Here is a 115,343-nt window from a genome sequence, read left to right as displayed (position 1 = left end):
CCCGTGAAGGAACGGTCGTGCGCATTGATAAACTCCACCTGCGCCCAGCCGTCCTTGAACGCCAGCACACCCACTACATCACCCTTGACGATATAGGGACGCTTGACCGCCTTGGCCCCCGGAGTTTTCAGCAGGTAAGCCTTGTCGGCAGACACCGTCACCAGCCCGATCCACTTTTTGCTGGCAGTCTGGGTCAGGTCCAGGCCCGTGGCGATTTCCGGCATCAACACGTTGATGCAGCCGGGGTGTTGCCGGCCCTGCTCCACTGTCAGGACCACACCGTCGGACGCCACTGCCACACTCCCAGGGTAGGCAGCATCCAGCCAGGTGGTAAGCGTCTCTGGCTTGCCTTGCAGGTAGAAGGTGCAACGGCGGCTAACGCCCTCGCCCATCGCTTCGGAATAAAAGCCTTCAACCTGGTTACCGGGCGTCACCGCCAGCATCAACCCTTCGTACTTGCCTGAATGCAAAGCGGCCGAACCAGCAAACGCGGGGGCCACGGCGCACAACGACAGCATTCCCATCGCCAGAAAACGAATCATCTTATTTCTTCCCTTCAAAGGCTTCGTAGGCTTGTTTCATCAGCACGTCATAGTTGCCGTAGTCCTCGCCGTTATAGTTACGAGCCATGGCTGTGAAATCCTTGTTTTTCATCGCACTCATCAGCGCCGTGCTCTTGCTGCAAAAACTGAGGTAGGCCTTGAGTTGATTACCGGCGTTTACTTTTAACGCCGCTGCAAACTCGAACACCGTCTTGAACCCGCACGACGCGAAGTTGAACCCCATGACCTGAAACATCCCCCAGGACGCCGACATCAGTGCCGCTTCCTGGTCGAGAGCAAAAGCGGTGGCCATGGTTTCCCAGGCCTTGACCTGGTCCTTGTTGTTGGTCTGCCACTGCGGCCCGGCTTTTTTCTTGTAGACGTACGACAGCAGCGGCTGCGACTGGTCGTAGATGTGCTTGGTGTACTTGCGAAAGTGGTGCCCTTCAAAGGCGATGATCGGCAGCTTGGCCGGCCCGAACCCCACCTTCCCGCCCGACTCGATGGTGGCGAACGCCTTGACCACATTCACCGAGATGCCGTTGCCCAATTGCTTGGCAGCATTCTGGAAGTCCGTATCGCTCAGCGTCGTGCCGCCATCGCAGGTGGCCTGCAACATTAATTGGCGGTTGCGCCGCTCGGCTTCGATCACCGCACGCACCTGGTTCAGGTAGACATTGACCGTGGCTTGCACTGCATCGACGTTGTTATTGCCCAATGCGTTGAGAAAGCTCGGAATACGCATGGTCGGGAAGGCCCGTACGGGTACTTTCACCGCTTCCTCGATCAAGCTGTTGAACGTACGCCCCGTGGGGTCGATCACCCCATCGGGATGAGCATATTTGAGATGGCGGAATTGATACTGGCTGATGCACTGCACCAACTGGCCATCGCACTTGCCGTTTTCCAGCAAGGCAAAGCCCATTTTGGGAATGATCAGGTTGAATAAATATTGGATGCACTGCACATCGGCGGGCAAGTTGCGGGCTTTGCCGGGAGCGCCGACTGAGGCACTGATAAGTCGAGGCAACCCTTGCAGGCTTTTCATGACAGACATCCTTGTAAGTTAGAGAAGCGATAGCACTTCAATATCAAGTCCATGCCCTTGTCATGCTCTGAAACAAGTGGCCGGCGCAAGCTAACAAGGCGGTCTGGGGGTTGTCCAGAGGGCTTTTCCAAAGTTGTGAAACAGCTGGATTAAATCCTTCAGTAACCGTGTAATTCGCGGGTTTTCTGATACTTGTGATAGTCGAGCCACTCAACCACATCGTAGGGCAGATAGAGCTGCTGGGTTGCTCGCGAAATTGCGATATACACCGCACACAGTCGCTGGTCGAACGCGTAGGCATCCTGGAACTTTACGTTGGTCAACAACGCTGGTGTGAGCAACACCCGGTTGAACTCCATGCCACCGGCGTCTTGCGCCAACATCAAGAGGCAGCGCTCATCCGGATGGCCGCTTTGCCTGTTCAAGCGCGTGACATCCGCCAGATTAAAGCCTTTTTGCAGCTCAGCTTCGACCCAGAGAAACGCCTCATCGAACTGGCAGGCCTCGCGTACTTGCTGCCAATCGGCCATATCGCTGAAAAACGGGTGGGGCCCGCTGTCATTGAACTCGCTGCTGTAGAAGTCAGGCTTGAACAACGCGACCACGGTGTCCATAAAATACTTGAGCGACTGCTGCGCTTCTTTACCGGCCAGGCTGAACGCACAACGGGCTTCGCTCAACTGGATGGCCCACTTCATTGTGTCCCAGTGGGATGCGGTCAATACCACGCAGCCTTGCGGCGGTACAAAGCCCAGCGGATAAAACTCGATACCGACGTCGGCATCCCGAGCCCCCTCGAAAAGCACTTTGCTCTTATCCGAATGCTGGCTGATCAAGGGATTGACCAGGCGCTCGACATTGCGTCCGGAGCGCACGGAGTAACACACATCCGTATGGCGCACCTCACGGGCGCGCCTGACCATGACTCCACTGGCCTGCTGATACTCATCCCCCAGGGTTATCAGCACCTGCCGGCCCCGCTCGATGATTTGCAGCAGCGGCGCCGGAATATCCTGGCTCTCGTCGATAAGGACGTGGGTATAACGCTCGGGCACCACGCAGCCGGCGAGGCTGGCGCGCTTGATCATCAGCAAGGCTTCAAACCCAGTCTGGCTGCCCCAGGCCGGATTCGCTTCGAGATAGCTCCATAGCCGGCTGGCATATTCGAGCAGTGCCCTGGCATCAACGCTGGACAGCGGCTGTTTGAAATGCGGCAAGTGCTTCGCCGACAGGCTGTATTCCCAGGAGCGGCAGTAGGCTTGCAATACGTTGAGGCAAACGTCGACCACAGCCTGCCCTTGCAGGCCACGAAAGCCGAAGATATTCAGCTCCTGAGCCAGTGCCTGCTTGCTCGGCGCCCTCACCTGCGCAGTCAGCGGCTTGGGCCTGGGACCCTGCATCAAGGCGTGGGCGAATGCATGGAAGGTATGCCCGGCCTTTCGCTCGCGTACGCCCACCATACGGGCACGCAGGGTTTCCAGCTTTGCCGGGGTACGCGCCAGCAACAAAGTCTTTTCCGGACGCAAGTGCTCCATCAAGGCCACCAGCAGGTGACTCTTGCCGATACCTGCATAGCCCTGAACATGCAGGTCTTCGTTCAAGTTGGCACGGAAGGTTCTGACCAACTTGTCTTGCTCGGCACTCAACCAGCGCTCGCGATGCCTGGGCGTGACCATCTGCTTGCTGAAGGGATCATTGGTCTTGAGATGGCGGACTTTGTACTCTACGTCCCACTTGCCGCTGGGCAACAGATAGTCGCGCGCCTGCACTTCCTCCGCTAACAGAAAACGCAGCTTCAGGCTTTTGACCACATTGAGGCCGAAGTACAGCTTCCTTTGGTCGAACAGCCGCTGCGCCTCGGAGAGTAGGGAGACGCTTGCCGAATGGCTGGCCTCTACCGCCCAGTCAATCAGCTTGGCCAACACTTTTTCGGCACCATTGGCGCTCAGGTCGCTTTCGGGCACCTGCGCCAGGTTCTGGATCACCAGCACCGCCGCCAACTCCGGCTCACTCAGGGCTACCAGCGCTGCTGCACCGTCACCGCTCAGCAAACCCGCACAGGCTTGCTCGGTGATCGGCAAGAACACAGGGCTGGACAAATCAAAATGTTCCGAGTGCATACAGCCTCGTAGCCAGGGGAAAGACACGCTTGGGAGTATGCCACTAGTCGTGGAGTGGCCGTCGTGCACTGTGCGATAAGGGTCACAGATGACTGGCTGACTATATGGATTCAGGAATAGGTAAAACAGAAGGGAGCGTTATGGAGGCAACCCCACCAGCCACACCCCGGCACACAATGTTCCCGCTGTGGCTGCTGCCTTCCGGCTCTGACCAGGTTCACGGGTAATCGTTGCGGGGGGACCGATGGGGTCACCATAACGACGCAAGCCTCTCGGCAAGCCGCGCCATTGTACCGATCTGATCGGAAGTTACAACCGTAAAAAATGAGAAGCTTCAAGTACTTGCCATGGCCCTCTGCAATTACCCCTCCCACAGGGGCAATCACTGTACCTGCAGAACCTCGTCCGCTCTGCCGCCCTCTTCCTGGATGACCAGGTGGATAAAGTGCAACTTGGCTATCACCGCCGGCGGGAGCACGAAGGGGTAGAAATCCGGCTGGCCCATGGCGCGGGACAGTTCGTTGAGCATACCGGCCAGCTCGATCCAGGCATTGACGAACGAGAGGAACGCCGGGCCGCCGGGGTGTGCCGGGTCATACAGCGTTGTCAGCGGGAACGGTTGGTAGTCCAGGTCCATCTCGCGGGCGCTCATGCCAAAGCCCAACGCGGTGTCCACCGCGTCCATCATGTGCAGGTAATGGGCCCAGGTTTCAGCCCAGTCTTCCCAGGGATGCATGGTGGCGTAGGCGCTGACGCAGGTTTGCTGCCAATCCGGACGCGGGCCGTTCTGATAATGCTGGTCGAGCGCTTCGGCGTAACTGGCGCGCTCATCGCCGAACAAGGTGCGAAAAGCATCAAGCCAGTGGCTGTTGGCAATCAGCCGATCCCAGTAATAGTGGCCGACTTCATGGCGAAAATGACCGAGCAAGGTGCGGTAAGGCTCACGCATCTGTACGCGGACTTTTTCGCGGTGAGCATCGTCGGCTTCCTTGATATCGAGGGTGATCAGGCCGTTGGCATGGCCAGTGGTCGGCGCATTGCCTGCCAGGTCAGTCCCGATGAAGTCGAAGGCCAGCCCGGTGTCTTCGTCAACGCTCTTGGGCACCACCTGCAGGCCCAGGCTGATCAGTTGTGCCACCAGCCGACGCTTGGCAGTTTCGACCTTGCGCCAGCGTTCGGGGTTTTCCGGGATGGATAGATCAGGAATTGTGCGATTCAGGCTACAGGCCACGCACAGCGACGCAGTGCTGTGGGCGGGGATCAGCCAGTTGCACGCGGCCGGTGAGTCGAGGTTGGCGCAGCGACGCCAGGTGCCGGCATCGGGCGCGTCATCCGCCAGCCAAGTGTCAACGACAGGGCCGGGTTGCAGGGAAGACAAACGGCTTTGCTGCGGCAGATAACCCAGCACCGCCTGGCAGGCCAGGCATTGGCTGTTGCGAAAGAATAAAGACTGGCCGCAGCGGCATTGCCACACCTTGCTGTTGCGCGAGGTTTGAGCCATGAACGGGGCGGCGATGCGCGAACTGAGTTGCTCGAAGTAACGGAACATGGCGGGCTCTCCCTGGGGTGACAGAGACTAGATCATTTCTCGCTCGAGATCGTTCCGCTTTCTTGAGGGGCTGCTGCGCAGCCCGACAGGAGCAAGCTCCCTCGCCACCGGAAGAGGTCAGACGCTGATGTTGTGGCTGGCCAGGAAGGCGACGAAGGCCTCCTCATCCAGCACTTTAAGGCCCAGCTCGCTGGCCTTGGCCAATTTGGAACCGGCTCCCGGCCCGGCGACCACGCAGTGGGTTTTCGCCGAGACGGAGCCGGCCACCTTGGCGCCCAGGCTTTCGAGCTTGTCCTTGGCGACGTCGCGGCTCATCAACTCCAGGGAGCCGGTGAGTACCCAGGTGTGCCCGGCTTCGGGCAAGCCTTCAACGACCTTTTTCTCGCTCTGCCAGTGCATGCCGAAGTCCTTGAGCTGCTGCTCGATGGCCAGGGCATGATGGGCGTTGTCAGGGTTGTCGAAGAATTCGCGCACGGCCTTGGCTTGCTTCTCGGGCAGGGCCTGGCGCATATCCAGCCAATCGGCCTTGATCACGCCTTCCAGCGAACCGAACTTGTCTGCCAGTTTCTGCGCAGCTCCCGGCCCGACGGAAGGTACATGCAGCTTGTCGAGCAAGCCGCCCAAGGTGGTGCTAGCGGCGAATTCTGCGCTGAGTTCGCCTTGCTCCTGCAATTGCAGGCCGCATTCGTCCGGCGACAACAGTGCACCGATCACATCCTGGTTATGGCTGTCTTCAAAGAAGCTATGAATCTCGTGCGCCACTTCCAGGCCGACGTCGGGCAAGTAGGTCAGCACTTCAGGCAAAGCCTTCTGCACACGCTCCAGGGACGCCAGCGAGCGTGCCAGCACCTTGGCGGTCTCTTCGCCCACATCGGGAATACCCAGGGCGTAGATAAAACGCGCCAGGGTCGGGGTCTTGCTGTTTTCGATGGCGCTGATCAGCTTCTTGCTGGAGATATCGGCAAAGCCTTCCAGGTCGATGATCTGTTCGTACTTGAGCTTGTAGAGGTCTGCCGGCGAACCGATGAGTTTCTCATCCACCAATTGCTCGATGGTCTTGTCGCCCAGGCCGTCGATGTCCATGGCACGCCGCGAGACGAAATGGATGATCGCCTGCTTGAGCTGCGCGCCACAGGCCAGGCGCCCGACGCAACGGTACACCGCGCCTTCGCTGACGGTTTCCTTGCCTTTGCTGCGCTTGACCAGTTGCGTGCGCTCCACATGGGAGCCGCACACCGGGCAGTTCTCGGGGATCTGCACCGCACGGGCGTGCTCCGGGCGACGCTCGGTGACCACCGAGACCACCTGCGGAATCACATCACCGGCGCGGCGGATGATCACCGTGTCACCGATCATCAGCCCCAGGCGCGCCACTTCGTCCATGTTGTGCAGGGTCGCGTTGGACACCGTCACGCCAGCCACCTTGACCGGCTTCAAGCGCGCCACCGGGGTCACAGCACCGGTACGGCCGACCTGGAATTCCACGTCGAGCAACTCGGTCAGCTCTTCCATCGCCGGAAATTTATGCGCAATCGCCCAACGCGGCTCGCGGGCGCGGAAGCCCAGTTCACGCTGGGACGCGATGCTGTTGACCTTGAACACCACGCCGTCGATTTCATAGCCCAGCGCATTACGGCGCTCGCCAATGTCGCGGTAGTAGTCCAGGCACTCCTGGATCCCCTTGGCCAACTTCAGTTCGTGGCTGATCGGCATGCCCCACTTCTGCAACTGCTTGAGGTTGCCGATATGGGTATCGCTGATATCCGCGGTCACTTGGCCGATGCCATAGCAGCAGAATTCCAGCGGGCGGCTGGCAGTGATCTTCGAGTCCAGTTGGCGCAGGCTGCCCGCCGCGGCGTTGCGCGGGTTGGCGAAGGTCTTGCCGCCGACTTCCAGCTGCGAGGCATTCAGGCGTTCGAACCCGGCCTTGGACATGAACACTTCGCCACGGACTTCCAGAGTGGCCGGCCAGCCGCTGCCGTGCAGCTTGAGCGGAATATTGCGCACGGTGCGCACGTTGACGCTGATGTCCTCACCGGTAGTGCCGTCACCCCGGGTGGCGCCGCGTACCAGTTCGCCGTCCTGATACAGCAGGCTGACCGCCAGGCCATCGAGCTTTGGCTCGCAGCTGTACTCCACTGCCGCACCCGCGCCAAACAGATCGCCTACCGGCAGGTCGAGGCCCTCGGTCACCCGGCGATCAAACTCCAGCATGGTGGTTTCATCAAAGGCGTTGCCCAGGCTGAGCATCGGGATCTCATGCTTGACCTGGGTGAATGCCGACAGCGCCGCACTGCCGACCCGCTGTGTCGGTGAATCACGCGTCACCAGCTCGGGATGCTCGGCTTCCAGGGCCTTGAGCTCGTGGTACAAGCGATCGTACTCGGCGTCCGGAATGCTCGGCTCGTCAAGCACGTGGTAGCGATAGTTGTGCTGATCCAGTTCAGCGCGCAGTTCGAGAATGCGGGTAGGGGCGGCGGTCATGGGTGTTCTCTCATAAAGCAAAAGAGCAGCCGAAGCTGCTCAATATGTTAGTGCATGGATTCTACAGACAACGCTTATGATCGAACCTCAGCGTTTCTGTGTCAGGGCACGACGCTCGAACTCGACGATGCGCTGACGATAATGCTCGATGGTCTGGGCGGTCAGGACGCTGCGTTGGTCGTCCTTGAGCTCGCCGTTCAATTCCTGGGACAGCTTGCGAGCTGCGGCCACCATCACATCAAACGCTTGCTTGGGGTGACGCGGGCCTGGCAAACCGAGGAAGAAACTCACCGCCGGGGTGCTGAACAGGTCGATATCGTCCAGATCGAAAGTGCCGGGTTTGACCGCATTGGCCATGGAGAACAGCACTTCGCCATTACCGGCCATGCTCTCGTGACGGTGGAATATATCCATCTCGCCAAAGCGCAGGCCGCTCTCAAGGATGTTCTGCAACAGCGCAGGGCCCTTGAAGCCACCAGCATCGCGGCAGATCACACTGATAACCAGGACTTCCTCGGCGGCCGGCTGATCGTTTACCGATTGGCGTGGCGCGCTTTTGGTCGGAGTCTCGTCGGGGAAGTCGTCATCACGGCTGCTGAAGCTCGGGCCGTCATCGACGTCGAGGTTCAGGTCACCTTGATGCGGCTCGGCAACCGCCGCGCCACCACGCTTGCCGCGCTTGGAGGACGGCTCGCGGGCTTCCCGCAACGGCGCGCTCATTGACGGCAAATCATGCTCGTCCAGTTGCGGCTCTTTGTGGGTATCCAGCACACGGGGCGGCCCCAGCAGCTCGGCGGCGCCGTCGTCGTCAGGCAAGTTGGACAGGTTTCGGTCCAAGCGGAACTTGAGCTTGCCCTTGCCACCGCGCATGCGGCGCCAGCCATCGAAAAGAATACCGGCAATGACAATGATGCCGATGACGATCAGCCACTCGCGCAGACCGATTTCCATGTAATCCCGTGCCTCTAATAAAAAATGCTGAAAAATAAGGGGTTTAGCACCGTGCAAACCGCTTTAAAACGTGGCGCCAACTCTATGTTCTGACTGACGTTTTGCCCACGCATACGAAAAATTGACATTAAACTAGCACGACCAAAGATAACTTTACACCGTCTGTCAAAATGCCTTGAACAAATATGTCCATTTGCCACTTTCGCCAGACCGGTAAATCGCCCTACGACGTGCCGTAAATTCTCTCTCCTGGCATGGTTCAGGATTCCACCATTGCCATCGCCTCTTCCACATCCACTGCGACCAAACGCGAACAGCCCGGCTCGTGCATCGTGACCCCCATCAACTGGTCCGCCATTTCCATGGCGATCTTGTTGTGGGTGATGTAGATGAACTGCACAGTCTGGGACATCTCTTTGACCAACCGAGCGTAGCGTCCAACGTTAGCGTCATCCAGCGGCGCGTCAACTTCGTCGAGCATACAGAACGGCGCCGGGTTCAACTTGAAGATGGCAAATACCAGGGCCAATGCGGTCAGGGCTTTTTCGCCACCGGACAACAAATGGATGGTGCTGTTCTTCTTGCCCGGAGGCCGCGCCATGATCGTTACCCCTGTATCGAGTAGATCTTCGCCCGTCAGTTCCAAGTAGGCACTGCCACCACCGAAAACTTTTGGGAATAACGCCTGTAAACCGCCATTAATCTGATCAAAGGTATCTTTGAAGCGGTTGCGGGTTTCCTTGTCGATCTTGCGGATCACGTTTTCCAGGGTGTCCAGGGCTTCGACCAGATCGGCATCCTGAGCATCCAGATAACGTTTGCGCTCGGACTGCTGCTGGTACTCATCGATCGCCGCAAGGTTGATGGCGCCAAGGCGTTGAATGCGCGCGGCAATCCGCTCAAGTTCTTCTTCGGCGTCCTTCTCGTTGGCCTGGGCGGTCAGGGTGTTGAGCACGCCATGCAGGTCATAACCGTCTTCGAGCAACTGGTCCTGCAAGGTCTTGCGGCGCACGGTGAGGGCTTGCCACTCCATGCGCTGTTGTTCGAGTTGGCCGCGGATCAATTGGGATTGCTGCTCGGCCATGGTACGGCGCTTTTCAGCGTCACGCAGTTCGCGGTCGGCATCTTCCAGGGCGATCTGCGCGGTCTTGAGCTCTACGTCGACGGTCATGCGCTTGTCGAGCAGTTCCTCAAGCTTGAGGCGCAGCTCTTCCAACGGCGCCTCGCCCTCCTCCAGGTTGAGGCTCAGTTGCTCACGTTTTTCGGTGAGGCGTTCGGACTGCATCTCCAGGCGCTCAAGGGCCTGGCGCGTGGAATCATGCTGGGCCCGCAGAGAGCCCAGGCGCACCGCCAACTGGTGAGCGTGATCCTTGTGCTGGCGAGCTTCCTGGCGCACGCGGTCAAGGCGCTCGCGCAGGCTGTCACGCTGGGCCAGCAGCAACTCGCGCTGCTCGGTATCCAGCGCCATGCTGTCGAGGGCTTCCTGCAATTGCAGGCGCGCTTCGCCAACCTGCTCATGTTCAAGGGCGCGCTGTTCGCCCATCTCGGCCACTTCTTCGTCAAGGCGGGTGCGGCGCAGGGTCAGTTGTTCGACCTTGGCTTTGCTCGCCGACAGTTGGGCTTTCAATTCGCCTTGCTGGCGCGCTTCGTCTTGCAACAAGCGGCGCAGGTGTTCGCGGCCGGTCTCTTGCTGGCGCTGGGTGGCGCGCAGGGTTTGCAGTTCGGTTTCCAGGCTTTCGAGGGTGGCTTCGCGCTCTTCGCGTTCGGCGATCAAGTTGACGATTTCCTGGCCGCGGGCCAATACGCCACTTTCCGCTTCGCTGGCACGGCGCACGCGCAGGAAATGTCGGCCGATCCAATAACCGTCGCGACTGATCAGGCTTTCGCCGGCGCTCAGTTGACCGCGCTGGGCCAGGGCCTGTTCAAGTGACTCAACCGGCTTGACCTGGCCCAGCCATGGCGACAAATCAATCGCCGCCTCGACCTTGTCCAGCAGGCTGCCCGGTACCCGCGTGCCGTCGGCCGCCGGGCTGAGCAAACGCAAATCGCCCTGGGCGAAACCGGCCAGGTCGAAGCCGCCAAAATCGTCCACCAGCACCGCTTGCAGATCGGCGCCGAGCACGGTTTCCACCGCCAGCTCCCAACCGGCTTCTACCTTCAAGCCTTCGGCCAGGCGCGGGCGCTCAGCCAGATGCTGGTCGCGCAGCCACTCGGCGGTGCCGGTGCCAGGGTCCAGCGCAGCTTGCTGCAAGGCTTCAAGAGATGCCAGGCGCCCATTGAGCCGTTGCAGATCGCCCTGGGCCTGCTGCTGCGCCTGGGTTGCCGTATGCAGTTGCTGACGCAATTGCTCCAGGCGTTCCACCTGTTGTTCCTCGCTGGCTTCCAACTCTTCCAGCGTCATTTCGCTTTCGGCCAGTTGCTCGCTCAGCGCCATGATCGCCGCGTCTTCGGGGTCGGCGGCGAGCAATACACGTTCTTCCTGCAGGCGACGCTGGCGTTCGGCCAGGCGCTCCATGCTGGTTTCCAGTTGCTGAATGCGCGACTGCTGCACCTCGGCCTGGCGACGCGGCTCGGCCGATTGCAGGTTGAAGGTATCCCACTGCTCCTGCCAGGCGTGCATGGTGGTTTCGGATTCTTCCAGCGCGGCGGCGGCCTCTTCGGCGGCGGCGTTGGTGATTTCCTGCTCGGGGGTGAGCATGTCCAGCTCTTCGCCGAGGGTCAGCAGCAAGGTGCGGTCATGACCCAGGTGCGACTCGGTTTCCAGGCGAGCGCGCTCGGCCTCCTTCAAGTCATCCTGCAACTGGCGCAAACGCTGCTGGCCGTGCTGGATGCTCTGCTCGACCCGAGCGATATCGCCCCCCACCGAATAGAAGCGGCCCTGCACCAGATTGAAGCGTTCGGACAGTTCATGGTGCCCGTCACGCAAGCGTTCGATGCTTGCGTCAGCATTGCGTTGCTCGGCCACCAGCGCCTCAAAGCTGACCTCCTGGGTGCCAATGATCGCTTCGCGCTGGCCCACTTGATCGTTCAGTGCCTGCCAACGCAGGGCCGACAGTTGCGCCTTGAGCTGGCGCTCTTCGCCCTTGTATTCCTGATACTTCTCGGCGGCCTGGGCCTGGCGGTGCAGACGCTCCAACTGGCGCTCCAGCTCTTCGCGCAGGTCGGTCAGGCGGGCGAGGTTTTCATGGGTACGGCGGATGCGGTTTTCAGTTTCGCGGCGGCGCTCCTTGTACTTGGAGATGCCGGCCGCTTCTTCGATAAAGTTGCGCAGGTCTTCGGGCTTGGCTTCGATCAGCTTGGAGATCATGCCCTGTTCGATGATCGAATAGCTGCGCGGGCCCAAACCTGTGCCGAGGAAAATATCGGTGATGTCCCGGCGGCGACACTTGGTGCCGTTGAGGAAGTAACTGTTCTGGCTGTCGCGCGTCACTTTGCGGCGAATGGAGATCTCTGCGTAGGCGGCGTATTCGCCGACCAGGGTACCGTCGGAGTTGTCGAACACCAGTTCGATGCTGGCCTGGCTCACCGGCTTGCGGCTGGTGGAGCCGTTGAAGATGACATCGGTCATCGACTCGCCACGCAGGTTCTTCGCCGAGCTCTCGCCCATCACCCAGCGTACGGCGTCGATGATGTTCGACTTGCCGCAGCCATTGGGTCCCACTACCGCTGCCATGTTGCTGGGGAAGTTCACGGTAGTCGGGTCGACGAAGGATTTGAACCCCGCCAACTTGATGCACTTGAGCCGCACGCTTAGGCGTCCGCCAACGCAGCGATGACCAGCGAGCTACTGCGCTGGCAGTAGGCGGACAGCACCAGGCGAATCTGCACCAGATCACGGGCGAGCACCGCGGCGAGCAATTGCTCGAACAGTGCCTGGAACTCGCTCATGGACGCCTTGCGCTGATCCAGGGCCAGGTAATAAGCGCGGTTCATCGCCGGCTGCAGGTTTTCAACGGTTTCCTGCAAATACGGGTTGTTGGCGAAGGGATACGCGGCGCGCATCACGCTGAAGCTTTCTTCGACGAAGGCGCGGATGTCCTCGCGCTCCAAGCTCAGCTGCAGGCGTTGCTGGATCTGCAGGAACGGCGCCATATCGGCCTGGGTCTGCCAGCCTTCGGCCACTGCATTGCCGAGCAGGATGTACATCTCGCCCATCAACGTACACAGGCTCTGCACCTTGTGCGCGGTGAGCTCGGTAACGTGGGCGCCACGGCGCGGCAGGATCGCGATCAGATGGCGGCGTTCGAGGATCAGCAAGGCTTCGCGCACGGAACCGCGACTGACGTTGAGCGCCAGCGTGACCTTCTGTTCCTGGATCCGCTCCCCAGGCTTGAGTTCGCCGCGAATGATACGTTCGGCGAGGTGGTGAGCGATTTGCTCGGCGAGACTGTCCGGCGCCTTGAACGTCATGTTTTCCCTTCAAAATCTTCTATCGGTACAAGCGCGGCAGTGTAGCGCATTGGCCCGCTGATGGCGCTACGCCCACCGTGGCGAATTTGGCATGAAATAAGCAACGTTAACAGCCCACACGCCGCCAAAAACACCGGTTCCAGAAGACTGAACCATAATTGAAAGTGTTGCGATCGCATTTTCTTGACCCATAGGTCAGAAAACCATTGACCGAAAAGTCAGACATGACTAGATTCGGCGCAAAGCGGTTAACAACAATAATGAGTCTGCGAGGCCTTCCGTGATCCAGTTTTTACTCAACCAGGAACTCCGTAGCGAGCACGCCCTGGACCCCAACCTGACCGTGCTCAACTATCTGCGTGAGCATGTGGGCAAATCCGGTACCAAGGAAGGCTGCGCCAGCGGCGACTGCGGTGCGTGCACGGTGGTGGTCGGTGAGCTGCATACCGATGACCAAGGCACCGAGCAGATTCGTTACCGCAGCCTCAACTCCTGCCTGACTTTCGTGTCGTCGCTGCACGGCAAACAACTGATCAGCGTTGAAGATCTCAAGCACCAGGGCCAACTGCACAGCGTGCAACAGGCCATGGTCGAGTGCCATGGCTCGCAGTGCGGCTTTTGCACCCCGGGTTTCGTGATGTCGTTGTTTGCCCTGCAAAAGAACAGCGACGCCCCCGACAGCCACAAAGCCCATGAAGCCCTGGCCGGCAACCTGTGCCGCTGCACAGGTTATCGCCCGATCCTGGCCGCCGCCGAACAAGCCTGCTGCAACAAGCCTCAGGATCAGTTCGACAGCCGCGAGGCCGACACCATCGCCCGCCTTAAAAGCATCGCGCCCACCCAGACCGGCGAGCTCAACAGCGGTGACAAACGCTGCCTGGTGCCCTTGACCGTCGCCGACCTGGCCGACCTCTACGACGCCTATCCGCAAGCCCGCCTGCTGGCCGGCGGCACCGACCTGGCGCTGGAAGTGACCCAGTTCCACCGCACCCTGCCGGTGATGATCTACGTCGGCAACATTGAAGACATGAAGCGCATCGAACATTTCGACGACCGCCTGGAGATCGGCGCGGCCACCGTTCTCTCCGATTGCTACACCGCGCTACACCATGAATACCCGGACTTCGGCGAACTGCTGCAGCGCTTCGCCTCCCTGCAAATCCGCAACCAGGGCACCCTGGGCGGCAATATCGGCAACGCCTCACCGATTGGGGATTCGCCGCCACTGTTGATTGCGCTCGGCGCCCAGATCGTACTGTGCAAAGGCAACACCCGCCGCACGCTGGCGCTGGAAGACTATTTCATCGATTACCGTGTCACCGCCCGCCAGGACAGCGAGTTCATCGAGAAGATCATCGTGCCCAAAGGCCACGCACTGTTCCGTGCCTATAAGGTGTCCAAGCGCCTGGACGATGATATTTCAGCCGTGTGCGCGGCGTTCAACCTGAACATCGACAACGGTGTGATCAGCGCGGCGCGCGTTGCCTTCGGCGGCATGGCTGCCACACCAAAACGCGCAAAAAGTTGCGAGGCCGCGCTGGTGGGCGCCATCTGGAACTCGGCCACGGTCGAGAAAGCCTGCGCCGCCCTGGCACAGGACTTCACCCCGCTGTCGGACTTCCGCGCCAGCAAGGAGTATCGCCTGCTCAGCGCGCAGAACCTGCTGCGCAAATACTTCATCGAACTGCAAACGCCGCACATCGAGACTCGGGTGACCGCTTATGTCTAACCATCACGCCGTCGTAAAGACCCAGGCCGAACTTGCCGAACTGTTTGCCCGGGATCTCACCTCCGGGGTCGGGCGCAGCGTCAAGCATGACAGCGCCGCCAAGCACGTCAGCGGCGAAGCGCAGTACATCGATGACCGCCTGGAATTTCCCAACCAGTTGCACCTGTATGCGCGCCTGTCCGACCGTGCCCACGCCCGCATTCTCAGTATCGACACTGCGCCCTGCTACGCCTTCGACGGCGTGCGCATTGCGATTACCCACGAAGATGTACCGGGCCTGAAAGACATCGGGCCGTTGATGCCCGGCGACCCATTGCTGGCCATCGACACTGTGCAGTTCGTCGGCCAGGTGGTGCTGGCCGTGGCGGCCCGTGACCTGGAGACCGCGCGCAAGGCAGCGATGGCGGCAGTGATCGAATACGAAGACCTGGAGCCAGTACTGGATGTGGTCGAGGCCTTTCGCAACAAGCATTTCGTGCTCGACAGCCACACGCACCAACGCGGCGATTCGGCGTCTGCGCTGGCGAGTGCCAAGCACCGTATCCAGGGGACCCTGCATATCGGCGGCCAGGAACACTTCTATCTGGAAACCCAGATCTCTTCGGTAATGCCCACCGAAGACGGCGGCATGATCGTCTATTGCTCTACGCAAAACCCCACCGAAGTGCAGAAGCTGGTGGCCGAAGTGCTTGACGTGTCAATGAACAAGATTGTCGTGGACATGCGTCGCATGGGCGGCGGGTTCGGCGGCAAGGAAACCCAGGCCGCCAGCCCCGCCTGCCTGTGCGCGGTGGTGGCACGCTTGACCGGCCAGCCGACCAAGATGCGCTTGCCGCGGGTTGAAGACATGCTGATGACGGGCAAGCGTCACCCGTTCTATATCGAGTACGACGTGGGCTTCGACGACAACGGTCGCCTGCACGGGATCAACCTGGAACTGGCGGGTAACTGCGGCTGCTCGCCAGACCTGTCCAACTCGATTGTCGACCGCGCGATGTTCCACGCCGACAATTCGTATTACCTGGGCGATGCGACGGTCAACGGCCATCGCTGCAAGACCAACACGGCCTCCAACACCGCCTATCGCGGCTTCGGCGGCCCCCAAGGCATGGTCGCCATCGAGGAAGTGATGGACGCCATCGCCCGCCATTTAGGCCAAGACCCACTGGCGGTACGCAAGGCCAACTACTACGGCAAGACCGAGCGCAACGTCACCCACTACTACCAGACCGTCGAGCACAACATGCTCGAAGAGATGACCGCCGAACTCGAAGCCAGCAGCCAATATGCCGAACGCCGCGAAGCGATCCGTCTGTATAACGCCCACAGCCCGATCCTGAAAAAGGGCCTGGCGCTGACCCCGGTGAAATTCGGCATTTCTTTCACCGCAAGCTTCCTGAATCAGGCCGGCGCGCTGATCCATATCTACACCGATGGCAGCATCCACCTGAACCACGGTGGCACCGAGATGGGCCAGGGCTTGAATACCAAGGTCGCGCAAGTGGTGGCCGAAGTGTTCCAGGTGGACATCGACCGCGTGCAGATCACCGCCACCAACACCGACAAGGTGCCCAACACCTCGCCCACTGCGGCTTCCAGCGGCGCCGACCTGAACGGCAAGGCGGCACAGAATGCCGCCGAGACCATCAAGCAGCGCCTGGTGGAGTTCGCTGCGCGCAAGTACGACGTCAGTGAAGCGGACGTAGAGTTCCGCAACGGCCATGTGCGTGTACGCGAGCAGATCCTGACGTTCGAAGCGTTGATCCAGCAGGCGTATTTCGGCCAGGTCTCGCTGTCGAGTACCGGTTTCTACAAGACCCCGAAAATCTTTTACGACCGCAGCCAGTCGCGCGGACGACCGTTCTACTACTACGCGTTCGGCGCCGCGTGTTGCGAAGTGATCGTCGACACCCTGACCGGCGAATACAAGATGCTGCGCACCGACATCCTCCACGATGTGGGCGCTTCGTTGAACCCGGCCATCGACATCGGCCAGGTCGAAGGCGGCTTTATCCAGGGCATGGGTTGGCTGACCATGGAAGAACTGGTGTGGAACAACAAGGGCAAGCTCATGACTAACGGCCCGGCCAGCTACAAGATCCCGGCCGTAGCGGACATGCCGCTGGACCTGCGGGTGAAACTGGTGGAGAACCGCAAGAACCCGGAGGACACAGTATTCCATTCCAAGGCCGTGGGTGAGCCGCCGTTCATGCTCGGGATTGCTTCGTGGTGCGCGATCAAGGATGCGGTGGCGAGTTTGGCTGACTATCGCCAGCAACCAAAGATCGATGCGCCGGCCACGCCCGAGCGGGTGTTGTGGGGGTGTGAGCAGATGCGGCAATTGCGGGCGGCGAAGGCTGTCGAGGCTGACACTGAATTGGCTTCGCTCTAGACCCAGGCGCTGCCATCGCGGGCAAGCCCGGCTCCCACATTTTGAGGTGCTAACCCGATCAAATGTGGGAGCTGGCTTGCCTGCGATAGCGGCCGAACTAACAGCAGAAATGTTGAGGTAGACATGGACAACTGGATCAGCGCCCTCGCCACCCTGCAGAACCAGGGCGAACCCTGCGTACTGGTGACCATCATCGAAGAGCTGGGCTCCACGCCACGTAATGCCGGTTCCAAGATGGTGATCAGCGCCGCGCGCACCTTCGACACCATCGGCGGCGGGCACCTGGAATACAAGGCAATGCAGCTCGCTCGCGACATGCTCGTGCGCGGCCAGCAAACTACTCATCTGGAGCGCTTCAGCCTCGGCGCGAGCCTGGGCCAGTGCTGCGGTGGCGTGGCGGTATTGCTGTTCGAACCCATGGGCCAGGTGCAGGCGCAGATCGCGGTGTTTGGCGCCGGCCATGTCGGGCGTGCGCTGGTGCCGTTACTGGCAAGCTTGCCCTGCCGCGTACGCTGGATCGATTCCCGTGAGCAGGAGTTTCCGGAGCACATCCCGCAAGGCGTGCGTAAAATCGTCAGTGAAGAACCGGTCGATGAAATTGCCGACCTGCCCGCGGGCAGTTACTGCATCGTTATGACCCACAATCACGCGCTGGACCTGGAACTCACCGCCGCCCTGCTCAAGCGCAATGACTTCGCCTACTTCGGCCTGATCGGCTCGAAAACCAAACGCGTCAAATTCGAACACCGCCTGCGTGACCGCGGCTTCGACACCGCACGGTTGCAACGCATGCGCTGCCCCATGGGCCTCACCGAGGTGAAGGGCAAGTTGCCGGTAGAGATCGCCATCTCCATCGCCGGCGAAATCATCGCCACCTATAACGCCAATTTCGGCCAGCACACTGCCGGCGCCGAACCCATTGCCAAACTGCTGCCGGCTTCGCGCCGCAGCCAAGCTATCAATTGAGATAACCATGCCTTTGACTCGCAAAGCCTACCGCGCCGCCATCCTGCACAGCATCGACGACCCTGCCATCGTTGGCATCGACGCCTCCTACGAGTATTTCGAAGACGGCCTGCTGGTGATCGATAACGGCCAGATCAGTGCGCTCGGCCACGCCAGCGACCTGCTGCCGACGCTGCCCGCCGACATCGACATCACGCACTACCAGGACGCATTGATCACCCCCGGCCTGATCGACACCCATATCCATCTGCCGCAAACCGGCATGGTCGGCGCCTACGGCGAGCAATTGCTGGATTGGCTCAACACCTACACCTTCCCCTGTGAAAGCCAGTTCGCCGACAAGGCCCACGCCGATAACGTCGCGGATATCTTCATCAAGGAGTTGCTGCGCAACGGCACCACCACCGCACTGGTCTTCGGCAGCGTACACCCGCAATCGGTGAACTCGTTTTTTGAAGCGGCCGAGAAACTCGACCTGCGCATGATCGCCGGCAAAGTGATGATGGACCGCAACGCGCCGGACTACCTGACCGACACACCTGAATCCGGCTATCAGGAAAGCAAGGCGTTGATCGAACGCTGGCACGGCAAAGGCCGCCTGCATTATGCCGTTACGCCACGCTTCGCCCCCACCAGCACGCCTGAGCAACTGGCGCTGGCCGGGCAATTGCTGGGCGAATACCCAGATCTGTACATGCAGACCCACATCAGTGAGAACAAGCAGGAAGTCGAGTGGGTAAACGAGCTGTTTCCCGAGCGCAACGGCTACCTGGACGTGTACGACCATTACAAACTGCTCGGCGAGCGCTCGGTGTTTGCCCACGGCGTGCACCTGTGTGACGACGAATGCGCACGGCTGGCGGAGACCGGCTCGGCGGTGGCGTTCTGCCCAACGTCGAACTTCTTCCTCGGCAGTGGGTTGTTCAACTTGCCGATGGCCGAGAAACACAAATTGAACGTAGGCCTGGGCACCGACGTGGGCGGCGGCACCAGCTTCTCGCTCCTGCAAACACTGAATGAAGCCTATAAGGTCATGCAGTTGCAGGGAGCGCGGTTGAGCCCGTTCAAGTCGCTCTATCTGGCGACCCTGGGCGGTGCGCGCGCGTTGCGTCTGGAAGACAGGATCGGCACATTGCAGCCGGGGACGGATGCGGACTTCCTGGTGCTGGACTACAACGCCACGCCACTGCTCAGCTATCGCTTGAAGCAGGCCAATAACATTGCCGAGACGTTGTTTGTGCTGATGACGCTGGGGGATGATCGGGCAGTGTTGCAAACCTATGCAGCCGGCCAGTTGGTGCACCAGCGCTGATCTCAGAGACACCACAAAACCAATGTGGGAGGGGCTTGTGTGGGAGCCGGGCTTGCCCGCGATGCAGGCACCGCGGTATGTCAGTTACACTGCGGTGATGCTATCGCAGGCAAGCCAGCTCCCACACAAGCTCGCTCCCACATTTGATTGGGTTTACAACTTTACAGACGTGCGCCCAGGTTTTTTAGTCTGTAGAAGGTGCGAAAACACCGCATGCAAATCATCCGACGCGCTCTCTTCATCGAGGTTGAGCTTGCTGTCGATATGATCCATATGATGCATCATCAAGTTCACCGCCAGCACCGCATCGCGGGCTTCGATCGCGTCGATCAACTGGGTGTGCTCATCGTAGGAACAGTGCGAGCGGTTGCCGCTTTCGTACTGGGCGATGATCAATGAGGTCTGGGACACCAGGCTGCGCTGGAAGCTGATCAACGGCGCGTTCTTGGCCGCTTCGGCCAGTTTCAGGTGGAACTCGCCCGAAAGACGGATACCGGCACCGCGATCACCGCGGGAGAAACTGTCGCGCTCGTCATTGACCATCTGGCGCAACTCGGCCAATTGCTCAGCGGTAGCATGCTGCACCGCCAACTCCGTGATCGCTCGCTCCACCAGACGCCGGGCCATGAACACCTGGCGCGCTTCTTCCACACTGGGGCTGGCAACCACTGCGCCGCGATTGGGCCGCAGCAGTACCACGCCCTCATGGGCCAGGCGCGACAGTGCGCGGCGAATGATGGTGCGGCTAACGCCAAAGATCTCGCCCAGTGCCTCTTCACTCAATTTGGTTCCGGGTGCCAGGCGTTGTTCGAGGATCGCCTCGAAGATATGCGCGTAGACGATATCGTCCTGGGTTCCGCTGCGACCGGTCTTGCCGGCTCGCGGTTGTTTCTTGAGAGGTTGCAACTGTTCGTTCATGGGCACTCGGGTAGGGAGAACGGCGGCGAATTAACGGTAATACGGCAAATTCAAGGTAATACGGCAACTACGGGTCGCTGGCAAGTATCACCTAAAAACAGCGCACATTGTACACAACCCAATGCGCCAACACACTGTACGGCTGTTTGCGGCCCCGGCTGTATTGCAATGACTCGTTACGTTTGAGTTTAGGCTTGAATCTGCGCCGTCACCGGCAAATCCCAGGTAAAAGGAACACCCTTCCATGACCGACGCCACCCAAGCGCCCTTGCGCCCGCTGGCCGACACCTCCCCCTCGGCCATCGTCGCCGGTTTTATCGCCATGATGACCGGCTACACCAGCTCCCTGGTGCTGATGTTCCAGGCCGGCCAAGCCGCCGGTTTGACCACCGCACAGATTTCTTCGTGGATCTGGGCGATTTCCATCGGCATGGCGGTATGCAGCATCGGCCTGTCCCTGCGCTATCGCACACCCATCACCATCGCCTGGTCCACACCCGGCGCGGCGCTGTTGATCACCAGTTTAGGCGGCGTGAGTTATGGCGAAGCCATCGGCGCCTACATCACCTGCGCAGTGCTGGTGACCCTATGCGGGATGACCGGCAGCTTTGAAAAACTGGTCAAGCGCATCCCTGCATCGCTGGCGGCGGCGTTGCTGGCGGGGATCCTGTTCAAGATCGGCAGCGAAATCTTCGTCGCTGCGCAGCATCGCACCGGTCTGGTACTGGGGATGTTTTTCACCTACCTGATCATCAAGCGCCTGTCGCCGCGCTATGCCGTGCTTGCCGCGCTACTGATAGGCACCGCGCTGTCGGGGCTGATGGGGTTGCTGGACTTCAGCGGTTTTCATCTGGAAGTGGCGACGCCGGTATGGACCACCCCGCATTTCTCACTGGCGGCGACCATCAGCATCGGTATCCCGCTGTTTGTGGTGGCCATGACCTCGCAGAACATGCCCGGGGTCGCCGTGCTGCGGGCCGACGGCTACACCGTGCCGGCTTCGCCGCTGATCACCACCACCGGCCTGGCCTCGCTGGTGTTGGCACCTTTCGGCTCCCACGGCATCAACCTGGCGGCGATCAGCGCGGCGATCTGCACCGGGCCGCACGCCCATGAAGACCGCAACAAGCGCTACACCGCTGCGGTGTGGTGTGGGGTGTTCTACGGGATTGCCGGGGTATTCGGCGCAACCCTGGCGGCATTGTTCGCAGCCCTGCCCAAGGAACTGGTGCTGTCGATTGCAGCGCTGGCGTTGTTTGGCTCGATCATCAACGGCCTGAGCATTGCCATGAATGAGCCGAAGGAGCGGGAAGCGGCGCTGATCACCTTTATGGTCACCGCGTCAGGCTTGACGTTGTTTTCCATCGGGTCGGCGTTCTGGGGGATTGTGGCGGGGGTGTTGACGCTGTTGATTCTGAATTGGCGCAAGGCATAAAAAAACGGCGACCCTCAGGTCGCCGTTTTGTTTAGTATCACTTAGCCGCGTTGATCGGCTTTTCCGGATACCACACGTCCAGCAACGGGCTGACTTCAGCCTTGGTCAGCTCGGAACGGGTTTTCAGCCAGGCTTCGACAGCAGCGCGCTGCTCTTCGGACACCGAGCCACGCTTCTGCAGGCAAACCAGACCGTAGTCATCGCCGCCGACATAGCCCAGACCATTGGCTTCCATGGCTTCTTTGATGAATGCTTCGAGGAAAGCGTCGATAGCTTCTTCACTCAGGCCTTCGTTGAAGTCCAGGTTCAGTTCGAAACCCAGCTCTTGAAATTCATCAACGCACAGTTTTTTGCGCAGACGCTGGGAACGGTTAGTCGCCATTGGAACAATCCTCATAAGTAATAACGGGCGGCACTTTAGCAGTTTAAGGCGGCAATTGCCCGACTCTCTGGGACGGGCGGCGCATCGGCCGTTAAAAAAACCTGATTAGCGGCTATCGTTCAGCTACAAGTGAAGCCACCTTGGGGCATAATGCCGACACTTTCGTGACCATTGAGGGATTTTCTTATATACCCCTCGCCTTTTTCACCCTTCTCAGCAGTAGGGTTTTATTTCTTATGATCAAATCGTTGCGTTCTGTATTACTTGCCAGTGTCCTTTTGCCTTTGGCCCTTTCGGCCACTGCCGCCCCCATCAATACTGCCCTGCCCCCCAGCGTCGCGCAGGCCTTGCAGAAAGCCAAACTGCCCAATACCGCGTTGTCTCTGGTAATGCTGCCTCTGAACGGCCCCGGTACGCCAACCGTATTCAATGCCGACGTATCGGTGAACCCGGCCTCTACCATGAAGCTGGTGACCACTTACGCGGCCCTGGAGATGCTCGGCCCCAACCACCAGTGGAAGACCGAGTTCTACACCGACGGCACCCTCAGCGGTGGCGTGTTGCGCGGCAACCTGTACCTCAAGGGCGGCGGCGATCCCAAGCTGAACATGGAAAAGCTCTGGCTGCTGATGCGCGACCTGCGTGCCAATGGCGTGCAGCAGGTCACCGGCGACCTGGTACTGGATCGCAACTTCTTCAACCAGCCGCTGTTGCCTGATTTCAATGACGACGGCAACGACGAGAACAAGCCGTTCCTGGTCAAGCCCGATGCCTTGCTGGTCAACCTCAAGGCCCTGCGCTTCGTGACCCGTAATGATTCGGGACGCGTGATCGTGTCGGTCGAACCGCCGATTGCCAGCATTCGCATCGACAACCAGGTGAAAGTCACCAACGCCAAGCAGTGCACCGGTGACGTGCGTTACAACCCGGTGACCGCCGCCGACGGCAGTGTGACCGTGACTGTCAGCGGCCAACTGGCCGATGGCTGCAGCTCGCAGACTTACCTGTCACTGCTCGACCACGCCACCTACACCGCCGGCGCCGTGCGTGCGATCTGGAAGGAGCTGGGCGGCACCATCCAGGGCCGCGATATCCAGGCGCCAGTGCCCAAGGATGCCAAGGTGCTGGCCCGCGCATTCTCGCCGGACCTGGCGGAAATCATTCGCGACATCAACAAATACAGCAACAACACCATGGCCCAGCAACTGTTCCTGAGCCTGGGCGCGCAATTTCGCAACGATGCCGATGGCGACGATGCCAAGGCAGCGCAACGCGTCGTGCGCCAATGGCTGGCCAAAAAAGGCATCACCGCACCGCACCTGGTAATGGAGAACGGCTCCGGCCTGTCCCGCGCCGAACGGGTCAGCGCTCGCGAGATGGCGGCCATGCTGCAAGCCGCCTGGAAAAGCCCCTACGCGGCGGAGTACATCAGCTCGATGCCAATCGCCGGCACTGACGGCACCATGCGCAAACGCCTGAAGACCACAGCGATGCGCGGTGAAGCTCACGTGAAAACCGGTACCCTGAACACCGTACGCGCCATCGCCGGGTTCAGCCGTGACAACAACGGCAACACTTGGGCGGTGGTGGCGATTCTCAACGACTCCAAGCCTTGGGGCGCGTCATCGGTGTTGGACCAGGTGCTCCTGGACCTGTATCGCCAACCGAAGGCCGTTGCAGCCGCGCCGGTTCTGTAAAGCATCACACTACCCTGCAGGAGCGAGCTTGCTCGCGAAAAACGTCAACGATCACGCGTGTTTCCTGAGTACACGCGGCGTCTATGGTTTTTTCGCGAGCAAGCTCGCTCCTACAGTCAGTAGGGCTTGCTCGCTCCCACACGCCTCGACCCGGTCCCTGCCCGCCTGCTTGGCCACATACACTGCCGAATCAGCGCGCAGCAGCAACCCATCGATATCTTCATCGGTCCGCCAACTGGCTACGCCAAAGCTGGCAGTGACGATGCCCACCGGTTCCATCGGCGTATCGCGCAACGACTGCCACAACTGAGTTGCCAGGCTATAGGCCTGGGCACCATTGGTACTTGGGCACAGCACCACGAATTCTTCCCCACCCAGGCGGCAAAACACGTCGGTACGGCGCAAGCGCTGGCCTATGCGCTTGCACAACTCCTGCAACACCCCGTCGCCCACGGCGTGACCATGCTGGTCGTTGATGCGCTTGAAGTGATCGATATCGAGCATGATCAACGACAGTGCGCCCGAGGTGCGGTTGATCCGCAGCATCTCGCCCTTGAGCCGATCCTGAAAATAACGCCGGTTATAGATGCCCGTCAGAGAGTCAGTGATGGAAAGCGCGCGCAGTTCTTCCTCGACCCGTTTGAGATCGGAAATATCCGACACATAGCCGTGCCAAAGCGTACCGCCTCCAGGCAGCTCCTCGGGTGTCGCTTCGCCGCGAATCCAGCGCAGGCCCCGCTGGGGCAATTGCACGCGATACTCTTCGCGCCAATGGCTCAATTGCAATGCCGACAAACGTATCGAGGCACGCACCCGCTCGATGTCCAAGGGGTGAATGCGTTCCATGACCTTGCCTGCATCCTGCTGTAATGCGCCAAGTTCGATTTCATAGATATCGCGCATACCTTCGCTGGCGTAGATGAAACGCCCATTGCCCTGCAGGTCCTGGGTGAACTGGAAAATCCCGCCAGGCACATGAGCACTGAGTTTTTTCAGCAGACGGTCCCGGGCTGCCAGGGCTTCATAGGCGCGCTTTTGCTCGGTGATATCCAGGTAAATTGCCAAGTGTCCGACCCACAGGCCAAAGTCGTCCAGGAGCACGGTGGCCAGCATGTTGACCGTCAGTTGGGTACCGTCCTTGCGCACCAGCGTCCACTCGCGAGCTTCATGCAGGCTGTCAGGGCTCTCCACCAGCATTGCCTGGCTCGGCGCAATACGCTTGCCTAGCGCCAGGCTCAACGGCACAGCCCGCGCTTCGAGTTCCACCGCCAGGTGCAGGCTTTCCAGGGTCAGGCGACCCAGCACCTCTTCTGCCTTGAAACCCAACATCTGTTCGGCGCCAGCATTGAAGGTGTTGATCACACCGCGCAAATCGGTGGCGATGATCGCGACCTGAGTCGCCGCATTCAGCACACTGCGTAATTGCCCGTGAGCCCCACGCAACTCTTGCTCACGCAAGCGCAACTGCACGGTGCGCTGTTCCACCAGTTTCAGCGCACGCTGGCGCTGGCTGACCAGCACGTAGAGCAAGGCACTGAGCAAGGCGCTGAGCAGCACACCCATGCCCAGAATGGTATTCATCGAGGAATGATTGGCCTTGTCGAACACCTCGCTGGCACGCAGGCTCAGGGCATAGACGTGATCGCCAAGGGTGAGGCGGCGTGTCGCCGTCAGGTCGCTGTTGCCCACCGTATTGCTGGATGCATACAACACCCGTTGCTGCGTATCGGAAGTGTCGACGATCTGCATGACCAGATTGTCGCGATTCGGTTTGGGCAACCCATCGGCCACCAGTTGGCGCATGCTGAGCACCGCCATGACAAAGCCGTAGGGCTCGCTGCCAACGGCTTTGCTCACTGGCGCCACCAGCAGCACGCCGGCCGCGTAGGCAGGCTCCACGCCCACCAATTGCATGGGCTGTGACACTGCCGGCCTGGCGTTTTTTTGCGCACGCTCCAGGGCTGAACGGCGCAAGGGCTGGGCCAGCAGGTCAAAACCCAAGGGCGAACCCAACAAGCTCTGCGTCTGGCTGTACAACACCGGTACGTATTCATCGCGCTCGGGCGCGGGCGCCAACTCACCCAAGCCATTGAGTTCACGGATGCTGAAAGGGATGCCACGCTGACGGGAAATCTCTCGCTCGAACGCCCTGCGCTGCTCACGAAATATGCGCGGTGCCCAGGCGTAGGCACGCGCATTGAGCAACAGAGGCTGGGCGAAGCCGTCGAACTCGGCACGGGAGACATCGCCAGAGTTGATGAAGAAACGCTGCAGGCTACCCAGGCGCAACTCCTGATCCTCAAAACGCTCCTGGATGCGGGTGTAGCGCTCATTGACCAGCAACTGGAAACGCTGGCGCACCTGTTGCTGATACAGGTCGGCAGTCGCCCACGCGACAACCATCGTCAACGCGCTGCCAGCCAACAACACCACCAATGCCACCAGCCAAGCCGACGCCTGTTCACTGATAAAACCAAGGATTTTCGGGCGGACAGCTTGCATCGGCATAGGCAACACTCACAACGCCAGTGTGCGGGGGTGTCACGTTGGCTGGGGTTTAAGTTATAGCCATTGGTCGGGTGTTTGACCAGCCTAAAAACTGCAGGGGCTTAATGTGGGAGGGGGCTTGCTCCCGATAGCGGTGGATCAGCCATTCCATTGATGACTGATACTCTGCTATCGGGAGCAAGCCCCCTCCCACACTGGATACTCAGCGCATTCAGAACTGCTGATATTAATCAGCGAGCAGTGATTTTCCAGGCCCGGTGGATCTTCGCATTGCGCGCAAAATCCGGGTCGATGGTCTTGTCGCTGATCTCTTCGACCGCATAGCGTTCGCTGAGGTTGTCTTCCAACTGGAACTTGCGGAAGTTGTTGGAGAAGTACAGCACGCCACCCGGCGCCAGGCGCGCCATGGCCAGGTCGAGCAACTGCACGTGGTCACGCTGCACGTCGAAGATACCTTCCATGCGCTTGGAGTTGGAGAAGGTCGGCGGATCGATGAAAATCATATCGAACTCATCGCGACTGGCCTCCAGCCACGCCATGACATCACCCTGCTCCAGGCGGTTCTTGTCGGAGAAACCATTGAGGGAGAAGTTGCGACGCGCCCAGTCCAGATAGGTTTTGGACAGGTCGACGCTGGTGGTGGTGCGCGCTCCACCCTTGGCAGCATGGACGCTGGCGGTGGCGGTGTAGCAATACAGGTTGAGGAAGCGCTTGCCGGCCGCTTCTTTCTGGATGCGCATACGCATCGGGCGGTGGTCGAGGAACAGGCCGGTATCCAGGTAGTCGGTGAGGTTGACCAGCAGCTTCACGCCACCTTCGCTGACCTCGGTGAACTTGCCCTGGGCGCTCTGGCGTTCGTATTGCTTGGTGCCGCTCTGACGCTCGCGACGCTTGACCACCACGCGGCTCTTGTCGACGTTCAGGGCCTGGGGAATCGCTGCCAGGGCGTCGAACATGCGCGCCGAGGCTTTTTCCGGGTCGATGGATTTTGGTGCCGCGTATTCCTGTACGTGAACCCAATCGTGGTACAGGTCGATGGCCATGGAGTACTCGGGCATGTCGGCGTCATACACACGGTAGCAATCCACGCCTTCACGCTTGGCCCATTTGCCCAGCAGCTTGAGGTTCTTTTGCAGGCGGTTTGCAAACATCTGCCCGCCTTCGCTCAAGCGCGCCTGTTCGACCACCGGGGCCGGGGCTGGCTTGATCGGGTTGCCGTTCTTGTTGTACTGGCGCTCAACGGGCTCGATCGGCGCCTGGTCGTAAGCCGCTTGCTCACGCTCAGCCTGGCGCTGCTCCGGCGTGCGACGTTCGCCGGTGACGAACTGATCCGGGTTGACCTTGATCAGCAGCAATTTGCACGGCAACGCGCCGTTCCAGAACGAATACTGTTTGTGGCTGCGGATGCCCATGCGCTTGCCCAGGTCCGGCGCGCCGGTGAACACCGCAGCTTCCCAGCCCATGCAGGCCTGGCGCAGGCGCTCGCCGAGGTTCTGGTAGAGGTACAACAGGCTGGCTTCGTCACCCAGGCGCTCACCGTAGGGTGGGTTGCAGATCACCAGGCCTTTCTGGTTCTGGTCCGGGCGCGGCTCGAACGTGCCCACTTCGCCTTGGTACACCTTGATCCAGTGGCTCAGGCCGGCGCGTTCGATGTTATTGCGGGCGGGTTGAATCAGGCGCGGGTCGGCTTCGTAACCGCGGACCCACAGCGGTGGCTTGTTCATACCAATGGCCGCACGCTCGCTGGCCTCGGTGTGCAGCTTTTTCCACAGCGCCGGGACGTGACCCAGCCACGTAGTGAAACCCCACAGCTCGCGATTGAGGTTGGGGGCCATGTCGGCGGCGATCATCGCGCCTTCAACCAGGAAGGTGCCGACGCCGCACATCGGGTCGGTCAGCGCGCCGCCTTCGGCTGCAATGCGTGGCCAGCCGGCGCGAATCAGGATCGCCGCTGCCAGGTTTTCCTTCAGCGGTGCCGCGCCCTGCTGCAGGCGGTAGCCACGCTGGTGCAGGCTGTGGCCGGAAAGGTCCAGGGACAGGATCGCTTCGCCACGGTCCAGGCGCAGGTGAATGCGCAGGTCCGGGTTGATCTTGTCGATGGATGGACGCTCGCCGGTTGGGGTGCGCAGCTTGTCGACGATCGCATCCTTGACCTTCAGCGCGCCGAAGTGGGTGTTGTCGATGCCCGAGCCGTGACCGCTGAACTCGACCGCCAGGGTGCCGTCGGGAACCATATGGTCGGCCCATTCGATATCCAGCACGCCGTGGTAGAGGTCTTCGGCGTCCTTCATCGGGAAGCGCTTGAGCACCAGCAGCACACGGTTGGCCAGGCGCGACCACAGGCACAGGCGGTAGGCGGTTTCCATGTCGGCCATGCCGCGAACGGCCGAGGTGTGCTCGCGGGCGTCCTCAAGGCCTAGCCCGACGGCTTCCTCGATCAGCAGGCCTTCGAGGCCCTTGGGGCAAGTGAGGAAGAGTTCAAAACGGTCCGACATGGGGCATTCCAGGCTTTTCAGCAATAAATGAACGGGCGACGCATCGCCGGTTCGGTTTTCAATCAAGCACTTTTCTTGAAGAGTGCTCGCGTGGCACGAATGTGCCGTCCCACCCCGCTTTCCGGGCCGTTGAGCCTTGTTTGACGGGGCAGAGAAACAATGTGAAGCAACAAAAGGAAATATTCAGACCCTTCGTCGAATAATAACCGACTGCAACAGGCGGGCATTCTCACTAAAGGATTAACCCGCTTCGCTGTGCAGGGCACATCATAGCTGGCTTTGCTCCATAAAAGGGGCGAAAAACCATCCCAGCTTATGGCTATAGCATCGTTATCGTTACGTGCTTATGACAAAACGATCATTGAATACATGTGACCTATTGGTTAGAACTCAACACAGGTTGGCGCCGTAACGACGCCGACACATCGGCTCGCCACGCCGGCAGCGAGCCCACCAACGGCAGAAAAACTCTGCCCGGCCTTGGACAAGGCCGAAGGATATCTAGACAGTCAACAAGTGAGGGAAACACCCTATGAGAAGACTTAAGCGTGATCCGTTGGAAAGAGCATTTTTACGCGGATATCAATATGGCGTTCATGGAAAATCCCGTGAGCTTTGCCCATTTACTCTACCGTCGGTACGCCAAGCCTGGATCAACGGCTGGCGAGAAGGACGCGGCGACAACTGGGACGGTATGACTGGCACTGCGGGCATCCACAGACTCAACGAACTTCACGCCGTCGGCTAATCAGGGGCATTTTATTCCGACACACATCTTTGAATGAGTAACGACTTAACCACGCGCGCCCCATCCGGGCGGCGGGCTTCGGCCCAGGGGCTCCTTTATGGAGCCCTTTTTATTGCCTGGCAGATTGTCAGCGCAGGGCAGCGATGGCATCCACCGACTCGCGAATCAACGCCGGCCCCTTATAGATAAAGCCGGAGTACAACTGCACCAGGCTGGCGCCAGCCGCGATCTTCTCGGCCGCGTGCTTGCCTTCGGTAATACCGCCCACCGCGATGATCGGCAAACGCCCGGCCAACTCGGCCGCCAGCACCTTGACGATATGGGTGCTCTTGTCCCGTACCGGCGCGCCGGACAGGCCGCCCGCCTCGTCGCCATGGGCCAGCCCCTCGACGCCCACGCGGCTGAGGGTGGTGTTGGTCGCAATCACGGCGTCCATGCCCGCATCCACCAGGGCCTGGGCCACCAGTACGGTTTCTTCATCGCTCATGTCCGGGGCGATCTTGATTGCCAGGGGTACGCGCTTGCCATGACGCACGGCCAAGTCTTCCTGACGCTGGCGCAAGGCTTCGAGCAGTTGTTTGAGGGAGTCACCGAATTGCAGGCTACGCAGGCCCGGGGTATTGGGCGAGCTGACGTTGACGGTGACGTAGCTGGCGTGGGCGTAAACCTTGTCCAGGCAGATCAGGTAATCGTCCACTGCACGCTCTACCGGCGTGTCAAAGTTCTTGCCGATATTGATCCCGAGGATGCCTGTGTATTTTGCCGCTTGAACCCGCGATAACAGGTGATCGACGCCGAGGTTGTTGAAACCCATGCGATTGATGATCGCCTCTGCGTCCGGCAGGCGGAAAATGCGTGGCTTGGGATTTCCCGGCTGTGGCCGTGGCGTCACGGTGCCGATTTCAACGAAGCCGAACCCCAACTGTGCAAACCCGTCGATGGCCGCGCCGTTTTTGTCCAGGCCGGCTGCCAGGCCGACCGGATTGGGAAAATCCAGGCCCATCACCGACACCGGCACTTTCGCCGCAGCCTTGCATACCAGGCCATTGAGCCCCAGGCGGCCACCGGCACCGATCAAGTCCAGGGACAGATCGTGGGAGGTTTCCGGGGAGAGTTTGAACAACAGCTGGCGGGCCAAGGTATACATGGGCGGGCTAGACTCGGATGGCGGCAAAAGGTGACGCGATTATAGCCGGGGTGGCGGGCCTCATGCGAGGCGTGCTGCGCTCATCGGCGCTGAGCAATCAACGCCTGATAACGCACCCAGATCCTTTCGGCGTAGCGCTGGCGCAACGCCTCACGCTGCGAGCCAGGGCCCGGTCCAACATTGTAGGAACCCACCGCCATCCAGTTGTAGCCGAAACGCTGAATAAACTCGGCCAGAATCGAGGCACCGACTTGCACCGACAAACAAGGTTCGCTCAACAACCGCTCCTCGGTAATGCCCTGTTTGAGCAAACGCGGCAGGTGGATGCTGTTGATCTGCATCAAGCCGATATCACGCGTGCCATTGCGGTTGGCGTAGTTGATCGCCTGCGCACGCGAACCCGATTCGACATCAGCGATAGCCTGCAACAGTTCCGGTTCGAGATCGTACCGGCTGGCCGCCTCGTCCCAGCAATAGGCCAGTACCTGGTGACTGCCCATCAGCCCACTGAGCAACAGTACCACGCTCCAAACCTTAAGCATTGCTGGCCTGGCCACACACAGAGCACACATGCACGACACCCCGTGGTGGTTCCCCCACCCGCACCGGGCACGTAAAGCGATACCCCTTGCCATAAATCGTCTTGATAAACCCTTTGTCGGCCCTCAAATGTTTGCGCAGGGAATAGATACAGCGCGTCAGTGACTCATCGGCCACCTCTCCCCGGGGCCAGGCCAGCTCCAGCAGGCGATCCTTGGTCATCAGCGTGCCACCGGAGGCCAGCAACAATCGCAGCACATGCCACTCCTTGGGCGGCAACTGAATATCCGCATCGCCGCCCGTCAACCGGCCATCGCCATGCAAGGTCCAGCGAGCGAAGACCAGGGAGGTCGTCGATTCATCAATCACGACGGCCATACGCACCTCTGCTTTTTACTACTGACATTCACATCCTTAGTTTCCGTACCGGCTCACCTGCCAATGTCACGACTATAAAAAACCGGCCTACGGCTCGCGCTAGGACAAAGCCCATTCGGGCGCCCTTTTTTGGAAACTTTCGGTCAGACAATTCTCCTGACGCACTTATTGGGGTAGCCATTCCTGATACGTCTCCTGCAACTCAACCCCCAGCCGATCCTCCAGTTGCACCAGCTCACCCAACGCCATCAGTTGCCCATTGACCCGTACCTCCACACATCGAGTCGCCCCTGGATCCAGAGGCAGCACCTTCCCCGGTGCGAACGCAGCCAAACGCTTGCGGCTGATCAATTGCTCCTGCAGCAGTATTTCCAGGTGCATGGACAAACGCCTTTTTCATGGGGAAAACTCACGATCGGTGCGCAGGAACGCACGCTGCACACGCTCATGTTGTGCTGTGCTCAATTGCGCAGGCGCGGGAGGTGGCGGTAATGGGTCAGGGCCTGACGAAACGTCATCCTGGACCGTGGCGTTATCCAGCTCCGCCACCAGCTTTTCGATAAGACTCACCTGGGCAGGCTGGCCCTTGATCAACAAACTGTTGGTATCCGAATAGGCCACCAACACCAGGCTACCGTCTGCCAATTGGCCTTTCTGCTCAGGGGATAGCCGGGCTTCGATCATGGCAGCCATACCCGGTACGCGGACCTTATTGGCACCCTCTCCTTGCTGGCGGTCCTGAACAGCTGCATTGATCACCTGGACAACGCCGAATGCCGTTGCGCCTTCGGGCTGCTTGCGGCGTGGCTGGTCCATCAGGCTGGCCAGCCGCAAGACATGATCGACATAGCTCGGTGGCCCGTAAACGTAGAACGTATGTGCCCCGCTCTCACGCAATGGGTAGCGCGGCTCATCCAGCCCCGCACGCCGCATGATGCCGCGCAGCCGATTGACTGAGATATGCCGCAGCACCACCGCAGAACTACGCACCTCATCGGCGGTGTAGAGATGCACCACTTGCCCGCTGCGGTGCCAGATCAGGTCTTGCTGCTCAGCGATGGTTTCCAGGACCCGTTGCGGCGCTGCAAAGTCGAAGGTTCCGCTGATGCGCCTGCGCGCCACCGCACGGCTGGTGACCACAGGCAGGCCCAATGGCCCCGACAGCGCGGTAAAGAAAGTATGCAAACTTTCATCCTGTGCCTGGTACGCCTGGCCCCAGGCTGCGCGGCTACCCAGCAACAGGGCGGCACACAGTAACCCGCAGTGCAGCCAGCGGCAGTTCATGGGGTTCGGGGAATCAGTGTGCACCGTGGGTATTCCTGGGCGATCTGGCCTGAAGAAGCGGCCATACTGCGAGGCGCAAGAGGTTCAATCATGATGGAAAGTTGACGGCAGACTGCACCACGCCCCCGTGGCATGTGCCTTGCTTCGCACTTTGTATCAGGCCCGCACCAAAGGCGGCGCGGGCCTACGGACAAAGGCGTCGTTACCCGGCAATGGCCTGTCACGCCAAGCCGGGAAACGACGCTTTTTTTTCAGAAAAGGCAGGTATTGATGAACGATCCGCTGGCTTGGGTAAACGGCAGCGATGCCCCGGAAAAGAGCAGCCTTGACCTGGGGTTCATGGCCCTGACCGATTGCGCTTCGCTGGTGGTCGCTGCCACCCAGGGCTTCGCCCAGCCCTACGGCCTCACACTGAACCTCAAGCGCCAATCATCCTGGGCCAACCTGCGTGACAAGCTGGTCAGTGGCGAGCTGGACGCCGCCCACGGTCTGTACGGGCTGATCTATGCCGTGCATCTGGGCATCGGCGGCGTTGCGCCTACCGACATGGCCGTACTGATGGGCCTCAACCAGAACGGCCAGAGCATCAACCTGTCCCACGGCCTGCAACACCAGGGAGTGGTCACTCCTGAAGCGCTGGAACGCCACGTGCACCAAAGCCGGACAAAACTGACCTTCGCCCAGACATTTCCCACGGGCACCCACGCCATGTGGTTGTATTACTGGCTGGCGAGCCAGGGCATTCATCCATTGCAGGATGTGAACAGCGTGGTGGTGCCGCCGCCGCAAATGGTGGCGCACCTGCAGGCCGGACGCATCGACGGTTTTTGTGTCGGCGAGCCCTGGAGTGCCAGTGCAGTGCAACATCATCAAGGCTTTACTCTGGCGACCACCCAGGCGATCTGGCCCAATCACCCGGAAAAAGTCCTGGGCTGTACCCAGGCATTCGTCGACGCGTTTCCCAATACCGCCCGCCTATTGGTCATGGCGATCCTCGAGGCCAGCCGGTTTATCGAACAGAGCACTGAAAACCGCCGTTCCACCGCGCAGTTGCTCAGCGCTCGCGACTACCTCGACGCCCCGTTGGACTGCATCGAGCCGCGTCTGCTGGGTCATTACGAGGACGGCTTGGGTAACCAGTGGCAGGATCCCCATGCTTTGCGCTTTTTCGCCGGTGGCGAGGTGAATTTGCCCTACCTCAGCGACGGCATGTGGTTCATGACCCAGTTCCGGCGTTGGGGCTTGTTGCGTGAAGACCCTGACTACCTCGGCGTCGCCTGCCAGGTCCAGCAATTGGCACTGTATCGCCAGGCCGCCGATGCGCTGGGCCTCAGCGTTGGCGACGCGCCGATGCGCAGCAGTCAATTGATCGACGGCAAAATCTGGGACGGCTCCGACCCCGCCGGTTACGCCCGCAGCTTCCGCCTCAATGCCCTGGGCGATGACAACCACCGTCAAGCGCTGCGCTGACAGGAGCTCAATGATGCTACGAATCCTGTTGATCAATGACACCCCGCGCAAGGTCGGGCGCCTCAAGGCCGCCCTGACCGAAGCCGGCTTCGAGGTGATCGATGAATCCGGCCTGACCATCGACCTGCCCGCACGCGTCGAAACAGTGCGCCCGGACGTGATCCTGATCGATACCGAGTCACCCGGCCGCGATGTGATGGAGCAAGTGGTGTTGGTCAGCCGCGACCAGCCCCGGCCTATCGTGATGTTTACCGATGAGCATGACCCGAATGTGATGCGCCAGGCAATCAAGTCCGGCGTCAGTGCCTATATCGTCGAAGGTATTCAGGCCCAACGCCTGCAACCGATCCTTGATGTGGCCATGGCCCGCTTCGAGAGTGACCAGGCCCTGCGCGCGCAGTTGCAGGCCCGCGACCTGCAATTGGCCGAACGTAAACGCATCGAGTTGGCCAAGGGCCTGCTGATGAAAATGAAGAGCTGTAATGAAGAAGAGGCGTACACCCTGATGCGCCGTCAGGCCATGAGTCGCCAGCAGAAACTGATCCAGGTGGCAGAGCAGATTATTGCCATGAGCGAGTTGCTCGGCTGATCTGGCTCAGCTCTTGCTAAAGAATCCTCACAGGTAACCAACGGCGGTTGCCCCTCCACGACAAAGACGTCGCCCACCCGGTTTGGCCTCGCGAACCCGGTGGCGGCGTTTTTTCGTTTCAGACCCCCAACCGTTGAGGTGCGTGATGAAATCAAGCTTCTGGAAATCCGGGCATACCCCGACCCTGTTTGCCGCGTTCCTGTATTTCGACCTGAGTTTCATGGTCTGGTACCTGTTGGGCCCGCTGGCGGTGCAAATTGCCGCCGACCTGCACCTGACCACCCAGCAGCGCGGCCTGGTGGTGGCCACGCCGATCCTGGCGGGCGCGGTCCTGCGTTTTCTGATGGGCATGTTGGCCGACAAGCTGTCACCCAAGACCGCTGGGCTGATAGGCCAAGTGATTGTGATCGTGGCGCTGTTCTGCGCCTGGAAGCTGGGGATCCACAGTTACGAGCAAGCCTTGCTGCTGGGCGTGTTTCTGGGCATGGCCGGTGCCTCCTTTGCCGTGGCTCTGCCCCTGGCATCGCAGTGGTATCCCGCAGAGCACCAGGGCAAGGCCATGGGCATCGCCGGTGCCGGTAATTCCGGCACCGTATTTGCCGCCTTGCTGGCACCGGTGCTGGCGGCTGCGTTCGGCTGGAGCAATGTGTTCGGCTTTGCGCTGATTCCGCTGGTCCTTACCCTGATCGTATTCGCCTGGCTCGCACGCAACGCGCCACAACGTCCGAAAGCCAAGTCCATGGCCGACTACTTCAAGGCCCTGGGCGACCGCGACAGCTGGTGGTTCATGTTCTTCTACAGCGTGACCTTTGGTGGCTTCATCGGCCTGGCCAGCGCCCTGCCCGGCTACTTCAACGACCAATACGGCCTGAGCCCGGTGACCGCCGGTTACTACACCGCGGCCTGCGTGTTCGGTGGCAGCCTGATGCGCCCGCTGGGCGGCGCCCTGGCCGACCGTTTTGGCGGGATCAAGACCCTGCTCGGCATGTACAGCGTGGCGGTGATCTGTATTGCCGCAGTGGGTTTCAACCTGCCCAGCTCCTACGCGGCGCTGGCGCTTTTCGTCTGCACCATGCTCGGCCTGGGTGCCGGAAATGGCGCGGTATTCCAATTGGTGCCGCAGCGTTTTCGCACTGAGATCGGCGTAATGACCGGCTTGATCGGCATGGCCGGTGGCATCGGCGGCTTCGCCCTCGCCGCCGGCATGGGCGCGATCAAACAGAGCACCGGCAGTTACCAGTTGGCGCTGTGGTTGTTCGCCAGCCTCGGAGTGCTGGCCTGGTTTGGCCTGCATGGCGTCAAGCGCCGCTGGAGAACCACCTGGGGCTCGGCTGCGGTCACCGCTGCCCGCGTCTGATGAGCCTTCGACTGAGCGTCGCCCAGGCCAGCGCCATTGGCCCACGCAGTGAAAACCAGGATGCGCTGCGGGTGGTCACGCCCATGGCGGAACTGGCGGCGAGCAAAGGCTACCTGTGCGCACTGGCCGATGGCGTCAGCCAATGCGCCGACGGTGGCCTGGCCGCGCGCTCGACCTTGCAGGCGCTGGCGCTGGACTACTACGCCACGCCGCAGACCTGGGGGGTGGCCCAGGCGCTCGAACGTCTGTTGGTCGCGCAAAATCGCTGGCTGCAAGCCAACGGTGGTGGGCAACCGTTGCTCACCACCCTCAGCGCCCTGGTGTTTCGCGGCCAACGCTTCACGCTGGCCCATGTCGGTGATTGCCGTGCATATCGCTGGTTCGACGGCGAGTTGCAACGCCTCAGCGAAGACCATGTGTGGGAACAGCCGGGTATGCAGCATGTACTCAAACGCGCCCTTGGCCTGGATCAGCACCTGGTGCTGGACTTCCTCGACGGCCAATTGCGCGAGGGCGAATGTTTCCTCTTGCTCAGCGACGGGGTGTGGGCGACGTTGGGCGATCACAGCATCGGCGCGATTCTGCGTGAGCAAGACGACCTCGACCTGGCCGTCAGCACCCTGGTCAGCGCCGCCCACCTGGCCGGCAGCCAAGACAACGCCAGCGCCTTGCTGGTGCGCATCGACCAACTCGGCGCCGCCACCCTCGGCGACGCCTTGGTGCAGTTGCAGCAATGGCCAACGCCGCCGCCGCTGAAGGTTGGGCAGATCTTTGAAGGCTGGGAGGTGCAAAGCGTGCTCGCGCAGAGTCGGCAATCGTTGCTGTACCGCGTGCACGATGCGCAGCGGCAACCCTGGCTGCTCAAGACCTTGCCCTTGCGCCACGATGACACCGACGCCGCCCAAGCCTTGTTATCGGAGGAATGGTTTCTGCGCCGCGTCGCTGGCCGTGCCTTTCCGCAGGTGCATACCGCCAGTGGTCGTCAGCATTTGTACTACGTGATGCGCGAATACCCCGGGCAGACCCTCGCCCAGCTGTTTCAACAACAAGGCCCGCTGCCGCTGGCGCAATGGCAGTCAATCGCCGAACGCTTGCTGCGAGCCGTGGGCCTGCTGCATCGCCGACAGATTCTGCACCGCGACATCAAGCCGGAAAACCTGCTGCTGGGCGATGACGGGGAACTGCGGGTGCTGGACTTTGGCCTGGCCTACTGCCCTGGCCTTTCTGAAGACCGTGCCCACTTACTGCCCGGCACCCCGAGTTTTATCGCGCCCGAAGCTTTCGCAGGCGAGCATCCTACTGCGCAACAGGATTTGTATAGTGTCGGTGTGACCTTGTATTACCTGCTGACTGGGCATTACCCCTACGGCGAAATCGAAGCCTTCCAACGCCCGCGTTTCAACCAGCCTGTCAGCGCCAGCCGCTATCGCCCCGACCTGCCGGATTGGTTGCCCCACAGCCTGGAGCGCGCCGTGGCCGCCCTGCCCGCACAGCGCTATGAAACTGCCGAAGAATGGCTGCTGGTACTGGAACAGGCTGACCGCCGCGAACTGAGCGTACGGCCACGGCCGCTGCTGGAGCGCGAGCCGCTGAAGGTCTGGCAAACCCTGGCAGTGGCCTCACTGTTGATCAATCTGGTGCTGCTGTACTGGCTGCTGCACCACTAACGAGCAAAATCCACCTCTCTCCTGTTTAAACGCCCAATAAAACTGGGGGTATGCAACTTGGCACAGCTGCTGCATTAGGTCTTCCAACAACCCACATATAGCCGCCCCTTCAACGTCGAAGGGTCGAGCTTCCCGAGAGAACGGGACCAGGACAAAGGCGTCCTCGCTAGCTGACTAGCGGGGACGCCTTTTTTGTTTGCGCATGATTTGTCGAGCCATTGCGGAGAACGACATGAAAAAACTCAAACTGGTGATGATCGGCAACGGCATGGCCGGGGTTCGCACCCTTGAAGAATTGCTCAAGCTGAGCAACGAACTGTACGACATCACCGTGTTCGGCGCCGAGCCCCACACCAACTACAACCGCATCCTGCTGTCGCCGGTGCTGGCCGGTGAGCAAACCTTCGAAGAGATCGTGCTCAACGACCTCGACTGGTACCTGGATAACAACGTCAAGCTACTGCTCAACCGCAAGGTGGTGCAGATCGACCGGGTCAAGCGCAAAGTCATCGCCGAAGACGGCACCGAGGCCGAGTACGATCGCCTGCTGATCGCCACCGGTTCTACGCCGTTTATCCTGCCGATTCCCGGCAACACCTTGCAGGGCGTGATTGGCTACCGCGACATTGCCGATACCCAGGCGATGATCGACACCGCCAAGACCCACAAGCACGCGGTGGTGATCGGTGGTGGCCTGCTCGGCCTGGAAGCGGCCAACGGCCTGATGCTGCGCGGTATGCACGTGACGGTGGTGCATCTCGGTGAATGGCTGCTGGAACGCCAACTGGACAAGACCAGCGGCCAGTTGCTGCAAACCGAACTGGAAAGCCGTGGCCTGGTGTTTCGCCTGTGCGAGCAAACCCAGGCCTTGCATGATGCCGGTAATGGTCGCGTCGGCTCGGTGCAATTCAAAAATGGCGACATCATCCCCGCCGACCTGGTGGTGATGGCCGCCGGTATCCGCCCCAACACCGAACTGGCGGAGAAGTCCGGCATCCCCTGCAACCGTGGGATCCTGGTCAACGACACGATGCAAACCTACGACCCGCGCATCTACGCGATCGGCGAATGCGCCAGCCATCGCGGGATCGCCTATGGCCTGGTGGCGCCGCTGTTCGAACAAGCCAAGGTCTGCGCCAACCACTTGGCCCAACTGGGCTTTGCCACTTACAAAGGCTCGGTGACCTCGACCAAGCTGAAGGTGACCGGCATCGACCTCTTTTCTGCCGGCGACTTCATGGGCGGTGAAGGCACCGAGACCATCACCCTCTCCGACCCGATCGGCGGCGTATACAAGAAGCTGGTAATCAAGGACGACATCCTGGTCGGTGCGTGCCTGTACGGCGATACCGCGGATGGTGGTTGGTACTTCCGCCAGATCCGTGAGAACCATGCAATTGGCGAGATCCGCGATCACCTGATGTTCGGTGAGAACGCCTTGGGCGATGTGGGCCATCAAGGCCAGGACAAAGCCATGAGCATGGCCGACGGCGCCGAAGTCTGCGGCTGCAACGGCGTGTGCAAAGGCACCATCGTCAAGGCAATCCAGGAACAAGGGCTGTTCAGCGTCGATGAGGTGAAAAAACACACCAAGGCCGCCAGCTCCTGCGGTTCCTGTGCCGGGCTGGTTGAGCAGATCCTGATCAACACCGTGGGCGGCGCGGCTGACGTCAAACCCAAAAGCGAAAAGGCCATCTGTGGGTGCAGCGACCTTAATCACGGGCAGATCCGTCAGGCTATCCGCGAGCAGCACTTGCTGACTATCGACAGCACCATGCGCTACCTGAACTGGCGTACCCCCAATGGCTGCGCCACCTGCCGCCCCGCGCTCAACTATTACCTGATTTCGACTTGGCCGGGCGAGGCCAAGGACGACCCGCAATCACGACTGATCAACGAACGGGCCCACGCCAATATTCAGAAAGACGGCACCTACTCTGTAGTCCCACGGATGTGGGGCGGCGTGACCAATCCTTCGGAGCTGCGCCGCATCGCCGATGTGGCCGACAAGTACAACGTGCCGATGGTGAAAGTCACCGGCGGCCAGCGCATCGACTTGCTCGGCATCAAGAAGCAGGACTTGCCAGGGGTGTGGAAGGACCTGGATATGCCGTCCGGCCATGCCTACGGCAAATCCATCCGCACCGTGAAAACCTGCGTGGGCAGCGAGTTCTGCCGTTTCGGCACGCAGAATTCCACCCAATTGGGCATTGAGCTTGAGCACGACCTGTTCAATATGTGGTCACCGCACAAGGTCAAGCTGGCGGTGTCCGGTTGCCCACGCAACTGTTCGGAAGCGGGCATCAAGGACGTGGGAATTATCGGTGTCGACTCCGGTTGGGAGATGTATATCGGTGGCAACGGCGGCATCAAGACCGAAGTCGCGGAGTTTTTCGTCAAGCTCAAGACCGCCGATGAAGTGCGCGAATACAACGGCGCATTTCTGCAGCTGTACCGCGAAGAAGCGTTCTACCTGGAACGCACGGTGCACTACCTGCAACGGGTGGGCATGGAGCACATCAAGAAGGCCGTTCTGGAAGACCCGGCCCGCCGCCAGGCGCTCAATGAGCGTTTGCAGTTCTCGCTGTCATTCGAACAGGACCCGTGGAAGGAACGCCTGGAACAGCCGCTGCTGAAAAAGGAGTTCGACGTTATCCCGGTCAAACAACTGGAGGTGTCGCTATGAACTGGCTGGATATCTGCGCCCTTGATGAAATCAATACCCTGGGCTCGCGCATCATCAGCGGGCCCAAAGGCGACATCGCGATTTTTCGTACCAGTGACGACGAAGTCTTCGCCCTTGACGACCGTTGCCCGCACAAGGGCGGCCCGCTCTCCCAAGGTTTGATCTACGGTAAGCGCGTCGCCTGCCCGCTGCACAACTGGCAGATTGACCTGGCGTCCGGCGAAGCCCAGGCGCCGGATATCGGCTGCGCCCACCATCATCAGGCCCGGGTAGAAAACGGCCGGGTGATGCTGGCCCTGCGGGACGCGGGTTGATGAACCGCCAGACCACTGCGTCCACCTGCTGTTATTGCGGCGTGGGCTGCGGCGTGCTGATCGAGCATGACGGCGAGCAGATCCTGGGGGTACAAGGCGATCCGAGCCATCCGGCCAACTTCGGCAAATTGTGCAGCAAAGGCGCCAGCCTGCACCTGACCGGCGACGTGAGCGCACGCGCCCTGTATCCGGAGTTGCGCCTGGGCAAAGGTTTGGCCCGTACCCGTACCGACTGGGACACCGCCCTGGATCACGCCGCCAACGTGTTCGCCGAGACCATCGCCGAGCACGGCCCGGACAGCGTGGCGTTCTATATCTCGGGGCAACTATTGACCGAGGATTACTACAGCTTCAACAAGCTGGCCCGGGCGTTGGTAGGCACCAACAATATCGACAGCAATTCTCGGCTGTGCATGTCATCGGCGGTGGTCGGCTACAAACGCAGCCTGGGCGCCGATGCGCCGCCATGCAGTTATGAAGACCTGGAAAACAGCGACTGCGTGATGATCGTCGGCAGCAATATGGCCTACGCCCACCCGGTATTGTTCCGACGCCTGGAGCAGGCCAAGGCGCAGCGCCCGCAGATGAAAGTGCTGGTGATTGATCCTCGGCGTACAGACACCTGCGATTTGGCTGACCTGCACCTGGCAATCTTGCCGGGGACGGACGTGGCGTTGTTTCACGGGATTTTGCATTTGCTGCTGTGGGAAGACTGGATTGATCGTGCGTTCATCCAGGCCCACACCGATGGCCTGGCCGAGCTCAAACGCCTGGTGCATGACTACACGCCGCAGATGGTCACGCAGTTGTGCGGGATCAGCGTCGAACAACTGCGCCTATGTGCGCAGTGGGTCGGCACATCCAGCAGCTTTTTGTCGCTATGGTGCATGGGCCTCAACCAATCCACTGCCGGCAGCGCAAAAAACAGCGCGTTGATCAACCTGCACTTGGCCACGGGCACCATTGGCAGGCCGGGGTGCGGGCCGTTTTCCCTGACCGGTCAACCGAATGCCATGGGCGGTCGCGAAACCGGAAGCCTGTCCAACCTGCTGCCGGGCCACCGCGAGACGTCCAACCCGGCACATCGCGCTGAAGTGGCCGCCTATTGGGGTGTGGAGCAACTGCCTGCACCCGCTGGCCTTACCGCGATCGAACTGTTTGAACAGATGCAGGCAGGCAAGATCAAGGCCCTGTGGATCGCCTGCACCAACCCTGCACAATCCTTGCCCGACCAGAACGTCGTGCGTGCGGCCTTGGCGGCGTGCCCGTTCGTGGTGTTGCAGGAGGCTTTTCGCACCACCGAAACCGCCACTTATGCCGACCTGCTGTTGCCTGCCGCCAGTTGGGGCGAAAAAGACGGCACGGTCACCAACTCCGAGCGGCGTATTTCCCACGTACGCCGCGCCATCAGCCCACCGGGAGAGGCGCGGGCGGACTGGGCAATTACCGTAGATTTCGCACAGCGCCTGGAGCGTCGCCTACGGCCAGGGTTGCCCAGCCTGTTCGCCTTTGCACAGCCGGCGCAGCTGTTTGACGAGTTCAAGGGGCTCACTCAAGGGCGTGACCTCGACTTGTCCGGTATCAGCCATGGCCTGCTCGACCAACTCGGCCCGCAGCAATGGCCGTTTCCTACAGGCGCACAGGCAGGCACAGCGCGCTTGTACACCGACGGCATCTTCCCCACCGACAATGGCCGGGCGCGGTTTGTGGCCGACCCCTATCGCGCGGCCAAGGAACAACGGGACGCGCGCTTCCCCCTGACCTTGATCACCGGCCGTCTGCGTGACCAGTGGCACGGTATGAGCCGCACCGGCACGGCCGCACAGTTGTTCGGGCATGTCAGTGAAGCGCTGTTGAGCCTGCACCCGGACGAGCTTCGCCGCCACCGCTTCCAGGAAGGTGACCTGGTCAGCCTGAAAAGCCGTCGCGGCAGCGTGATCGTCGCCGTCAGCAGCGATGACAGCGTACGGCCCGGCCAGGCATTTCTGCCGATGCATTGGGGCGACCGCTTTCTCAAGGGCGGCGTCAATGTGATCACCCAACCGGCGTTTGACCCACTGTCCAAACAGCCTGAACTCAAGCACAGCGGGGTGCGCCTGGAAGCCGTGCAACTGCCGTGGCAGCTGTTCGCGTTGATCGAGGGCAATGTGCAGCAGCATTTCGAAGCGCTGCGCCCGCTGTGTGAGGAATTTGCCTACGTCAGCCTGAGCCTGGCCGGCCGTGAACGCCCTGCGTTGCTGGTACGGGCAGCCCATACCGAGGCGCCGGACCTGCATTTGTTGACTCGGATTGACCACTTGCTGGGCCTGAACGACGGTCCGGTCATGGCCTACGACGACCCGCGCCGCTCGATCGGCAAGCGCGTGAAAATCGAAAAAGGCCGTATCACCGCCCTGCGCCTGGCCGGCGAAACCCTGGCCCGCCACTGGTTGCAAAGCCTGTGGCTGGAAGGCCGCGCCGACGAGCAACTGCGACGCTGGCTGTTGGCACCTTTAAGCGCGCCACCCGGTGCCGCAACGGCCAGCAACAAGATTGTGTGCAACTGCAAGAACGTCAGCGAAAACGCCGTGTGTGCGGGCGTTGGACGTGGCCTGGACCTGGATGGACTTAAACGGGAACTGGGTTGCGGCACCCAATGCGGCTCCTGCGTGCCGGAAATCAAACGTCTTTTGGTCAGCAAACCGCAGCCAATCGCCATCAGTGTGTAAGGGGAACAACATGAGCGCAAAAGTGTGGCTGGTAGGCGCTGGGCCCGGTGATCCGGAGTTGCTGACCCTCAAGGCAGTCAGAGCCCTGCATGAAGCGGACGTGGTGCTGATTGATGACCTGGTCAACCCGGCCGTGCTCGAACACTGCGGCGATGCACGCGTGATTACCGTCGGTAAACGCGGTGGCTGCCGCTCCACGCCCCAGGATTTTATCCATCGCCTGATGCTGCGTTATGCCCGCCAGGGCAAATGCGTGGTGCGGCTCAAGGGCGGCGACCCGTGCATTTTTGGTCGCGGTGGCGAAGAGGCGCTGTGGCTGCGCGAACGTGGCATTGAGGTGGAGTTGGTCAACGGCCTCACGTCGGGGTTAGCCGGGGCGACGAGCTGCGATATTCCCCTGACGTTACGCGGTGTGAGCCGTGGGGTGACGCTGGTCACTGCTCATACTCAGGACGACAGCGCGTTGAACTGGCGCGCACTGGCGGAAAGTGGAACCACACTGGTGGTGTACATGGGCGTGGCGAAGCTGGAGGAGATTCGTCAGCAGTTGCTCGAAGGCGGCATGGCCCCGGACATGCCCGTGGCGATGATCGAAAATGCTTCGCTGCCCCAGCAGCGCGAATGCCGCAGTGATCTGGCGCGGATGCATGAGGATGCGCAAGCGTTCGCCCTGAAAAGCCCGGCTATCCTGGTGATTGGTAGCGTTGCTGGTGCTGCGCAGGCGGCTTGCCTGGCGACGGCGGCCAGTGCCTGAGGCAAATTCCAGGCGAAAAAAACCCGGCCTAAGCCGGGTTTTTTTGTAAAGCCAGGCTAATTACTTAGCGGTGGCTTCAACAGCTGCTTCTACGCGACGGTTAACAGCGCGGCCAGCTTCAGTTGCGTTGTCAGCAACTGGGCGGGACTCACCGTAACCAACGGAAGTGATGCGGCTAGGAGCTACGCCATCTTTAACCAGGACTTGCTTAACAGCGTCAGCACGACGCTGGGACAGCTTCTGGTTGTAAGCGTCTGGACCGACGGAGTCAGTGTGACCAGCAACTTCTACGTTGGTGTCTGGGTACTGAGCCATGAAGTCGGCCAGGTTTTTCACGTCGCCGTAGCTGTTAGGCTTAACAACCGACTTGTCGAAGTCGAACTTAACGTCCAGCTCAACACGAACAACCTGAGCAACCGGAGCTTCTGGCTCTGGAACTGGCTCTGGAGCTGGTGCTGGGGTAGGAGCTGGAGCAGCTGCGCCAGCGTTACCGCCGAAGTTCACGCCCAGGCCAACCAGTGCGGAGTAGTCCCACTTGCCGTTGTCCAGACCGTAGTCAGCTTCAACACCAGCACGAGCGTACAGGTTGTTGGTGAAGTAGTACTTCACGCCAGTACCGATGGTGGCGAAAGTGGTCTGGTCGCGACCGCTGTGGCCGTCAGCCTTGACGTTGGTACGGCTCTGGTGGCCGAAACCGCCTTCAACGTATGGACGCAGGCTATCAACGCCAGCCTGACCGAAGTGGTACTGAGCAACGAGGCTGCCAGTGTCACCTTTGATCTTCTGGTTGCCAGTGCCGTCGTTCGAACGGGTGTGGTTGGTCTTGTCGTACGACAGATTCAACGACAGATCGTCGGTCAGGAAGTAACCAATGCGAGCGCCTGGGTTGAAGCCGTCTTCGATGTGCTTAACGCTATCGTTGTACTGCTTCTTGTAGAACAGCTCGCCTTCAACTGCGCCTTGGCCTTGTGCCAGAACGCCGAAAGAAGTAGCGGCAATAAGAGAACCAATGGCCAAGCCCAAGGTGTTTTTCAGTTTCATCCGTTAAATCCCCATCTGGTGATTGTAAAGCAGTCCCACAAACCGGGGGACAACTCGGCGACAAGTCTAACAGAACTTGCCTACACGTAAGAGATATTTGCTACGCACTAAGTTTCAGTCTCGCCCGCAAATTTCTCACGTAATTTATCAAGAGCACGTTTGTACCGCATTTTTGTAGCACTCAAGCCCATATGCATGATGTCAGCGATTTCCTGGAATTCCAGCTCTGCGACAAAGCGAAGCACCAGAATTTCCCGGTCAATCGGGTTCACATGCACCAACCAGCGATCAAGTCCGCCCTTCTCCTCGGGTGCCGGCGCCTTTTCTTCAGACGCCTCCTCAAGGGGGTCCAGACTCAAAGCGTCCATCAAGCGACGCTTTCGCCGTTCCTTCCGATACTGCGTGATGCACTCGTTGTACGTGATGCTGTACAGCCAGGTCTTGAACTTCGATTTGCCCTCGAAGTTCTTCAGGCCATATAGCACCTTGAGCATCACTTCCTGACAGACATCGTCCGCGTCTCTATCGTTCCCCAAATACCTTGAACAAACGTTGAACAGAGTGCGTTGATACCTGCGCATCAATTCTTCGTACGCGCGTGTTACGTGAAACAGCTCCGTGTGCGAGCGCGCGACCAACTCCTCATCAGAGAGCTCACGGGGGTCATAGCGCGTGGACAGCGTTTGGGCTTTATTCAAAACAAGTCGTGCCGGCAGTCAGGTCAATGTCCGTTGCAACCCGGTCACCCGGGTTTGCGGCGGCGTACATTAGCAGGGTTTGCCGGATTAGCGGCTACTGACCTGCTGCTCCAGGAGAATCCGGTTGGACAGCGAAACCAGTTCTCCGTCATCGGTCAGCACTGTCGTCTTGACCGTGCCGATCTCCTCGATCTGCCCTTCAACCTCGCCCACACGCACTTGTTGCCCAACCTGATATAGCTCACGCACATAGATTCCCGCAAGAATCTGACCGGCAATTTCCCGGCTTCCCAAACCCATGGCCAGTGCAACGGCCAGACCAACGGTAATCAAAACAATCACAATAACGTGGTTCAGCAGGTCAGTCTTGACTTCCAACTGGCTGATCGCGACGGAAATACTGATGATGATCACCAGCCCCTGTGCGATTCGCCCCAAGCCTGCCGCGTAGTCCAACCCCACGCCTTCAGCGGCCCCGCGCACCAGCCCATTGGCCAATTGCGCGAGTAAAACACCTACCAGCAACACCAGCGCGCCGCCGAAAACTTTCGGCAAATACAGTGCCAGCATGTCGAGCGTAGCTGAAACTCGCTCAAGTCCAAGGGATTGCGCTGCAGAAACCAGAAAAATAAGTAGAACAAACCAGTAGACGATCTTGCCGATCAAGGTAGAAATCGGCACCTGCAGCCCGGCGCGACCCAGCAATTTGGTCAAACCGGTGCCGGCCATCAGGCGATCCAGCCCGAGTTTGGCGAGCAGCTTGGACAACAGGGTGTCGAGCAACTTGGCCACGACAAAGCCCAGCAACACCAGGACCAGGGCACCAAACAGGTTGGGAATGAAATTCGCAACCTTGGTCCACAATGCGGTCATCGCGGTGACCAGGCTCTGGGTCCAGAGATCAAGTTCCATATTCAATCAGCCTTATCAGCAGTGCGAGCAAGAGGTTTACGGCGGGAAACCGGTGACACATGGGCCGAACCGTTGTTCAGGGCCATCATCAATGCCGGCAACCAACGCCCGAGCAGCCCGAACAGATCACCCGCACCGACCTGACGGTTGGCGGTTTTCAATACGCGACCCAGGCAAGCATCGTCATCACGGTTGGATGGCGAAGCATTGAGCATGTCACGCAAAGACTGTTCGAACGGATCGTGCATAGAGACCTCTCGCAAGTGAATTAAAAGACGAGGGTAAAATTCATCGGGTCACATCGACCCTTTCCTACGTTCAGGTCATATTCAGCTCAAACCCATCGTAATCGTCGAAATAGCCACCATTGTCCCAGGGCCACCGAGACCATCAACAGGCACGCAATCATGAATCCGTAGGGGCTCTCGGAGAACGGAATGCCACCCACATTTATACCGAGCAAACCGGTGAGAAAACTCATCGGCAAGAAGATCCCGGTGATGATCCCGAAGCGATACATGGTGCGGTTCATGCGCAGGCTCAAGCGCCGGTCTTCGGCCTCAAGTACAAGCCCCACGCGCTCTCTGGCCAGTTCCAGCTCTTCCAGGTAACGGGTCAGACTGTTGTGCAACTCGTTCCAATAGTCAGCATCGTCATCGCAGAACCATGCCAATTTTATTCGCGTCAGCTGGGCAAAAATATCCCGCTGTGGTGCCAAAAACCGCTTGAGCCCGGCCGCGCGCCGACGGATCTGCAAAACGCTGCCGTGCTCTGGGGTATACCGTTCGTCGGCATCGAGTTTTTCTTCCTCGGAATCGACGATTTCAGACAACCCTGTAACCAGATCCTGCACTTTGTTGGTCAGGTACTGAGCCATATAAAGGATGAGTTCAGACGCCGTTTTAGGGCCTTTGCCGTCCGCCAGTTGCACCAATAGCTCATCGGTGGCGCGCAACGGGCGCAAACGCAGGGAGATCACACGATTGGCGGCGGCGAAGATACGCACCGAAACCATGTCCTCCGGCTCTGCCCCGGGGTTGAGATTGATCCCGCGCAGAAACAACAGCAATTCGGCGTCGGGCAACGGCAACAACCGTGGGCGGGTGTTCTCCTCCAGCAGCAGGTCGCAGGCAAATTCGCTCAGGCCGCTGGATTTGCGCAGCCAGGTCTGGGTCTGGGGATGGCTGCGATCCCAATGCAGCCACAGGCTTTCCTGGGGTTGCAACTGCAGATCGTCGAGCTCAGTCCGGGCAATCGAACGCGCACCGCCTTTACCATCCAGCACCAGGGCATGTACCAGCCCCCATTGCGCGTTCTCTTCCTCGAACATCCAGACTCCTTGGGTTTATTCAGGCATTTTCAGCGGGCTGGGCGACACGATCACGCCGTTATTGTCGGCGTAGATGTACTCACCCGGACGGAACGTCACACCCGCGAACGTCACAACGACGTTCAGGTCACCGAGGCCACGCTTGTCGGTTTTCATCGGGTGGGAGGCCAGTGCCTGCACACCCAAGTCGGTCTGGGCGAGAACATCCACATCCCGGACGCAACCATAGATCACCAGCCCTTCCCAGCCATTTTTCGCAGCTTTATCGGCAATCAGATCGCCCAGCAACGCGCGGCGCAGTGAGCCTCCGCCGTCAACGACCATCACTTTGCCAGCGCCCGGCTGGTCAGCCTGTTCCTTTACCAGGGAATTATCTTCGAAGCATTTGATGGTGACGATCTCACCCCCAAAAGAATCTCGGCCACCGAAGTTGCTGAACATCGGCTCCACTACCTGCACCAGTTCCGGGTAGGCGTCACACAGGTCGGGGGTCACGTAATGGTTCATCGAGAAGCTCCTGTCGTCAAAGAAGAGATCGAACATCCACGGTGTACATCAGAAAAACGCGCCGCGACAGGCATTCTTTAAGTGCCTGCCAGTGGTGAGCCGCCATGATCGGACCCGCATCAGCGCAACGCAATACACGTTGCGCGACTGAATATGACCAGAAGCGCCCAGCGCGTCATATCTTAGCCGCAACCACTCAAGAGTGAAACGCCCTTGGTAGAGCGTTTGCTCAAACTACTGCGGCCACTTGGGGTCGAGTCCCGAATAATGGTGTCAGGGGGTCGTTCAACCACCGTTCCGCCAATGGCCATACTTCGGCCTGCGCGGCTTTGCTGACCAGCATCTGCACATGCCCGAAGTCCTCGCTGAAACCCTGCTCGCGCCCCAGGCACAGATACTGGCGATGCTCGCTGCCGACCTGCTCGAAGAGCTTGCGACACGCCCAGTCCGGGTCTTGCCGATCGCCCGCCGCGCTGACCGCGAGCAACGGCACATCGATCTGCGCCAAGCCCTTCCACCAGTCACATTCGGCATCGCCGAAGCGGCCGAACAGGCCATTCCAGCGCATCGCTTCGATCATCACTCCCGCCGGCTCATCCTCGGGGCCGCGCTTGAAGCGTGGGCCAGACACATGGGCAAGGCGCTTGAGGATCAACCGAGTACCCCACTCCACGGGTGGAATTTTCAACGGCCAATGGGTGCGGCTGACCTGGCAGCCGAACAATGCCACCGAAGCCACCTCAGGCGCCCCCAAATGTTGCCCGCCCAGGGCCGCAGCCAAGGTCGTGGCACCGAGGGAATGCCCGATCCAGTGCGGGACCTGCCCGCTTTGCTCACGCACAAAGGCCCCCATGGCCGGCAAATCGTAGCGGGCGTAATCGGCGACGCGGTTTCTGGCGTACTCATGGTTGCGCTTGGACAGCCCATGGCCGCGCATTTCCGGGATCCACACATCAAAACCCCGGCGCGCCAGGTAAGCGCCCAGGCCGATCCCCTTGGGCGAGTACCAGAAGCGCCGATTGGAAAAGCTGCCATGCAATAAAATAATCGGCGTGCCCCGGTTTTCCGGGACATCGGCCAGGCCCAAACGGGTAACCGCCAGCTCGACGGTGCCATCAGGGCTATTGCCGGGCTTGAGCCGGTAGACGTCTTCACTCAGGTCGCCACGACGTTCAGCGCTGATCAAGGCGACGGGAAACAGGTTGCTGCTGCTTTGCATAATGCTCTTGCACAAAAAAGGGCGGCGTCCGCAAGGAGTTCCCGCCCAGTACAGATAAGAATGCCGGTCACCCTCACGAGTGACCGGCACTTTTGACGTTGCGACTTTAAGCGGACGCTTGGCCTTCCGCCAGGAAGAACCAGGTTTCCAGCACAGAGTCCGGGTTCAGCGAGACGCTTTCAATGCCCTGCTCCATCAGCCATTTAGCCAGGTCAGGGTGGTCGGAAGGGCCTTGGCCACAGATACCAATGTACTTGCCGGCCTTGTTACACGCCTGGATGGCATTGGCCAGCAGCTTTTTGACCGCAGGGTTACGCTCGTCAAACAGGTGAGCAATGATCCCGGAGTCGCGGTCCAGGCCCAGGGTCAACTGGGTCAGGTCGTTGGAGCCGATGGAGAAACCGTCGAAGAACTCCAGGAATTCCTCGGCCAGGATGGCGTTGGACGGCAACTCGCACATCATGATCACGCGCAGGCCGTTCTCGCCACGGGTCAAGCCGTTTTCGGCCAGCAGGTCGACCACTTGGCTCGCTTCGCCCAGGGTGCGCACGAACGGCACCATGATCTCGACGTTGGTCAGGCCCATCTCGTTGCGCACGCGCTTGAGGGCACGGCACTCAAGCTCGAAGCAGTCACGGAACGCTTCGCTGATGTAACGCGAGGCGCCACGGAAGCCCAGCATCGGGTTTTCTTCTTCCGGCTCGTAGAGCTTGCCGCCGATCAGGTTGGCGTACTCGTTGGACTTGAAGTCCGACAGGCGCACGATGACCTTTTTCGGGTAGAACGCCGCGGCCAGGGTACTGATGCCTTCCACCAGCTTCTCGACATAGAAGCCTACCGGGTCGTTGTAGCCGGCGATGCGCTTGTCGACGCTTTCCTTGATATCCAGCGGCAGGCCGTCATAGTTCAACAAGGCCTTTGGGTGCACGCCGATCATGCGATTGATGATGAACTCCAGGCGGGCCAGGCCCACACCGGCGTTCGGCAACTGCGCGAAATCGAAGGCGCGGTCCGGGTTGCCGACGTTCATCATGATCTTGAACGGCAGGTCGGGCATGGCGTCGATGGAATTTTGCTTGATATCGAAGCCCAGCTCACCTTCGAAGATGAAACCGGTATCGCCTTCGGCGCAAGACACGGTGACACCCTGGCCCTCCTTGAGCAGTTGGGTGGCGTTGCCGCAACCGACTACCGCCGGGATCCCCAGTTCACGGGCGATGATCGCCGCGTGGCAAGTACGCCCGCCTCGGTTGGTGACGATGGCGCTGGCGCGCTTCATCACCGGCTCCCAGTCCGGGTCGGTCATGTCGGAAACCAGCACGTCGCCGGGCTGGACCTTGTCCATTTCCGACACGTCCTTGATGATCCGCACCTTGCCAGCACCGATGCGCTGGCCAATGGCACGGCCTTCCACCAGTACGGTGCCGGTTTCCTTGAGCAGGTAACGCTCCATGACATTGGCCGAAGTGCGGCTCTTCACGGTTTCCGGACGCGCTTGCACGATATATAGCTTGCCGTCGTCACCGTCCTTGGCCCACTCGATGTCCATCGGGCACTTGTAGTGCTTCTCGATGATCATCGCCTGTTTGGCCAGTTCGCTGACTTCAGCATCGGTCAGGCAGAAACGCGCGCGCTCGGCCTTGTCGACGTCAACGGTTTTCACCGAGCGACCGGCCTTGGCTTCGTCGCCGTAGATCATCTTGATCGCCTTGCTGCCCAGGTTGCGGCGCAGGATGGCCGGGCGTCCGGCCTCAAGGGTGTGCTTGTGCACGTAGAATTCGTCAGGGTTGACCGCGCCTTGTACGACGGTTTCGCCCAGGCCGTAGGCACCGGTAATGAATACCACATCACGGAAGCCCGACTCAGTGTCCAGGGTGAACATCACGCCAGCAGTGCCGGTTTCCGAACGCACCATGCGCTGCACACCAGCAGACAAGGCCACCAGCTTGTGGTCGAAACCCTGGTGTACACGGTAGGAAATAGCGCGGTCGTTGAACAGCGAGGCGAATACTTCCTTGGCCGCGCGAATGACGTTTTCCACGCCACGGATATTCAGGAAGGTTTCCTGCTGGCCGGCAAAGGAAGCGTCCGGCAAGTCTTCGGCGGTGGCCGAGGAGCGTACGGCGACAGCCATGTCCGGGTTGCCGGCGGACAGGGTGGCGAAGGCGGTGCGAATTTCTTCGTTGAGCTTCTCGGGGAACTCGGCTTCCATGATCCACTGACGGATCTGGGCGCCGGTCTTGGCCAGGGCGTTGACGTCGTCGACGTCCAAGGCATCCAGCGCGGCGTGGATCTGGGCGTTGAGGCCGCTCAGCTCGAGGAAGTCGCGGTAAGCCTGGGCCGTGGTGGCGAAACCACCGGGCACCGAGACACCAGCGCCTGCAAGATTACTGATCATCTCGCCGAGGGATGCGTTCTTGCCCCCCACATGCTCTACATCATGGACGCCGAGCTTATCGAGGGAAACTACGTACTCTACCAAGGTGATCTCTCCACTTTCTGTGTTGGAAAAGCTCAGGACGCGGGTTGCTCAGTAGGAGCTAACGCCAGCGCTTGTGGCCTGGACCTGGAAAATAAGTGAGAATGCGGCCCACTGCGGGACGGCAAAATCGCGCCTATCATATCCAAGATTCGCCATCAGCTTAAGGCCCAGGGCTCAAATGAAACGATCTGCTTTCTTTATTTCCGACGGCACCGGCATCACAGCCGAAACACTGGGCCAGAGCCTGCTTGCGCAGTTCGAAAACATTACCTTCGCCAAATTCACCCGGCCTTATATAGACAGCGTGGATAAAGCGCGGGCCATGGTACAACAAATCAATCTGGCGGCTGAAAAAGACGGTTTTCGCCCGATCATTTTCGACACCATCGTCAATCAAGACATTCGTGAGATTCTCGCAACGTCGAATGGTTTCATGATCGACATTTTCTCGACCTTCCTGGCGCCATTGGAACAGGAGTTGAGTGAGCATTCTTCATACTCTGTCGGAAAGTCCCATTCCATCGGGCATAACTCCAACTATATGGAGCGCATCGAGGCGGTGAACTTTGCCCTCGACAACGATGATGGCGCCCGCACCCACTACTACGACAAGGCCGACCTGATCCTGGTGGGCGTGTCGCGTTGCGGCAAGACCCCGACCTGTCTGTACATGGCCATGCAATTCGGTATCCGTGCGGCCAACTACCCGCTGACCGAAGACGATATGGAGCACCTGACGCTGCCCGCCGCCCTGCGCGCCCACTCGCACAAACTGTTCGGCCTGACCATCGACCCGGACCGCCTGACCGCCATCCGTAACGAACGCAAGCCCAACAGCCGCTACTCCAGCTATGCGCAGTGCGAGTTCGAAGTGCGTGAAGTGGAAAATCTGTTCCGTCGCGAGAATATTGCACACATCAATTCCACGCATTTTTCGGTGGAAGAGATTTCGGCGAAGATTCTGGTGGAGAAGGGTGTGGAGCGGCGCTTCAAGTGATCTCTGGCGCCTGATCTGACGCTATCGCAGGCAAGCCAGCTCCCACAGCTGGAATGCGTTCCCCTGTGGGAGCTGGCTTGCCTGCGATGAACGGTAACGCGGATTTACAGATGAAACCGCCCCCCCCCCTGCCCCAACGCCGTCGCCAGCGCATCAAACCCCTCGCGCAGTAACTGATCATCGCCAGACGTATTGCAGATACTCGCCCGAATAAACTGCGGCACCGCCGTCTGCCCCACGGCAAACGCCTCGGCGGTGGCGATCAGGTAATTGTTCTGCCTGAGCTCTGCCTCGATTTCCGACGCACGCCATGGCTCCGGCACTTCGATCCAGAAATGCGGGCTGTTGAGGTGGGTGCGATACGCCAGCCCGGTCAATAAATCCTCGACCAAGGTCTTGCGGCGGCTGATTTCGTTGATTTGTTGGCGCAACAGATATTCCGCCGTGCCGTTTTCAATCCACTGGGTGGCCAGTTCCAGGGTCACAGGCGTCGCCATCCAGCAGGTCGAGCGCAACGCCGCGGAAATGCGACTGACCAGCGCGGGTGGCGCGTGCACGTAGCCTACCCGCAACCCTGCCGACACCGCTTTGCTCAGACTGCTGATCAAAATCGTACGCTCAGGCGCGAAATAGCTGAGGGGCGGCGGGCGATCCTCAACCAGCACGCCGTGGGCTTCGTCCTCGAGAATCAGCAGGTTGTGCTCACGACACACCTTGGCCAAGGCTTCGCGACGCGCCACCGACAACACCGCCGTCGTGGGATTCTGAATAGTCGGCGTGCAGTACAACGCCGAAATGCGGTGATTACGACAGACCTCATCCAGCGCCGTGGGCAACACGCCTTCTTCATCCATTTCCAGGCCAATCAGGCGCACGCCCAACATGCGCGCAGCCGTAATCAGCCCAGGATAAGTCAGTTGCTCGGTGACTACCGTATCGCCAGCACGCAGCAGCGCCATCATCGCGCACAGCAAACCGTGCTGGCCGCCGTTGACGCAGATGACCTGCTCTGGAATCGGATGAAAATCGCGCTGCACCAGCCATTGCGCCCCGGCTTCACGGTAACGCGGCAAGCCGGCGTCGGGGGTATAGGCGCTGATGTCCTGCAGGAACTTGGCGTTGGTCGACAGCGTTTGGAAGCTCTGGGCAAGAAACACCGTTTCCTGCCCCGGAATGTGCATGTTGCGACTCATGTCGAAGTACTGGCGCGGCTCCTCGCTGAAATTGCGAAAGCCTTCATCACGTTGACGCTCCATCCCACGCTTGCGCACGAAGGTTCCGTCACCGACCCGCGCAACCACCAAGCCCAGGCGCTCCAACTCACCGTAGGCCCGGCTGATGGTGCCAATGGTCACCCCCAGGTTGTCGGACAGCACCCGATGGGGCGGCAGTTTTCGTCCCGGTTCAATCAAGCCTTCGAGGATGCCCCGCTCCATCACATCAGACAGGCGCTTGTACTTCACGCCCTGCCCATTGGACAGGCCCTCACGCATAATTGACACCATGTCAATATTTGTTTTGACAGCCATCTTTCGCCCTAATAGTGTGCTTTTACGGGTTCAATCGCCGATAAACATAACTCATTACAAGTTCAATATAGAGTTCAATTCCGGCTCAGGGAAGCAATAAAAGATGCCAATGTCCGCCGTTCTCGAAAACACTGCAAAAACAAAAACTCAAAAACAGTGGCTCGCCGGGCTGGTGACCAGCTTGATGTTTCTGATCGTGTGCCTGAGTTGGGGCACTACATGGCTGGGCATCAAGATCGCCGTAGAGAGCGTGCCGCCGCTGACATCCGCCGGGCTGCGCTTTCTGATCGCGTTTCCGCTGTTCCTGTGTTTTGCCATGGTGCGTCGCGAGCCGATCCTGTTCCCACGGGAAAGCCGCTGGTTCTTTGTGTTTGTGACCCTGTCGTACTTCAGCGTTCCCTATTACCTGCTCAACTATGGCGAGATGCACGTGTCATCCGGCCTGACGGCCCTGCTGTTCAGCTGCATGCCGGTATTCATCCTGATCTTTTCGGCGCTGTTCCTGCGTGAGCGCATCTACTTCTCCCAGGTCGTTGGCATCGGTATCGGGTTTGGCAGCCTCTACATGATCATCAAGAGCCAGGGCCTGCACCTGGACCACGCCGAGTTCTTCGGGGTGTTGGCGATACTGAGCGCCGCGATCATGCACGCGTTGTGCTACGTGATTACCAAGCAGAAAGGCAGTGCCATCAGCGTGATTACCTACAACACCCTGCCCATCGGCATCGCCGGGCTGATGTTGTTCGTCGCCGGCCTGTGGTTTGAAACGCCAGCCTTCAATGACATCACCCTGCGCTCCTGGACTGCACTGTTCTACCTCGGGCTGGTGGCCTCGGTAGGCGGGTTTATTGTGTATTTCATGCTGCTCAAGCGCCTGAGCCCGATCATCCTGTCGTTCGTCTTCATCATCTTCCCGGTGTTCGCGGTGATCATCGGTGCCTGGTACGAAGGCGTGGAAATTTCCCGCGACCTTATGCTGTATTCGGCGATTCTGCTGGCCGGCTTTGCGATCACCAAGCTGCCGGTTGAAAAACTCCTGGCCAAGAAAAAATGACCCTCAACCAACGCGAGAGAAACATGGAAGTCCTCCGCCCCACCGCCCTGGAACAGATCTACGCCCACGCCAGCCGCAGCTACCCAGAAGAGTGCTGCGGCTTCGTCTTCGCCGACGGCAGTGTGTACCTGGGCAGCAATATCCAGAACGAGTTGCACCACAAGAACTCCCAGATGTACCCCCGCAGCGCGGCCAACGGCTACACCTTCTCGGTGGCCGATACCCTGCTGCTGAACAAGTCGTTTCGCAGCGACAACCCGGTGGTGGTGATCTATCACTCCCACCCGGATGTCGGCGCCTATTTCAGTGATGAAGACCAGGACAAGGCGCTGTTCATGGGGGAGCCGATCTACCCCGTCAGCTATCTGGTGGTGGATGTTCGCCAGAGCCAGGTCCTGGGCTCAAAACTGTTTGCCTGGGATGGCAAGCATTTCGCACCTCAACCCTTCAACGACCTGCACACGGAGTTGTCCATGAACGCTGTCTCTTTCCCCGACATTCTGGTTCGCGTGGCCAAGCTGCCGGAATCGACCCTTGAGGGCGCCGGATCGACATTGCGCGAAGTCATTGAAAATCTCTGCACCAATCACCCCCAATTGCGTCAGTACCTGTTCCATGAAAAGAACAACCAGCTCAAGGAACACTTCCTGTTTACCGCCGAGGAGGCGCTGATCGAAGCCGATGAAGTCCTGCCGCCAAAATCCCGGATCGAAGTGTTGCTCGCCACCTCAGGCGGCATGGACATCGACACCCTGAGCAACGAAGAAGTGCAGCGCTACGTGCGCCACATCACCCTGCCGGGCGTCGGCCGCGAAGGCCAATTGAACCTGAAGAAAGCCAAAGTTCTGGTCATCGGCACCGGGGGCCTGGGCTCGCCCATCAGCCTGTACCTGGCAGCGGCAGGCATCGGCACCCTGGGGCTGGTGGATTTTGACGTGGTGGAAAGCAGCAACCTGCAGCGCCAGATTGTCCATGGCAACAGCACCCTGGGAATGCCCAAGGTCGAGTCCGCCAAGCAACGCCTGCTGGACCTCAACCCTCATATCCGGATCAATGCGCACAACACCGCGCTTGACACCGACAACGCTCTGGAACTGGTGGGCGCCTATGACCTGGTGATCGACGGTACCGATAATTTCGATACCCGCTACCTGGTCAACGATGCTTGCGTACAGTTGGGCAAACCTTTGGTCTATGGCGCCATCTACCGTTTCGACGGGCAGATCAGCGTGCTCAACTACAAAGGCGGGCCGTGCTATCGCTGCCTGTTTCCCAAGGCCCCGCCCGCAGAACTGGCGCCCAATTGCAGCGCCGGCGGCGTGATCGGCGTGCTGCCGGGTGTGGTAGGAATGATCCAGGCCACCGAGGCGATCAAATTGCTGATCGGCATTGGCGAACCTTTATCCGGCCGCTTGATGCGCTTTGACGCGCTGGCGATGAAGTTCAGCGAGATCCGCTTCAAGCGCCGCCTCGACTGCCCCTGCTGCTCGGAGCTGCGCAGCAGCGAAAGCGCCGCCCCCACGGCATGTGCCGATGCCGTACCGAGCCAACCGTCGCTGGCGGCAGAACGCTACATCAAGCCTCAGAACCTCAAGCAGGTGCTTGAGCACCCCAACAGCGCCGATGTATTGCTGGACGTGCGCGACGCCAGCGAATTGGAAGTATGCAAGCTGCCAGGCGTGTTGCACATTCCCCTGGCCGAACTGGATGGGCAACTCGACAACCTCAGCCGAGACAACACACATTACCTGATCTGCTACGCGGGCACCCGAGCCGAACAAGCCGCCAGCACCCTGCTGGCAGCCGGGTTCGCGAACACCAAAGTCCTGCAGGGCGGCATGAAGCACTGGGTTCGCGACGTCGAACCCGACATGCCTCTGTACTGATCGTGGAGACTTGCTGATGCTGCATAACTCCATTCTCGACGTCATCGGCCAAACGCCTATCGTGCGCCTGGCCCAGTTTTCCGAAGACCTCGGCATCGAAGTCTACGCCAAGCTGGAATCCCTCAACCCCGGTGGCAGCCACAAGGCGCGCATCGCCTTGGGCATGATCCTCGATGCCGAGCGCCGTGGCGTACTGATCCGCGACTCCGGGCAAACCATCATCGAACCCAGCGGCGGCAACACCGGCATTGGCCTGGTGATGGCCGGCAATGTCCTGGGCTATAAAGTGGTGCTGGTGATCCCTGACAACTACAGCCCCGAAAAGCAGAAATTGCTACGCCTGTATGGTGCCAAAGTGGTGCTGTCAGACAGCCGCCTGGGCAACAACTCCCACGGCGAAAAGTGCATGGAACTGCAGTTGGAAAACCCCAACTTCGTGATGCTCAACCAGCAGCGTAACGGCGCCAACCCGCAGACCCACCGCGACACCACCGCGCCGGAGATCATCCGCGCCTTCGGTAATCAGCGCGTGGACTACTTCGTCAGCGGCATCGGCACAGGTGGCCATATCACCGGCATTGGCGAAACCCTCAAGGCCGCCTGGCCAGCGATCCGCGTAATGGGCGTGGAGCCGCAGGAATGCGACCTGCTCAAAGACCAGCACGCTGCGCACGCAATCCAGGGCCTGTCGATTGGCCTGATCCCGAGCATCCTCAACCTGGACGTGATCGACGGCATGCTCAAGGTGTCGCACTCGGCGTGCCTGGACATGATCAAACGCATCATGCGCACCGACGCCATCAGCCTGGGGCTGTCCTCCGCCGCCAACATGGTTGCCATCGCCCAACTCGCCCCCGAACTGCCGCCTGAAACGGTGGTGCTGACCATGGTCTACGACAATGCCGACAGCTACCTGCCCAGTTTCGAGTAACGGGTTTTTCAATCATCCAGAATGCGGGGGTGCCTCCATGGGGGGCTTTATCGACATGCAACTGCTGCACGATGAGTTGCTTACCCATCTCATCACGACCCTGACGCCCGGGCAGATGAAGCAGTTGGAACCACACCTGGCGCCACTGATCCAGAACGCCGCCCAAGCAGTGGCCGAGGACCTGATCGCCTACGCCTATCGCGACCCGGCATCCCGTGGGCGCGGGGAGTTGATCCTGGAATCCTATGCCTCGTTCAAGGCAGTGCTGTTCTATCGCCTTGCGCACCAGGTGTGGAATTTCCCCGACCCGGGCCATGGGATGTTTTCGCGCATGGCACTCAAGCTCAGCAACCAGGGCAAGATTCTCTCTGGTGCCGAGATTCATCCGGCGGCGCGTATCGGCCGGCGCTTTGTACTGGACCATGGCTATGGCACCGTCATCGGCGAAACCTGCGTGATCGGCAACGACTGCTACATCCTGTGCGGCGTGACCCTGGGAGCCCGCGGCATCGCCAACAATCCGGACGGCAAACGCCACCCGCGCCTGGGCAACAACGTCGAGGTGGGCGCCGGTGCCCGGGTGCTGGGCTACGTGTCGATCGGCGACAACGTATTTATCAGCCCCTCCTGCGTGATCACCCAGGACGTACCGGCAGGCACCAAGGTCAAAGTAGTCAACCAGATCCAGTTGCAAAAAAACGACGAATCGGACCGCAGCAATTACCTAGGCGCCTTTGCCCTGGATGAGCGCTTGCACGTCGTCGGTGAGGTGAGTGCCGGTCATAAGGTCACGGTGCTGGATGCCGACTTTCATCCGCTGCAAGGGTTAATGCTCGAACCCACGGTGAAAGAGCGCCACCACCTGCAATTTCGCCTGCACCGTGTCGATACCGGCGAACAACTGCCGCGCTTGCCGCTGAACCTGAAAGTCTGCGGGCCGGAATTTGAAATCACCCTGCTCTCTCCCCCTGGCTTGAGCGCGATGGTGCGCCATCTCTTGCAAGCCAGCCCACTGATCGTTGGAGGTTGAACATGTCCGTGCATACCATGGAAACCCTGGCGCTGTTCGACAGCGCGCCCTATCAGAACGCGTTCAGCGCCCGGGTTATTGCGGTCAGTGAACACGGCATCGCCCTGGAGCACACACTGTTCTACCCCACCGGCGGCGGGCAACCGGGCGATACCGGCCATTTCACCCTGCCCGATGGCACGCGGGTCGAGGTGACAGGTACCGTGCGCGATCCGGTGTTGCGCTCGATCATCTGGCATCAGGTTGACCATTGCCCCGAGCAGTTGACGGCGGGCATCCAGGTAGACGCCGGCCTGGATTGGGAGCGGCGCTACCAGCACATGAAAATGCACACCTGCCTGCATTTGTTGTGCTCGCTCATTGACGCGCCCGTGACCGGTTGCAGCATCAGTGCGGATAAAGGCCGACTGGATTTCGACCTGCCGGAAATGACCCTGGACAAAGACGGTCTAACCCGTGACCTCAACGCCCTGATCGAGCAGGCCCACGCGGTGAAGACCCTGTCGATGCCCGCCACCGAATACGCGACCTTGCTACAGATCACCCGCACCCAGGCGGTTGCGCCACCGGTGGTGTCGGGCTCGGTACGGGTGATTGAGATCCCCGGCATCGATATCCAGCCATGCGGCGGCACCCATGTGCTCAACACCGAGGAAATCGGCCGGGTGTTCTGCGAGAAAATCGAAAAGAAGAGCAAGCACAACCGCAGGGTGATACTGCGGTTTGAACAAGCTTGCGCCTGACCCGATAGTTGCCCCAATGGAGGACAAATGTGGGAGGGGGCTTGCTCCCGATAGGGGTGGACCAGTCAATGAATCTGTTGACTGACACCCAGCTATCAGGAGCAACCCCCCTCCCACATTGGCCGCGTTGTTTTTTAGATCACCAACAGATCCATGAAACGGTTCACAGCCGTCGCCTCAAGCCGTGCCTGATCCTTGCACAACGCAACAATCTCGGCGCTGCGCTGCGCAGTGAACCGCGTCGCCAGGTTGGCTTTGAACTTGTCTTCCAGCAATGGGATACCGTCCACCCGACGGCGGCGATGGCCAATCGGGTATTCCACCGCTACCTGCTCAGTGCAGGTGCCATCCATAAAGAACACCTGCACCGCATTGGCAATGGAACGCTTGTCCGCCTCCAGGTATTCGCGGCTATAGCGTGGGTCTTCAACGATGACCATCTTGTCGCGCAGCTCGTCGATGATTGGGTGGGCCGCGTGGAAATCATCTTCGTAGTGCTCGGCCACCAGATTGCCGAACACCAAGGGCACGGCGGTCATGTATTGCAGGCAGTGGTCGCGATCGGCAGCGTTGGCCAATTGGCCAACCTTGGAAATAATCCGAATCGCCGACTCATGGGTGGTGATCACGATACGTTCGATTTCATGCAGACGATGCTTGACCTGGGGGTGCAAGGTCACCGCCGCCTCGCAGGCGGTTTGCGCGTGGAATTCTGCCGGGAAACTGATCTTGAACAGCACGTTTTCCATCACGTAGGTGCCGTAGGCCTGAGGCAGGCTGAAGGCGCGCTTGTCTGTGGGCTTGAGCGCCAGGTCCTTGTTGGTGTGGCTGAACAACACGTCGTAGAACCCCCACTGCGGCGCACTCAACACACCGGGGATGCCCATTTCGCCACGCAGGGCGATATCCGCCAGGCGCACACCACGGCTCGATGCATCGCCTGCGGCCCAGGATTTGCGCGAGCCGGCATTCGGTGCATGGCGATAGGTGCGCAACGCCTGCCCATCAACGAAAGCGTGAGACAAGGCCGACAGCAGTTGTTCACGATTGGCGCCCATCAGCTTGGCGGTGACCGCGGTGGAGGCGACTTTGACCAGCAGCACGTGGTCAAGGCCGACGCGGTTGAAAGAGTTTTCCAGGGCGATCACCCCCTGGATTTCGTGGGCCATGATCATCGCTTCCAGCACCGCACGTACGGTGAGCGGCGCCTCGCCATTGGCCACGCGTTTTTGCGAAAGGTGATCGGCCACGGCGAGAATGCCCCCGAGGTTGTCCGAAGGGTGGCCCCATTCAGCAGCGAGCCAGGTGTCGTTGTAGTCGAGCCAGCGCACGATGCAGCCAATGTCCCAAGCGGCCTTGACCGGGTCGAGGCGAAACGAAGTGCCCGGCACGCGCGCGCCGAACGGCACCACGGTGCCCTCCACTATCGGCCCCAGGTGCTTGGTGCACTCGGGGAACCGCAGGGCCAGCAGGCCACAGCCAAGGGTGTCCATCAGGCAATTGCGGGCGGTGTCCAGTGCATCCCGGGATTCGATGCGGTAGTTGAGGACATAGTCGGCGATGTCCTGCAAAACCTGGTCGTAGTCGGGGCGGTTGTTCTGGTCGACGTTGGCGCTCATGGCAGTTCTCCTAAAAGTTGGGTTGTTCCATCCTCAGGGTCAGGGTTAATCGTTGCGCAGGTCTGATTGCCTGCTTGTATCCCTGTGGGAGGGGGCTTGCTCCCGATGACGGTGGGTCAGTTAATGAATGGGGCGACTGACACCCTGCTATCGGGAGCAAGCCCCCTCCCACATAAAGCTAAAAAGCGTCACCGGGGACGCGCACGAAACCTTCCATTAACACCCGCGCACTGCGGCTCATGATGGCTTTCTTCACCACCCATTCACCGTTCACTTGGCTGGCTTCGGCACCGACGCGCAAGGTGCCGGACGGATGCCCGAAGCGCACGGCATTGCGCTCCACGCCGCCCGCCGCCAGGTTGACCAGGGTGCCGGAGATCGCCGCCGCCGTGCCGATCGCTACCGCCGCCGTGCCCATCATGGCGTGGTGCAGTTTGCCCATGGACAGGGCACGCACCAGCAGATCCACATCGCCGGCCTTGATTGCCTTGCCGCTGGAGGCCACGTAATCCGCAGGCTTGGCCACGAAGGCGACCTTGGGCGTGTGCTGGCGCTGAGCGGCCTCGTCCAGGTGCTTGATCAGGCCCATGCGCAACGCGCCATAAGCCCGTACCGTCTCGAACATGGCCAGGGCCTTGGGGTCGCTGTTGATCGCGCCCTGCAGCTCAGTACCGGTGTAGCCGAGGTCCTGGGCGTTGATGAAAATGGTCGGAATACCGGCGTTGATCAACGTGGCCTTGAAGGTGCCGACGCCCGGTACTTCCAGGTCGTCGATGAGGTTGCCGGTGGGGAACATCGAACCACCGCCGCCCTCTTCTTCCGCCGCCGGATCGATGAATTCCAGCTGGACTTCGGCGGCCGGGAAGGTCACACCGTCCAGTTCGAAGTCGCCGGTTTCCTGCACCGCGCCGTTGGTGATCGGCACATGGGCGATGATGCTCTTGCCAATATTGGCCTGCCATATCCGCACCACCGCCACCCCGTTCTCGGGCACGCGGGCCGGATCAACCAGGCCAGCGCTGATGGCGAACGAGCCCACTGCTGCCGACAGGTTGCCGCAGTTGCCACTCCAATCGACAAACGGCTTGTCGATGGAGACCTGGCCGAACAGATAGTCCACGTCGTGATCGGCGCGGGTGCTTTTGGCCAGGATCACGGTTTTGCTGGTACTTGAAGTGGCACCGCCCATGCCGTCGATCTGCTTGTCGTAAGGGTCGGGGCTGCCGATGACCCGCAGCAACAGGGCATCGCGGGCCGCCCCCGGCACCTGCGCGACTTCGGGCAGGTCCTTTAGGCTGAAGAACACGCCCTTACTGGTGCCGCCACGCATGTAGGTGGCGGGGATCTTGATTTGCGCTACGTGTGCCATGGTAGTCCTCTTCAGGCGGTGGCCGCCGATTCCAGGAAATCCTGGGCAAAACGTTGCAACACGCCGCCCGCCTCGTAGATCGACACTTCTTCGGCGGTATCCAGGCGGCACGTCACCGGCACCTCGACACGTTCGCCATTCCTGCGGTTGATCACCAGGGTCAGTTGCGCGCGCGGGGTGCGCTCGCCGATCACGTCATAGGTTTCACTGCCGTCGATCTTGAGGGTGTGGCGGTCGGTGCCCGGCAGGAATTCCAGCGGCAACACGCCCATGCCCACCAAGTTGGTGCGGTGAATGCGCTCGAAGCCTTCGGCGGCAATCGCTTCCACACCGGCCAGGCGCACGCCCTTGGCGGCCCAGTCGCGGGACGAGCCCTGGCCGTAGTCGGCACCGGCGATGATGATCAGCGGTTGCTTGCGCTCCATGTAGGTTTCAATCGCTTCCCACATCCGCGTGACCTTGCCTTCCGGCTCGATTCGCGCCAGCGAGCCCTGCTTGACCTTGCCGTTTTCCTGCACCATTTCGTTGAACAGTTTCGGGTTGGCGAAGGTGGCGCGCTGCGCCGTCAGATGGTCACCGCGATGGGTCGCGTAGGAGTTGAAGTCGACTTCCGGCAAGCCCATCTTCGCCAGGTATTCCCCGGCGGCACTGCCCGGCATGATCGCGTTGGACGGCGACAGGTGGTCGGTGGTGATGTTGTCCGGCAGCACCGCCAGCGGGCGCATACCCTTGAGCGGCCGCGCGCCGGCCAGCGCGCCTTCCCAGTACGGCGGGCGACGGATGTAGGTGCTCTGCGGGCGCCAGTCATACAGCGGGGTGACTTTGGGGCCGGTGTCTTCGTGAATCGCGAACATGGGGATGTACACCGCACGGAACTGCTCGGGCTTGACCGATGCCTTGACCACCGCGTCGATCTCTTCGTCGCTCGGCCAGATATCCTGCAGGCGAATTTCCTTGCCGTCGGCATCCAGGCCGAGCACGTCCTTCTCGATATCGAAACGGATGGTGCCGGCAATCGCATAGGCCACCACCAGCGGCGGCGAAGCCAGGAAGGCTTGCTTGGCGTAAGGGTGAATGCGCCCGTCGAAGTTGCGGTTGCCCGACAACACGGCGGTGGCGTACAGGTCGCGGTCGATGATTTCCTGCTGGATCACCGGGTCGAGCGCGCCGGACATGCCGTTGCAGGTGGTGCAGGCAAAGGCCACTACGCCGAAACCGAGTTTTTCCAGCTCATGGCCCAGACCGGCCTCTTCCAGGTACATGGCCACGGTTTTCGAGCCCGGCGCCAGCGACGACTTGACCCAAGGCTTACGGGCCAAGCCGAGCTTGTTGGCGTTACGTGCCAGAAGCCCCGCCGCGATGACATTGCGCGGGTTACTGGTGTTGGTGCAACTGGTGATGGCCGCAATGATCACTGCGCCGTCGGGCATTTGCCCTGGCACTTCGTCCCACTGGCCGCTGATGCCTTTGGACGCCAGGTCGCGGGTGGCAACACGGGCGTGTGGGTTGCTGGGCCCGGCCATGTTGCGCACGACGCTGGACAGGTCGAAGGTCAGGCCACGCTCGTACTGAGCCCCCTTGAGGTCATCGGCCCACAGACCGGTGTGGCGTGCGTACTGTTCGACCAGGGCGACTTGTTCGTCTTCTCGGCCAGTGAGTTTGAGGTAGGCGATGGTCTGCTGATCGATATAGAACATCGCTGCGGTGGCGCCGTATTCAGGGGCCATGTTGGAGATGGTCGCACGGTCGCCCAGGGTCAGTGCACTAGCCCCTTCGCCGAAGAACTCCAGCCAGGCGCCGACCACTTTCTGCTGGCGCAGGAACTCGGTGAGTGCCAGCACCATATCGGTGGCGGTGATGCCCGGTTGCAGCTTGCCGGTCAATTCCACGCCGACGCTTTCCGGCAGGCGCATCCACGACGCACGGCCGAGCATCACGCTCTCGGCCTCCAGGCCGCCGACGCCAATGGCGATCACGCCCAGGGCATCGACGTGGGGAGTATGACTGTCAGTACCGACGCAGGTATCCGGGAAGGCTACGCCGTCACGGACCTGAATCACCGGCGACATTTTCTCCAGGTTGATCTGGTGCATGATGCCGTTGCCCGGCGGGATGACATCGACGTTCTTGAAGGCTTTTTTGGTCCACTCGATAAAGTGGAAGCGGTCTTCATTGCGACGGTCTTCAATGGCGCGGTTTTTCTCGAACGCCTGTGGGTCAAAGCCGCCAGCCTCGACAGCCAGGGAGTGGTCGACGATCAGTTGGGTCGGCACCACCGGGTTGACCTGCGCCGGGTCGCCGCCTTGCAGGGCGATGGCATCGCGCAGACCAGCGAGGTCCACCAGGGCGGTCTGGCCGAGGATGTCATGGCACACCACGCGCGCCGGGAACCAGGGGAAATCGAGATCACGTTTGCGCTCGATCAGTTGGCTCAGGGATGCGTTGAGGGTGGCCGGGTCGCAACGGCGCACCAGGTTTTCGGCAAGCACGCGCGAGGTGTAAGGCAAGGTGGCGTAGGCGCCGGGGGTGATTGCTTCGACAGCCGCACGGGCGTCGAAGAAATCCAGGCGGCTGCCGGGGAGCGGTTTGCGAAATTCAGTGTTCATCGTCAGGACTCGGTCACGGTAAGTTCGAAAGGTGAACTGTCGACACTGGCTTTGTTTCCTGTGGGAGCTGGCTTGCCTGCGATTGCATCACTGCGGTGTGACAGGTACACCAAGGTGATGCCATCGCAGGCAAGCCAGCTCCCACAAAAAAGCACATTAGCCAGCGAACACAGCCCATCCCATTCAGCGACGTTCGATTGGCACGAACTTGCGCTGCTCAACGCCGATGTACTCGGCGCTTGGACGGATGATGCGGTTGTTGGCGCGCTGTTCGAACACGTGCGCGGCCCAGCCAGTCAGGCGCGAGCACACGAAGATCGGTGTGAACAGCTTGGTCGGGATGCCCATGAAGTGGTAAGCCGAGGCATGGTAGAAGTCGGCGTTGGGGAACAACTTCTTCTGTTCCCACATGGTCTTGTCGATGGCTTCAGACACCGGGAACAACACCGTGTCGCCCACTTCATCAGCGAGTTTTTTCGACCAGCCCTTGATCACTTCATTACGCGGGTCGCTGTCTTTATAGATCGCGTGGCCGAAGCCCATGATCTTGTCCTTGCGCGCCAACATGCCAAGCGTGCCTTCGACCGCTTCTTCGGCCGAGGAAAAGCGCTCGATCATTTCCATCGCCGCTTCGTTGGCACCGCCGTGCAGCGGGCCGCGCAGGGAACCGATGGCGGCGGTGACGCAGGAATACAGGTCGGACAGGGTCGAGGCGCACACCCGGGCAGTGAAGGTCGAGGCGTTGAATTCGTGCTCGGCGTAGAGAATCAGCGACACATTCATGACTTTGACGTGCAGCTCGCTGGGTTTCTTGCCGTGCAGCAGGTGCAGGAAGTGGCCGCCGATACTCGGCTCGTCGGTCACGCAGTCGATGCGCTTGCCGTCGTGGCTGAAGCGGTACCAGTAGCACATGATCGCCGGGAATGCGGCAAGCAGGCGGTCAGTGACATCGCGCTGTACGCTGAAATCTTTTTCCGGCTCGATATTGCCCAAAAACGAGCAACCGGTGCGCATCACGTCCATCGGGTGGGCGTCGGCGGGGATGCGTTCGAGCACTTCCTTCAGCGCCTGGGGCAAATCACGCAGCTTGCTCAGCTTGGCGCTGTAGGCGGCCAGTTCGGTCTTGGTCGGCAACTCGCCGTACAGCAACAGGTAGGCGACTTCTTCAAACTGCGCATCGGCGGCCAGTTCACGCACATCGTAGCCACGATAGGTCAAGCCTGCACCAGCCTGGCCCACGGTCGACAGTGCGGTCTGCCCGGCAACCTGGCCACGCAGGCCGGCGCCACTCAATACTTTTGCTTCAGCCATGTTCGTTCTCCAATCTTGAATTTATTAGGGAGGCGCACCGCATTATTTTTTCGCGGCAAACAGCGCGTCGAGCTTCTGCTCGAAGGTGTGGTAGTCGATGCGATCGTAGAGCTCCATGCGCGTTTGCATGGTGTCGATCACGTTCTGTTGGGTGCCGTCGCGACGGATCGCGGTGTAGACGTTCTCGGCGGCCTTGTTCATGGCACGGAAGGCCGAGAGCGGGTACAGCACAATGGAAACATCCGCAGATTTCAACTGTTCGGTGGTGTACAGCGGCGTCGCGCCGAACTCGGTAATGTTAGCCAGGATCGGCGCCTTTACGCGGGAAGCGAACAGCTTGTACATCTCGAGCTCGGTGATGGCTTCCGGGAAGACCATGTCGGCACCGGCTTCGATACACGCGGCGGCACGTTCAAGGGCAGACTCCAGGCCCTCGACCGCCAGGGCGTCGGTGCGCGCCATGATCACGAAGCTGTCATCGGTACGCGCATCCACGGCAGCCTTGATGCGGTCGACCATTTCCTGCTGCGACACGATCTCTTTATTGGGGCGATGCCCGCAGCGCTTGGCGCCGACCTGGTCTTCGATATGGATGGCGGCGGCGCCGAACTTGATCATCGACTTGACGGTGCGCGCCACATTGAACGCCGAGGAGCCGAAACCGGTGTCCACGTCCACCAGCAGCGGCAGGTCGCAGACGTCGGTAATGCGGCGCACGTCGGTGAGTACGTCATCCAACCCGGTAATACCCAGGTCCGGCACGCCGAGCGAGCCGGCGGCGACACCGCCACCCGACAGGTAAATAGCCTTGAAGCCGGCGCGCTTGGCCAGCAACGCGTGGTTGGCATTGATTGCACCAACAACTTGCAAAGGCTGTTCGCTGGCGACTGCGTCACGGAAACGCTGGCCGGGAGTGCTGTTGTTATGGGAACTCATGACTCACCTCGTGATGAAGGAGCACCGTCCGGGAAGTGACGGGCGATGTTGCGTTTGGAGGCGCCGATATGCCGGCGCATCAACAGTTCGGCCAATTCACCATCGCGATCGGCAATCGCGTCGAGAATGCGGTGGTGTTCGGCAAAGGCCTGGCGTGGACGATTGGGGGTGGCGGAAAACTGGATGCGGTACATGCGCACCAGTTGGTACAGCTCGCCGCAGAGCATTTGGGTCAGGGTGCGGTTACCGGCGCCCTGGATGATCCGGTAATGAAAGTCGAAGTCGCCTTCCTGCTGGTAGTAGCCAACACCGGCCTGGAACGCGGCATCGCGCTCATGGGTGTGCAATACCTGGCGCAGCTCTTCGATTTCTGCGTCGGTCATGCGCTCGGCAGCGAGGCGGCAGGCCATGCCTTCCAGGGACTCGCGGATCTCATAGAGTTCGATCAGCTCGGCATGACTCAACGACACAACCCGTGCGCCGACGTGAGGCACGCGCACCAGCAGGCGCTGGCCTTCCAGGCGGTGGATCGCCTCGCGCAGCGGGCCGCGGCTGATGCCGTAGGTACGCGCCAGTTCCGGCTCGGAAATCTTGCTGCCGGGGGCGATTTCACCTTTGACGATGGCGGCCTGGATACGCCGAAAAACGTTCTCGGACATGGTTTGGGAATCGTCTGACGCCGCTATCGGAATTTCCGCCTGACCCAGCATATTGTCGACACCTTTAAAATCAATGCCGCAAAAACTAGCTAATTACCCCTTAACAGTCAAAGAATAAATACACATTGTCGACAATCGTCTAATACGCCTGAATAACCCATCCAAGGCATGGCCGCCTGCCAGCGCTGGCGCCAAAAAAGCATCATGTTAGAATGCCCGGCGTATTTGCCTGACATCTCTGGATGAAACGGCGCACGAGGGAGTTTGCGCAGCAATGCCAGTCGCCTTGAATTGAACATCGCACGGCACCGCCTCAGGATTTATGAGACTCAAGCCCTTCCCCCTGTTTGTTTGCCTACTGTTGCTACCCAGCCTTGGCTTCACCGCCGAGAAAACGGTGTATGGCCTCAATGAATACGCCAAGCTGGACGGTATCGACCTGGAAGTCGCGGCCAAGCTCGACACCGGCGCCAAGACCGCCTCGTTGAGCGCCCGCGATATCAAGCGCTTCAAGCGCAACGGCGAAACCTGGGTACGCTTCTACCTGGCCATCGACACCGCCCACTCCCACCCCATCGAACTGCCCCTGGCCCGCGTCAGCAAGATCAAGCGCCGCGCCGGCGACTACGACCCCGATGAGGACAAGAACTACACCGCCCGTCCGGTGGTTGCCCTGGATATCTGCATGGGTACTGCTTTACGCAGCATCGAAGTGAACTTGACTGACCGCAGCAGCTTCCAATACCCGCTGCTGATCGGCTCCGAAGCGCTGAAACGCTTTGATGCGCTGGTCGACCCCAGTCTTAAATATGCAGCAGGCAAACCCGCCTGCGTCGCCGACGCTCATACCGCCGAGTAAACCGAATGCGCTCTCTGACCCTGCACCTGAAAATCCTGATCACCTTCCTGGTGGTGCTCGGCATTTCGGTCACCGCCTATCAGATTTTCGTGCTGGGGATCCCCGTGACCGAGGATGCCACCGACGACTTGTGGAACATCGACGCCAAGGTCGAGTTCGTCGCCAACCCCAAGGACCCGGTCAAGATCCAGATGTTCGTGCCGCCACTGAGCCGCGACTTCGTCAGCCTTAATGAAAGCTTTATCTCCAACAACTACGGAGTCAGCGTCAACCGCATCGACGGCAACCGCAAGGTCACCTGGTCGGCACGCCGGGCCAAAGGCAACCAGACCCTGTATTACCGCCTGGTGCTGACCAAGCGTTACAGCGGCGAAAAGGTCAAGATCAAGGGCCCGACCTTCCGCGACAGCATCGCCGTGGAAGGCCCGGAAAAAATCGCCGCCGAAGCCTTGCTGGCGCCGATCCGCCAGCACTCGGCCGACGTCGAGACCTTTATCAGCGAAGCCATCAAGCGCACCAACAACCTCAACGACGACAATGTGAAGCTGCTGCTGGCCGGCGACCCGTCGACGCCGCACAAGGCCAGGATCGTCGAGCTGCTGCTGTCCATCGCCCATGTGCCGGTGGAGAAAGTCCACACCATCCGCCTGGTGGCCGACCAGCCGCAAACCCCGGAACTGTGGCTGCGCAGCTTCAACGGCAACGACTGGCTGTACTTCAACCCGGAGACCGGTGAACAGGGCCTGCCCGCCGACCGCCTGCTGTGGTGGACCGGCGATGAAAACCTGATCACGGTCGATGGCGGCAAGAAGGCCATGGTGACCTTCAGCCTCAACAACAGCGAAATGAACGCGATTCGCCTGGCCAAGCTGACCGACGAAAACACCGACGCCAACTTCCTCGAATACTCGCTGTACGGCCTGCCGCTGCAAACCCAGCAGACCTTCATGATCATGGTGATGATCCCGATTGGCGTGCTGATGATTCTGATCCTGCGCAACCTGATCGGCCTGCAGACCCTGGGCACCTTCACGCCGGTGCTGATCGCCCTGGCGTTCCGCGAGACGCAACTGGGCTTCGGCATTGTGCTATTCACGATTATCACGGCACTGGGGCTGTCGCTCAGGTCATATCTGGAACACTTGAAACTGCAGATGCTGCCGAGGCTGTCGGTGGTGCTGACCTTCGTGGTGGTACTGATCGCCGCCATCAGCCTGTTCAGCCATAAGCTGGGGCTGGAGCGTGGCTTGTCGGTGGCGCTGTTCCCGATGGTGATCCTGACGATGACCATCGAGCGACTGTCGATTACCTGGGAAGAGCGCGGCGCCAACCATGCACTGAAAGTGGCGATTGGTACCCTGTTCGCCGCCTCGTTGGCCCACCTCATCATGAGCGTTCCGGAGCTGGTTTACTTCGTGTTTACCTTCCCGGCGATCCTGCTGATTCTGGTGGGCTTCATGCTGGCCATGGGTCGTTATCGCGGCTATCGCCTCACCGAGCTGGTGCGTTTCAAGGCATTCCTGAAGGCTGACTCCTGATGTTTGGCTTCTGGAAAACCTGGAAGGCCCTGGAAGCGCGCGGGATCATGGGCATCAATCGGCGTAACGCCGACTACGTGCTCAAGTACAACAAACGCAGCCTGTACCCGATTGTGGATGACAAGATCATCACCAAGGAACGGGCGCTGGCCGCCGGTATCCATGTGCCGGAAATGTACGGGGTGATCTCCACCGAGAAGGAAATCGACAAGCTCGACGAGATCATCGGTGGGCGCAGCGATTTCGTGATCAAGCCCGCCCAGGGTGCCGGCGGCGACGGCATCCTGGTGGTGGCAGACCGTTTTGAAGGGCGCTATCGCACGGTGTCCGGCAAGATCATCAGCCATGAAGAGATCGAGCACCAGATTTCCAGCATCCTCACTGGCCTGTATTCACTGGGTGGCCACCGCGACCGGGCGCTGATCGAGTACCGCGTGGTGCCCGATCAGATCTTCAAGAGCATCAGCTACGAAGGCGTGCCGGATATTCGCATCATCGTGCTGATGGGCTACCCGGTGATGGCCATGCTGCGCTTGCCGACCCGCCAGTCCGGCGGCAAGGCCAACCTGCACCAGGGCGCGATTGGCGTAGGCGTCGACCTTGCCACCGGCCTGACCCTGCGCGGTACCTGGCTGAACAACATCATCACCAAGCACCCTGACACCACCAATGCGGTCGATGGTGTGCAACTGCCCAACTGGGACGGTTTCATGCAGCTTGCGGCTGGCTGCTATGAGCTGTGCGGACTGGGCTATATCGGCGTGGACATGGTACTGGACCAGGAAAAAGGCCCGCTGATCCTTGAATTGAATGCACGGCCGGGGCTGAATATCCAGATCGCCAATGACTGCGGGCTGACCTTGCGCACCCATGCGGTGGAGGCGCGACTGGAGGAACTCAAAGCTGCCGGCGTGACGGAAACCCCGCAAGAGCGGGTGAAGTTCGTGCAGGAGATGTTTGGGCATATACCGCCCGTGGAAGGCTGATCCGGTCTTCAAACTGTCTATCCCCGACATCCCCTCTAGGAGCAAATCCTACAGGGGACTACAATCCCCCTCCCCCGCGCCATTGGCTGATCCAACCCCGCATGTTGACCTGCTCCGTACACCCATTGCCCTACCGGGCCAACCCCGCCGAGTATTTTGCGGCGATTCGCCATGCTCCAGGCGCGGTACTGCTCGACAGCGGCCGGCCGACGGCTGAGCGCGGCCGGTATGACCTGCTCAGTGCCTGGCCGGAAGCGACATTGACGGTAGAGCCGGACGAAAGCGGCAGTGATTTCCTGCAACGCTTACGGGAAAACCTCACGCGATTGGGTGAAGCCGCAATCCCCGCCGATTTACCGTTGCCGTTCGCCGGAGGCTTGATAGGCTACCTGAGCTACGACTTCGGCCGGCACCTTGAGAACATGCCGCACCTGGCGGTGGATGACCTGCACCTGCCGGACGCGCGCTTCGGGCTGTACGCCTGGGCGCTGATCAGCGACCACCAGGCCCGGAGCAGCCAACTGGTGTTTCATCCCACGCTGGCCGATAGCGAACGACAACGGTTGATCGCGCTGTTCAGCCACGGGACTGTCGACACCTCTGCGACGTTCAAACTCCAGGGCCCGATGGCACCAGACCTCACCGCAGAGGCCTACCGCCAAGCCATCGCGCGTATCCAGGATTACATCCAGGCCGGCGACTGCTATCAGGTCAACTTTGCCCAGCGCTTTCGCGCACCCTGCATGGGGGATCCCTGGGCAGCCTATTGCGCCCTGCGCGAAGCCTGCCCCACGCCGTTTTCCGGGTTCCAGAGCTTGCCCGATGACGGTGCGGTACTGAGCCTGTCACCGGAACGCTTTGTGCGCATCAGCGAACGCCAGGTCGAGACCCGCCCGATCAAGGGCACCCGCCCTCGCGGCGTAACACCTGCAGAAGATGCCGCCAACGCCGCCGAGTTGCTCGCCAGCCCCAAGGACCGCGCAGAAAACCTGATGATCGTCGACCTGCTGCGCAACGATCTCGGTCGCAATTGCCGCATCGGCTCAGTGAAAGTGCCAGAGCTGTTCAGCCTGGAAAGCTACCCCAACGTGCACCACCTGGTGAGCAGTGTCACCGGTGTACTGGCCGACGACAAAGACGCCCTCGACCTGATCGCCGGCAGCTTCCCCGGCGGCTCCATCACCGGCGCGCCGAAGATCCGTGCGATGCAGATCATCGACGAACTTGAGCCAACCCGCCGCGGGCTTTACTGCGGCTCGCTGGTGTACCTGGACGTGCGCGGCGAGATGGACAGCTCCATTGCCATCCGCAGTTTGCTGGTCAAGGACGGGCAGGTGTGTTGCTGGGGTGGCGGTGGGATTGTGGCGGATTCGCAGTGGCAGGCTGAGTATCAGGAGTCGCTGACGAAGGTGCGGGTGTTGTTACAGACTTTGGAAAGTTTGTAGGGCCTGTACCGGCCCTATCGGGGGAAAGCCCCCTCCCACCTTCGACCGCGCCGCGATCAAAGGTGGGAGCTGGCTTGCCTGCGATGGGGCAATCAGTCGCGCCGCATAACTTACAGGCTCAACTGCCGATTCGACGCCTTGATAAACTCTTTCTTCAAGTCTTCAAAGGTGTGCACCGCCGGGAACTGCGGGAATTCGCGAATCACATTCTCCGGCGCATGGAACAGAATCCCACGGTCCGCTTCACCCAGCATGGTGGTGTCGTTGTACGAGTCACCGGCAGCGATCACGCGGTAGTAGAGGCTTTTGAACGCCAATACCGACTGGCGCTTGGGGTCTTTCTGGCGCAACTGGTAGCTCACCACCCGATCATTTTCATCAGTGATCAAGCGGTGGCACAGCAAGGTCGGGAAACCCAGCTGGCGCATCAGCGGTTGGGAGAATTCGTAGAAGGTGTCGGACAGGATCACCACCTGGAAGCGTTCGCGCAGCCAGTTGACGAACTCGACGGCCCCGTCCAACGGTTTGAGCGTAGCAATAACCGCCTGGATATCGGCCAGTTTGAGCCCGTGCTCGTCGAGGATGCGCAGGCGCTGCTGCATCAGCACGTCATAGTCGGGAATGTCGCGTGTGGTGGCGCGCAGGGATTCAATACCGGTTTTTTCGGCGAAGGCGATCCAGATTTCCGGAACCAGCACCCCTTCCAGGTCAAGACAGGCAATTTCCACAAGACACTCCATTGGATTTATTAGTTGAGCGGGCAAAAGGACTGCCGAACTCTAGCGACTCAAGCACGCCGCCGCAACGCACGGCAGATTTTGATACCATCGCCGCCTATAGAGCGCTCAGCGCCACTGACCTGTAGGAACCGTCCTGATGAACCAAGCCTTCGACGTCGCTGAACTCGCCGCGACTTATGCCAACAAGTCTGCACAGGATATTCTCAAGCTGGCGTTCAGCCAGTTCGGCGATGACCTGTGGATTTCCTTCAGCGGTGCCGAGGATGTGGTGCTGGTGGACATGGCCTGGAAGCTGAACAAGAACGTCAAGGTATTCAGCCTCGACACTGGCCGTCTGCACCCGGAAACCTACCGGTTTATCGAGCAGGTGCGCGAGTTCTACAAGATCGACATCGAACTGATCTCGCCGGACCAGAGCAAGCTGGAACCCTTCGTCAAGGAAAAGGGCCTGTTCAGCTTCTATAAGGACGGCCATGGCGAATGCTGCGGCATCCGCAAGATCGAACCGCTGCGCCGCAAGCTCGCAAGTGTAAGTGCCTGGGCCACCGGCCAGCGCCGCGACCAGAGCCCCGGCACCCGCAGCCAGGTGGCTGCGCTGGAAATCGACACGGCTTTCTCCACCCCCGAACGTACCCTGTACAAGTTCAACCCGCTGGCGCAGATGACCAGCGAAGAGGTGTGGGGTTACATCCGCATGTTGGAGTTGCCTTACAACAGCCTGCATGAGCGCGGCTTTATCAGCATCGGCTGCGAGCCCTGCACCCGCCCGGTATTGCCGAACCAGCATGAGCGCGAAGGTCGCTGGTGGTGGGAAGAAGCCACGCAGAAGGAATGCGGGCTGCATGCGGGGAATATCATCAGCAAGGCCTGAGGCCTGGCAAACTGGTGAGGTAAAAATGTGGGAGGGGGCTTGCTCCCGATAGCGGTGGGTCAGTTGCAGATTTTCTGACTGATATACCGCTATCGGGAGCAAGCCCCCTCCCACATTTTGTTTTGTGCGCAGCATAAAATGTACACAACCTTGTAACCATAGGTGCCATTTTTGTGTGCAACTCATATTCGAGCGCACCAAAACGTAACATTCATCTCTGCTAGTCCCCACACCCCCGAATCACGCTACTCCCAATCAAAAATAAATACCTGTTCAAACGGTCAATTTATATTGCTTTCAATTCAGTAGTTTATTTAAAAATACTATAAAAAAGAAATTATCCCCGTTTTTCATATAACGAAAACTGGCACGCATGTGGCTTAGTGAAAAGTACGCTTTGTATACAATAAATACAAAACCTACATACACTTTGCCATCCGCCGCTTTGCTGCCGATGCGCTGGAGCCTGCCGGAATGCGTACAAGTCTTTCGAGCAATATCGCGCTGGATCTGCCCTCCTCCACCCTCCACCCCGAGGCTGCAAGCCCCGGCCCCCTGGTCCTCAGCCCGCGCCTGCACAACAAGGACCTGGCCCCCACCAAAATCGAGGGCCGACGCTGGGGGCGCTATAGCATCTTTGCGCTGTGGACCAATGACGTGCACAACATCGCCAACTATTCGTTTGCCATCGGCTTATATGCATTGGGCTTGGGCGGCTGGCAAATATTGCTGTCCCTGGGGATCGGCGCGGCGCTGGTGTACTTCTTCATGAACTTGTCGGGGTACATGGGACAGAAGACCGGTGTGCCGTTTCCCGTGATCAGCCGCATCAGTTTCGGTATCCACGGGGCGCAGATTCCAGCATTGATCCGGGCGGTGATTGCGATTGCCTGGTTTGGTATCCAGACGTACCTGGCGTCGGTGGTTTTCCGTGTATTGCTGACGGCGATTCATCCGGGCTTTGCCGACTATGACCACAACTCGATCCTGGGCCTGTCGAGCCTGGGCTGGGCGTGTTTTGTCGCGATCTGGCTGGTGCAGTTGGTGATCCTCGCCTATGGCATGGAAATGGTACGCCGCTATGAAGGCTTCGCCGGGCCGGTGATTTTGCTTACGGTGGCTGCGTTGGCCGGCTGGATGTACTTCCAGGCAGGCGGGCATATCGCCTGGTCGATCCGTGAACCGCTGAGCGGCGGCGAGATGTGGCGCAATATCTTTGCCGGTGGCGCGCTGTGGCTGGCGATCTACGGCACCTTGATCCTCAACTTTTGCGACTTCGCCCGCTCTTCGCCCTGCCGCAAGACCATCCAGGTCGGCAATTTCTGGGGCCTGCCGGTGAATATCCTGGTGTTCGCCGCCATTACCGTGCTGCTGTGCGGCGGCCAGTTCCAGCTCAATGGCCGAGTGATCGAGAGCCCGACCGAAATCATCGCGGCAATCCCCAATACCTTCTTCCTGGTGCTCGGTTGCCTGGCCTTCCTGATCGTTACCGTGGCGGTGAACATCATGGCCAACTTCGTCGCCCCGGCCTTTGTGCTGAGCAACCTGGCGCCCAAGTACCTGAACTTTCGCCGCGCCGGGTTGATCAGCGCCTTCGTGGCGGTGCTGATCCTGCCATGGAACCTCTACAACAGCCCGCTGGTGATTGTGTACTTCCTGTCTGGCCTGGGCGCGCTGCTGGGGCCGTTGTACGGGGTGATCATGGTCGATTATTGGCTGATCCGTAAAAGCCAGGTGGACGTGCCGCAGCTGTATAGCGAAGACCCCACTGGCGTTTATTACTACAGCCGGGGGGTGAATATGCGCGCCGTGGCGGCGTTTATTCCTGCCGCGGTGATCGCCATCCTGCTGGCGCTGTTGCCGGGGTTTGCCAGCGTTTCACCGTTTTCCTGGCTGTTCGGCGCCGGCATCGCAGGGTTGCTGTACCTGCTGATCGCCAAGCGTCAGCCGCACTACGCCGATGTCAGCGGCGAAAGCATTGCCGTCGATAACGTCAGTCATTAAACAAGGACTCTTCATGCGTATCCTCGTCGTCAACGTCAACACCACTGAATCGATCACCGACACCATTGCCCAGCAAGCACGGGCCGTGGCTTCACCGGGCACCGAGATTGTCGGGCTCACCCCGTACTTCGGCGCAGAATCGGTGGAAGGCAATTTTGAAAGCTATCTGGCAGCCATCGCCGTGATGGATCGGGTAATGGCCTACGACCAGCCCTTTGATGCGGTGATCCAGGCCGGCTATGGCGAACATGGCCGTGAAGGCCTGCAGGAACTGCTCAATGTGCCGGTGGTGGATATCACCGAGGCGGCGGCCAGCACCGCGATGTTCCTGGGGCACGCCTACTCGGTGGTGACGACCCTGGACCGCACTGTGCCGCTGATTGAAGACCGGCTGAAACTCGCCGGCCTCTACCAGCGTTGCGCTTCGGTGCGCGCCAGCGGCATGGCAGTGCTGGAGCTGGAAGAAGACCCGCTGGGCGCCATGGAAGCCATCGTGCACCAGGCGGAACTGGCCATTCGCGACGACAAGGCCGAGGTGATCTGCCTGGGCTGCGGCGGCATGGCCGGGCTGGATGAGCAGATTCGCAAACGCACCGGAGTGCCGGTGGTGGACGGGGTGACGGCGGCGGTGATGGTTGCCGAGTCGTTGGTGAGGTTGGGGTTGTCGACGTCCAAAGTCAGGACGTATGCGGCACCCAGGCCTAAGAAAGTCATAGGTTGGCCCGGTAAGTTCGGCCACTGAAGATCAAATGTGGGAGGGGGCTTGCTCCCGATAGCGGTGTATCAGCCAGCTTATCTATAGCTGGCCCACCGCAATCGGGAGCAAGCCCCCTCCCACATTTTGATCACTACAAGGTGTTAGATGGCACTGAATCTTTGGCCTAACTGCTGCTCGGCAAACTGCTCGATGATGAAATCCACAAACGCCCGAGTCTTGCCTGGCAGCAGTTTATGTTCGGCGTAGTAGATGCAAATATTGCCGTCGTTCACATACCAGTCCGGCAATACCCGCAGCAACTTGCCGCTCGCCAGCCAGGGTACGGCAAACGGCATGCTCACCAGCGCAACGCCCAAGCCCTGTTCGGCGCAGATGCAGGCGGCCTGCGAGTCGCTCATGGTCATGCGCGGTTTGAGACTCAGCGGGCCGTGCTCGCCATTGCGATGAGTCAGTTGCCAGGAGCGCACTCGCCCGGTTTGCGGTGAGCGAATCAGGATGCCGTCGCAGTGCTCCAGGTCTTCTGGCTGCAACACCGCTGGGCGTGCCGCCAAATAGTCAGGCGATGCCACCAGCACGCGGTGAGCCGGCGTCAGCTTGCGTGCCACCACGCCTTGGGGCAACTCAAAGCCGCCGCCAAGGGCCGCGTCAAAGCCCTGGCCAATCAGATCGACCTGGCGATTGTCGAAATGCCAATCCGGGCTGATATCGGGGTAGCGTTTCAGAAACTCCCCCAGCAGCGGCACGATATACAAACAGCCGACCACCGTGCCCATGCTGACCTTGAGCGTGCCCACCGGTCGCCCTTCGGCGCTGGCCAGGTTGGCCACAGCATTCTGGATAGTGGTGAGGCTGGCGCTGACCTCTTCCAGGAATAACTTGCCGGCTTCAGTCAACGTAAGCCGCCGAGTGCTGCGCTGAAACAGCCGCACACCCAGGCGCGCTTCCAGTTTGGCGACACTTTTGCCCACGGCTGCGGGCGTCAGGCTCAGGTGCCGGGCCGCCTCGGCAAAGCTGCCACCCTCGGCGCTGCGCACAAAGCATTCGATACTGCCAAAGCTCTCCATATCGGCCACTCTAAACTTTTGGTTTACACAGAGTATAGCAATCACGGTCTACCGGCGTACCGGAGGCAGGTCGATACTCAGCCCATCAACTACTTGGAGATCGACATGACCACACAAAACCTCACCGGCAAAGTCGCCCTGATTCAAGGCGGTTCCCGCGGCATCGGCGCCGCCATCGTCAAGCGCCTCGCCGCGCAGGGTGCTGCAGTCGCCTTTACCTACGTCAGTTCGGCCGCCAAGGCCCAAGCGTTGCATCACGACGTGATCAGCGAAGGCGGCAAAGCCCTGGCGATTCAAGCCGACAGCGCCGATGCCACGGCAATTCGCAATGCCGTCAACGCCACGGTCGATGCGTTTGGGCGCCTGGATATCCTGGTGAACAACGCAGGCGTGCTGGCCATCGCGCCGCTGGAAGACTTCAAGCTGGAGGACTTCGACCAGACCCTGGCAATCAACGTGCGCAGCGTATTTATCGCCACCCAGGAAGCCGCCAGGCACATGGGCGAAGGTGGCCGCGTAATCAATATCGGCAGCACCAACGCCGAGCGTATGCCCTTCGGTGGTGGCGGGCCTTATGCCATGAGCAAGGCGGCGCTGGTGGGGTTGACCAAGGGTTTGGCGCGGGATCTGGGGCCACGGGGTATCACCATCAACAACGTGCAGCCCGGGCCGGTGGATACCGATATGAACCCGGCGAACAGTGAGTTTGCCGAAAGCTTGATCGGGTTGATGGCGGTGGGCAGGTATGGGCACGTGGAGGAGATTGCCAGCTTTGTGGCGTATCTGGCCGGGCCGGAAGCCGGGTATATCACGGGCGCCAGCCTGACCATCGATGGTGGTTTCAGCGCCTGATTTTGCAAAACCGCAAACCAAATGTGGGAGCGGGCTTGCCCGCGAAGGCGGTGTGTCAGTGCCACATCTGTCACTGCACTACCGCTTTCGCAGGCAAGCCAGCTCCCACATTTTTGACCGCGCGGGGTCAGGCCATGGGGGGCAAGCCGTAGGCGGCCAAATCAAAGTCGGCGAGCTTGCGAATAATCTGGTCAGCATGTTGGTACTTGCTGTCCGCCATGGCCTCATCGGGCACGGCGATGGCGGTCATGTTGGCAGCCTTCGCCGCAGTCACGCCGAACGGCGAATCTTCGAACACCAGGCAATCCTCAGGCGCCACACCCAGACGGCGCGCAGCCGTGAGGAAGATATCCGGCGCCGGCTTGGCCGCACCGACTTCCGGGTCGTCGGCAGTGACGATGGTGTCGAACAGGCCAAACCATTCGCGGTGCAAGGTGGTCTTGTGGCCAAACGAGTTACGCGATGAACTGGTGCCCACCGCAATCGGGATATTGTGCGCCTTCAGATGCCGCACCAACGCTTCAGCGCCCGGCATACCCAGGGCCTTGGGAAAGCGCTCGCTCATCAACGGCTCGCGAATTTCCAGAAACTGCGCGGGCGTGATCGGCAAATCCAGCGCCTTGACCACGTAATCGGCCAGATCCTGAGCGCCTCGCCCGATGATGTGCTGCTTGATACCCCAGTCATAGGTACGGCCATAGCGCTCGGCGATGATCTGCGTGACTTCGGTGTAGATGCCTTCGGTATCCAGCAACAACCCGTCCATATCGAAAATCACGGCTTTGATCGGGACAGCGGTACGCGGTGCATTCATCACGATACAACCTTGGGGCAAGGACTAAATGGATTCAGCACAATAACGGCCACCCTTGCCGGCGAGCAACCCTTTAGACTGTTTGCCCCTCCTTTCGAAGTGCCCACAATGCTCTACCGACTCGTCGCCGACGGCCTCGTGCTGTTTCACCTGACCTTTATCCTGTTCGTACTGTTCGGTGGCCTGCTCGCCCTGAAATGGCCCAGGGTAATGTGGCTGCACTTGCCCGCCGTGGCCTGGGGGATCGCGGTAGAGGTGCTGCACCTGCCCTGCCCCCTCACCCGCTGGGAAAACCTGTTTCGTCACCTGGCCGGGCAAGACGGTTATGGCGGTGGGTTTATCGAGCACTACATCCTGACGCTGATCTACCCCGCCGGGCTGACGGCGAATATTCAACTGCTGCTGGGGGCGGTGGTGATATTGATCAATGCCGTGGTGTATGGGCGGTTGATCCGGAGTTTGCTGGCACGCAGAAGCGCATAACCTTCAGACCCGAGCTTGATCGCCTGGGCGCACGCACAAGCCTGAACATGAAACCTGGGCAGATTGTTTTCAATCTGCCAACCGAGCGCTTAAAGTGTCGCCCCCTCGGGAATTGAATCTCGTGGTTGAGTCCATGGAGTTTCAAGTGAAATACGTCAGTAAAGTAGTTGCAGCAGCTGTTCTTGGTTTCACCCTGGCAGGTTGCACCGGCACCGCCATGAAAACCCAGCAATACGACGCCAGCCAATACACCGTCCTCGGCCACAGCGAAGCCAGCGCCACCGGCATCATGCTGTTGGGCGTCATCCCAATCGGCCAGAACAACCGTTTCGTACGCGCCCAGAATGCAGCCATCAAGGCCAAAGGCGGCGACGCGCTGATCAACACCCAAGTGCAGGAGAAGTGGTTCTTGGCCTGGGTATTGAACGGCTACACCACCAAGATTTCCGGTGATGTGATCAAGCTGAAAACCGCGCAATAAAGTATGAAACTGCCAGGGCGCTGACCCCGGCAAGCGACGTATCATGGGCCTGACCTTCGAGGATGGCCCATGAACATCAGCATCATTTACGCCCTCGTGGCCGCCGCCCTGTTCGGCGCCAGCACTCCGCTCGCCAAAAGCCTCGGCCTGGGCCTCTCGCCTATATTGCTGGCCGGCCTGCTTTACCTGGGCAGCGGCATTGGCCTTGCCGGCGTACGTCTGATCCGTGATCGCGGCTGGGAACCTACCGGGCTGACCCCATCGCAATGGCCCTGGCTGCTCGGCGCCATAGCCTTCGGCGGCATCCTCGGCCCCGTCGCCCTCATGTTCGGCCTGATTCGCACCGCCGGCGCCACCGCCTCCTTGATGCTCAACCTCGAATCAGTGCTCACCGCCGTGATCGCCTGGGTCGTATTCAGAGAAAACGCAGATCGGCGCATCGTGCTCGGCATGGTCGCCATTGTGCTGGGCGGCGTGGTGTTGTCATGGACGGGCGCCGGCGGCGGCAGCCAGGACTGGACCGGGCCGCTCGCCATTGCGCTGGCGTGTTTGTGCTGGGGGATAGATAACAACCTGACGCGCAAGGTGTCGGCGTCTGACGCGCTCTTTATCGCCGGTGCCAAAGGTTTGATTGCGGGGCTGGTGAATTGCAGTTTGGCGCTTTACCTCGGGACGCAGATTCCGGGGGTGTCGCAATTGGCGCCGATCCTGGTGGTGGGGTTCCTCGGCTATGGCATCAGCCTGGTGATGTTCGTACTGGCGCTACGCGGGCTGGGCAGTGCGCGCACCGGGGCTTATTTCTCCACGGCACCCTTCCTCGGTGCCGCAGTGGCGTTGGTAGTATTTGGCGAGTCGGTGACCGTGGCGTTCTGGATTGCCTCGGCGCTGATGGCCGTAGGCGTGTGGCTGCACCTGACGGAGCGGCATGCCCATGAGCATGTGCATGAGGCAACGGAACATGGGCATTGGCATGTGCATGATGAACATCACCAACACGAGCATGGGTTTGAGTGGGATCCGGCGCAGCCTCATAGCCATGTGCATGTGCATGCGGTGATGAAGCACAGCCATGCGCATTTTCCGGATGTGCATCATCGGCATAGGCATTGAGCGCGGGTGCTGGTGGCTTTGGGCAACGTCCTACGCTCCATTCAGAAGCGACAGGCTGCCTTTTTAAAATCGCCACACCTATAGTCTTTCGGTCGCTCACATAGCGACCGGGTTTGGCGACTCGACGATAAATCGATAGAAACTCCCCCATGTATTTGCGGGATGCTTCTGCGCGCAATAAGCTGCTCGACGGTAGCTGTGCGCGGGAGACCTTCGGGTCTGCCGGTTTTTCCGATTGTCCCGGTTCGCCAACCTGCGTACAGCTGCCACCCTTTTGTTTGGCGACAAATGTGTGGTTGCTCTCCTTTGACAACCGGAGTTCCGCATATGAACCAATACATCGCCCTTACCAGCAACGACAGCGCCACCCCTGCCCTTTTTGTCGATACCACCGTGCCATTGGAAATACTCCTCGACGCCGCGACCTATCGACTTCGTGCTGTTACACAAGTCCTTGAGAACCTTGCACTACGCAGTGAGATCAGTAGTGATGCGGTGGTGCTCAGTGATTTTGCACTGCTCTGCTCGATTCCTCTGCGGGACGGGTGTGATTTGCTCGATGTCATTGAACGACGGATGAACGTGCCTTGCGCATGATCTAAGAAACCTACATTTTGAGACTCAAAAACTACACCCCTCCGGTTCTAAAACCAGAGGGGTTGTTTGCTTCAAATTGGTGGTGAAGCGAAAATCAAATAAATCCGTCCGCTTTTCTTTACAAAATAAGTCAGCTAGCGCTGGAGCGTTTGCAAGAACTCTATCACCCTAGGAAGCTCACTAGATTTTTTAATATTGAAAACATAATGATCCCTGAAACTTTCACCGTCATAACTGCCTCTTTCTATACTGATAAAAAAATTAAAATTATCAACAGTCGTAGTAGGCAAAACTGTATGAGCTAACAATAACGTCCTATCCTCTCCCGCCCCCAAGACTATATCCGAAAAAAACAATTCATCACCCGAAAAATAACCGTACTTCTCTTCTATCATTTCTCGTGCTTTTACACCTTGTTCCAAGCTCAGATCCTCAGTACGAGACCTTTCTTTCTCCACCTTATAATCTTCATTATCCATATCATGAAGGATAGTAATTTTTATTTTCGTGCCCGTGACATTTCGCACTCTTAAAGGGAGAATTATTTTGCGACCTTCAACATAAACCTTATTTATTGTTATAGGCGAACTAGATGCAAAGCTAGCTTTAGAAACCAGAAAGTTATCTGAAAACCCAGCAGGGGTGATACCCTGCCCCATAAGAGAGCTATACCTGAGTGCATAGTAAGGGTAAAAAATATTAGACCCAGAAAAAACTATATACATAAAAGTTATGAATAATGCTGCAAAGAACGATAACCCCATCACTGCGGGCCCTAAACTTGGAGGAATATTTCCTTGTCCCTTATACGCTTTGCCATTCGCATCCTCAGATTTTATAGAGGGTTTACTTAGCGAAGACATCGGCACGGTCGAATCCAAGTAGACATTTAAAATCACTACTTGTTTTGGAAGAATTCGATCCACGACAACCTTATTACCTTCTACCGCAACACCTGAGTAGTTACATGCCAAAACCTGACATAGCGATGAATTAGGAAAAACCACCTCAACCTTAGTCTCCTTATCTTTACCTTTATTATATATATGCACACAAACCGTGTAGCCCATGGTATCCGGCAAAACACAAGGTAGAACCTCATCAAAACCAAGATAAAGTTGCCTAACACGGAATGTCGAAATAAACCTATTGATTATCGGAGTCAACAGCATTGGAACCAACAACTTCAAAGCCGAAAAGATATTTTCCATAATCCTCTACTTCAAGAACCAACTTCGATCTCAATATAATACGCACCAACCCATAACAACCTAAGATGACAAAAATTTTCTTATTGGGCTGACAACAGTTACGCCACAACCAAGTTGACTCAAATACTTAAAAAACACGTCCTATCGAATCACCACAATTGGCGAGACAGAAGACTTGTCGAGTCTACATAATCGCAATATAACTAGATTATTCATTTACTCATCGACAGGGCGCAGCACCTTGCCTTGTGCATTGGCTATCGCCTGCTCCATAGCATTCAGCTTTTTCCGGCCAAAAACGTAACGAGCCCCATCTCGATCCCCAACCACGGTTAGTAAGGTCCAGCCTTCAGCCAAACGCTCGTTGGCAGCTTTAGTGGTACCCACAGAAACAACTTCACCTACGTCTTCGAAATCCATACATGCTCCCTGTGATTGCGCCGTGATGGCTCAGCGAGCGTAGCTCATTGGCCATGCCGATGGGACTTCTTTGCCTCCCCAAAAACACCGATCTGTCCCATATGGCCATTTTTCGGACACCAAAAACCACAAACCCCTGACTTTCTCTAGGAAAATCAGGGGTTTGCGGTTTCAAAATATGGCGGTGAAGGAGAGATTCGAACTCTCGATACAATTTCTTGTATACACACTTTCCAGGCGTGCTCCTTAAGCCACTCGGACACTTCACCGTATCTCGTCAAACCAGTTCAGTCTGTCGAGGCGCGCTAATGTAGTCGAAAGCCTTTCTGATGGCAAAGGTTTTTTTCAGAATTTTCATGCGGTTAGACCGTTATGCCATTCCCCGCCCGGCAAGGGGTGATGATTGTGCCATTCTCGGGCACCGGCGGCAGGCGTCTGGGACGGTTGCTGCGCCCTGCTGCGGGCCGTCTACCCTTGGGGATGCAGGAAAAGCCTGACTGGGTAGTCAGTCACGGCGCTTTACCAGCGCGGGCGTGGTGAGTAACGTCTGCGCATCTACCTCTATAACAAACCCTACAAGGAACCGCGTCATGAGTGAGTTGATTGCCTACCACTTCGAAGACGGTATCGCGACCCTGACCCTGAGCAACGGCAAGGTGAATGCCATTTCTCCGGCGGTGGTCAGTGAATTCAATGCTGCGCTGGATCAGGCCGAGAAGGATCGGGCGGTGGTGATCATTACGGGCACGCCGGGGATTTTGTCGGGTGGTTATGATTTGAAGGTGATGACTGCCGGCCCTAAAGAAGCGATCAGCCTGGTGACGTCGGGCTCGACCTTGGCACGGCGCTTGTTGGCGCACCCGTTCCCGGTGATTGTGGCTTGCCCGGGCCATGCGGTAGCCAAAGGCGCGTTCCTGTTGTTGTCGGCCGATTACCGTATCGGCGTCGAAGGCCCGTTCAGCATTGGTTTGAATGAGGTGGCAATCGGCATGACCATGCACCACGCCGGTATCGAGTTGGCGCGGGATCGTCTGCGCAAGTCGGCGTTCCATCGGTCGGTGATCAATGCCGAGATGTTTGACCCGCAAGGCGCCTTGCAAGCGGGCTTCCTCGATAAGGTGGTGGCACCGGAGGAATTGCACGCAGCCGCCCTGGAAGCGGCACGTCAGTTGAAGAAGATCAATATGAATGCCCACAAGCACACCAAGTTGAAAGTGCGCCGCGCACTGCTGGAAGCCCTGGATGATGCGATCATCCAGGATCAGGGCCACAATCTGAGTTAACACCTACATCCGTCTTACCCGAGCCCGACCTAGTGTCGGGCTTTTTCTTACAAATGAATCCGACATATCCGTAGCCGCTCTAGCCGGCCTTTGTGGGCATATGTGGAAACATGCGCTTAAACATCGCCTATCTCCCACCTCTGTAGGGGCAATTGCCGAATACAGTGCACATCCGTACACTGCGCCACCTTTTGTCCCGATGGGCCGCTTCGATGCTTTTTCTGTTACGTATGTTGTTGATGGGCCTGCACTTTATGATCGCAGGGGTATTGGGCGTACTTTTAGGGGTATGCCGGCCATTCAATCCGGACAACAGCCGCCTCTGCGCCCGCCTTTACGCATTGCCAGCCATGTGGATCTTGCGCCTGAAGGTGAAGACGGATGTCGACTCGCTGCGCAACAAGCCCGGCACCTGTGTGGTGATCGCCAACCACCAGTCCAACTACGACCTGTTTGTACTTGGCAATGTAGTGCCGCACCGCACCGTATGCATCGCCAAGAAAAGCTTGAAATGGGTGCCGCTGTTCGGCCAGTTGTTCTGGCTGGCGGGCAATGTGCTGATCGACCGCGGTAATGCGCACAAGGCCCGACGCGCCATGCTCACCACCACCCAGACCTTGCAACACAAGGACACGTCGATCTGGGTGTTCCCGGAAGGTACGCGCAACCTGGGTAAAGGGCTGTTGCCGTTCAAGAAAGGTGCGTTTCATATGGCGATTGCGGCCGGCGTGCCTATCGTGCAGGTGTGTGTCAGCAATTATGTAACGCAGATGCAGCTCAACCGCTGGAACAGCGGGGAAGTGCTGATCCGGTCGTTGCCGCCGATTCCTACCACTGGCATGACGGTAGATGACATCCCTCAATTGATGCTGGACTGTCATGCGCAAATGACCGCATGCATTGAAACAATGGACCGTGAACTTGCAGGAGCGAGCTTGCTCGCGAAAACCGTGTAAGCGACGCGGGTCATCTGATAGCGCTGCGTCATCGTTGATGATCTTCGCGAGCAAGCTCGCTCCACAAGGGAATGGGCAATATCAGTCAGCAACAACGGAACGCCATTCAGGCTAAGCTGCCCAACATCTGTCCTCTTATAAGAAGTGATCAGCACCATGGGTAGAGTTGTTGCGGCGGCCGTCTACAGCGCCGGAAAAAAAGTCTCGGATATCACCCTCGATGAAGGCGCGGCCTGGGCCGCCAAACCCGGACACTTTGTGTGGATCGGCCTGGAAGAGCCCAGCGCCCAGGAGTTGAACAACCTGCAACGCCAGTTCAACCTGCATGAACTGGCCATCGAAGACGCCATGGAAAAGCACAGCCGCCCGAAGCTGGAAACCTTCGGTGACGCGCTGTTTATCGTCACCTACTCACCGGTGCGCGAGAACGGCAAGCTGGAGTTTATCGAAACCCATATCTTTGCCGGCAACGGCTACATCATCACTGCACGCAACGGTCACTCGGCGTCCTACGGTTTTGTGCGCCAACGCTGTGAGGCGCGGCCGCTGTTGCTGGAGCATGGGGAAGACTTCGTACTCTATGCACTGCTGGATTTCGTCACCGAGAACTACCAGCCGGTCAGCGAGGCGATTCACGCCGAAATCGATGAGCTGGAGCGCAATGTGCTGTGCAGTTCACTCAATGAGCGCGATATCCAGCACCTCCACGGCCTGCGTCGTGATGTGCTGCGGCTCAAGCGTCATGTGGCGCCGATGGTGGAAATCAGCCAAGAGTTGCAGAAGCTGAGCTTTCCGTTTATCGACAAGAACATGCGCCCGTATTTCCGCGATGTGCAAATCCACGTTACGCGGCAGATGGAAGACCTCACCACCCTGCGCGACATTGCCAGCCAGACCATCGAGATCGGTGTGTTGCTGGAGGCGTCGCGCCAGAGCGTGGTGCAGCGCAAGTTCGCCGCGTGGGCGGCGATCCTGGCGTTCCCCACGGCGGTGGCGGGGATCTACGGGATGAACTTTCAGAACATGCCCGAACTGCAATGGCATTACGGCTATTTTGCGGTGCTCGGGTTTATTGCTGTGGGCTGTGGCGGTTTGTGGGCCAGCTTCAAGCGTTCAGGCTGGCTTTAGGCCGCGGTATCCGGCTTGTGTGCGACAAAGCGCATCATCCACTCCGCCACGGTTACGCCGTGGTGGTCGCGATCCAGGCTGGCCACGCCGTTGGTGTAGACCTTCTCACCCAGGGTTGTCTGAAGAATCTCCAGCAACTCGCGGGAATAATCATGGATAAATTCCGGATGGCCCTGGAAGCACAGCACCTGATCGCCGATGTGGTAAGCGGCGAACGGGCAGAACTCGCTGGAAGCGATGACCGTGGCATTGTCCGGCAACGTGGTGACTTGATCCTGGTGGCTGATCAATAGCGTCAGCTCCGGCACCTCGGGGCTCATCCATGGCGTCTTGGCATCCAGCTTGTAGGCGTGGGTGCCCATGCCCCAACCCTGGCTGGCACGCTCGGCCTTGCCGCCCAGTAGCAGGGCGAGCAACTGATGGCCAAAGCACACACCCAGCAACTTGTCGCCACGCTCGTACCGTGTGAGCAAATAAGCCTTGAGGGTCTGGATCCAGGGGTCAGTGCCGAACGAGTCGGCCTTGCTGCCGGTGATCAGGTACGCGTCAAACACCTCGTCATCCGGCGGGTATTCGCCCTGCACCACGTTGTAGACGACAAATTCGGCGGCAATCGGTTGCTTGGCGAACAGGCGCTTGAACATCTGCCCGTAACCTTGGTACTGATCGATCAAGCCTGGACGCAGGATATCGGTTTCCAGGATGCAGACGCGTAGCGACATAAAAAATACCTGACACGGCGATGGGAATATTGCACACCCCAGAGCCTGCCTTGAAATACACCCTCAAGGCAAGCTCCCCTCCCACATTTTGCTCAGCCGAACACTTCGCCCTGTGCCGCTTTCTCCAGCAACAACGCCGGTGGCGAGAAGCGCTCCCCATACTCTTCGGCCAAATAACGAGCGCGGGCGACAAAATCGTTCAGCCCGTATTGGTTGATAAACTGCAGCGCGCCGCCACTCCACGCGGCAAAGCCGATGCCGAAGATCGAACCGACGTTGGCGTCAGCCGTGGACATCAACACGCCCTCCTCCACGCAGCGCACGGTTTCGATGGCCTGGATAAACAGCAAGCGGTCGCGCACGTCCTGGGGTGAAATTCGATTGCCGGGCCGTTCGAACCGGTTTTTCAACTCTGGCCACAGGTGCTTCTGACCACCGGCGGGGTAATCGTAAAAACCGCCGCCCGCCGCCTTGCCGGTGCGCTTGTATTCATTCACCAGCAAATCAATCACCGCTGTCGCCGGATGATTCGGCAATGCCTTGCCTTCGGCCTGCAGATCCTTGGCGGTTTGCTGTCGGATATGGCTCATCAGGCTGAGGGACACTTCATCGGACACCGCCAGCGGCCCCACCGGCATCCCGGCCTTGCGCGCTTCGGTCTCGATCATCGGCGCGGCCACGCCTTCGCCGAGCATGGCAATGCCTTCGTTGGTGAAGGTGCCGAAGACCCGCGAGGTGAAGAAGCCACGGCTGTCGTTGACCACAATCGGGGTTTTCTTGATTTGCAGGACGAAATCGAAACCGCGGGCCAGGGTCTCATCGCTGGTGTGGGTGCCTTTGATGATTTCCACCAGGGGCATCTTGTCCACGGGGCTGAAGAAGTGCAGGCCGATAAACCTGGATGGGGCCGGCACCGCCGTGGCCAGGCCGCTGATGGGCAAAGTGGAAGTGTTGGAGGCGATCACCGCATCGGCACCGACCACGCTTTGTGCGGCGGCCGAGACCCTGGCCTTGAGTTCGCGGTCTTCGAACACCGCCTCGATGATCAGGTCACAGCCGGCCAGGTCAGCATCATCCTGCGTAGGGTGAATGCGCGCCAAGGTGGCTTCGCGCTGTTCGGCGGTCAATTGCCCACGGCTGACTTTCTTGTCCAGCAAGGCAGCGCTATGGGCTTTGCCCTTTTCGGCGGCGGCGAGATTGATGTCTTTGAGCACCACCTCGACCCCCGCACAGGCACTGACATAGGCGATGCCCGCACCCATCATCCCGGCGCCGAGCACACCGACCTTACGGGTGACGTGAGGGGCAAAACCCTGTGGGCGTGAGCTGCCGGCATTGATTTCATTAAGCTGAAACCAGAAGGTGCCGATCATGTTTTTCGCCACCTGCCCGGTCACCAGTTCGGTGAAGTAGCGGGTTTCGATCAGGTGTGCGGTGTCGAAATCCACTTGGGCACCTTCAACGGCGGCGCAGAGGATTTTCTCCGGTGCCGGGAAACAGCCATTGGTTTTGCTGCGCAACATCGACGGGGCAATGGCGAGCATCTGCGCGACTTTGGGGTTGGACGGCGTGCCGCCAGGGATCTGATACCCCTTGTTGTCCCAGGGTTGCCTGGCCTCGGGATTGGCGAGAATCCAGGCGCGGGACTTGGCCAGCAGCTCATCGCGATCAGCCGCCAATTGATCAATCAAGCCTGCTTGCAGTGCCTGGGCGGGCCGGACTTTTTTGCCTTCGAGCAAATACGGCAGGGCTTTTTCCAGACCCAGCATCCGCACCATGCGCACCACCCCGCCGCCGCCCGGCAACAGGCCAAGGGTGACTTCGGGCAGGCCCAACTGCACGGACTTGTCGTCCAGCGCGACCCGATGATGGCAGGCCAGGCAAATTTCCCAGCCACCGCCCAAGGCCGCGCCATTGATCGCGGCCACCACCGGCTTGCCGAGGGTTTCCAGGCGGCGTAACTGCGCTTTCAGCACCCGTACGCTGTCATGGAAATCCTTGGCTTGGGCCTTGTCGACCTTGATCAGTTCATTGAGGTCGCCACCGGCAAAAAAGGTCTTCTTGGCCGAGGTGATCACCACCCCGGCAATCTGGTCCTTTTCTGCTTCCAGGCGCGTGACGGTGGCCGCCATCGCTTCGCGGTAGACGGCGTTCATGGTGTTGGCGCTCTGGCCGGGCATGTCCAGGGTCAGTACCACGATCTGGTCCTGGCCTTTTTCGTAACGAATGGCATCGGTCATGACAAATTCCTTGGGCTCAGAGGCGTTCGATGATGGTGGCGATACCCATGCCACCGCCGACACACAGGGTGGCCAGGCCGTAGCGTTGCTGGCGCACCTCCAGCTCGTCGAGCAAGGTGCCGAGAATTGCGCAACCGGTGGCGCCCAACGGGTGGCCCATGGCTATAGAGCCGCCGTTGACGTTGACCCGTGCGGCGTCGATGCCCATGTCTTTGATGAACTTGAGCACCACCGAGGCAAACGCCTCGTTGACTTCGAACAGGTCGATGTCTTCTACCCGCAGGCCGGCCTTGGCCAGCGCCTTGCGGGTGGCGGGTGCGGGGCCGGTGAGCATGATGGTCGGGTCGGTGCTGGTGACTGCCGTGGCGACAATGCGCGCCCGCGGTTGCAGGCCCAACTCGCGCCCCTTGGCCTCGGAGCCGATCAACATCAATGCCGCGCCATCAACGATGCCGGAGCTGTTGCCCGGTGTGTGCACATGGTCAATGCGTTCCACATGGCTGTAGACCCGCAGCGCGGTAGCATCAAAGCCCATCTGGCCCATCATTTCGAAGCTGGGCTTGAGCTTGCCCAAGCCTTCGAGGGTCGAGTCGCCGCGGATAAATTCGTCATGATCCAGCAGCACGATGCCGTTCTGATCCTGCACCGCGATCAACGACTTGTTGAAGGAACCGTCCGCCCGCGCCCTGGCGGCCTTCTGTTGTGACTGCAGGGCAAAGCTGTCCACATCCTGGCGAGTGAACCCTTCCAGCGTGGCAATCAGGTCAGCGCCAATACCTTGAGGGGTGAAGTGGCTGTGCATATTGGTTTGCGGGTCGAGCACCCAGGCGCCGCCATCGCTGCCCATGGGCACGCGGGACATGGATTCGACGCCACCCACCACGACCAGATCTTCGAAGCCGGAACGCACTTTCATTGCCCCCAGGTTGACTGCTTCCAGCCCCGAGGCGCAGAAGCGATTGACCTGGACGCCGGCGACGCTGATGTCCCAGTCCGCCACCAGGGCGGCGGTCTTGGCGATATCGGCGCCCTGGTCGCCCACCGGCGTGACGCAGCCCAGGACGATGTCATCCACTTGGCGGGTGTCGAGGTCGCTGCGTTGTGCCAGCGCCGTGAGCAAGCCGGCCACCAGGTTTACCGGTTTGACGCTGTGCAAGGCACCATCGGCCTTGCCTTTGCCCCGGGGCGTGCGTATCGCATCAAAGATCAAAGCTTGGGTCATGACATCCTCGAACCGCTGTGGGTGTATGCCCCCTACCTTAGGCCCGATTGACACGGTTTCAATGACGGATGCGCTCATTGCTTTTGACCCCCTCGCTCGGACGAACGGTAGGTAGCTACGGGAATTACCTGATTAATCGTTTTAGCTGTCTAGCCCTAGGGCTCGCGCCAAGATGGCAATAAGCCTCATGCCGTTTTTAGCGCAAATGCTGATTAGCTGATATGGAATGGATCTAAGCGAAGAAGATCGGGCGCTCTAAGGTTGAACCTGTAGGACACTGCTGCCGGGTTTTGCTGGAGCAGTTGTAAGAAAAGTGCAATGTCATCTCGCGATACTGAAATAAACCGGCACGCATTTGACGCTCAGGAATAACAACAAATAGGCAGTCAGCCATGTTCAAACATTCGAAAGTACGTCAGGCGGGACTTATTCTGTTCGCCACCACACTGATTCTGATCTTGCCCAATTTAACCAAGGTTATCGGGTGACGACCCAGCACCCGGTCTTCGTGCTCACACAGCACCGGACCAGCAGCGTTTGGCAGCACCTGCCGGGATACTGCGCTTAGCGCTACCGTTGCGGGCGCTGTCTTTTTACCTGTGCGTTTCGGGTATCTTGTGCGCTATCGCCATTTATCGTCGGGCCTGTGCCTTGAAACTGATCCTCGCTTTTTTTACTGCTTTGCTGAGCCTACCCGCTGCGGCTGCGCAATTGACCATTGAGCTGGACCACGCCAGCAAGACCTGGCAGACCGCGCAGTTGCTCAAGCACCCCGAGGCGCAGGACGTACAAATCGTCGACGACGTGTCTTACAAGCGCGACATGACCTATCGCGCGGTGCCCCTGGCGGTACTCCTGCCGGGCCTGAAGCCTGCGAACCACCTGCAAGCCGTTGCCCTTGATGGCTTTGCCGCCGAACTCACCGCCGCGCCCTTGTTGGAAAAAACCGGTGCACGCGCCTGGCTGGCCGTGGAAGACCCGGCCCATCCGTGGCCGGCGCTGGCGCAAGGAAAACCCAGCGCCGGGCCGTTCTACCTGGTGTGGACCAACCCCCAAGCCGGGCATATCAGCCCGGAACAATGGCCCTTCCAGATTTCCACGATCAAGCAATTGCAGACGGTCGCCGAGCGCTTTCCAGCGTTGCTGCCCGACCCGAAGCTGGCGGCGGATGACCCGGTGAACCAAGGCTTTGCGTTATTCCAGAAGAACTGCCTGGCTTGCCATCGCCTCAATGGTGCCGGCGATGCGCAAATGGGGCCGGACCTGAATATTCCCTATAACCCGACCGAGTATTTCGGTGGCGATTTCCTCAAGCGCTACATCCGCGACCCACAAAGCCTGAGGCACTGGCCACAGGCCAAGATGCCGGCATTTGCCGCCAGCGTGTTGCCAGACCACGAACTGGATTTGCTGGTGGGGTATTTGCAGCATATGGCGGGGCGTAAACAGCAACCTTAAGCCTCCCACATCTGGCCTGCTGTGCTCAGGAAGTTTATTGCTGCTGCACGGAAACCAAGGTCGGGGCTACAAATACCTTGGCATGCATCTGCTCATGCCCGCCGCCACGGCGCATACCGCGTACCGGGCAGGCGTCGAGGTAGTCCAGGCCCACGGCGAGCTTCAAATGCCGCTCCGGACGGGCCAGTTGGTTGGTCACGTCAAAGCTGTACCAGGCGCCATCCAGCCAGGCTTCGGCCCAGGCATGGCTGGCCAGGTGCGCGCTGTCTTCGGTGTACAAATACCCCGACACATACCGCGCAGCAATCCCCAGGCTGCGCGCGCAGGCCAGGAACGCATGGGTGTGGTCCTGGCACACGCCCGCCGCGCCCGCGAAGGCTTGGGCGGCGCAGGTATCGACGGCAGTCGCACCTGGCGTGTAGATCATCGCTTGGTTGAGGGCCTGCATCAGGTCGATCAACGCGGTGCGGTCGCGACGCTGATGGCAGTGTTGTTCGGCAAACCGGCGCAAGGCTTCGTCGGGCTCGGTGAGGCGCGTGCTGCGCAGGAACGGAAAGGGCGACTGGCTTTCGTGCTCGGCCTCGCGCAACTCATCAATTTCTACCTGGCCGCGGGCTCCGATGATGATGGCGTCGTGGGGTTCATCCAGGGTCAGCACATGCAGGATGTTGCCGAAGGGGTCTACTTGGGCGCGCACCGGGCGCGGCAGGTCGAGTTGCCAGCTGAGCACGTGCTGGCGCTCACTGTCGTGGGGTGTAAGGCGCAGGTATTGAATGCTGGCACGTACCTGGTCTTCGTAGTGGTAGGTGGTTTCGTGGCTGATGGAGAGTCTCATGCCGCCTCCAGGTAAGAACTGTAGATGGCGTCGCCCAACTGGCGGACCAAGGGGATAAAGTCGGTCAGCCAGGCGTGCAGGCCTTCCTCAAGGATTTCGTCGATGGCGGTGAAGCGCAGGCGCGCATCCATCTCGGCGGCCAGGCGCTGGGCCGGGCGGCCGTTGAGACCGGGCAGGCTGGCGAGGATCTGGTCGATCTCTTCACTGCACGCCCGCAGTGAACGCGGGACATCAGCACGTAACAGCAGCAGCTCGGCAACCTGCCGGGCACCTGGGGCATCACGATAAATTTCGGTGTACGCCTCGAATGACGACAGCGCACGCAGCAATGCGCTCCACTGGTAATACGCGTGAGCGGTGCCATCGCTGACCGCCGCCTGGTCGCCGGCCATTTCATAGCGGGCATCCAGCAGGCGCAGGGTGTTATCGGCGCGCTCGATAAAGGTACCCAGGCGGATAAAGCGGAAGGCATCGTTACGCATGATGGTGCCGTAGGTGGCGCCGCGGAACAGGTGGGAACGCTCCTTGACCCACTCACAAAACCGGCTCATACCGTAGTGGCTCAGCCCTTGCTGGGCGATGTCACGAATGTCCAGCCAGGTGGCGTTGATGTTTTCCCACATGTCGGCGGTAATACGCCCACGCACCGCATGGGCGCTGGCCCGCGCGGCGCCAAGGCAGCTGTAGATGCTGGCCGGGTTGGCCGCATCCAGCGCGAAAAAATGCAGCAGCCGTTCGGCATGAAGTTCGCCATGACGCTCGTGATAATCCTCCAGCGTGCCAGTGATCAACAACGGCATGGCCAGTTCGTGCAGGCCATCGCCGCGCCCATCCTGGGGCATCAGCGACAGCGAATAGCTGACATCCAGCATACGCGCGAGGTTTTCTGCGCGTTCCAGATAGCGAGACATCCAGTACAAATCCGAGGCAGTTCTACTCAGCATGGCATCAGTCCTCGACCACCCAGGTATCTTTGGTGCCGCCGCCCTGGGACGAGTTGACCACCAGCGAACCTTCGCGCAGCGCCACGCGGGTCAGGCCGCCAGGCACCACCCGGGTTTCCTTGCCGGACAACACGAACGGGCGCAGGTCGATATGCCGGGGCGCGATACCGTTTTCGACGAAGGTCGGGCAGGTGGATAAGCACAGGGTCGGCTGTGCGATATAGGCGTGGGGCTTGGCCTTGATACGCGCACGGAACGCTTCGATTTCGGCCGTCGTGGACGCCGGGCCAACCAACATGCCGTAGCCACCGGAGCCCTGGGTTTCCTTGACCACCAGGTCGGGCAGATTAGCCAGTACGTGGGACAGTTCGTCAGGCTTGCGGCATTGAAAAGTCGGAACGTTCTGCAGGATCGGTTCTTCATCCAGATAGAAACGGATCATTTCTGTCACGAACGGATACACCGATTTATCGTCCGCGACCCCGGTGCCGATGGCATTGGCCAGCACCACATTGCCACAGCGATAGGCCGCAAGCAGGCCAGGGACACCGAGCATCGAGTCGGGGTTGAATGCCAAGGGGTCGAGGAAAGCATCGTCGAGGCGGCGGTAGATCACATCGACAGCCTTGGGGCCGTCGGTGGTGCGCATGAACACGCGATCATCACGCACAAACAAATCCGCGCCCTCCACCAGTTCCACACCCATTTCCCGGGCCAGGAAGGCATGCTCAAAGAACGCACTGTTGAAGCGCCCCGGGGTCAGCACCACCACGCTGGGGTTATCCAGAGGGCTGGCGCTTTTGAGGGTATCGAGCAGCAGGTTGGGGTAATGGTCGATGGGCGCGATGCGCTGGGCGGCGAACAACTCGGGGAACAGACGCATCATCATCTTGCGGTCTTCGAGCATGTAGCTGACACCGCTGGGCGTGCGCAGGTTGTCTTCCAGCACGTAGTAGGTGCCATCGCCATCACGTACGAGGTCTACCCCAGAGATGTGGGAATACAGATCGCGGTGCAGATCCAGCCCCTGCATTGCCAACTGGTATTGCTCGTTGGCCAGCACCTGTTCGGCGGGCACGATACCGGCCTTGATGATGCGCTGTTCGTGATACAGGTCGGCGAGGAACATGTTCAACGCCTTGACCCGCTGGATACATCCACGTTCGACGATCCGCCATTCACTGGCGGGAATACTGCGCGGGATGGTGTCGAAGGGGATCAGGCGTTCGGTGCCCTGCTCGTCTCCGTAGAGGGTGAAGGTGATGCCGGCGCGGTGGAACAGCAAATCGGCTTCGCGCCGACGCTGGGCCAGCAGTTCGGCAGGGGTATCGGCGAGCCAGCGGGCGAACTCGCGGTAATGGGCGCGCACCTGCCCTGCCCCATCGTACATTTCATCGTAATAAGTGCGGATCATGCCGTACTCCTTGTCACTGGGACGCAAGAACCTTCGCAAGGCCCGTGCCATCGACATAAACACTTGGTTATCAATGAGTTGAATAAACCAAGCGGCTTCGCCGCACCGTCCTGGTGCGCAGAACGCCCGCTGTGATGTGGGGTGCTTCATTGCAACGCGCGCTTTGACTATCAACAGCATAGTCAGAGTTGATTTCACGGCTCGGCGGACACCGCACATAATCGCTTCCATCAGCTGATCAGGAGATGTCCTACAGCCAACGCTTTTGCGCAATCGGTAATGTGTTACCTGTTGTACTGATTTACTCCTCAAGGTTCCCTTTCCGCCACCCTATCCGGGTGGTTTTTTTTGCGCGCAAGACTGCGATGTGCAGCCCTGCAAACAAAAACGGCCGACCCAAAGGTCAGCCGATACGCTGCGCTGCTCATAACACTTGCTACATGGGTAACCCACGCACCTCCTGCTTGACGCCCCATCCTTCGATGATGCCGCCGAGCGGTTCGACCACCGCTTCAAAGTCTTGCTCAAAGTCTCCTATACCGTCGTAGGTGGCGAACATGACCTTGCTCAGCTCCAGGTACCAGGCGCCGTCATCGCGCGCACTGACCTGGGCATTCAGGGACTCTCCACGAAATCGACCCGCAGCCCTGCGCGCCCGTTCCTCATCCGGGAAAATGGCGTAGAACTCGATGGGGTGAAAACGCGAAAAATCAAAACCGCCTTCTTTCATGCGGCGCAGAACGTTGGTGCTGATGTCTTCTTGATAGGCTGTGCTCATGAAAAGTGCTCCTCAAATGATGGATAGACTTTCCGTGCTTCCCGAAGCTCGCGCCCTGCTGGCGCGAGTACTACGGCAGGAACAACACCGCTGGAAAACAAGCATGTAGCTGACAAGACCAGACCTTAGCGATTCATTCGCTGATCTCGATTGCAGAGTAGCGCGAAGCTATCACCTCCACCAGAGGTGCTTGAAAGGCAGACAGGGAATATTCAGACGGAGGGAGAAATATCGAGAATCTGGATACTGTTCTGGTCTTTAAGAATCTTTACCGTTGGCTCGGGCTTACGGCCCTCGAGATCATTGAGGTCGAGCTCGGCAGCCACTGGCACCAGCTTGTTGCGAATCATATGCGCCGCATCTTCGAGGCTGGGCTTTTGTTCGCAGGTGAACTGCTCCACGGACTTCACACCGTGATCATCAACGAAGGTAATCTGCCACTTTTGCATCGGTGCCTCCTCGATAAAACCCATTGGTGGGCTTACATTTATCTGGACCTTGAGGGCTCGCCAAACGTTCCACTCAAGCCCGGAGGCACCTGATCAACAGCGCTTATTTTTCAGCGTGTTCCTTCAGGGCTTTCAAGGTGTTGAACGGCGCGTCCACCACGAACTTGTTGGCCAACCACGACGGTACGCTGCCGCCTGGCTCGGTGTGTACCTGGTAGGTCACTTCAGTTTCATTGGCACCTTTGGGCACCAGTTTCCAGAAGCCATCAACCTGGGCCACTCGCACGTAGCCTTTTTCTTCAGGCTTGTAAGTCGGCACGCCTACCAGCTTGCGCGTAACGCTACCGTCAGCGGCTTTGGTGGTGGTGACGTGGATATACGAATCACGATCCGTCACAGGGAACGGCGCCTTGAACTGGGTGTAGGTCCATGCCTCGTCGCCTTTCTTGTCGACGAGTTTCTGGGATTTGCATTCATGGATCCACACGCAGGCCCCCGCGACGTCTTCCTGCAAAGCCTGGATTTTGGCGACGGGGGCCTTGATTACCGTCACACCGCGATAGGCTTTGTACTTGGAGCCGGCCATTTCGCTCAGCGAAATCTTGATGCCGTCTTCGTCCTTGGCAACTTGCCAATCCTCAGCCTGGGCAGTGGCCGCGAACATCATCGTAAAACCGCACACCACAGCCATTCGTTTCAGCGAACCCATCGTTGTATTCCTTGTTGTTGAAGTTCCGATAGTAAAGCCCATCAAGCCGCCGTCATTTGCTCCCACCAGCCGATCAAGCGAATCGCATCGGCCTGGTCGTTACCGCAGACCTCGATATCCGCCTTGAAATCACTGCACACCGCCGGACGTTCCGGTTGACCGAACAGCTGGCACAGTTGTTCCACCGACAGGTGCAGGCAACGCACGCCTGCAGGTTTGCCCTGGGGCATTCCCGGCAGCGGTGAACTGATGGAGGGGGCGATGCAGCATGCGCCACAGCCTTCACGGCATTTCATGACCAGCAGGTCCTCGACGACTCAATAGGATGGCCGGGCTAGAGTACGCCCTTAAACAGCCGTTTTAAAATGGTCCAACAGGGGTTTTTCGCACAAAACAAAGATGACCGACCAGTCTACGACAGATGGTCGGCAACCCGGGTCACCTGTGACTGAACAGTTTATTGCTTGAATTCGAAATCCAGCGCGGCGCCTTCTACATCGCGACGCTCATCGTTACGCAGTTGCAGCTTCATCTCATTGCTGAGCAAGCGGCCGTTGATCTGGAACGCGCTGTTATCGGTGGGCTTTTCGCCAAACATCGGCGGCAGCAAGGGCACGCTCTTGGGTTTGGGCATGGTGCCGATCGGCTGCAAGTGCCTGACCATGTCCGAAGGCAGGGACAGGTCCAACTGTGCCGGTGGCAGTTTGGTCTGGGCCACTTCATGGGCCGACTTGGACTTGCTCGCCACAGGTGCGCGCTTTTTGGTCTTCACCGCTTTTTTCACGGTGGCTGGGGCTTTTTTTGCGGGCGTTGGCTGCTTGGCCGACGTTTTCTGCTCGGCACTTGCGGCGGGCTTAACGTCAGCCACCGGCGTTGCAGCCAGCACAGTGCAGACGTTGCACAGGCTTAACAGGCCAATCACCAAAGTTACACGGAAAATAGACGTCATATCGCCAACAGCATTAACGGCAGAAGGCCATATGCTCGCTTGTTGTGCGTGGCATGACAAGGGCGCAGATCAATGTTGTCCCCTCTGCCCCCCTCAAAAGCCTGCTGCAGTTTCCTGGCACAGCTGGCTGGCAAGCATGCCCAGGGTCATCAACGCCCGCTCTGCCTCGCGGTTCCACGGGGTGCCGCAATTGAGACGGATGCAGTGGTTGAACTGTTCGGTATTACTGAAGATCAGCCCTGGTGCAATGCTGATGCCCTGTTGCAGGGCACGCACGTGCAGCTCCTGGGTATTGACCCGCCCCGGCAAACTGACCCACAGGATAAAGCCGCCGGTCGGACGGGTCATCTGGGTGCCTTCGGGGAAATATTGCTGCACCGCCAGCTGGAAGGCGCTGAGGTTCTTGCGGTATTCCTGGCGAATGTAACGCAGGTGACGGTCGTAGCCGCCGTTTTCCAGGTACGCCGCCACGCCCATCTGCGTGACGCTGCAGGCGGAGTGAGTGCTGAACATTTGCAGGCGCTGAATCTCCTGCTGGTACTTGCCGGCGATCATCCAGCCGATGCGTACGCCCGGGGACAAGGTCTTGGAAAAACTCGAACAATAGATGACCCGGTCAAGACGGTCATAGGCTTTCAGGGCCTTGGTGCGGCCCAGTTCGAACATCAGCTCGCCATAGATATCGTCCTCGACGATCTGGATATCGAAATCCGACGCCAGGCGCAGCAATTGCTTCTGCCGCTCCTCCGGCATGGTGCCGCCCAAGGGGTTGCTCAGGCGCGTAGTCAGCACCAACGCTTTGATCGACCATTGGTTGGCCGCCAATTGCAGGGCTTCCAGGCTCATGCCTGTGGCGGGGTCGCTGGGGATCTCGATGACTTTGAGGCCGAGCAAATCGGCCAGTTGCAGCAAGCCGTAGTAAGTCGGTGATTCGGCGGCGATCAAGTCGCCGGGCCGGGTCAGCACGCGCAAGGACATCTGCAACGCATCGACGCAGCCGTGGGTGATCACCACTTCGGACGGATCCACGACTACGCCGGCATCGCGCATTCGGATCGCCACCTGGCGACGCAACGGTTCAAAGCCGGGGCTGAACATGTAGCTGAAGGCCCGTGGGCTCTGGAACCGCGTGACCTTGGCCAACTGCTGGTGCAGCGCCCGTACCGGCAGGTAGTCCACACTCGGCACCGCAGCGCCCAGGGGGAATACGCCTTCACGGCGTGACTCGACCAACACCTGCTGGATGATGCTGCTGCGGGTGACCAGCCCCGGGCGCTCGACCCGGGCGATGTCTGGCGTCGGCGCCGTGAGTGCCGGGGTCTGGTGCACGTAATAACCCGATTGCGGCCGCGCCCGAATCAACCCCTGGTCTTCCAGGTTGGCGTAGGCCTGCAACACCGTGGCATGGCTCACATTGAGCTGGGAGCTCATCTTGCGCACAGAGGGCACGCGCTCTCCCGGTTGGTAGACACCGCGCCGGATATCCTCAGCCAGTTGCTGGGCAATACGTTGGTAAAGCAACAGATTGGTCATGACGCAGCACTCGATTTCACGGCTATTTTATTTTTGTGTGAAACATACCAGCACAGTTTAGAAGTGTACGGGGACAGTTAACACAATAATCGAGCGCGAACCGTAGTGACAGCAAAAACTGTGAAGGGAGTACGCGTGACAAAATGTGGGAGGGGGCTTGCTCCCGATGACGGTGTATCAGTCGAAGATGTTGCAACTGAACTACCGCTATCGGGAGCAAGCCCCCTCCCACATGCAATTGCGTCAGACTTTAGCGAGCGGCACCCAGTTGGCCCTTCTCGTCAGAGAACACGATTTCCACCCGGCGGTTCTGCGCGCGGCCACGCTCGGAGGCATTGGCTTCTACCGGGTACTGGTCACCGTAACCCTGGACTTCGATACGCTTGTCGTCGACACCCAGGTCCATCAACAGGTCTGCCACCGATTGGGCGCGGTCACGAGACAGTTTGAGGTTCTCCTGCTCGCCTCCGGTGTTGTCGGTGTAGCCCTCGATACGCACCCGACGCTTGGGGTTCAGTTGCAGAAACTGCACGATCTTGAGCACGGTGCGGCTGGCCGAGTTTTGCAGTTCGGCTTCGCCGGTATCGAACAACACATCCCCCAGGGTCATCACCAGGCCTCGGTCGGTCTGGGTGGTGAGGCTGGCGATCTGCGCTTCAACCCACTTGCCCTGCTGCTGCACACTGGCCAGCTTGTTTTCGCGCAGGGCCAGTTGCAGGCGCTGACGCTCCAACTCGAGCTGGGTGCCGCGCTCGGCATTGAGGCCCTGCTCGGTGTGTTCGCGGGCGATGGCACTGTAGCGCTGGCTCAGGTAGGCGTAATGCACCACGTCGGAGCCGCTGCCCCAGTAGCTGGACAGGCGATCGGCACGGGCCAGGGACTCGCCGGCGCGGATCACATCCTTGGGCGCAAAGCGCAGCACATTGGAGTCTTCCTTGACCTTCTGGAAGTCATCGCCCGCCTGTTGCAATGCCTGCTCGCTGCTGGGCTGGCTGGCGCATCCGCCCAGTGCCGCGCTGCCCAAGAGCAACGCACAGCTCAAACCACGGATCATCGGGCTCATTGCGCGTCTCCCAATTGCAGTTGCTTGCGCAGGCGAGTGATACGGGTATTAAGCACGTTCAATTGTTCCTGGCTCTTGGCGGTCAGCACTTTTGCCTCGGCCAGGCGCGCATCCAGCTCGGCCTGCTCGGCCCGCATACGCGCGCGCTTGTAGGATTGGTCGGCCATGTTGGACTTGGCCCTGGCGAATTTTTCTTCAGCCAGTTTCAGTTCGGGCGATTCATCGGCGTTGACCCCGACCGCGTTGGCTTGCTCCAGGGCTTGCTGGGTCAGGCGCATTTGTTCATTCGGCGCAGGATCGGTTGCACATCCCGCCAGAGCGACAACGGCGAGGGCCGCGAAAAGAGGTCGAAAAATCACTGTAAATCCCTACTTTGTTGGGGTGCCGACGGGTTGTTGCAATTGCGCTTTCCAGCGCTCCAGATTGCGCTGCAGCGCGGCTTGCGCGACACCGGACGCGGGCAATTCTGTCATCTTTTTGGTCAGCTGTCCGCGCAGCCAAGGATCATTGCACGCCGAGTTATGGGAAATCGCCAGGTACAACCCGGGCTGATCGACAGGCACCTCATGGGCAACCAAGTCGTTACTCATGCCCAAGGTCTGGGCCATGGCCATGCCGGAATAGCGTCCCGCCAGCACGTAGTCCACCTCCCCCAGTAACAGTTTCTGGAACGCCGGCGTGAGATTCGGCAGGCGTTGCAGGCTGAGCTGTCGGCCGGCGAAGGTTTCGAATTCAGCGCTCAAACGGGCGCGCTCCGATACCGCACCCTTGTGGCCGTGCAGGTCAGCCGCCGTGGTATAGGCCAGCGGCGACTCCCTGCGCGTCCAGACCAGGTAGTCGGTCTGCATCAACGCCGGATGGATGTAGTCGAAGTTGTCCAGCTCACCGAGATTCAGTGGAGCATCAGCGAGAATATCCATGCGCCCGCTGCGCGCCTCATCCAAGGCCAGGGAGCGTTTGCCGCCGTAGAGCAGGTCGATTTTCAACCCAAGGTCCTTGCCCACTTGTTGCAACACGTCGGCGGTAGCGCCGATCAGGTGCGTGGGGTCCTGGGGGTCGCGCCACAGCAAGGGCGGTGCGTCCGGGCTGCCGGTGATCACCAGGCGTTCGCATTTGCCGGCGGCGAATGACAGGCTCGGCAGCAGCGTGAGGCCCAGCAGTAAAGTCCAGGGGCGCAACTCCATGGCAAGGTTCTCCTGATAAGTAAAAAAAAACCCGGTCATAAGACCGGGCTCTTTATAAGTGAAGCAGCTGGATTAGACCAGCTTCGAAAGCTCTGGTACGGCTTCGAACAAGTCCGCCACCAGGCCGTAATCGGCCACCTGGAAGATCGGTGCTTCTTCGTCCTTGTTGATCGCAACGATCACCTTGGAGTCTTTCATACCGGCCAAGTGCTGGATCGCACCGGAAATACCGACGGCAATGTACAGCTGTGGCGCAACGATCTTGCCGGTCTGGCCGACCTGCATGTCGTTGGGTACAAAGCCTGCGTCCACGGCTGCGCGGGAAGCGCCGACCGCAGCGCCCAGCTTGTCGGCCAGGGCGTACAGGTGTTTGAAGTTGTCACCATTCTGCATGCCACGCCCGCCGGAAACGACGATCTTGGCGGCGGTCAGTTCAGGACGGTCCGACTTGGCCAGCTCTTCGCCAACAAAGCTGGAAGTACCCGCGTCGTGGGTAGCGGAGACGGCTTCAACGGCGGCCGAACCACCTTCGGCGGCAACCGGGTCGAAACCGGTGGCGCGTACGGTGATGACCTTGACCGAGGCGTTGGACTGCACGGTAGCGATGGCGTTACCGGCGTAGATCGGGCGCTTGAAGGTGTCAGCGCTTTCTACCGAGATGATCTCGGAGATCTGGTCAACGTCCAGCTGCGCGGCAACGCGTGGCAGGATGTTTTTGCCGTTGGAAGTAGCGGCAGCCAGGATGTGGCTGTAGCTTTTGCCCAGCTCTGCAACCAGAGGAGCCACGTTTTCCGGCAACTGATGCGCGTAAGCGGCATTGTCAGCGTTCAGGACTTTGCTCACGCCTGCAATTTTTGCAGCCGCTTCAGCCACGGCGCCAGCGCCTTGGCCTGCAACCAGTACGTGGATGTCACCACCGATTTTAGCGGCGGCAGCCACGGTGTTCAGGGTGGCCGGGGCCAGCACCTTGTTGTCGTGTTCAGCGATTACGAGGATAGCCATGATCAGATCACCTTCGCTTCGTTTTTCAGTTTCTCGACCAGTTCAGCCACCGACTTGACCTTGATGCCTGCGCTGCGTGCAGCCGGCGCTTCAACTTTGATGGTCTTGTTGGTGGAGGCGGTGGAAACGCCCAAAGCATCCGGAGTCACCGATTCAAGCGGCTTCTTCTTGGCTTTCATGATGTTTGGCAGGGACGCATAGCGCGGCTCGTTCAAACGCAGGTCGGTGGTGACGATGGCCGGCAGTTTCAGGGAAACCGTCTGGGCGCCGCCGTCGATTTCACGGGTGACCGCAACGCTGTCGCCACTCACTTCGACTTTCGAAGCAAAGGTACCCTGGCCGTAACCGGTCAGTGCAGCCAGCATCTGGCCAGTCTGGTTGTTGTCGCTGTCGATGGCTTGTTTGCCCAGGATCACCAGCTGAGGCTGTTCCTTGTCGACAACTGCCTTGAGCAGTTTGGCAACGGCCAGGGAAGTCAGTTCTTCAGCGGACTCCACCAGAATGGCGCGGTCGGCGCCCAGGGCCAGAGCGGTACGCAGCTGCTCTTGGGCAGTGGTCGGACCGATGGACACCACGACGATTTCAGTCGCAACGCCTTTCTCTTTCAGGCGTACGGCTTCTTCCACAGCGATTTCGCAGAAAGGGTTCATCGACATCTTGACGTTAGCAAGGTCGACGCCGGAATTGTCCGCCTTGACGCGAACTTTCACGTTGTAATCGACAACGCGTTTGACAGCTACAAGAACCTTCATGGATTCCTCGTTACTCTCCGGTGAAAAGAAAGTCGCCTAGGCGAACCTGGCGGTTGATGCTCATCGGCACACAAGGGCACCTCCAAAGACCTCGGCAGTGGCCTTGCACACGGGAAAATGATGACCGTTCGTCAGCGGTGACTGAGAGGTCATTCTTTATCGCGGCGTGTAAACTGCACACCAGCTTACCTTTGGACGTGCTCTTGAAACCTGCAGTCTGCCTACGGGAAGCGCGAAACCGACCGTATCTTGACCGGAACGCCTATTCTGGTCAATACGGCAAAATGGTCAGTCATAAGCCCCGTTGCTTTGATTTACCTAGGCTGCGGGCAATTCAAACAAACGTTTGTATTGGACGCTGCCAGTGGTCTATATATAATGCGCCACCTAGAGAGACAGGTGGGTCGTGCCGTTGTGCATGACGCTACCGAACCTCCACCCATTAGAAAAAAAAGCCTGTTGAGCCTTGAGTAGGAGATAGCCTGTGGAACGCGAATACATGGAATTCGACGTGGTCATCGTCGGCGCCGGCCCGGCTGGCCTGTCTGCCGCCTGCCGACTGAAGCAGAAGGCCGCCGAAGCCGGTAAGGAAATCAGCGTCTGCGTGGTCGAGAAAGGCTCCGAAGTCGGCGCCCACATCCTCTCCGGTGCCGTGTTTGAACCCCGCGCCCTGAACGAACTGTTCCCGGACTGGAAAGCGCTCGGCGCCCCGCTCAACACCCCGGTGGTGCGCGATGACATCTATGTACTGCGCAGCGGCGATACTTCCACCAAGGTTCCCGACTTCTTTGTGCCCAAGACCATGCACAACGAAGGCAACTACATCATTTCCCTGGGCAACCTGTGCCGCTGGCTGGCCCAGCAGGCCGAAAACCTGGGCGTGGAAATCTACCCAGGCTTCGCCGCCCAGGAAGCCCTGTTCGATGAAAACGGCGTGGTGCGCGGGATCATCACTGGCGACCTCGGCGTCGACCGCGAAGGCAAGCCCAAAGACGGCCTGTACACCCCAGGTATGGAGCTGCGTGGCAAATACACTCTGTTCGCCGAGGGTTGCCGCGGGCACATCGGCAAGCAACTGATCCAGCGCTTCAACCTGGACAGCGACGCCGACGCCCAGCACTACGGCATCGGCCTCAAGGAAATCTGGGAAATCGATCCAGCCAAGCACCAGCCAGGCCTGGTGGTGCACACCGCCGGTTGGCCGCTGGACATCATGGGTAACGAGAACACCGGTGGCTCGTTCCTCTATCACCTGGAAAACAATCAAGTCGTGGTCGGTCTGATCGTCGACCTGTCCTACAGCAATACCTTCCTTTCGCCCTTCGATGAATTCCAGCGCCTCAAGCACCACCCGGTGCTGGCCCAATACCTGGAAGGCGGCAAGCGGGTCAGCTACGGCGCCCGCGCGATCTGCAAAGGCGGGTTGAACTCGTTGCCAAAGATGGTCTTCAAGGGCGGTGCACTGATCGGTTGCGACCTCGGCACCCTGAACTTCGCCAAGATCAAGGGCAGCCACACCGCCATGAAGTCCGGCATGCTCGCCGCCGACGCCGTGGCCGACCGCCTGTTTGCCGAATCCGAAGGGGGTGATGAACTGACCGCGTATGTCGACAGCTTCAAAGCCAGCTGGCTGTACGAAGAACTGTTCGCCAGCCGCAATTTCGGCCCGGCCGTGCACAAGTTCGGCGCGATCATCGGCGGCGGTTTCAACTGGCTCGACCAGAACATTTTCGGCGGCAAGATTCCTTTCACCCTGCACGACACCAAGCCGGACTACGCCTGCCTGAAGCTGGCCAAAGACAGCCAGAAGATCGCCTACCCCAAACCCGACGGCAAGCTGAGCTTCGACAAACTGAGCTCGGTGTTCATCTCCGGTACCAACCATGAAGAAGAACAGCCGTGCCACCTGAAGCTCAAAGACCCGAGCATCCCGATCGGCACCAACCTGCCGCTCTACGATGAACCGGCGCAGCGCTACTGCCCGGCCGGCGTGTATGAGGTGGTGACCAAGGAGGACGGCGAGAAGCGCTTCCAGATCAACGCCCAGAACTGCGTGCACTGCAAGACCTGTGACATCAAGGACCCTTCGCAGAACATTACCTGGGTGACGCCGGAAGGTGCGGGCGGGCCGACTTACCCGAATATGTAAGGCTGCTCGAATAGTGGTTCTACGATCAGGCTGCACCGGCTGAATCAATGGCTTCTTCGATTCAGCCGGTGGACGCGCTGTCAGCGGTGTTGAAATCGCTGATCGGCTCAACTGACGGCATTGGTTTTCAACGACTCCAACAATTCGACCATTTCTTCAAAAGATTGGTTATCCGGTTGAATCTGCTCCCTGAGCTCCCAAATACTGTAGCGGTCATCGGACTGTGCCAGGTTAACCCCTGCCGTCTTCGCCGAACCAAAATCCACCGGATAACACTTGCGAGTATTGGCGTCGTAAAGAATATTCCTTGCGGCCAAATCATTGTGAGCAATGCCGGCGTTTTCCAATTCGACCAGCATATTCAACACGCTGGCTGATAAGCCCTCTGGCAAGGCTTTATCCCCGACCATCAGTTGCTCAAGCTATTCTCCCGGCACTTTGGGCATACGCATATAGGAAACGGTGTCAGCAGCATTGCTGCCAAGGAACGTCGCACGCTGTTCTCCATAATATCGGTTAAATAACGCCACCTCATTTCTCATATCAGCAATGCGCTTGGCAGCCGGTAAAGGGAACGTTACTTTGATCACATAGTCAGCATCGTCCGGGTCGGCATACACCATCGCACGGGAGCCAAACCCGACGGGGTCTTTCAATCGTCCCTCAAGTTCATCCAGCCCACCGCCCGTGACTCCTCTTCGACGCCAAACACCCTGAGCATCGGGCTTGGCAACAATGGCGCTACTGGCCAACTGGTCGGGGTCATGTGGATCGACTACACGCAAAATGTAATGCGTGCCGTCCCCGGCATCAGGGGCATTGGCGACGTAATAGGGTCTGCCACCTAACTCGATTTCCCGCATACCTGGAAAAGAAGCGCCAGCATTGGGCGCTCTCATCAATTGCAGGTCGTTTGTCTGTGAGTCAAGTTCCCAGCGGTAGTGTTGGGCGGCAGTGCTATTGGTTAACGAGGGTTCTCCCAACTCTACATTTGCCTTCGCCATGGCAATTTCATGGGCCAGTTGCAAACCTGAGATCACCGCTGCGGCACCGCCGGCTACTCGATCATTTTGCGTCATGCCATCAACGGCGTCATGAACCCCGAAGACAATGTTGCCGGTGTTACCGATGATGGGCAGGTAACCGAAGGTATTGCCCCAAAATTCTTTCGCGGCTTTCCAGTTCTGCTGCGACGCACCAAAGACCTCAGTCTGGTCGGCCCACCTTGCGTCTTTTGCGTTAACAGCCTGAAAGTGAGAGGCAATGCCGCTCTTCAGATCGCCAAACTTCAGGTAATAATCGCTGTCTCTCGATTGGGTGTAATTGAATGTCTCCCGAACGGGTACGGCCCTATCCGCAAGCAGATTTTTTCTGCCTGGGAAGGTGGCGCTATTACCGTGAATAAGCGCCCCCAGCACGTAGTCTGCCCTTGGCCAATGCGCGTCTTTGCCGCCTTGCCGGTCACGGGCGTTGAAACTGTTCTGCACATGAGCACGATTTCTTTCAGCCCATTTGGCAAAGTCATCATCCCCGTGCAGTTCACTGACAGTGCCGCGTCTCAAATCGACCATTAAGCCTTTATCAGGTCGATGGTCATAATCACCGTGATAATGGACATAAGGAACAAAGGCATAACCTGCCAGAGAGTAACCGTATATATTTGGAACAACGACGTTTCCATTGTCCTCAAGTGTACGAATGATGGCTTTCTGGCCCGCCGGCGTAAGCTGACTGAACGTAGCCTTGTCGTCATGCAGACCTTGCAATGTCCACTTGAGCACATAGGCGTCCGCTTTCCCCGAGCGCTCTGCGAGCTTGCCCTCAGGGTCGCGCATCGGCTTGGCTATTTCTTGCTCCCAATGACCTTGAAGTACGCTGCCCAGGGCCTCAAGGTCGTTGATCATATCCTTGGCCTGCGCATTGATATGCATGCCTTGGGCGTTCAACTGGCCCCCCGGCGCCACTTTATCGTGCTTCAACGCACCGGCTGCAATTTGCCATGCCAAGTAGGTGCGTTCATCCTGATTAGTCAGATGCGAGACACCATTGAGTTCCTTGACGTAAGACTGGAACGTCACCGTGATTTTTTGATGTGGGTCGTACCCCGCCGCCAGCAATCCACCGCTGAAATAACCTGCAGGCTCCAAGAACGGACGCAGGTGCTGGAATCTGATATTGCGTTGGCCTTCGTCGCCAGTTTCCATAGTCTGGATCTGCGCAACAACGCGACCAGCATAGGCATTGATTCGCCGTTCACGCTCGCCAAACGTATACCTTGCGGTAGGCGGTGTTACATCGAGCGAGCCGTAAATTACACCCTTGGAAAAATCAAGTTCGTGACTCGGGTCAGGGGCGACTGTCGTGTTGTTGACAACACTCACTTTCATGCCTGCCGAACCGTTAACCTTACCTGCGGTTACAGGGTTTGCAGGCAGTGCAGAAACGGATTGCTGAGTGCTGATAAGCATCGTATGAGTGAGGGGCTGAACTTTCACGCGCACTACCTCCTTGGTCCCAGACGCTAATTCGCCTGGTGCAATCGTGAGTGCATAACGAGCCAGAGCAGTTCCGTTGCCACCGCGCTTAAACAGTTATCAGGTATTGCCTCCCTATTCGATGTTCATGCAAGCAAGGCTTGTCTGGCAGGCGTACCCGGCAGACTCAGGCGGCTCGCTCTTCACCAGGGTTACGCAAAAAGTAACGCTTATATTCGCGACTGAACTGCGACGTACTCTGGTACCCCACGCTGTGCGCCGCCTGCGCCACGCTCATGCCCTCCACCAGCAGCAACTGTTGGGCCTTCAATAGTCGCAGGCGCTTGAGGTACTGCACCGGCGACAACAAGGTGCAACGCTTGAAATGTTCATGAAAGGTCGACGCACTCATGTGCGCATACCCGGCCAGCGTCTCGATATTCAGCGGTTCGGCATAATGGGCATGCAGGTGATTCAATGAGGTGGCGATGCGCGAAAACTGCCCCTGTTGTTCCACCAATGCACGCAGCACATCCGCCTGCGGCCCGCGCAAGGCGGTGAACAACAATTCGCGCACCCGCGCCGGGCCCATGATCCGGCTTTCCAGCGGATCGTGCAGGCACTGCAACAGCCGTTCGACGCATCCACGCATGGCGTCATCGAGCACCACCGAACTCATCGACTCCAACGTCTGCGCCGTAGGCGGCGGCCCGGCCTGCATACCCATCGCAATCACCAACTCGCCCAACACCACCCGGTCGATGCCCACCGTCACGCCATACAGCGGCGCATCGGGCGCCATGGCAAAAGTCTCGCACTCGAACGGCACCGGCATCGCCTGGATCAGATAGTGCCCGGCGCCATACTCCAGGGTACGCGGGCCCAAGTACGCGACTTTGCTGCCTTGGGCCACGAACATCAGGCTCGGCTCGTAGATCTGTGGCCCCCGCGCCACATCGCAACTGGCGCGCAATACCTTTACACCGGGCAGGTGAGTCGGGGAAAAACCGTCGCGGGATGCAAGGCCCTCAATCAAGGCGACCAGGGTGGCATTGGCATCGAGATGGCGGGTCAGCAACATGGCAAAAAACTTCGCGAATTAGGGATGAGAGCATCATCGCAGGTCTGGCGACCAATACATCCAAACTTGAGGCAGTGTCGGACGAATAGGCATGAGACTCGGAGCAATCGCCATGGCCGCCGGTGCGCTCGGTACGCAGAATGGCTCGCCTCACTTGTCATTGCTTTTTTGCGAGGTTTCTTCATGTACACCGCCATCGGTTATGCCGCCCAGTCGGCCACCACTCCCCTCGCCCCTATGTCGTTTGAACGCCGCAGCCCGCGTGTCGATGACGTGGCCATCGAGATCCTCTACTGCGGCGTGTGCCACTCCGATATCCACCAGGCTCGCAACGAGTGGGGCATTGCCGTGTACCCGCTGATGCCGGGCCATGAAATTGTCGGTAAGGTCACCGCCGTCGGCGCCAACGTCACCGCGCATAAAGTCGGTGATCTGGTTGGCGTAGGCTGCATGGTGGATTCGTGCCGCCACTGCGAAGCCTGCCAGTCAGACCTTGAGCAATACTGCCTCGAAGGCCCGACCATGACCTACGCCACCCCGGACCGCGTGGATGGCAGCAACACCATGGGCGGCTACTCCGACAGCATCGTAGTCAGCGAACACTTCGTGGTGAAGATCCCGGCCAAGCTCGACCTGGCCAGCGCTGCGCCGATCCTGTGCGCAGGCATCACCACCTACTCGCCGCTCAAGCACTACGGCGTGAAAGCCGGCGACAAAGTCGGCATTCTCGGCATGGGCGGCCTGGGCCATATGGGAATCAAGTTCGCCAAGGCCATGGGCGCCGAGGTGACGCTGTTCACCCGCTCGGCGAGCAAGGCTGAGGAAGGCCGCCGTCAGGGCGCCGACCATGTGATCGTGTCCACCGATGCCGAGCAGATGAAGGCCGCTGCCGGGCACTTCGACTTCCTGCTCGATACCATCCCGGTGCAGCACGACCTGAACCCCTACCTCGATGTACTGCGCTTTGACGGCGTGCATATCCTGGTCGGCCTGATCGAGCCGGTAGACCCGCCCGTCAACGCCGCGAAACTGGTGCTGGGCCGTAAAGTGCTGGCCGGTTCGCTGATCGGCGGCATTGCCGAAACCCAGGAAGTCCTGGATTTCTGCGCCGAGCACAACATCACCTGCGACATCGAAATGCTCGACATCCGCCAGATCAACGAGGCTTACACGCGCATGATCGCCGGTGACGTGAAGTACCGCTTCGTTATCGACATGGCGAGCCTCAAAGCCTGATCAGGCTTTGGCGCCCAACTCCGCTGACAGCCGGGCTGCGACCTGTTTGATCACAGGGATCAGCTCGGCCATTTTCTCCAGCGGCATGTAGGGCACGGTACTGGCGATGCTGATGCCGGCGACAATTCGCCCGCCGGCATCGCGCACCGGCGCGGCCACACAACGGATCGACGGTTCGTTGTCTTCCAGGTCGAACGCATACCCGCCCGCTACATACTCGCCCATGCGCTGTTCGAACTGCGCCCAGGATTGCTCCGGGTGCTGCGGCCATTGCAGGCTTTTGCCCGTCGCCGGCAAGCTGGCGTGGTACAGGCGCTGCCACTCCTGCGGCGAATCATCCAGCAACAACGCCTTGCCGATACCGGTGCGCGCCAGCGGCATACGGTGGCCGACCCGCGAGCGCATTTCCGGGCCATTGCGGCCAGGGTTCTTGTGCAGGTAAAGCACATCGTCGTATTCACGGATCGCCAGGTGGATGGTGTCGCCGGTGAGCGCCGACAGCTCGTCCAGATAGGGTACCGCCAGGCTTACCAACGGTAGCTCTTCGCGGGCCTGGAAGCCCAGCTCGATCAACTTTGGCCCCAGCAGGTAACCAACCTGCGGCACCACGCGCAGGTAACGCTCCTCGACCAGGCAACTGGCCAGGCGGTGGGTGGTGCTACGGGTAGTGCCGATACGCCGGGCAATCTCTTTCAGATCCCGCGCACCAGCCGCCACCGCGTGCACCACGCCCAGGCCACGCAACAGGGTTTGGGTACCGGTGGGGGCGGCGTCTTTGACGGGGGTGTGGGCGTTTTCCTGCATATCGGGCCTATGTGGTAGTACGAAAACGAGCGGCATTATGGCAAATACCGCCCTCCTGAACACAGGAGATCCAAGGTGGGAGCTGGCTTGCCTGCGATGGCGGTGGGTCAGTTAAAGATAGGCTGGCTGACAGCCCGCTATCGCAGGCAAGCCAGCTCCCACAGTTTAATCTTCACAGGGCGAACATTAGCGTTGCTTCATGCGGTCGATGATGACCGCCAGCAGCAGGATCGAACCCCGGATCACATACTGGTAAAACGTGTCGATGTTCTTCAGGTTCATCGCGTTCTCGATGATCGCCAGGATCAGCACCCCGGCAATCACATGGCGAATCATGCCGATGCCGCCGCTCAGCGATACGCCGCCCAGCACGCACGCAGAGATCACTGTCAGCTCGAAACCCTGGCCGATCATCGGCTGGCCCGAGGTCATGCGCGACGCGAGAATCACCCCGGCCAATGCGCCGATCAAACCGTGCACGGCAAAGATGATGATCTTGGTGCGATCGACATTCACCCCGGCCAGCAGCGCGGCTTCCTGATTACCACCAATGGCCATGGTGTTGCGCCCATAGCTGGTGTAATTGAGCAGCCAACCGAAGAACACGAAACACAGCACAGTGATGATGATTGGCACCGGTACGCCCATCAGTTGGCCATTGCCGAATACGAAGAAATCTTCATTCATCACCCCCACTGCCTTGCCGTTGGAGAAGATGTACGCCAGGCCGCGCACGATCTGCATGGTCGCCAAGGTGGCAATCAACGCATTGATGCGCAGCTTGGCAATCACGATGCCGTTGATCAGCCCCACCACCAGCCCCATGGCCAGTGCCGCCGACACGCCGAGTACTACGCTGTCGGTGTCACGGATCACGATGCCCGCCACCACCCCGGCACAAGCGATCACCGACCCCACTGACAAGTCGAAGTGCCCCGACGCCAGGCAGAACAGCATGGTGCACGCGGCGATGCCCACCGTGGATATCGCCAGCCCCAGGCCGCGCATGTTCAGTGGCGAAAGGAAGTTGTCGATAAATACCGCGCTGAGTACAAAAATGCTCAACGCTGCCAGCAGCATCACCCAGTCGTCGAGAAACTTGCGCTGGTTGAACCCCGGCCAGAAACCCTTTGCAGTTTTAACTTCAGACATAGCCAACCCCTCTCATTTCTTCAAGCCCGCGAACGCGGGAGCGCCAGTTGCAACAGGCGCGCTTCATCCGCTTGGGCGCGGGGCAGTTCACCGCTCAGGGCGCCTTCGCTCATCACCAGGATGCGGTCGGAAATGCCCATCACCTCCATCAGGTCGCTGGACACCACGATCACCGCAATGCCGCTGGCCGCCAG

The 115,343-nt window shown here is 59.6% G+C and carries 98 protein-coding genes, 1 tRNA gene, 1 other RNA gene and 1 pseudogene (1 of these 101 running past the window's edge); 39 read left to right on the top strand and 62 right to left on the bottom strand.

The features are described from left to right. From TK42_RS03825 to TK42_RS03785, 9 genes are all read right to left on the bottom strand, one after another. A protein-coding gene (locus TK42_RS03825) for a hypothetical protein (protein ID WP_078822042.1) crosses the window boundary here: on the bottom strand, positions 1 to 542 show its 5' portion. Its footprint begins 49 nt before the window's first position; the window shows 542 of its 591 coding nt (coding positions 1–542); the start codon lies at positions 540 to 542; its stop codon lies off the left edge, out of view. 1 nt (position 543) lies between these two features. Beyond that, the gene (locus tag TK42_RS03820; protein ID WP_103733637.1) at positions 544 to 1,590 is read right to left on the bottom strand and encodes an N-acetylmuramidase family protein; all 1,047 of its coding nucleotides are present in this window, start codon (positions 1,588 to 1,590) and stop codon (positions 544 to 546) included. 158 nt (positions 1,591 to 1,748) lie between these two features. Then, complete coding sequence (locus TK42_RS03815; protein ID WP_103733636.1) at positions 1,749 to 3,710, bottom strand: AAA family ATPase; 1,962 nt, start codon at positions 3,708 to 3,710, stop codon at positions 1,749 to 1,751. A 150-nt stretch (positions 3,711 to 3,860) separates the two neighbouring features. Continuing rightward, positions 3,861 to 3,957: signal recognition particle sRNA small type (gene ffs / locus TK42_RS03810), an RNA gene on the bottom strand. A gap of 135 nt (positions 3,958 to 4,092) precedes the next feature. Then, positions 4,093 to 5,259, bottom strand: a complete 1,167-nt coding sequence (locus TK42_RS03805) for a putative zinc-binding metallopeptidase (RefSeq protein ID WP_103733635.1) — start codon at positions 5,257 to 5,259, stop codon at positions 4,093 to 4,095. 117 nt (positions 5,260 to 5,376) lie between these two features. After that, a complete protein-coding gene (ligA, locus tag TK42_RS03800; RefSeq protein ID WP_103733634.1) occupies positions 5,377 to 7,743 on the bottom strand; it encodes an NAD-dependent DNA ligase LigA in 2,367 nt (788 codons plus the stop codon). An 87-nt stretch (positions 7,744 to 7,830) separates the two neighbouring features. Beyond that, on the bottom strand, positions 7,831 to 8,694 hold the full coding sequence (gene zipA, locus TK42_RS03795) for a cell division protein ZipA (protein ID WP_005790323.1): 864 nt from the start codon (positions 8,692 to 8,694) through the stop codon (positions 7,831 to 7,833). A 259-nt stretch (positions 8,695 to 8,953) separates the two neighbouring features. Then, positions 8,954 to 12,442, bottom strand: coding sequence for a chromosome segregation protein SMC (gene smc / locus TK42_RS03790; protein ID WP_103733633.1), 3,489 nt, complete (start codon positions 12,440 to 12,442; stop codon positions 8,954 to 8,956). A 2-nt stretch (positions 12,443 to 12,444) separates the two neighbouring features. Next, positions 12,445 to 13,104 (bottom strand): GntR family transcriptional regulator, encoded by a 660-nt coding sequence (locus TK42_RS03785; RefSeq protein WP_005790326.1) that lies wholly within the window; start codon positions 13,102 to 13,104, stop codon positions 12,445 to 12,447. A 280-nt stretch (positions 13,105 to 13,384) separates the two neighbouring features. Here TK42_RS03785 and xdhA point away from each other — a divergent pair, with 280 nt between their 5' ends. The 4 genes from xdhA (at position 13,385) to guaD (ending at position 19,503) form a co-directional block, all read left to right on the top strand. Further along, positions 13,385 to 14,833, top strand: a complete 1,449-nt coding sequence (xdhA, locus tag TK42_RS03780; protein WP_103733632.1) for a xanthine dehydrogenase small subunit — start codon at positions 13,385 to 13,387, stop codon at positions 14,831 to 14,833. Beyond that, positions 14,826 to 17,225: a xanthine dehydrogenase molybdopterin binding subunit gene (gene xdhB / locus TK42_RS03775; RefSeq protein ID WP_103733631.1), complete on the top strand. Its 2,400-nt coding sequence runs from the start codon at positions 14,826 to 14,828 to the stop codon at positions 17,223 to 17,225. The genes xdhA and xdhB overlap by 8 nt, the downstream gene beginning before the upstream one ends. Positions 17,226 to 17,348: 123 nt before the next feature. After that, positions 17,349 to 18,191: a xanthine dehydrogenase accessory protein XdhC gene (gene xdhC / locus TK42_RS03770; RefSeq protein WP_103733630.1), complete on the top strand. Its 843-nt coding sequence runs from the start codon at positions 17,349 to 17,351 to the stop codon at positions 18,189 to 18,191. A gap of 7 nt (positions 18,192 to 18,198) precedes the next feature. Then, on the top strand, positions 18,199 to 19,503 hold the full coding sequence (gene guaD / locus TK42_RS03765; RefSeq protein WP_032879939.1) for a guanine deaminase: 1,305 nt from the start codon (positions 18,199 to 18,201) through the stop codon (positions 19,501 to 19,503). Positions 19,504 to 19,656: 153 nt separating this feature from the next. Here the strand turns inward: guaD and TK42_RS03760 are convergent, their stop codons facing one another. Continuing rightward, complete coding sequence (locus TK42_RS03760) at positions 19,657 to 20,421, bottom strand: GntR family transcriptional regulator (protein WP_005790335.1); 765 nt, start codon at positions 20,419 to 20,421, stop codon at positions 19,657 to 19,659. A gap of 244 nt (positions 20,422 to 20,665) precedes the next feature. On the opposite strand from TK42_RS03760, the gene TK42_RS03755 reads away from it, so the two are divergent. Continuing rightward, positions 20,666 to 21,856: a benzoate/H(+) symporter BenE family transporter gene (locus TK42_RS03755; protein ID WP_032879937.1), complete on the top strand. Its 1,191-nt coding sequence runs from the start codon at positions 20,666 to 20,668 to the stop codon at positions 21,854 to 21,856. Between the two features lie 37 nt (positions 21,857 to 21,893). Here the strand turns inward: TK42_RS03755 and TK42_RS03750 are convergent, their stop codons facing one another. Further along, positions 21,894 to 22,238, bottom strand: a complete 345-nt coding sequence (locus tag TK42_RS03750) for a YggL family protein (protein ID WP_003193255.1) — start codon at positions 22,236 to 22,238, stop codon at positions 21,894 to 21,896. Positions 22,239 to 22,474: 236 nt separating this feature from the next. On the opposite strand from TK42_RS03750, the gene dacB reads away from it, so the two are divergent. Continuing rightward, entirely contained in the window at positions 22,475 to 23,935 is a 1,461-nt protein-coding gene (gene dacB, locus TK42_RS03745; RefSeq protein WP_005790339.1) for a D-alanyl-D-alanine carboxypeptidase/D-alanyl-D-alanine-endopeptidase, read from the top strand. A gap of 81 nt (positions 23,936 to 24,016) precedes the next feature. Here dacB and TK42_RS03740 read toward each other — a convergent pair whose 3' ends face one another. Both TK42_RS03740 and rlmKL read right to left on the bottom strand, forming a co-directional pair. Then, the gene (locus TK42_RS03740) at positions 24,017 to 26,443 is read right to left on the bottom strand and encodes a diguanylate cyclase (RefSeq protein WP_103733629.1); all 2,427 of its coding nucleotides are present in this window, start codon (positions 26,441 to 26,443) and stop codon (positions 24,017 to 24,019) included. Positions 26,444 to 26,673: 230 nt separating this feature from the next. Further along, entirely contained in the window at positions 26,674 to 28,938 is a 2,265-nt protein-coding gene (rlmKL, locus tag TK42_RS03735) for a bifunctional 23S rRNA (guanine(2069)-N(7))-methyltransferase RlmK/23S rRNA (guanine(2445)-N(2))-methyltransferase RlmL (RefSeq protein WP_103733628.1), read from the bottom strand. Positions 28,939 to 29,470: 532 nt separating this feature from the next. On the opposite strand from rlmKL, the gene rmf reads away from it, so the two are divergent. After that, entirely contained in the window at positions 29,471 to 29,686 is a 216-nt protein-coding gene (rmf, locus tag TK42_RS03730) for a ribosome modulation factor (RefSeq protein ID WP_002553055.1), read from the top strand. 127 nt (positions 29,687 to 29,813) lie between these two features. Here rmf and TK42_RS03725 read toward each other — a convergent pair whose 3' ends face one another. The 5 genes from TK42_RS03725 to TK42_RS03705 all read right to left on the bottom strand — a co-directional run bounded on the left by TK42_RS03725 (position 29,814) and on the right by TK42_RS03705 (position 33,059). Further along, entirely contained in the window at positions 29,814 to 30,833 is a 1,020-nt protein-coding gene (locus TK42_RS03725) for a quinone-dependent dihydroorotate dehydrogenase (RefSeq protein WP_005790346.1), read from the bottom strand. Between the two features lie 80 nt (positions 30,834 to 30,913). After that, the gene (locus tag TK42_RS03720) at positions 30,914 to 31,375 is read right to left on the bottom strand and encodes a transglycosylase SLT domain-containing protein (protein ID WP_279309750.1); all 462 of its coding nucleotides are present in this window, start codon (positions 31,373 to 31,375) and stop codon (positions 30,914 to 30,916) included. Then, positions 31,368 to 31,751: a winged helix-turn-helix domain-containing protein gene (locus tag TK42_RS03715; protein WP_032879928.1), complete on the bottom strand. Its 384-nt coding sequence runs from the start codon at positions 31,749 to 31,751 to the stop codon at positions 31,368 to 31,370. The genes TK42_RS03720 and TK42_RS03715 overlap by 8 nt, the downstream gene beginning before the upstream one ends. Before the next feature lie 165 nt (positions 31,752 to 31,916). Next, on the bottom strand, positions 31,917 to 32,132 hold the full coding sequence (locus TK42_RS03710) for a FliM/FliN family flagellar motor switch protein (protein WP_005790352.1): 216 nt from the start codon (positions 32,130 to 32,132) through the stop codon (positions 31,917 to 31,919). Positions 32,133 to 32,147: 15 nt separating this feature from the next. Continuing rightward, positions 32,148 to 33,059, bottom strand: a complete 912-nt coding sequence (locus TK42_RS03705) for a secretin N-terminal domain-containing protein (protein ID WP_103733627.1) — start codon at positions 33,057 to 33,059, stop codon at positions 32,148 to 32,150. 246 nt (positions 33,060 to 33,305) lie between these two features. Here TK42_RS03705 and TK42_RS03700 point away from each other — a divergent pair, with 246 nt between their 5' ends. The 8 genes from TK42_RS03700 to cobA all read left to right on the top strand — a co-directional run bounded on the left by TK42_RS03700 (position 33,306) and on the right by cobA (position 44,580). Next, positions 33,306 to 34,505, top strand: a complete 1,200-nt coding sequence (locus TK42_RS03700; protein WP_103733626.1) for a CmpA/NrtA family ABC transporter substrate-binding protein — start codon at positions 33,306 to 33,308, stop codon at positions 34,503 to 34,505. A 13-nt stretch (positions 34,506 to 34,518) separates the two neighbouring features. Continuing rightward, positions 34,519 to 35,094 (top strand): ANTAR domain-containing response regulator, encoded by a 576-nt coding sequence (locus tag TK42_RS03695; protein WP_005790358.1) that lies wholly within the window; start codon positions 34,519 to 34,521, stop codon positions 35,092 to 35,094. 145 nt (positions 35,095 to 35,239) lie between these two features. Beyond that, positions 35,240 to 36,451 (top strand): NarK/NasA family nitrate transporter, encoded by a 1,212-nt coding sequence (locus TK42_RS03690; protein WP_032879925.1) that lies wholly within the window; start codon positions 35,240 to 35,242, stop codon positions 36,449 to 36,451. Beyond that, complete coding sequence (locus tag TK42_RS03685) at positions 36,451 to 38,118, top strand: bifunctional protein-serine/threonine kinase/phosphatase (RefSeq protein ID WP_103733625.1); 1,668 nt, start codon at positions 36,451 to 36,453, stop codon at positions 38,116 to 38,118. Before TK42_RS03690 ends, TK42_RS03685 begins: the two co-directional genes overlap by 1 nt. Positions 38,119 to 38,350: 232 nt before the next feature. After that, positions 38,351 to 40,804: a nitrite reductase large subunit NirB gene (gene nirB / locus TK42_RS03680; protein WP_103733624.1), complete on the top strand. Its 2,454-nt coding sequence runs from the start codon at positions 38,351 to 38,353 to the stop codon at positions 40,802 to 40,804. After that, positions 40,801 to 41,118 carry a nitrite reductase small subunit NirD gene (nirD, locus tag TK42_RS03675; RefSeq protein WP_005790365.1) on the top strand — a complete coding sequence of 106 codons (318 nt, stop codon included), beginning with the start codon at positions 40,801 to 40,803 and terminating at the stop codon, positions 41,116 to 41,118. Before nirB ends, nirD begins: the two co-directional genes overlap by 4 nt. After that, entirely contained in the window at positions 41,118 to 43,826 is a 2,709-nt protein-coding gene (locus TK42_RS03670) for a nitrate reductase (RefSeq protein WP_103733623.1), read from the top strand. Before nirD ends, TK42_RS03670 begins: the two co-directional genes overlap by 1 nt. A 10-nt stretch (positions 43,827 to 43,836) precedes the next feature. Next, entirely contained in the window at positions 43,837 to 44,580 is a 744-nt protein-coding gene (gene cobA, locus TK42_RS03665; protein ID WP_103733622.1) for a uroporphyrinogen-III C-methyltransferase, read from the top strand. Between the two features lie 60 nt (positions 44,581 to 44,640). Here cobA and TK42_RS03660 read toward each other — a convergent pair whose 3' ends face one another. From TK42_RS03660 to ppsA, 8 genes are all read right to left on the bottom strand, one after another. Next, positions 44,641 to 45,621, bottom strand: coding sequence for an OmpA family protein (locus tag TK42_RS03660; RefSeq protein WP_005790371.1), 981 nt, complete (start codon positions 45,619 to 45,621; stop codon positions 44,641 to 44,643). 107 nt (positions 45,622 to 45,728) lie between these two features. Continuing rightward, positions 45,729 to 46,319 carry an RNA polymerase sigma factor SigX gene (gene sigX / locus TK42_RS03655; RefSeq protein ID WP_003193286.1) on the bottom strand — a complete coding sequence of 197 codons (591 nt, stop codon included), beginning with the start codon at positions 46,317 to 46,319 and terminating at the stop codon, positions 45,729 to 45,731. 87 nt (positions 46,320 to 46,406) lie between these two features. Beyond that, positions 46,407 to 47,231, bottom strand: a complete 825-nt coding sequence (locus TK42_RS03650) for a mechanosensitive ion channel domain-containing protein (RefSeq protein ID WP_003193288.1) — start codon at positions 47,229 to 47,231, stop codon at positions 46,407 to 46,409. A gap of 2 nt (positions 47,232 to 47,233) precedes the next feature. Continuing rightward, positions 47,234 to 47,479 carry a hypothetical protein gene (locus TK42_RS03645; RefSeq protein WP_005790375.1) on the bottom strand — a complete coding sequence of 82 codons (246 nt, stop codon included), beginning with the start codon at positions 47,477 to 47,479 and terminating at the stop codon, positions 47,234 to 47,236. An 86-nt stretch (positions 47,480 to 47,565) separates the two neighbouring features. After that, positions 47,566 to 48,561 (bottom strand): zinc transporter ZntB, encoded by a 996-nt coding sequence (locus TK42_RS03640; protein WP_005790378.1) that lies wholly within the window; start codon positions 48,559 to 48,561, stop codon positions 47,566 to 47,568. 15 nt (positions 48,562 to 48,576) lie between these two features. Then, positions 48,577 to 49,068 (bottom strand): ribonuclease E activity regulator RraA, encoded by a 492-nt coding sequence (gene rraA, locus TK42_RS03635; RefSeq protein ID WP_005790380.1) that lies wholly within the window; start codon positions 49,066 to 49,068, stop codon positions 48,577 to 48,579. Between the two features lie 229 nt (positions 49,069 to 49,297). Beyond that, a complete protein-coding gene (locus TK42_RS03630; protein WP_103733621.1) occupies positions 49,298 to 50,287 on the bottom strand; it encodes an alpha/beta fold hydrolase in 990 nt (329 codons plus the stop codon). Between the two features lie 106 nt (positions 50,288 to 50,393). Further along, on the bottom strand, positions 50,394 to 52,769 hold the full coding sequence (gene ppsA, locus TK42_RS03625) for a phosphoenolpyruvate synthase (RefSeq protein WP_005790384.1): 2,376 nt from the start codon (positions 52,767 to 52,769) through the stop codon (positions 50,394 to 50,396). A gap of 178 nt (positions 52,770 to 52,947) precedes the next feature. Here ppsA and TK42_RS03620 point away from each other — a divergent pair, with 178 nt between their 5' ends. Then, positions 52,948 to 53,766 carry a pyruvate, water dikinase regulatory protein gene (locus tag TK42_RS03620; protein ID WP_003193298.1) on the top strand — a complete coding sequence of 273 codons (819 nt, stop codon included), beginning with the start codon at positions 52,948 to 52,950 and terminating at the stop codon, positions 53,764 to 53,766. 104 nt (positions 53,767 to 53,870) lie between these two features. Here TK42_RS03620 and TK42_RS03615 read toward each other — a convergent pair whose 3' ends face one another. Beyond that, the gene (locus tag TK42_RS03615; protein ID WP_005790387.1) at positions 53,871 to 55,295 is read right to left on the bottom strand and encodes a PLP-dependent aminotransferase family protein; all 1,425 of its coding nucleotides are present in this window, start codon (positions 55,293 to 55,295) and stop codon (positions 53,871 to 53,873) included. Between the two features lie 109 nt (positions 55,296 to 55,404). Between TK42_RS03615 and TK42_RS03610 the strand changes: the two genes are divergently transcribed. The 5 genes from TK42_RS03610 to TK42_RS03590 are packed head-to-tail and all read left to right on the top strand — an operon-like array spanning position 55,405 to position 60,939. After that, the gene (locus TK42_RS03610; protein ID WP_032879916.1) at positions 55,405 to 56,349 is read left to right on the top strand and encodes a DMT family transporter; all 945 of its coding nucleotides are present in this window, start codon (positions 55,405 to 55,407) and stop codon (positions 56,347 to 56,349) included. Between the two features lie 23 nt (positions 56,350 to 56,372). Beyond that, positions 56,373 to 58,235 carry a molybdopterin-synthase adenylyltransferase MoeB gene (gene moeB / locus TK42_RS03605; protein ID WP_103733620.1) on the top strand — a complete coding sequence of 621 codons (1,863 nt, stop codon included), beginning with the start codon at positions 56,373 to 56,375 and terminating at the stop codon, positions 58,233 to 58,235. Positions 58,236 to 58,251: 16 nt separating this feature from the next. Beyond that, positions 58,252 to 59,166 (top strand): PLP-dependent cysteine synthase family protein, encoded by a 915-nt coding sequence (locus TK42_RS03600; RefSeq protein WP_103733619.1) that lies wholly within the window; start codon positions 58,252 to 58,254, stop codon positions 59,164 to 59,166. Positions 59,167 to 59,203: 37 nt separating this feature from the next. After that, positions 59,204 to 60,196, top strand: coding sequence for a serine O-acetyltransferase (locus TK42_RS03595; protein WP_005790394.1), 993 nt, complete (start codon positions 59,204 to 59,206; stop codon positions 60,194 to 60,196). A gap of 2 nt (positions 60,197 to 60,198) precedes the next feature. Then, positions 60,199 to 60,939, top strand: coding sequence for an alanyl-tRNA editing protein (locus TK42_RS03590; RefSeq protein WP_032879914.1), 741 nt, complete (start codon positions 60,199 to 60,201; stop codon positions 60,937 to 60,939). A 134-nt stretch (positions 60,940 to 61,073) separates the two neighbouring features. Here TK42_RS03590 and prpD read toward each other — a convergent pair whose 3' ends face one another. The 6 genes from prpD to TK42_RS03560 all read right to left on the bottom strand — a co-directional run bounded on the left by prpD (position 61,074) and on the right by TK42_RS03560 (position 69,490). Then, complete coding sequence (gene prpD / locus TK42_RS03585) at positions 61,074 to 62,558, bottom strand: 2-methylcitrate dehydratase (RefSeq protein ID WP_103733618.1); 1,485 nt, start codon at positions 62,556 to 62,558, stop codon at positions 61,074 to 61,076. A gap of 178 nt (positions 62,559 to 62,736) precedes the next feature. Next, on the bottom strand, positions 62,737 to 63,927 hold the full coding sequence (prpF, locus tag TK42_RS03580) for a 2-methylaconitate cis-trans isomerase PrpF (protein ID WP_103733617.1): 1,191 nt from the start codon (positions 63,925 to 63,927) through the stop codon (positions 62,737 to 62,739). Between the two features lie 11 nt (positions 63,928 to 63,938). After that, positions 63,939 to 66,533 (bottom strand): Fe/S-dependent 2-methylisocitrate dehydratase AcnD, encoded by a 2,595-nt coding sequence (acnD, locus tag TK42_RS03575; protein WP_032879911.1) that lies wholly within the window; start codon positions 66,531 to 66,533, stop codon positions 63,939 to 63,941. Between the two features lie 183 nt (positions 66,534 to 66,716). After that, positions 66,717 to 67,844, bottom strand: a complete 1,128-nt coding sequence (gene prpC / locus TK42_RS03570; protein ID WP_005790404.1) for a 2-methylcitrate synthase — start codon at positions 67,842 to 67,844, stop codon at positions 66,717 to 66,719. A 42-nt stretch (positions 67,845 to 67,886) separates the two neighbouring features. After that, the gene (gene prpB, locus TK42_RS03565; RefSeq protein ID WP_032879910.1) at positions 67,887 to 68,780 is read right to left on the bottom strand and encodes a methylisocitrate lyase; all 894 of its coding nucleotides are present in this window, start codon (positions 68,778 to 68,780) and stop codon (positions 67,887 to 67,889) included. Continuing rightward, positions 68,777 to 69,490: a GntR family transcriptional regulator gene (locus TK42_RS03560; RefSeq protein ID WP_032879909.1), complete on the bottom strand. Its 714-nt coding sequence runs from the start codon at positions 69,488 to 69,490 to the stop codon at positions 68,777 to 68,779. The genes prpB and TK42_RS03560 overlap by 4 nt, the downstream gene beginning before the upstream one ends. A 271-nt stretch (positions 69,491 to 69,761) precedes the next feature. On the opposite strand from TK42_RS03560, the gene TK42_RS03555 reads away from it, so the two are divergent. The 4 genes from TK42_RS03555 (at position 69,762) to pabB (ending at position 74,267) form a co-directional block, all read left to right on the top strand. After that, positions 69,762 to 70,298: an ATP-dependent zinc protease gene (locus TK42_RS03555; protein ID WP_032879908.1), complete on the top strand. Its 537-nt coding sequence runs from the start codon at positions 69,762 to 69,764 to the stop codon at positions 70,296 to 70,298. A 5-nt stretch (positions 70,299 to 70,303) separates the two neighbouring features. Continuing rightward, positions 70,304 to 71,836 (top strand): inactive transglutaminase family protein, encoded by a 1,533-nt coding sequence (locus tag TK42_RS03550; protein WP_103733616.1) that lies wholly within the window; start codon positions 70,304 to 70,306, stop codon positions 71,834 to 71,836. Next, positions 71,836 to 72,822 carry an alpha-L-glutamate ligase-like protein gene (locus tag TK42_RS03545; RefSeq protein WP_005790412.1) on the top strand — a complete coding sequence of 329 codons (987 nt, stop codon included), beginning with the start codon at positions 71,836 to 71,838 and terminating at the stop codon, positions 72,820 to 72,822. Before TK42_RS03550 ends, TK42_RS03545 begins: the two co-directional genes overlap by 1 nt. A gap of 101 nt (positions 72,823 to 72,923) precedes the next feature. Beyond that, positions 72,924 to 74,267 carry an aminodeoxychorismate synthase component I gene (pabB, locus tag TK42_RS03540; protein ID WP_103733615.1) on the top strand — a complete coding sequence of 448 codons (1,344 nt, stop codon included), beginning with the start codon at positions 72,924 to 72,926 and terminating at the stop codon, positions 74,265 to 74,267. Between the two features lie 110 nt (positions 74,268 to 74,377). Here the strand turns inward: pabB and thrH are convergent, their stop codons facing one another. Next, on the bottom strand, positions 74,378 to 74,995 hold the full coding sequence (thrH, locus tag TK42_RS03535) for a bifunctional phosphoserine phosphatase/homoserine phosphotransferase ThrH (RefSeq protein WP_005790415.1): 618 nt from the start codon (positions 74,993 to 74,995) through the stop codon (positions 74,378 to 74,380). A 148-nt stretch (positions 74,996 to 75,143) separates the two neighbouring features. On the opposite strand from thrH, the gene TK42_RS03530 reads away from it, so the two are divergent. The 3 genes from TK42_RS03530 (at position 75,144) to TK42_RS03520 (ending at position 78,624) form a co-directional block, all read left to right on the top strand. After that, a complete protein-coding gene (locus TK42_RS03530; protein WP_032879905.1) occupies positions 75,144 to 75,878 on the top strand; it encodes a phosphoadenylyl-sulfate reductase in 735 nt (244 codons plus the stop codon). 474 nt (positions 75,879 to 76,352) lie between these two features. Then, a complete protein-coding gene (locus TK42_RS03525) occupies positions 76,353 to 77,882 on the top strand; it encodes an NCS1 family nucleobase:cation symporter-1 (RefSeq protein ID WP_103733614.1) in 1,530 nt (509 codons plus the stop codon). 13 nt (positions 77,883 to 77,895) lie between these two features. After that, complete coding sequence (locus TK42_RS03520) at positions 77,896 to 78,624, top strand: aspartate/glutamate racemase family protein (RefSeq protein ID WP_032879903.1); 729 nt, start codon at positions 77,896 to 77,898, stop codon at positions 78,622 to 78,624. Between the two features lie 116 nt (positions 78,625 to 78,740). Here TK42_RS03520 and TK42_RS03515 read toward each other — a convergent pair whose 3' ends face one another. After that, positions 78,741 to 79,664, bottom strand: coding sequence for a LysR family transcriptional regulator (locus TK42_RS03515; protein ID WP_032879902.1), 924 nt, complete (start codon positions 79,662 to 79,664; stop codon positions 78,741 to 78,743). 105 nt (positions 79,665 to 79,769) lie between these two features. Here TK42_RS03515 and TK42_RS03510 point away from each other — a divergent pair, with 105 nt between their 5' ends. Then, positions 79,770 to 80,516 (top strand): 3-oxoacyl-ACP reductase family protein, encoded by a 747-nt coding sequence (locus tag TK42_RS03510; RefSeq protein ID WP_103733613.1) that lies wholly within the window; start codon positions 79,770 to 79,772, stop codon positions 80,514 to 80,516. A 127-nt stretch (positions 80,517 to 80,643) separates the two neighbouring features. On the opposite strand, the gene TK42_RS03505 is transcribed toward TK42_RS03510, so the two are convergent. Then, positions 80,644 to 81,330 (bottom strand): HAD-IA family hydrolase, encoded by a 687-nt coding sequence (locus TK42_RS03505; RefSeq protein ID WP_103733612.1) that lies wholly within the window; start codon positions 81,328 to 81,330, stop codon positions 80,644 to 80,646. Positions 81,331 to 81,438: 108 nt separating this feature from the next. Between TK42_RS03505 and TK42_RS03500 the strand changes: the two genes are divergently transcribed. The 4 genes from TK42_RS03500 to TK42_RS03485 all read left to right on the top strand — a co-directional run bounded on the left by TK42_RS03500 (position 81,439) and on the right by TK42_RS03485 (position 84,001). Beyond that, positions 81,439 to 81,813: a DUF2784 domain-containing protein gene (locus tag TK42_RS03500; RefSeq protein WP_005790428.1), complete on the top strand. Its 375-nt coding sequence runs from the start codon at positions 81,439 to 81,441 to the stop codon at positions 81,811 to 81,813. Between the two features lie 145 nt (positions 81,814 to 81,958). After that, positions 81,959 to 82,294: a hypothetical protein gene (locus TK42_RS03495; protein WP_103733852.1), complete on the top strand. Its 336-nt coding sequence runs from the start codon at positions 81,959 to 81,961 to the stop codon at positions 82,292 to 82,294. 69 nt (positions 82,295 to 82,363) lie between these two features. Further along, a complete protein-coding gene (locus TK42_RS03490) occupies positions 82,364 to 83,404 on the top strand; it encodes a DMT family transporter (RefSeq protein ID WP_103733611.1) in 1,041 nt (346 codons plus the stop codon). Positions 83,405 to 83,731: 327 nt separating this feature from the next. Beyond that, complete coding sequence (locus TK42_RS03485) at positions 83,732 to 84,001, top strand: short-chain dehydrogenase (RefSeq protein WP_103733610.1); 270 nt, start codon at positions 83,732 to 83,734, stop codon at positions 83,999 to 84,001. 134 nt (positions 84,002 to 84,135) lie between these two features. Here the strand turns inward: TK42_RS03485 and TK42_RS26755 are convergent, their stop codons facing one another. From TK42_RS26755 to TK42_RS03470, 3 genes are all read right to left on the bottom strand, one after another. Beyond that, positions 84,136 to 85,212 carry a hypothetical protein gene (locus TK42_RS26755; RefSeq protein WP_146097861.1) on the bottom strand — a complete coding sequence of 359 codons (1,077 nt, stop codon included), beginning with the start codon at positions 85,210 to 85,212 and terminating at the stop codon, positions 84,136 to 84,138. Between the two features lie 216 nt (positions 85,213 to 85,428). After that, entirely contained in the window at positions 85,429 to 85,632 is a 204-nt protein-coding gene (locus TK42_RS03475; RefSeq protein ID WP_103733608.1) for a hypothetical protein, read from the bottom strand. Positions 85,633 to 85,811: 179 nt separating this feature from the next. Beyond that, a tRNA-Ser gene (locus TK42_RS03470) sits at positions 85,812 to 85,901 on the bottom strand. Positions 85,902 to 86,222: 321 nt separating this feature from the next. Here TK42_RS03470 and TK42_RS03465 point away from each other — a divergent pair. The 3 genes from TK42_RS03465 to TK42_RS03455 all read left to right on the top strand — a co-directional run bounded on the left by TK42_RS03465 (position 86,223) and on the right by TK42_RS03455 (position 88,999). Then, positions 86,223 to 86,915, top strand: a complete 693-nt coding sequence (locus TK42_RS03465; protein ID WP_032879897.1) for a crotonase/enoyl-CoA hydratase family protein — start codon at positions 86,223 to 86,225, stop codon at positions 86,913 to 86,915. Positions 86,916 to 87,127: 212 nt separating this feature from the next. Beyond that, positions 87,128 to 87,871 carry a 1-acylglycerol-3-phosphate O-acyltransferase gene (locus tag TK42_RS03460; RefSeq protein WP_103733607.1) on the top strand — a complete coding sequence of 248 codons (744 nt, stop codon included), beginning with the start codon at positions 87,128 to 87,130 and terminating at the stop codon, positions 87,869 to 87,871. A 156-nt stretch (positions 87,872 to 88,027) separates the two neighbouring features. Continuing rightward, positions 88,028 to 88,999, top strand: a complete 972-nt coding sequence (locus tag TK42_RS03455; protein WP_032879893.1) for a magnesium and cobalt transport protein CorA — start codon at positions 88,028 to 88,030, stop codon at positions 88,997 to 88,999. Here TK42_RS03455 and TK42_RS03450 read toward each other — a convergent pair. The 3 genes from TK42_RS03450 to TK42_RS03440 all read right to left on the bottom strand — a co-directional run bounded on the left by TK42_RS03450 (position 88,996) and on the right by TK42_RS03440 (position 93,183). Next, positions 88,996 to 89,721, bottom strand: a complete 726-nt coding sequence (locus TK42_RS03450) for an amidotransferase (RefSeq protein WP_032879891.1) — start codon at positions 89,719 to 89,721, stop codon at positions 88,996 to 88,998. The genes TK42_RS03455 and TK42_RS03450 overlap by 4 nt on opposite strands. Positions 89,722 to 89,813: 92 nt before the next feature. Continuing rightward, entirely contained in the window at positions 89,814 to 91,961 is a 2,148-nt protein-coding gene (locus TK42_RS03445) for a 3-hydroxyacyl-CoA dehydrogenase NAD-binding domain-containing protein (RefSeq protein ID WP_103733606.1), read from the bottom strand. Positions 91,962 to 91,977: 16 nt separating this feature from the next. Then, positions 91,978 to 93,183, bottom strand: coding sequence for an acetyl-CoA C-acetyltransferase (locus tag TK42_RS03440; protein WP_032879889.1), 1,206 nt, complete (start codon positions 93,181 to 93,183; stop codon positions 91,978 to 91,980). Between the two features lie 651 nt (positions 93,184 to 93,834). Here TK42_RS03440 and TK42_RS03435 point away from each other — a divergent pair. After that, positions 93,835 to 94,641 carry a cytochrome c gene (locus TK42_RS03435; RefSeq protein ID WP_078822079.1) on the top strand — a complete coding sequence of 269 codons (807 nt, stop codon included), beginning with the start codon at positions 93,835 to 93,837 and terminating at the stop codon, positions 94,639 to 94,641. A 34-nt stretch (positions 94,642 to 94,675) separates the two neighbouring features. Here the strand turns inward: TK42_RS03435 and TK42_RS03430 are convergent, their stop codons facing one another. From TK42_RS03430 to TK42_RS03365, 14 genes are all read right to left on the bottom strand, one after another. Further along, positions 94,676 to 95,476 (bottom strand): transglutaminase family protein, encoded by an 801-nt coding sequence (locus tag TK42_RS03430; protein ID WP_005790450.1) that lies wholly within the window; start codon positions 95,474 to 95,476, stop codon positions 94,676 to 94,678. Continuing rightward, positions 95,473 to 96,420, bottom strand: coding sequence for an alpha-E domain-containing protein (locus TK42_RS03425; RefSeq protein WP_005790452.1), 948 nt, complete (start codon positions 96,418 to 96,420; stop codon positions 95,473 to 95,475). Before TK42_RS03425 ends, TK42_RS03430 begins: the two co-directional genes overlap by 4 nt. Positions 96,421 to 96,424: 4 nt before the next feature. Further along, positions 96,425 to 97,834, bottom strand: coding sequence for a circularly permuted type 2 ATP-grasp protein (locus TK42_RS03420; protein WP_005790454.1), 1,410 nt, complete (start codon positions 97,832 to 97,834; stop codon positions 96,425 to 96,427). 436 nt (positions 97,835 to 98,270) lie between these two features. Beyond that, a complete protein-coding gene (locus TK42_RS03415; RefSeq protein WP_005790456.1) occupies positions 98,271 to 98,612 on the bottom strand; it encodes a ribonuclease E inhibitor RraB in 342 nt (113 codons plus the stop codon). Between the two features lie 212 nt (positions 98,613 to 98,824). After that, positions 98,825 to 99,061, bottom strand: coding sequence for a hypothetical protein (locus tag TK42_RS03410; protein WP_103733851.1), 237 nt, complete (start codon positions 99,059 to 99,061; stop codon positions 98,825 to 98,827). Positions 99,062 to 99,164: 103 nt separating this feature from the next. Further along, on the bottom strand, positions 99,165 to 99,770 hold the full coding sequence (locus TK42_RS03405; RefSeq protein ID WP_103733605.1) for an START domain-containing protein: 606 nt from the start codon (positions 99,768 to 99,770) through the stop codon (positions 99,165 to 99,167). 41 nt (positions 99,771 to 99,811) lie between these two features. Beyond that, positions 99,812 to 100,066: a YkgJ family cysteine cluster protein gene (locus TK42_RS03400; protein ID WP_005790462.1), complete on the bottom strand. Its 255-nt coding sequence runs from the start codon at positions 100,064 to 100,066 to the stop codon at positions 99,812 to 99,814. A gap of 161 nt (positions 100,067 to 100,227) precedes the next feature. After that, a complete protein-coding gene (locus TK42_RS03395) occupies positions 100,228 to 100,719 on the bottom strand; it encodes a translation initiation factor 2 (RefSeq protein ID WP_078822081.1) in 492 nt (163 codons plus the stop codon). 93 nt (positions 100,720 to 100,812) lie between these two features. Beyond that, on the bottom strand, positions 100,813 to 102,252 hold the full coding sequence (locus tag TK42_RS03390; RefSeq protein ID WP_005790467.1) for a PLP-dependent aminotransferase family protein: 1,440 nt from the start codon (positions 102,250 to 102,252) through the stop codon (positions 100,813 to 100,815). Between the two features lie 250 nt (positions 102,253 to 102,502). Beyond that, a complete protein-coding gene (locus TK42_RS03385) occupies positions 102,503 to 103,315 on the bottom strand; it encodes an OmpA family protein (protein ID WP_005790469.1) in 813 nt (270 codons plus the stop codon). Next, on the bottom strand, positions 103,312 to 103,674 hold the full coding sequence (locus TK42_RS03380; RefSeq protein WP_005790472.1) for a DUF4398 domain-containing protein: 363 nt from the start codon (positions 103,672 to 103,674) through the stop codon (positions 103,312 to 103,314). Before TK42_RS03380 ends, TK42_RS03385 begins: the two co-directional genes overlap by 4 nt. A 9-nt stretch (positions 103,675 to 103,683) precedes the next feature. Continuing rightward, complete coding sequence (locus TK42_RS03375; protein WP_103733850.1) at positions 103,684 to 104,499, bottom strand: ABC transporter substrate-binding protein; 816 nt, start codon at positions 104,497 to 104,499, stop codon at positions 103,684 to 103,686. A 72-nt stretch (positions 104,500 to 104,571) separates the two neighbouring features. Beyond that, a complete protein-coding gene (locus tag TK42_RS03370) occupies positions 104,572 to 105,501 on the bottom strand; it encodes an electron transfer flavoprotein subunit alpha/FixB family protein (RefSeq protein WP_103733604.1) in 930 nt (309 codons plus the stop codon). Positions 105,502 to 105,503: 2 nt separating this feature from the next. Continuing rightward, positions 105,504 to 106,253, bottom strand: coding sequence for an electron transfer flavoprotein subunit beta/FixA family protein (locus tag TK42_RS03365; protein ID WP_005790477.1), 750 nt, complete (start codon positions 106,251 to 106,253; stop codon positions 105,504 to 105,506). Positions 106,254 to 106,737: 484 nt separating this feature from the next. Between TK42_RS03365 and TK42_RS03360 the strand changes: the two genes are divergently transcribed. Continuing rightward, positions 106,738 to 108,402: an electron transfer flavoprotein-ubiquinone oxidoreductase gene (locus tag TK42_RS03360; protein ID WP_032879883.1), complete on the top strand. Its 1,665-nt coding sequence runs from the start codon at positions 106,738 to 106,740 to the stop codon at positions 108,400 to 108,402. A 107-nt stretch (positions 108,403 to 108,509) separates the two neighbouring features. On the opposite strand, the gene TK42_RS03355 is transcribed toward TK42_RS03360, so the two are convergent. The 3 genes from TK42_RS03355 to TK42_RS03345 form a co-directional block, all read right to left on the bottom strand. After that, complete coding sequence (locus TK42_RS03355; protein ID WP_103733603.1) at positions 108,510 to 108,812, bottom strand: hypothetical protein; 303 nt, start codon at positions 108,810 to 108,812, stop codon at positions 108,510 to 108,512. 12 nt (positions 108,813 to 108,824) lie between these two features. Continuing rightward, entirely contained in the window at positions 108,825 to 110,897 is a 2,073-nt protein-coding gene (locus TK42_RS03350; RefSeq protein WP_103733602.1) for a hypothetical protein, read from the bottom strand. 166 nt (positions 110,898 to 111,063) lie between these two features. Then, positions 111,064 to 111,957, bottom strand: coding sequence for an AraC family transcriptional regulator (locus tag TK42_RS03345; RefSeq protein ID WP_032879881.1), 894 nt, complete (start codon positions 111,955 to 111,957; stop codon positions 111,064 to 111,066). 183 nt (positions 111,958 to 112,140) lie between these two features. On the opposite strand from TK42_RS03345, the gene TK42_RS03340 reads away from it, so the two are divergent. Beyond that, entirely contained in the window at positions 112,141 to 113,193 is a 1,053-nt protein-coding gene (locus TK42_RS03340) for an NAD(P)-dependent alcohol dehydrogenase (protein ID WP_032879880.1), read from the top strand. Here the strand turns inward: TK42_RS03340 and TK42_RS03335 are convergent, their stop codons facing one another. The 3 genes and pseudogenes from TK42_RS03335 to araG form a co-directional block, all read right to left on the bottom strand. Continuing rightward, positions 113,194 to 113,997 (bottom strand): IclR family transcriptional regulator, encoded by an 804-nt coding sequence (locus TK42_RS03335; protein ID WP_032879879.1) that lies wholly within the window; start codon positions 113,995 to 113,997, stop codon positions 113,194 to 113,196. 186 nt (positions 113,998 to 114,183) lie between these two features. Further along, entirely contained in the window at positions 114,184 to 115,149 is a 966-nt protein-coding gene (gene araH / locus TK42_RS03330) for an L-arabinose ABC transporter permease AraH (RefSeq protein WP_103733601.1), read from the bottom strand. Positions 115,150 to 115,169: 20 nt separating this feature from the next. Further along, positions 115,170 to 115,343 (bottom strand): annotated as a pseudogene (araG, locus tag TK42_RS03325) (L-arabinose ABC transporter ATP-binding protein AraG); the annotation flags it as partial.

This window comes from Pseudomonas sp. GZJR-8 (genome assembly GCF_002916705.1).
GTDB classification, from domain to species: Bacteria; Pseudomonadota; Gammaproteobacteria; order Pseudomonadales; family Pseudomonadaceae; genus Aquipseudomonas; species Aquipseudomonas synxantha_A.
The sequence above is the reverse complement of the archived record's forward strand: the minus strand, read 5'-3'. Positions and strand labels throughout refer to the sequence as shown.

Excerpts from the sequence above, each read along its gene's own strand:
- TK42_RS03595 (WP_005790394.1), top strand. The coding sequence starts at position 59,204 with ATGGGGGGCTTTATCGACATGCAACTGCTGCACGATGAGTTGCTTACC.
- TK42_RS03545 (WP_005790412.1), top strand. The coding sequence starts at position 71,836 with ATGTTTGGCTTCTGGAAAACCTGGAAGGCCCTGGAAGCGCGCGGGATC.
- TK42_RS03395 (WP_078822081.1), bottom strand. The coding sequence starts at position 100,719 with ATGACGTCTATTTTCCGTGTAACTTTGGTGATTGGCCTGTTAAGCCTG.
- TK42_RS03430 (WP_005790450.1), bottom strand. The coding sequence starts at position 95,476 with ATGAGACTCTCCATCAGCCACGAAACCACCTACCACTACGAAGACCAG.
- TK42_RS03450 (WP_032879891.1), bottom strand. The coding sequence starts at position 89,721 with ATGTCGCTACGCGTCTGCATCCTGGAAACCGATATCCTGCGTCCAGGC.
- TK42_RS03425 (WP_005790452.1), bottom strand. The coding sequence starts at position 96,420 with ATGCTGAGTAGAACTGCCTCGGATTTGTACTGGATGTCTCGCTATCTG.
- TK42_RS03390 (WP_005790467.1), bottom strand. The coding sequence starts at position 102,252 with ATGACCAATCTGTTGCTTTACCAACGTATTGCCCAGCAACTGGCTGAG.
- TK42_RS03505 (WP_103733612.1), bottom strand. The coding sequence starts at position 81,330 with ATGAATGCACCGCGTACCGCTGTCCCGATCAAAGCCGTGATTTTCGAT.
- acnD (WP_032879911.1), bottom strand. The coding sequence starts at position 66,533 with ATGAACACTGAATTTCGCAAACCGCTCCCCGGCAGCCGCCTGGATTTC.
- TK42_RS03465 (WP_032879897.1), top strand. The coding sequence starts at position 86,223 with ATGAGTGAGTTGATTGCCTACCACTTCGAAGACGGTATCGCGACCCTG.
- dacB (WP_005790339.1), top strand. The coding sequence starts at position 22,475 with ATGATCAAATCGTTGCGTTCTGTATTACTTGCCAGTGTCCTTTTGCCT.
- TK42_RS03700 (WP_103733626.1), top strand. The coding sequence starts at position 33,306 with ATGAACGATCCGCTGGCTTGGGTAAACGGCAGCGATGCCCCGGAAAAG.
- TK42_RS03615 (WP_005790387.1), bottom strand. The coding sequence starts at position 55,295 with ATGGCTGTCAAAACAAATATTGACATGGTGTCAATTATGCGTGAGGGC.
- TK42_RS03600 (WP_103733619.1), top strand. The coding sequence starts at position 58,252 with ATGCTGCATAACTCCATTCTCGACGTCATCGGCCAAACGCCTATCGTG.
- TK42_RS03420 (WP_005790454.1), bottom strand. The coding sequence starts at position 97,834 with ATGATCCGCACTTATTACGATGAAATGTACGATGGGGCAGGGCAGGTG.
- TK42_RS03355 (WP_103733603.1), bottom strand. The coding sequence starts at position 108,812 with ATGGTCGGGGATAAAGCCTTGCCAGAGGGCTTATCAGCCAGCGTGTTG.
- TK42_RS03525 (WP_103733614.1), top strand. The coding sequence starts at position 76,353 with ATGCGTACAAGTCTTTCGAGCAATATCGCGCTGGATCTGCCCTCCTCC.
- cobA (WP_103733622.1), top strand. The coding sequence starts at position 43,837 with ATGAGCGCAAAAGTGTGGCTGGTAGGCGCTGGGCCCGGTGATCCGGAG.
- TK42_RS03515 (WP_032879902.1), bottom strand. The coding sequence starts at position 79,664 with ATGGAGAGCTTTGGCAGTATCGAATGCTTTGTGCGCAGCGCCGAGGGT.
- TK42_RS03750 (WP_003193255.1), bottom strand. The coding sequence starts at position 22,238 with ATGGCGACTAACCGTTCCCAGCGTCTGCGCAAAAAACTGTGCGTTGAT.
- TK42_RS03645 (WP_005790375.1), bottom strand. The coding sequence starts at position 47,479 with ATGCACGATCCGTTCGAACAGTCTTTGCGTGACATGCTCAATGCTTCG.
- TK42_RS03710 (WP_005790352.1), bottom strand. The coding sequence starts at position 32,132 with ATGCACCTGGAAATACTGCTGCAGGAGCAATTGATCAGCCGCAAGCGT.
- TK42_RS03555 (WP_032879908.1), top strand. The coding sequence starts at position 69,762 with ATGAGACTCAAGCCCTTCCCCCTGTTTGTTTGCCTACTGTTGCTACCC.
- TK42_RS03530 (WP_032879905.1), top strand. The coding sequence starts at position 75,144 with ATGAACCAAGCCTTCGACGTCGCTGAACTCGCCGCGACTTATGCCAAC.
- TK42_RS03685 (WP_103733625.1), top strand. The coding sequence starts at position 36,451 with ATGAGCCTTCGACTGAGCGTCGCCCAGGCCAGCGCCATTGGCCCACGC.
- prpC (WP_005790404.1), bottom strand. The coding sequence starts at position 67,844 with ATGGCTGAAGCAAAAGTATTGAGTGGCGCCGGCCTGCGTGGCCAGGTT.
- nirD (WP_005790365.1), top strand. The coding sequence starts at position 40,801 with ATGAACTGGCTGGATATCTGCGCCCTTGATGAAATCAATACCCTGGGC.
- TK42_RS03490 (WP_103733611.1), top strand. The coding sequence starts at position 82,364 with ATGAACATCAGCATCATTTACGCCCTCGTGGCCGCCGCCCTGTTCGGC.
- guaD (WP_032879939.1), top strand. The coding sequence starts at position 18,199 with ATGCCTTTGACTCGCAAAGCCTACCGCGCCGCCATCCTGCACAGCATC.
- moeB (WP_103733620.1), top strand. The coding sequence starts at position 56,373 with ATGGAAGTCCTCCGCCCCACCGCCCTGGAACAGATCTACGCCCACGCC.
- TK42_RS03755 (WP_032879937.1), top strand. The coding sequence starts at position 20,666 with ATGACCGACGCCACCCAAGCGCCCTTGCGCCCGCTGGCCGACACCTCC.
- TK42_RS03650 (WP_003193288.1), bottom strand. The coding sequence starts at position 47,231 with ATGGAACTTGATCTCTGGACCCAGAGCCTGGTCACCGCGATGACCGCA.
- TK42_RS03725 (WP_005790346.1), bottom strand. The coding sequence starts at position 30,833 with ATGTATACCTTGGCCCGCCAGCTGTTGTTCAAACTCTCCCCGGAAACC.
- TK42_RS03455 (WP_032879893.1), top strand. The coding sequence starts at position 88,028 with ATGGGTAGAGTTGTTGCGGCGGCCGTCTACAGCGCCGGAAAAAAAGTC.
- TK42_RS03485 (WP_103733610.1), top strand. The coding sequence starts at position 83,732 with ATGAACCAATACATCGCCCTTACCAGCAACGACAGCGCCACCCCTGCC.
- TK42_RS03695 (WP_005790358.1), top strand. The coding sequence starts at position 34,519 with ATGCTACGAATCCTGTTGATCAATGACACCCCGCGCAAGGTCGGGCGC.
- TK42_RS03400 (WP_005790462.1), bottom strand. The coding sequence starts at position 100,066 with ATGAAATGCCGTGAAGGCTGTGGCGCATGCTGCATCGCCCCCTCCATC.
- rlmKL (WP_103733628.1), bottom strand. The coding sequence starts at position 28,938 with ATGTCGGACCGTTTTGAACTCTTCCTCACTTGCCCCAAGGGCCTCGAA.
- prpB (WP_032879910.1), bottom strand. The coding sequence starts at position 68,780 with ATGAGTTCCCATAACAACAGCACTCCCGGCCAGCGTTTCCGTGACGCA.
- TK42_RS03415 (WP_005790456.1), bottom strand. The coding sequence starts at position 98,612 with ATGAGCACAGCCTATCAAGAAGACATCAGCACCAACGTTCTGCGCCGC.
- ligA (WP_103733634.1), bottom strand. The coding sequence starts at position 7,743 with ATGACCGCCGCCCCTACCCGCATTCTCGAACTGCGCGCTGAACTGGAT.
- TK42_RS03610 (WP_032879916.1), top strand. The coding sequence starts at position 55,405 with ATGTCCGCCGTTCTCGAAAACACTGCAAAAACAAAAACTCAAAAACAG.
- TK42_RS03620 (WP_003193298.1), top strand. The coding sequence starts at position 52,948 with ATGAAACGATCTGCTTTCTTTATTTCCGACGGCACCGGCATCACAGCC.
- pabB (WP_103733615.1), top strand. The coding sequence starts at position 72,924 with ATGTTGACCTGCTCCGTACACCCATTGCCCTACCGGGCCAACCCCGCC.
- TK42_RS03660 (WP_005790371.1), bottom strand. The coding sequence starts at position 45,621 with ATGAAACTGAAAAACACCTTGGGCTTGGCCATTGGTTCTCTTATTGCC.
- TK42_RS03715 (WP_032879928.1), bottom strand. The coding sequence starts at position 31,751 with ATGGCCGTCGTGATTGATGAATCGACGACCTCCCTGGTCTTCGCTCGC.
- TK42_RS03375 (WP_103733850.1), bottom strand. The coding sequence starts at position 104,499 with ATGGAGTTGCGCCCCTGGACTTTACTGCTGGGCCTCACGCTGCTGCCG.
- rmf (WP_002553055.1), top strand. The coding sequence starts at position 29,471 with ATGAGAAGACTTAAGCGTGATCCGTTGGAAAGAGCATTTTTACGCGGA.
- TK42_RS03815 (WP_103733636.1), bottom strand. The coding sequence starts at position 3,710 with ATGCACTCGGAACATTTTGATTTGTCCAGCCCTGTGTTCTTGCCGATC.
- TK42_RS03460 (WP_103733607.1), top strand. The coding sequence starts at position 87,128 with ATGCTTTTTCTGTTACGTATGTTGTTGATGGGCCTGCACTTTATGATC.
- TK42_RS03820 (WP_103733637.1), bottom strand. The coding sequence starts at position 1,590 with ATGAAAAGCCTGCAAGGGTTGCCTCGACTTATCAGTGCCTCAGTCGGC.
- TK42_RS03690 (WP_032879925.1), top strand. The coding sequence starts at position 35,240 with ATGAAATCAAGCTTCTGGAAATCCGGGCATACCCCGACCCTGTTTGCC.
- TK42_RS03440 (WP_032879889.1), bottom strand. The coding sequence starts at position 93,183 with ATGACCCAAGCTTTGATCTTTGATGCGATACGCACGCCCCGGGGCAAA.
- TK42_RS03475 (WP_103733608.1), bottom strand. The coding sequence starts at position 85,632 with ATGGATTTCGAAGACGTAGGTGAAGTTGTTTCTGTGGGTACCACTAAA.
- TK42_RS03760 (WP_005790335.1), bottom strand. The coding sequence starts at position 20,421 with ATGAACGAACAGTTGCAACCTCTCAAGAAACAACCGCGAGCCGGCAAG.
- TK42_RS03500 (WP_005790428.1), top strand. The coding sequence starts at position 81,439 with ATGCTCTACCGACTCGTCGCCGACGGCCTCGTGCTGTTTCACCTGACC.
- prpF (WP_103733617.1), bottom strand. The coding sequence starts at position 63,927 with ATGGCACACGTAGCGCAAATCAAGATCCCCGCCACCTACATGCGTGGC.
- TK42_RS03410 (WP_103733851.1), bottom strand. The coding sequence starts at position 99,061 with ATGCAAAAGTGGCAGATTACCTTCGTTGATGATCACGGTGTGAAGTCC.
- TK42_RS03385 (WP_005790469.1), bottom strand. The coding sequence starts at position 103,315 with ATGAGCCCGATGATCCGTGGTTTGAGCTGTGCGTTGCTCTTGGGCAGC.
- TK42_RS03670 (WP_103733623.1), top strand. The coding sequence starts at position 41,118 with ATGAACCGCCAGACCACTGCGTCCACCTGCTGTTATTGCGGCGTGGGC.
- TK42_RS03365 (WP_005790477.1), bottom strand. The coding sequence starts at position 106,253 with ATGAAGGTTCTTGTAGCTGTCAAACGCGTTGTCGATTACAACGTGAAA.
- TK42_RS03720 (WP_279309750.1), bottom strand. The coding sequence starts at position 31,375 with ATGCTTAAGGTTTGGAGCGTGGTACTGTTGCTCAGTGGGCTGATGGGC.
- TK42_RS03340 (WP_032879880.1), top strand. The coding sequence starts at position 112,141 with ATGTACACCGCCATCGGTTATGCCGCCCAGTCGGCCACCACTCCCCTC.
- nirB (WP_103733624.1), top strand. The coding sequence starts at position 38,351 with ATGAAAAAACTCAAACTGGTGATGATCGGCAACGGCATGGCCGGGGTT.
- TK42_RS03335 (WP_032879879.1), bottom strand. The coding sequence starts at position 113,997 with ATGCAGGAAAACGCCCACACCCCCGTCAAAGACGCCGCCCCCACCGGT.
- TK42_RS03405 (WP_103733605.1), bottom strand. The coding sequence starts at position 99,770 with ATGGGTTCGCTGAAACGAATGGCTGTGGTGTGCGGTTTTACGATGATG.
- xdhC (WP_103733630.1), top strand. The coding sequence starts at position 17,349 with ATGGACAACTGGATCAGCGCCCTCGCCACCCTGCAGAACCAGGGCGAA.
- TK42_RS03345 (WP_032879881.1), bottom strand. The coding sequence starts at position 111,957 with ATGTTGCTGACCCGCCATCTCGATGCCAATGCCACCCTGGTCGCCTTG.
- TK42_RS03630 (WP_103733621.1), bottom strand. The coding sequence starts at position 50,287 with ATGCAAAGCAGCAGCAACCTGTTTCCCGTCGCCTTGATCAGCGCTGAA.
- TK42_RS03520 (WP_032879903.1), top strand. The coding sequence starts at position 77,896 with ATGCGTATCCTCGTCGTCAACGTCAACACCACTGAATCGATCACCGAC.
- TK42_RS03740 (WP_103733629.1), bottom strand. The coding sequence starts at position 26,443 with ATGCCGATGCAAGCTGTCCGCCCGAAAATCCTTGGTTTTATCAGTGAA.
- prpD (WP_103733618.1), bottom strand. The coding sequence starts at position 62,558 with ATGAGCGCCAACGTCGACCAGAACAACCGCCCCGACTACGACCAGGTT.
- rraA (WP_005790380.1), bottom strand. The coding sequence starts at position 49,068 with ATGAACCATTACGTGACCCCCGACCTGTGTGACGCCTACCCGGAACTG.
- TK42_RS03370 (WP_103733604.1), bottom strand. The coding sequence starts at position 105,501 with ATGGCTATCCTCGTAATCGCTGAACACGACAACAAGGTGCTGGCCCCG.
- TK42_RS03640 (WP_005790378.1), bottom strand. The coding sequence starts at position 48,561 with ATGTTCGAGGAAGAGAACGCGCAATGGGGGCTGGTACATGCCCTGGTG.
- araH (WP_103733601.1), bottom strand. The coding sequence starts at position 115,149 with ATGTCTGAAGTTAAAACTGCAAAGGGTTTCTGGCCGGGGTTCAACCAG.
- TK42_RS03785 (WP_005790326.1), bottom strand. The coding sequence starts at position 13,104 with ATGACGTTCAAGGCGCCGGACAGTCTCGCCGAGCAAATCGCTCACCAC.
- TK42_RS03445 (WP_103733606.1), bottom strand. The coding sequence starts at position 91,961 with ATGACCGATGCCATTCGTTACGAAAAAGGCCAGGACCAGATCGTGGTA.
- TK42_RS26755 (WP_146097861.1), bottom strand. The coding sequence starts at position 85,212 with ATGGAAAATATCTTTTCGGCTTTGAAGTTGTTGGTTCCAATGCTGTTG.
- TK42_RS03590 (WP_032879914.1), top strand. The coding sequence starts at position 60,199 with ATGTCCGTGCATACCATGGAAACCCTGGCGCTGTTCGACAGCGCGCCC.
- TK42_RS03805 (WP_103733635.1), bottom strand. The coding sequence starts at position 5,259 with ATGTTCCGTTACTTCGAGCAACTCAGTTCGCGCATCGCCGCCCCGTTC.
- TK42_RS03560 (WP_032879909.1), bottom strand. The coding sequence starts at position 69,490 with ATGCTGGGTCAGGCGGAAATTCCGATAGCGGCGTCAGACGATTCCCAA.
- TK42_RS03550 (WP_103733616.1), top strand. The coding sequence starts at position 70,304 with ATGCGCTCTCTGACCCTGCACCTGAAAATCCTGATCACCTTCCTGGTG.
- xdhB (WP_103733631.1), top strand. The coding sequence starts at position 14,826 with ATGTCTAACCATCACGCCGTCGTAAAGACCCAGGCCGAACTTGCCGAA.
- zipA (WP_005790323.1), bottom strand. The coding sequence starts at position 8,694 with ATGGAAATCGGTCTGCGCGAGTGGCTGATCGTCATCGGCATCATTGTC.
- TK42_RS03510 (WP_103733613.1), top strand. The coding sequence starts at position 79,770 with ATGACCACACAAAACCTCACCGGCAAAGTCGCCCTGATTCAAGGCGGT.